The sequence below is a fragment of the Rhodoferax saidenbachensis genome (assembly GCF_031457975.1).
Lineage (GTDB): Bacteria > Pseudomonadota > Gammaproteobacteria > Burkholderiales > Burkholderiaceae_C > Allorhodoferax > Allorhodoferax saidenbachensis_A.
On the sequence record NZ_JAVDXO010000014.1, the window covers coordinates 1 to 85,729 of the forward strand.

Consider the following 85,729-nt stretch of genomic DNA (forward strand, 5'->3'; position numbering starts at 1 on the left):
GCCGACATCATCCGCACCATTGTTGCGTTGGGGCGCTCGCAGAAAGTGGAAGTGATTGCGGAGTATGTTGAAACTCTGGAGCAACGCATGATGCTTGCGGACCTGGGATGTGACATTTTTCAAGGGTACTTCCACAGTCCCGCGCTGTCAGAGGGGCACTGCATTGCGTATTTCGCCAAGAGTCAAACTGTTCAAGCAGAAGCGCATCGGGTTTAGTAGCAGCCTACTGAGAAACTCAGTTTTCCTGTCGCATTTTCAGTTGAGTATCGCTGCCACGTCGCCCAACCACCCACCAGCGTTGCACGCATTGACAAGTCGAATTTCGTGTACATCCTTGACGCTATATGGTCCGAAACATAAGCTCACTTAGTTCGATCGTGTTACTAAAAGTCGATCCGTTGGAAGCGGTGGCCACTCATTGAAATTTTGGTGGGATGGCGCTGCGTAGAAGTCAATCAATAATGAATACGCTATCTGTTCCTGCAGCTTTGAAAGACGACATCGACGAGTCGAATGTCGCCGTAGAGCTCGGTTTGGCCGACAGAGGGTGGTACATCTACAGACCCAATGGCGAACAGGCCATTTTTGCATTGAACCGATGTACGGTCGGGGGCATGCAGTTGACCGAGACTCGGCTGGGGCATTGCATTGGACGACTTGACCCACCCAACCGCGATGGAACTTATATATCCATGGGCCTCACGGTATCTGGAGTCGGTGCTGTGGAGGGGCCATATGGGCGCATCACCTTACAGGCGGGGGATATCTCACTGTGGCACAGCAGTATCCCAATGCACTTCCATATTCAGGAGCCGTTTCATCTTCTGAATCTCGTGTTTTGCGACAAGTATTTGAAGTCTGAAATACTGGATCTTCCGTCTGCCACCGGCATGCACTTTAGACCGCAGGATTCCTTTGGCGCCATCCTCAGCGGGTTTATGCAAGGGCTATTGAGTGAATGGCAGTCCTTCTCGGAGCCAGACTTGACATTGGCTTTGCTGGCTGCACGGAGCCTGATGGTGAAGGCGGTGCAAAAGAAAAAAGGGGAACAGCTCGTCAACCCCGATGCCAAGCGTATGACAGCTGCCATGCGGTTCATTGATCAGCATCTGTACGACCCCGAGTTGACGCCAACCAAGATTGCTATCGCGCTACACATGTCGCTGCGTAGTCTGTACCTCCTGTTTTCCCGGGTAAATCTGACCATACAAGGGTTCATACGAGATCGCCGTCTGGAAGACTGTCGACTCGCCATCGCCAGCAAGCGCACGGATTTAAATATGAAGCAGTTGGCGTTAAGCCGTGGCTTCAATGATTTGTCGGGCTTTAGCCGTGCCTTCAAGCGCAAATATGGGATATCTCCCATCGAATTTCAAAAATGGATATCCACTCCATTTGAAATGATCCAGACACCATCTGACAGGAATTTTTGTGGCTGAATTTATGCGCTCTGAGACTGTGGTCTCTTTCTCATTACTGATCGCTGTGTTGTTGTTCGTGGTCATTTTGTTTGCACTTTTTCATATACGCAAGAGATACCAGGGTTTGGAAATGCAAATAAAAAAATATGGTGTTTCAAATAGGCTTTTCATTGGGTTGGAAGCCGCTCTTTCTCAGCTACATGTTTTGGAAAAAATCCATTTGCTCAACGTTCACCAGAAACTGGCCCATGAAGTAGAAGAGTTGTTGGGCGCCCTCTGGATTGACATTGAAAAAATATTGGGGCAATTCGCGTCGGTGAACTATGTTGGGAAACAGAACTTTTCAGTGCTGTCTGTGCGCGGAGGGTTTGACCTCTACAAGCAAATGCAACACGACTTCATCCACCATTCCAAGTTGGGTGACAAAGCATTTGCGCAGCACATGCTGAATTCGCAAGGGAGAGACTTGCGTGAAGGCTTGGAGAGCGTTCTTAAGTCCGGGCGTGAAAACAATTTCAAGCATTTATTTGCAGAATACAAAATCAATGGTGCGTTGGATTTTGTATGGACGGTGTACCCCGTACTTTTGATTTTTTTGTCTTTTGCAACATTTGTTGGGATGTATGCATTTCACTGAGTCTGCCTTTTGCGTTGGTTCGCTCGTCGTGGTGAGTTTTTGTCCGTTCGTGAGAATTATTGGTTGTGAATATGTATAGCTTTCGCATTGGTACTCGTTTGGGCATTGGATTTGGACTGGTGTTTCTTCTGCTGCTGTCGTCCATTGGTGTTGGAGCTTGGCGCCTTCAGGAGTTGAGCACTGTGACACGCCGCTTGGCAACGGTTGACAAGGATAAATACGATCTGGCGGCGCAATGGCACGATGGCATTGACTTGAACTGGACCCGTACCAGAGCTGCCCTGCTGGACCCGGATACCAATCAGGTGATGGTGTGGCAGAAGGAGATGGAAGCCACATCGCAGCAAATTGATGCTGCCAAGAAAAAACTGGAGGCACTCACGGATGGGGTGGAGGCGCGAGAACTCATGGCCGCAATCGCCAAGGCGCGTGAGGCCTACCGGAGTCCGCGAAGTGAATTGATCAAGAGGCATCTCGCGGGAGAGGATGTAAGGACTGCTGTGGCGGAGCAGCTGGAGCCGCTGGCGAAAGCTTATGTTGCGGAAATTCAACGTTTAAAGATCTACCAAAATGACGTGTATGAGAACGCATTGCTTGAGGCAGAAGAGGATGCTCGCCAAGGTCAAATAGTCGTCGTGTGCATTGGGGTTGCAACTTTGCTATTGGGTGTCGGCATTGCTTGGCGGCTAACTCGGTCTATCGTGAATCCAATTTGTGAGGCGACGTCAGCGGCTGAATGTATTGCCAATGGTGTTTTGGATGGAGATATCCCTGCACCACATGGGCGAGACGAGTCGGCACAACTTTTGCGTGCACTTGAAAGAATGCAGACGGGACTTGCAAGTCTCGTGCAAAAAGTGCGTGAGGGTGCAGAAAGCGTATCGATTGCATCCAGTGAGATTTCACAGGGAAATTTTGATCTCTCGGGTCGAACGGAAAACCAGGCAAGTGCATTGCAACAGACTGCCTCTTCGATGAGCGACCTCAGTACCACGGTTCGTCTCAATGCGGAGAATGCCCAGTCCGCCAACGCACTGGCCTACGCCGCATCTCGGGTGGCCGGAGACGGTGGAGCGGCAATGGCTGATGTGGTCAAGACGATGAAGGAGATCAACCAAAGCTCTGGAGAAATATCCGAGATCGTTGGTGTGATTGAAGGCATAGCGTTTCAAACGAATATCTTGGCGCTGAATGCCGCCGTTGAGGCAGCTCGCGCAGGAGAGCACGGCCGCGGTTTCGCTGTTGTCGCGTCAGAAGTGCGCAGCTTGGCGGGAAGAAGTGCCCAAGCGGCGCGTGAAATCAAGTCACTGATAGGTACTAGTGTCAAAAACGTGGATCGTGGGTCTTCGCTGGTAGACCGTGCGGGTGCAACGATGCTGGAGGTGATTGAATCTATCCGCAAGGTGACGGAAATCGTTGGAGAGATTAGTCGCGCCAGTGAGGCGCAGCGCGTGGGCGTGTTGCACATTGAACAGGCTATCGTTCAAATGGACCAGTCCACTCAACAGAATGCCGCATTGGTGGAGGAGATGGCTGCCGCTGCCTCCAGTTTGAACGGCCAAGCACAGCAGCTGTTGGGGGCGGCGGGTGTGTTCGTTCTTCGATTGGCGCCCCATTAGGAATTTGTACATGCCAGTTGAAGCGGGATAGAGAAACTATGAAATTTATTAAGAACTTGAAAATTGGTTCGCGTCTCGGCATTTGCTTCGGCGCTGTGTTGATTCTGCTGGCTTGTGTAGCTGGCCTGGGGCTGAGCCGTATGGCCCAAATTGACGAGGCTACGAAACAAATCACGCATGTCAATATCCCAGAGATCAAGCTGGCTGTGAGCATGCGTATTAGTGTCAACCGAGTTGGCGCGGCCGCTCGTGACATTGTGCTGTTGACAGATGACGCAGAGTCGAAGGCAGTGGCCGAGGATTTGAAGAAGTTCCGCACGGACTACGATGCGAGCGAGGAAAGTTTGGGGAAGATGCTCGAAACCCAGTCTGACACGATGTCGAAAAAGAAAGAGCTCTTTTCCAGAATTAAGGAATTGAAGAACCAAGCACGCCCGTCTTTGAGCAAAGTGGTGGAGTTGGGGTTAGCGGACAAGAACGAGGAGGCAGTCGCGGTTCTCATGAAAGAGGCCTTGCCTGCACAAACTGCTTGGTTGTCCGCATTGGGGGAACTTGCGGATTTTGAGACCAAGACCAGTGATGATGCCGCTACCGCCGCAGAGCAGACCTATGAGGATGCAAAAACTCTCGTTCTTACTCTCAGTGCCTTGGCCATGTTATTGGGTGTCGGGGCGGCCATTTTGATCGCACGTTCTATAGTGATCCCCATCAAGGACGTTGTGCAGTTGACGCAGACGATCGCTGCAGGAGATTTGTCCTCCCGCATCGAGATCAATGGTCGCGATGAAACTGGTGAGCTAATGGTTGCCATGAAAGATATGCAGGAAAACCTGACTAAGGTCGTTTCGGCGGTACGCGAAGGCGCTGAAAGCGTTTCTACGGCTTCTGCAGAAATCGCGCAAGGTAACCACGATCTCAGTGCCCGCACCGAAAGCCAAGCGAGCGCTTTGGAGGAAACGGCTGCCTCTATGGAGGAGCTCAGCGCCACCGTGAAGCAAAACGCGGACAATGCCCGCGAGGCCAACCAGTTGGCCCAAAGTGCCAGTACCGTGGCGGTGAAAGGCGGCGACGTGGTGGCCCAGGTCGTTGAGACCATGAAAGGCATCAACGATTCCTCCCGGAAGATCTCCGACATCATCAGCGTGATCGATGGCATTGCCTTTCAAACCAATATTTTGGCGTTGAACGCGGCAGTGGAAGCCGCCCGTGCGGGTGAGCAAGGCCGGGGTTTTGCGGTAGTAGCTTCCGAGGTGCGCAGTCTGGCTGGACGTAGTGCTGAAGCAGCCAAGGAAATCAAGACCCTGATCCATGCGAGCGTCGAACGGGTTGAACAAGGCACAGCGCTCGTGGACAAGGCGGGCGCCACGATGACCGAGGTGGTGGGCTCGATTCGCCGGGTTACTGATCTTATGGGTGAAATCAGCGCTGCGAGTTCAGAGCAAAGCGCTGGGGTGGGCCAAGTGGGAGAGGCAGTGACGCAGATGGACCAGGCCACCCAACAGAACGCGGCACTGGTGGAGGAAATGGCGGCGGCGGCATCGAGTCTCAAGAGCCAAGCCCAGGACTTGGTGGGCACCGTAGCAGTGTTCAAGCTGTCCGACGAAGGGGGCGGATATGCTCCAAATCCACAATCCAGCGTGGTACACAGTCTTCAGGCAAAACAGGCCAGGTTGGCTGCACCAACGCTAGCGTAAACATAGTGGGGCCCGCCGTTACCATTCAGTTGCACATTCGCGCGATTCCTGCAACTGAAAGGTTCAGCTCATGTACTCACACTTGTTTGTCGGCGTCACCAACTTTGAGCGCGCTTTAGCCTTCTACGCACCTGTGCTTCAGGCGCTAGGCCTGCAGCTCCGCTTTTGTGAGCGTAGCCGTCCGTGGGCAGGCTGGCAAAAGGCGGGCGAGGCCCGCCCGCTGTTTTTGATTGGCAAGCCCTTTGAAGGTGAGCACCAACCTGGCAATGGGCAGATGACGGCCTTCCTGGCCGACAGCCGTGCGGTGGTGGATGCGGTGTACCAAGCCGCGCTGGCGCACGGTGGCACTAGTGAAGGCGCGCCGGGCTTGCGGCCCGAGTACCACGCGAACTACTATGGTGCTTACTTTCGGGATACAGAGGGGAACAAGCTGTGTGTGGCTTGCCATGTGGCGGAGGGATGAACGCTTCGAGAATCACTATGAACAAACCACTTGCCCGCATCGGCCAAAGATTCACAGCCCAGTTTGTTGACGGCCTAGCCGCCATTGGCTGCGGTGTGATCTCCTATTTCATTGCGCATGCGATCGGACTTGCCGATGGGTGGATATTCCTAGGCTGGGTTGTGTACATCCTGCTTTGTGATGGACTTCCGGGTGGCCAGAGCTTGGGAAAACGGTTCACGCACACCAGCGTAGTTCAGGCCAAGTCCGAGCTGCCATGCACGTATTGGCAATCTTGTGTGCGCAACATCACTATGGTGCTCGGGGTGTTGTTGATGCTGCCTTTATCGCTGGCAAGCAGAGGCGTCGCTTGGGCGATTTTTTGGCTGGTACCAAAGTTGTTCAACTGTCGTGATCGCGAGTATGTGTAAGCAATAAAAAAGCCCACCAGCGCATCGCCAGTGGGCTTTCTCCATGCAGCACCTGGGTAAGGTGCTAAACAACTGAGTTAAGCAAACGCCCCCGCCGTATCCTGCATACGCGCCGACACTTCACCCAGGTGGTGCAGGCTGTCGCCAAACGTCATTTCCATTTGCGTCAGACGCTTGAAGTAGTGGCTGACGATGTACTCGTCCGTCACGCCGATGCCGCCGTGCAGCTGCACCGCTTGCTGGCCGATGAAGCGCATGCTTTGGCCCAACTGGACCTTGGCGCGGGCCAGGGCGGCGCGGCGCTCGGGCGCTGGGGCGTTGAGCTTCAGGCTGGCGTAATAGCTCATGGAACGGGCCAGTTCCAGCTGCATCTTCATGTCGGCCGCGCGGTGGCGCAGGGCCTGGAAGCTGCCGATGGTCACGCCGAACTGCTTGCGCGTGTTCATGTACTCGGCAGTAATCGCCATGGTCTTGTCCATCACGCCCACGGCCTCGGCGCAGACGGTGGCAATGCCGATGTCTACAGCATGTTCCAGTGCGGTCAGGCCATCAGTGGTCAGCAGTGTGGCGGGGGCGTTTTTCAGCACCACCTCGGCGGCGCGGCCGCCGTCTTGCGTGCCGTAGCCGCGCGTGGTCACGCCGGCAGATTCGCGTTCCACCAAAAATAGTGCCAGCTGGCTGTTCACCTTGGCGGGCACGATGAAGGCGTCGGCGTGGTCACCAACGGGTACTACGCTTTTTGTAGCATTCAGCACATAGCCACCGGGGGCTTGCGTGGCTTTTGCCTCGCACACGTCGAGCCGGTAGCGCGCTGCGCGCTCCTGGTAGGCCAGTACCACCAGTTTTTCGCCGCTAGCCACGCCGGGCAGCCAGGTGGCCTTGGTGGCGGCGTCGCCATAGCCGGCAATTACTGCGCCAGCGATCAGCGACTGGGCCAGGGGCTCCATCACGATGCCGCGGCCCAGCTCTTCCATCACCACCATGCCCTCGATGGGGCCCATGCCGAGGCCGCCATCGTCTTCGGGCACATACAGGCCGGTCAGGCCCAGCTCGGCCAGCTCGTTGAAGGCGGCGCGATCGAAGCCGCCAGCTTTCTCGATGGCGCGGCGGCGCTCAAACGTGTAGCCCTTGTCCACCCACTTGCGCACAGCGTCACCCAGTTGCACCTGGTCGTCAGAAAAATCGAAGTCCATGTCTGTGTCCTCTTGTAGTTAGCCCAGCACGACCTGGGAGACGATGCCGCGTTGCACTTCGTTGCTGCCGCCGTAGATGGTGGTCTTGCGCAGGTTGAAGTAGGTGGAGGAAAGGGGCGCGTTGCCCACCTCGCCACCAGGGAAGTCGCCTTGCCAGCCAGCCTCCATGGCCTCGCGGATCAGGGGCAGGGCGAAGGGGCCGGCGGCCAGCATCATGAGTTCGGAGTAGCGCTGCTGTATCTCGCTGCCGCGGATCTTCAGCAGGCCCGCCACGTCCAACGACTGCTTGCCGGATTTCTCGGCGGCCAGCACGCGCATGACCATCATCTCCAGCGCGATCACATCCACTTCCAGCTTCGCGATCTCGTCGCGGAAGCGGGTGTCGTCCCACACGCCTTCGCGCTTGGCGATGCGCTTCAGGCGCTCCAGCTCGCGCTTGCTGCGGTTCACGTCGGCAATGTTGGTGCGTTCGTGGCTCAGCAGGTGCTTGGCGTAGGTCCAGCCCTTGTTCTCTTCGCCAATCAGGTTCTCGGCGGGCACCTCCACGTTGTCGAAGAACACCTCGTTCACCTCGTGGCCGCCATCCAGCATGATGATGGGGCGCACGGTGACGCCGGGGCTCTTCATGTCAATGAGCAAGAAGCTAATGCCGGTTTGCGGCTTGCCTTCGTTGCTGGTGCGCACCAGGCAAAAGATCCAGTCGCCGTACTGGCCTAGCGTGGTCCAGGTCTTCTGGCCGTTGACGATGTATTGGTTGCCCTGGCGCTCAGCCCGGGTTTTGACCGATGCCAGGTCGGAGCCGGAACCGGGCTCGCTGTAGCCCTGGCTCCACCACACCTCGCCGCTGGCAATGCCGGGCAGAAAGCGCTGGTGTTGTTCCGCATTGCCAAACGCCATGATCACCGGCGCCACCATGACAGGGCCAAAGGGCACGATGCGGGGCGCACCGGCCAGCGCACATTCTTCTTCAAACAGGTGCTTTTGCACGGCGTTCCAGCCCGGGCCGCCAAACTGCTTGGGCCAGCCAAAACCCAGCCAGCCTTTTTTGCCCAGGATCTTGGCCCAGCGCTGCATGTCGTCGCGGGTCAACTCCAGGGCGTTGTGCACCTTGTGGGCAATGTCGGTGGGCAGGTTCGCGCGGACCCAGGCGCGAACCTCTTCGCGAAACTGCTGCTCTTCGGGGGTGAATGCCAAATCCATGGGGAAAGTCTCCGGTTGATCGGCACTTGGCCGTTTACAGCGCGGTTTTTAGCACGGTCGTTCGCTTACCCTTGTCCGGGTTGTGACATACCCAGCTCGGCACACAGCTTTTGCACCGTGGTGCGCAGCTCGGTCAGCTCGGCCTCCAGCTGGGCCACACGGGCCTGCAGGTCGGCGCTGGCCGATGAACCGGTTCCTGCCATGCGGCTGGTCACGGCGGCGTTGGCGTCCACCGGGCCGCACAGCAGGTGGGCCCAGCGCTGCTCGCGGGCGCCGGGCGCGCGGTCCAGCTTGATGACCAGCGGGCCGCCTTTTTCCTCGCGGCGGTCCTGCATTTCTTCCAGAAAACCTTCCACCGACGAGGTATCCGCAAAGCGGTACCAGCGCTCGGCGTTCAGCCGCAGCTCGGCCGAGGTCTGCGGGCCGCGCAGCATCAACAGGCCCAGCAGCACCGCGCTTTGCTCGGGCACACCAATGCCGCGCTGGGCGTTGTGGGTGAACTTGGTGGTGCGCCCGCCTGTGGTCTCGTGCACCAGGCCGGCTTCGCGCAGCGTGTCCACCGCGCTGCTCACTTCAGATTCGGTCAGCTCCATCAGCGGCTCGCGGCTGGTTTTCTGGTTGCAGCCCAAGAGCAGGCTGTTCAGGGTGAGCGGGTAGCTGTCGGGCACGGTGCGCGCCTTCTCCATCAGGGTGGCAAGCACGCGGGCTTCAACAGGGGTCAGGAGCACAGGGGTGGTCATAATTCAGCCAGTTATGAAAAACATCGTCATTTTGATCTCTGGCGGCGGCTCCAACATGGCTGCCATCGTGCGCACCGCCCAGCGCGAGGATTGGGCCCAGCGCCATGGCGCCCAGGTGGCCGCCGTGATCAGCAACAAGGGCACGGCAGGCGGCCTGGTGTTTGCCAAAGAGCAGGGCATAGACACCGAGGTGCTGGACCACAAGGAATTTGCCAGCCGCGAGGACTTTGACGCCGCGCTGGCCGGGGTGATTGACCGCTACGACACGCCGCAGGCGCCGGTGCTGGTGGTGCTGGCGGGCTTCATGCGCATCCTGACGCCGGGGTTTGTGGAGCGTTATGCGGGGCGGCTGGTCAATATCCACCCCTCGCTGTTGCCGGCCTTCCCGGGCCTGCACACGCACCAGCGTGCGATCGATGCGGGCTGCAAGTTTGCTGGCGTCACCGTGCACCAAGTCACCGCCGAGTTGGACCATGGCCCCATCCTGGCGCAAGCCGTGGTGCCCGTGCTGCTGGACGATACGGCCGACACGCTGGCGGCGCGCGTGCTCACGCAGGAGCACCTGATCTACCCCAAGGCGATTGCCGGTTTGCTATAAAAAGAGGAGCTGCTCGCGCAGACTCCTCGGGGGCTAGAGGCCGGTTTTATGCCGAAGCGCTGAGCAGGTTGCCGCTGGTATTGCCAAAGCCCTGCGCCACCTGAGCGTAGATCTGCTTGGCCAGGCTGGCGATGTCGAAGCTGGCTGCGGTGCTGCTGGCTTCGTTGCTGCTGTCCAGCTTGGCGCTGGCGCTTTGCAGCTCGCCCACCATGCGTTCCAGCTCTGACACCGTGCCGTCCTGGTTGGTGTCCAGCGGGTCGTAGGTGGTGTCGCTCTTGGAAGCCGACTGCGCACCGCCCGGTCCGCCGGGTCCACCTGCAGGCGGTGGGCCTTTGGGGCCTTCGCTGCCCTGGGCGCTTTGCGCGCCCTCGGGAGGCTGGGGTCGGCCGGCTTCAAACTCGGTTTGCGTGAGTTTGCCGTCGCCGTCGGTGTCCAGCTTGCTGAAATCCTGCACCACGTCCTGGCCGGTGTCTGACTTCATCTTGTCGGCCAGCACCTGCAGCTCGTCCTTGCTGACCGAGCCGTCGCCGTCGGTGTCCACCTTGGCAAACAGGTCGTCCTGGCTGCCGTCGCTGCCACCCGTGCCACGGGACTGGGCGAAGTCCATGGTGGAGGGGGGCGGTGGCATCAGGGCCTTCATGCCCGCGTCCAGCTCGTCGCTGGAGAGGCTACCGTCGGCATTGCTGTCCATCTTGGTAAACAGTTCTTTGCTGTCGCCCAGGCTGGTGCCGGTCTTCTTGCTGATGTCGTCCAGCATGGTGCTGAGTTCGGCCTGGTCGACGCCGCCGCTGCTGTCGGCGTCCACCTTGGCGAACATCTTGGCCTGGTGCTGGCTGCGTTGGGTGTTCAGTGCGGCCCAAGCATTGCTTGAACCGCTCACCCCGCTGATGGTGCTCATGGTCACTTCCTTTCTCGATGGTGGTTGGGATGCCACCCGAGCCCGAAGAGGGACCGAGCGGCCAACCCATTCTTCGGGCCGCAGGTAACGCAGGTTTGTCCTCTGTGTACCAAAGTCGATACAAACGCCCTCTACAAGCGCACAACAGGCGCGGGCTTACCCGCCAATTCATCGTTTAAGAAAGAGGGCGTTTTTCTACACTGGTCCGGCCGCTAGGACTGCCCATGACCGCCCGAACCTCCATCCTCCTCGTCGATGACGACGCCGACATCACCGCGCTGCTGAGCGAATACCTCAGCCGTTTCAACCTGGACGTGCACACCGCGTGTGACGCCGACACCATGCGCCAGCAGCTGGCGCAGCACCGCGTGGACCTGGTGGTGCTGGATGTGATGCTGCCCGGCACCGACGGCCTCACGCTGTCACGCGAGATCCGCGAACGCTCGCACATCCCGGTCATCATGCTCACGGCCCGCTCCACCACGATTGATCGCGTCATGGGGCTGGAGAGTGGCGCCGACGACTACATGGGCAAGCCTTTCGAGCCGCGTGAGCTGGTCGCTCGCATCCACACCGTGCTGCGCCGCGCCCAAGGTGCGAAGGACTCCACACCCATCCTGGCACGCAGTGACGTGGTCTGCTTTGACGGCTGGGAGCTGCACCGCGACGAGCGCAACCTGGTCTCGCCCACCGGGCTGGTGGTGCCGCTGTCCAACGCCGAGTTCCGCCTGCTCAATACCTTTTTGCAAACCCCGCGGCGCCTCTTCAGCCGCGACCAGCTCATGGAGCAGGCCCGTGGCCGCGCCATGGACGCGTTCGAGCGCAGCATCGACCTGCTGGTCTCGCGCCTGCGGCAAAAGCTGGCCGATGACCCGAACGAGCCCTCCATGATCAAGACCGTGCGCGGCGCGGGCTATATGTTCAATGTGCAGTCCGTGCAGGGGCGGGTGGCGTGGCGGGCCTGAAACCTGTGCGGGCCTTGGGTCGGCAAGCGGCCGCCTGGGCCGAGCGTTGGCTGCCCGACAGCCTGTTTGGCCGCTTGGCGCTGCTGCTGGGCGTGGCTGTGGTCACTAGCCATGTGCTGGCGCTGACGCTGATGTTTGAGTTGCACCCCCGGCCTGGCATGGACCGGCCACCCGTGGCGATGGAGGCTGCCGAGCTACCGCCACCACCCCATTTCCGTGGCCCCGATGGTCCCCCAGGCCCACCCACGCTGGGCCTGCTGCTGGATATCGCCGTGCGCCTGGGCGCGCTGCTGCTCGCGGCCTGGGTCGGTGCGCGCTGGCTGTCCGACCCCGTGCGCCGCCTGGCGGGCGCCGCCCGCGAGCTGGGCCTCAATATCCACCGCGCCCCGCTGCCCGAGGCCGGCACGCTGGAGTGCCGAGAGGCCACACGCGTGTTTAACCAGATGCAGCAGCATATTCGCGCGCAACTGGAACAGCGCGACCAGTTTGTAGCCGCGGTTTCGCACGACCTGCGCACACCGCTCACGCGCTTGGCGCTGCGCGTTGAGTCTTTGCCGGATGCAGAGGACCGCCGGCGCTTTGGCAAAGACATTGCCGAGATGGACACCATGATCCGCGCCACGCTGGACTACCTGCGCGGCGCGGCGGATGCCGAGCCCTGGGTGGCGCTGGACCTGGCCTCGTTGGTGGGTAGCCTGGTTGAAGACCAGCAGGACTGCGGCCACGATGTGGCGGTGGACATGGCACACGCCACAACGCTGGCACCTGTGCGGGCCCAAGCCTCGGCGCTGCGCCGCTGCATCACCAACCTGCTGGACAACGCGGTGCGCTATGGCGGTGGTGCGCTGGTGCGGCTGACCGGCGACGCCGAGGGCGTGCGCGTAAGCGTGTTGGACCGTGGCCCCGGCATTCCCGAGACGGAACTTGCCAAGGTGCTGCAGCCGTTTTACCGTGTGGAGGCCTCACGCAACCGCAACAGCGGTGGGGTAGGGCTGGGCTTGGCCACGGCCAGCGATATTGCCCGTCAGCACGGCGGCGGCGTGCAGCTCAGCAACCGGGCAGGCGGCGGTTTGCGGGCGGACCTGCTGCTTCCACGCAAAGCAGTGGAACCCAAATTGCTCCTGAATTAGGAGCTGCTTGCGCAGATTCCACGGGGGCTAGCGGCCTATTTAGTCTCCAATGCGGCTGAAGCGTGGCTGGGCCACACCGTCAATCACCACCGTCTCCAGAAACATCGCAGCGGGCCGCACCCACAGGCCGTGTTCGCCATACAGCGCGCGATACAGGGTCATGGGCTCCAGGGTTTCGCTGTGGCGCACGGTGTCCAGCACCTGGTATTCCATGCCCTTGTAGTGGCGGTAACGGCCAGTCGGGGTGGTAACTAAAGGGGGAAGGTTTTCAGAGCTCATGGGACAATCCTAGGCTATGCATCCAAAAGCCCTGCTTGACGCTTGTTCCGAATTGGTCCGGCTCGTCCTTAAATTTGACCATCCCGCAGACGCCATCGTCTCCCGTTTCTTCCGTGACAACCGCGGCCTGGGCCCGCGCGAGCGCGCCACGCTGGCCGAAACGGCCTACACCGTGCTGCGCAAAAAACTGCTGTTCGACCACCTAGCTCCCTCGGGCAGCGGCCCTAAAGAGCGCCGCCTGGCGATTCTGGGCTTCTACGGCCCCGGTGATTTTCTGCGCAGCGCACTCACCGACCAGGAGCAACGCTGGCTGGACCAGTGCGAGGCCGTCAAACCTAACGATCTGATGGAGCGCCACCGCCACAACCTGCCCGAGTGGCTGGTGCAGCCGCTCAAGGACCAGTTGGGCGACGGCTTCTGGCCGTTGGTGGACAGCCTGAACCTGGGCGCAGGCCTGGATTTGCGGGTCAACACCTTCAAAGCCAAGCGCAACGATGTGCAAAAAGAGTTGCAACAGGCCGGCATCAAGGCCGTGCCTACACCTTTTTCCCCCTGGGGTCTGCGCATTGCGGGCAAACCGGCGCTGAACAAGAACGACGCCTTTGTGCGCGGTGACTTTGAGGTGCAGGACGAGGGCTCGCAGCTGCTGGCCATGCTGGTAGATGCCAAGCGCGGCGAGATGGTGGTGGATTTTTGTGCCGGCGCCGGTGGCAAGACCCTGGCCCTGGGCGCCGCCATGCGCAGCACCGGCCGCCTCTACGCCTTTGACACCTCGGCCCACCGCCTGGATTCGTTCAAGCCCCGCATGGCACGCAGTGGCCTGTCCAATGTGCACCCCGCCGCCATCGCCCATGAGCGCGACGACCGCGTGAAACGCCTGTCCGGCAAGATGGACCGGGTGTTGGTCGATGCGCCATGCACCGGTTTGGGCACCTTGCGCCGCAACCCCGACTTGAAATGGCGCCAAAACGCACAAGCTGTGGAGGAGATGGCGGTCAAGCAGGCTGCCATCCTGCAAAGCGCCTCGCGCATGGTGAAGTCCGGCGGACGCCTGGTCTACGCGACCTGCAGCGTGCTGCCGCAAGAGAATGAGGCCATTGCCGAGGCCTTTGGCGCTGCCAACCCCGACTTTGTGGCACTGTCTGCGGGCGAGGTGCTCACCGAATTGAAGGTGGAGCAAGCCGCCAGCCTGTGCTGCGGAGGCGAAAATGGGCTGTTGTATCTGCGCCTATGGCCCCATGTGCATGCGACGGACGGATTTTTTGCCGCAGTTTGGCAAAAGAAGTGACCAGGTTGTAGAAAGTTGATGTTTTTTGGCGTACATTTAATTTTGTAGCCTAAAAACCCAGCGGGGGTTTAAAATTCGGGGTACCGATAGCCTGCGCGTTGGCATGGCTCTTCCAATAGAAAGCATAAATTTACTATGTTGTTACCTGACTGGGCAGTGTTGAACGCGGCAATCGAGTGGCTGGCCCACGGCATGTGGAGCATCGCGTGGTGGCAAATCGTGTTGTTCACCTTGGCGATGACCCACGTCACCATGATTAGCGTCACGGTGTTCCTGCACCGCCACCAAGCGCACCGCGCTTTGGATCTGCACCCCATCGCATCGCATTTCTTCCGCTTCTGGCTGTGGCTGACCACCGGCCAGGTGACCAAAGAGTGGGCCTCCATCCACCGCAAGCACCACGCAAAGTGCGAGCAGGCCGAAGATCCCCACAGCCCCCACGTCTACGGCATCAAAAAAGTGCTGTTCGAAGGTGCCGAGCTGTACCGCGCCGAGTCCAAGAACAAGGAAACCATGGCCCGCTTTGGCCACGGTACCCCTGACGACTGGATCGAACGCAATCTGTACACCCGCTACTCCTGGCAAGGCGTAGGTCTGATGATGATCATCGACCTGTTCCTGTTCGGTGCTGCTGGTATGGCTGTCTGGGCCCTGCAAATGGCGTGGACCCCCATCACCGCTGCCGGCATCATCAATGGCGCCGCCCACTATTGGGGCTACCGCAACTTTGAAGCTGCGGACCAGAGCCGCAATATCTCTCCATGGGGCATCATCATTGCCGGTGAAGAGTTGCACAACAACCATCACACCTACCCCACGTCCGCCAAGTTGTCGGTCAAACCCTACGAGTTCGACATTGGCTGGATGTACATCTCCATGATGCAAGCCGTGGGATTGGCCACTGTCAAGAAGACGCCGCCCAAAGCTGCCTACGGCGACATTCGCCCTGTGGCCGACGAAAAGACGCTGGAAGCGCTGATCGCCAACCGCTACGAGATCATGGCGACCTACGCCAAGGGTGTGCGCCAAGCTGCCCGTGACGAATTCGAGTCCGTGAAAGCCCGTAGTGCCGACGCCGCCGTGATCAAGGCTGCCAAGCGCTGGATGCACCGTGACGAAGAGAAGGTGCCTGCTGCTGCTGCCCCCCAGTTGGCCCAAGCCCGCGCCGCTTCTCCCGTGTTGGACAAGATGGTGACCATGCGCGAAGAGCTGCGCCAGATGTGGCTCAACACCCATGTGTCGCGCGAACAGCTGGCCAAGGACCTGCAAGCCTGGTGCCATCGCGCGGAAGAGAGCGGTATTGCTGCTCTGCGTGAGTTCTCCATGAAGTTGCGCGCGGCGCACGTTTAAGAACGTCCCCTCGCTTCTTCCGAAAGCCCGCCTTGCGCGCGGGCTTTTTCTTTGCGCGCTCCAGAGCAGTCGGGGTATGCGTTTTGCTCCGTGTCCCCCGGCCTGCGGCCTCCTCCTTTACCTACGCAAAACGCATACCCCGACTGCTCTTGCGGAAGGTTGAAATACCAACAGCGCGCTAAGCTCAGTTCGTACATCCAGCTTCCAGCGGCAGGTAGGGCTTGGGTGTCCTGCGTAGGTAAAGGAGGAGGCCGAAGGCCGGGGGACACGAAGCAGGGCGCCCAAGCCCTACCTGCTGCGCGCAAGTGCAATGTCCCTCAGTACACAAATGCGAGACGTAAAAAAGCCCGCACAGGGCGGGCTTTCTTTGGACCGGAAGAACCTGAATTACTTCAGCTTCATTTCCTTGTAGTCCACATGCTTGCGAGCAACGGGATCAAATTTCTTGATCAGCATCTTCTCGGGCATGGTTTTCTTGTTCTTGTCGGTCGTGTAGAAGTGACCGGTGCCAGCTGTAGATTCCAGCTTGATTTTTTCGCGTCCGCCTTTGGTTGCCATGGTTTTGCTCCTTATGCTTGGCCACGTGCGCGCAGATCTGCGAGCACAACATCAATACCTTTTTTGTCGATCAAACGCAGACCTGCGTTCGAAATCCGCAGGCGAACCCAACGGTTTTCAGTCTCGACCCAGAAACGGCGGTATTGCAGGTTCGGCAGGAACCGGCGCTTGGTTTTGTTGTTGGCGTGGGAAACATTGTTCCCGACCATTGGGCCTTTGCCCGTTACTTCACATACGCGTGCCATGTGGACACTCCGATATAAACGGTTTTCACTGACGATCAAAACGGCTTGAAAAACAAACCCGTCCGATCTCGCTCAAACCTCACCTCGCCATGAAAAAGGGTGGCGGTAACCCCCCGCCTTTTGCTTGGGCGGAACTCACTGCGCTCCCAAAACGGGCAGGCCCCTCACGGGGCGAACGCAGCAAAGCCTTGGATTATAGCCGTTTTGGCATTGGGGCCGCAAGCGGCTCAGTCTTGTTCCAGGAAACGCTGGGCGTCCAGCGCAGCCATGCAACCTGTGCCGGCGCTGGTGATGGCCTGGCGGTAGACGTGGTCTTGCACGTCGCCGGCGGCAAACACGCCGGGGATGCTGGTCTGCGTAGCAAAGCCTTTCAGGCCGCCTTGAGTCACGATGTAACCGTTTTCCAGCTCCAGCTGGCCCTGGAAGATATCGGTGTTGGGCGAGTGGCCAATCGCGATGAAGCAACCTTTGAGTGTGATGTCCTCGGTGCTGCCATCGTGCACGCTTTTGAGGCGGATGCCAGTCACGCCGGAGGCGTCGCCCAGCACTTCGTCCAGGGTTTGGAAGGTTTTGAGCTCGATTTTGCCGGCGGCGACCTTTTCCATCAGCTTGTCCACCAGGATGGGCTCGGCCTTGAATTTGTCGCGGCGGTGCACCAGGTAGACCTTGCTGGCGATGTTGGAGAGGTACAGCGCCTCTTCGACGGCGGTGTTGCCGCCACCCACCACGCAGCAGATTTCGTTGCGGTAGAAGAAACCGTCGCAGGTGGCGCAGCCGGACACGCCGCGGCCCATGAAGGCCGTTTCCGAGGGCAGACCCAGGTACTTGGCGGAGGCGCCAGTCGAGATGATCAGCGAATCGCAGGTGTAAGTGCCGCTGTCGCCGGTCAGGGTGAAGGGGCGCTTGGACAGGTCCACGGCGCCAATGTGGTCAAACACCACCTCGGTTTTGAAGCGCTCGGCGTGCTCCAGAAAGCGCTGCATCAGCTCGGGGCCTTGCACACCGCCCACGTCGGCGGGCCAGTTGTCCACCTCGGTGGTGGTCATCAGCTGGCCGCCCTGGGCCATGCCGGTGATCAACACCGGGTTCAGGTTGGCGCGGGCTGCGTAAACTGCAGCGGTATAACCTGCAGGGCCAGATCCCAGAATCAGGACCTTGGCGTGCTTGGTGTTGGACATGATGTAACCTTTATTGTCGAGGATCGAATTCACGGGTCGTGCCGTGTACAGTTCGGGGCGTCGTTCTCCAGATCAAGCGGGAGCGCATCAAACGCGGCAGGCTGCTAACCCTTTAGCCTGTCGATTGTAAGAAACAGGATTTAAAAGTTCAGGAAACCGTTGAATGGCAATGCTGAGCAACCAGGAATTGATACGCAGGGTCCCCCTGTTCGCCATGTTGACGCCCGTACAGGTGGATTCGCTGGCGGCCAATGTGGGCAAGCAACGCATCAAAAAGGGCGTCAACATTGTGGACCAGGGCGCCAACTCCAACGCGCTGCACCTGATTCTGGCCGGCCGTGCCCATGTGGTGATGACGGACAACAAGGGCCGTGAAGTGATTCTGGCCACCCTGAAGGCTGGTGACTACATCGGCGAGATGAGTCTGATCGACAACGAACCACACTCGGCCACCGTGGTAGCCGACACCCAGATGGACCTGCTGATACTGGGTCGTGATGATTTCACCCGCTGTGTGACAGAAAACACCGCCATTGCCGCCGCCGTGATGCGCGGCTTGGTGCAGCGCCTGCGCAATGCGGACCAGAAGATCGTGTCTCTGGCGCTGATGGGCGTGTATGGGCGCGTGGCCAACGTGCTGCTGGACGCAGCCGAGCCCAATGAACACGGGGAACTGCTGATTCGCGACAAGATCTCACGCCTGGACCTGGCCAAAATGGTGGGTGCGTCCCGCGAGATGGTCAGCCGCGTGATGAAGGACTTTGAAGAACAGGGCTTCGTCAAAACACACAAAGACGGTGGCATGCGGGTGTGGGAACGCCGCTCCAAACCCCGTTGACCCCACTGCTTCACCTGCCGGTGCACTACTGGCTTGCACCATGACATATTCACTTCACACCCTGCAATCTTCCAGCCGCGATACGCCCGAGCCGCCCACCGGCGCGGTGCGCTTTGCCAGCGAAATCGCCCTGGTGGCGGGTTTTGTGGCCTTGGCCCTGTGGTTGATCGCACTGCTGAGCTACTCGCCGCAAGACGCGGCCTGGTCCACCTCGGGCACGGGTCAGCCGATTGCTAACCACGGTGGCCGCCTGGGCGCCTGGCTGGCGGACATGAGCTACTTTTTGTTCGGTTACTCCGTCTGGTGGTGCGTGGCCGCAGGCTGGCGCATTTGGCTGTCGTTGCTGGCCGTGCGGCTGCGCAGCGAGTCGCCTGATGGTGCAAGCCGCGCTGCCCATGGACCCACGCGCGGTGGGCGCTGGATTTTCTGGGGCGGTTTGTTCCTGCTGGTGTACGCCAGCACGTCGTTGGAGTGGGCGCGTTTGTATCGCTGGGAAACTCACTTGCCCGGTACCAGTGGCGGCGCACTTGGCCGCTTGGTGGGGCCTTTCAGCGTGCAGTGGTTGGGTTTTGCCGGTGCGGGCCTGGTGGCCATCGTGCTCGGTCTGGTGGGTGCGGCCTGGGTGTTCGGGTTCTCATGGACCCGCACCGCCGAGCGCATTGGGTCGCTGCTGGACGGGCTGGTGGAATCCCGCCGCGAAAAGATCGAGGCCGCGCAAGACCGCGAGTTGGGCCAGTTGGCGGTGCGCGAGCGCGAAGAGGTGTTTCTGGAAGAGCGTGAAGAGGAAGAAATTCACCACCCCACGCCCGTGCTGATCGAGCCTGTGATTGTGGAGTTGCCGCGCAGCGAGCGCGTGGCCAAGGAGCGGCAGAAGCCGCTGTTCACCGAAATGCCCGACAGCAAACTACCGCAGGTCGATCTGCTGGATGGTGCGCAACTGCGCCAGGAGACGGTGGCGCCCGAGACACTGGAAATGACCAGCCGCATGATCGAGAAGAAGTTGAAGGACTTCGGCGTCGAAGTGCGCGTGGTGCTGGCCCAGCCCGGCCCGGTGATCACGCGCTACGAGATTGAGCCCGCCACGGGCGTGAAGGGCTCGCAGATTGTGGGCCTGGCCAAGGACTTGGCGCGCTCGCTGAGCCTGGTGTCGATCCGGGTGGTGGAGACGATTCCCGGCAAGAACTACATGGCGCTGGAGCTGCCCAACGCCAAGCGCCAGAGCATCAAGCTCTCCGAAATTTTGGGCTCGCAGGTCTACAACGAAGCCAAATCCATGTTGACCATGGGCCTGGGCAAAGACATTGTGGGCAACCCGGTGGTGGCCGATCTGGCCAAGATGCCGCACGTGTTGGTGGCGGGTACTACAGGCTCCGGTAAATCCGTCGGTATCAACGCGATGATCTTGTCGCTGCTCTACAAGGCCGAAGCACGCGACGTGCGTCTGCTCATGATCGACCCCAAGATGCTGGAAATGTCGGTGTACGAAGGCATTCCGCACCTGCTGGCTCCCGTGGTGACCGACATGCGCCAGGCCGCGCACGGCCTGAACTGGTGCGTGGCGGAGATGGAGAAGCGCTACAAGCTGATGAGCAAGATGGGCGTGCGCAACCTGGCCGGCTACAACGTCAAGATTGACGATGCCAAGGCCAAGGGAGAATTCATCTACAACCCCTTCAGCCTGACGCCCGAGAGCCCCGAGCCGTTGAACCGCTTGCCCCACATCGTGGTGGTGATTGACGAGCTGGCCGACCTGATGATGGTGGTGGGCAAGAAGATCGAAGAGCTGATTGCACGCCTGGCGCAAAAGGCGCGTGCGGCGGGTATCCACTTGATTCTGGCCACGCAGCGCCCCAGCGTGGACGTGATCACCGGCCTGATTAAGGCCAATATTCCGACACGTATTGCCTTCCAGGTCAGCAGCAAGATCGACAGCCGCACCATCCTGGACCAGATGGGCGCCGAAGCCCTGCTGGGCATGGGCGACATGCTCTACATGCCCAGTGGCACCGGCTTGCCGATCCGCGTGCACGGCGCGTTTGTGAGTGACGAGGAAGTGCACCGCGTGGTGAGCTACCTCAAGAGCCAGGGTGAGCCCGACTACATCGACGGTGTGCTCGAAGGCGGCACGGTGGATGGTGAAGACGGCGAGGGCGGTGGCGACGCGAGTGGCGAGAAGGACCCCATGTACGACCAGGCGGTGGAAGTGGTGCTGAAGAACCGCAAAGCCAGCATCTCGCTGGTGCAGCGCCACCTGAAGATTGGCTACAACCGCGCCGCGCGGCTGGTGGAAGACATGGAGAAAGCCGGGTTGGTGAGTTCCATGAGTGGCAGCGGCCAGCGTGAAATTCTGGTGCCGGCCCGTTCCGAATAACCTTGTGGGGTCGATCATGAAACGCATTGCTCTTATTTTGATAGCTGCTAGCGCAATGTCTGCGCGGGCTGGAGGCCTGGAAAGCTTGGAAACCTTCGTGAAGACGGTGAAGAGCGGCAAGGCGGACTTCACCCAGGTGGTGACGGCCCCCGCCAAAGAAGGGCAGGCCGCGCGCAGCAAGGCGTCCAGCGGCAGCTTCGAGTTCGCGCGGCCCAGCCGCTTCAAGTTCGTGTACAAAAAACCGTTTGAGCAAACCATCGTGGCCGATGGCCAGACGCTGTGGCTCTACGACGTGGATCTGAACCAAGTGACCGCGCGCAAGCAGTCTGCCGCCCTGGGTTCCACGCCCGCCGCGCTGATTGCAGCTGCACCCGACCTGAAGGCTCTGCAGGCCGATTTCGCCCTGGCCGATGCGCCCGACAAAGACGGCCTGCAGTGGGTGCAAGGCACGCCCAAAGCCAAAGACAGCCAGCTGCAGCAGGTGCGCGTGGGCTTCAAGCAGGACCAGCTCGCAGTGCTGGAGATTCTGGACAGTTTTGGCCAGCGCTCGGTGCTCAGCTTTGTGGGCTTCCAGCCCAACGCCGCGCTGGATGCCGGCGCCTTCCAGTTCAAGCCCCCCGCGGGTGCGGACGTGGTGCGGCAATAAGCCACTAGCGCCAGACTCCATGGCATCCTCGCCATCCAAACACCCCCCACTTGCCGAACTACTGCGCCCCAAGACCCTGGGGCAGGTGATTGGCCAGCAGCACCTGCTGGGCGACGGCATGGCGCTGCGCCTTGCGTTTGAGTCGGGCCAGCCACACAGCTGCATCCTCTGGGGTCCACCCGGCGTGGGCAAGACCACCATCGCGCGGCTCATGGCCGATGCGTTTGATGCGCAGTTCATCACCATCAGTGCCGTGTTGGGTGGCATCAAGGACATCCGTGAAGCGGTAGAGCAGGCCCTGCTGGCGCGCGACGGGCTGGAGCAGCGCCGCACCATCGTGTTTGTGGACGAGGTGCACCGTTTCAACAAAAGCCAGCAGGACGCGTTCTTGCCGCATGTGGAAAGCGGCCTGTTCACCTTCATTGGCGCCACTACCGAAAACCCTTCGTTCGAGGTCAACTCGGCGTTGCTGTCCCGCGCTGCGGTCTATGTGCTGCAGCCACTGGATACCGATAATTTGAAGGAAATAGTGGAGCGAGCCCAAGCAGAGTCTGCGCTACCAGCTATCGAAACCATAGCGGTGGATCGGCTTATCGCCTACGCCGATGGCGACGCCCGGCGCCTGCTCAATACGCTGGAAACCCTGACGGTGGCCGCCGTGCAGGAAAAGGTCGGGGAGATCACTGATGCCTGGTTGCTCAAAGTCTTGGGTGAGCGCATGCGCCGCTACGACAAGGGTGGCGAGCAGTTCTACGACACCATCTCGGCCCTGCACAAAAGCGTACGCGGCTCGGACCCCGATGCCTCGCTGTACTGGTTTGTGCGCATGCTAGACGGTGGGGCCGACCCGCGCTACATGGCGCGCCGCCTGATCCGCATGGCGGCCGAAGACATTGGCCTGGCCGACCCGCGCGCGCTGCGCATGGCGCTGGACGCGGCCGACGTGTACGAGCGCCTGGGCACTCCAGAAGGTGAGCTGGCCCTGGCCGAGTGCGTGATCTACCTGGCCGTTGCACCCAAGTCGAACGCGGTCTACAAGGCCTTCAACGAAGCCAAGGCCTTCATCAAGAAAGATGGCACGCGCCCCGTGCCCATGCATCTGCGCAATGCGCCCACCAAGCTGATGAAAGAGCTGGACTACGGCAAGGGCTATCGCTATGCGCATGACGAAGAGGATGGCTTCGCGGCGGGGGAGCAGTACCTGCCCGATGGCATGGCTGGTACGAATTTCTACAGGCCGGTAGAGCGGGGGCTGGAGATTCGTATCAGTGAGAAGTTACGCGACCTCAAAGCGCGCAATCATAAGCAAAGTTAATACTGCATGAAATGCAGAAAGTGTTGCCGAATCGGCATACTTTTCAAGGGTAAACCCACCCCAAACCCCCGAGACCCTGGTACGCGACCTCGCTAGAATCGCGGCACTGCTTTGGCCTGCACCGCCAGTGAACCTGACGTGGCAGGCTTATTGCTTTCGATGGTCTAACGCCACTAGTGTTGACGGCCATGCCGTTCGCACCCAAGAACAACGGAGTATTTATGGATATTTTGATACAGCAGATCATCAACGGTCTGGTGTTAGGTAGCATGTATGCGCTTATCGCGCTGGGCTACACGATGGTGTACGGCATCATCAACCTGATCAACTTTGCCCACGGCGAAGTGGTGATGGTGGGGGCCCTGACCAGTTGGACCATGATCGGTCTCATGCAGGATGCGATGCCCGGTACCCCCGGCTTCATCATTCTCTTTCTGGCCCTCATCATTGCCTGCGTGGTTGCTGCCACACTCAACTTCGTGATTGAGAAAGTGGCCTACCGGCCGCTGCGCAACAGCCCCAAACTGGCGCCCCTGATCACCGCCATCGGCATGTCCATCTTGCTGCAAACCTTGGCGATGATCATCTGGAAGCCTAATTACAAGTCCTATCCCACGCTGTTGCCCAACACGCCGTTTGACATCGGTGGTGCGGTGATTACGCCCACCCAGGTGATGATTCTGGGCTTCACGGCCGTGTCGCTGGCGCTGCTGATGTGGCTGGTCAACTACACCAAACTGGGGCGCGCTATGCGCGCCACAGCCGAGAATCCCCGTGTGGCGGGTCTGATGGGCGTGAAGCCCGACATGGTGATTTCTGCCACCTTCATCATTGGCGCCGTGCTGGCTGCCATTGCCGGTGTGATGTACGCGTCCAACTACGGCACCGCACAACACGCCATGGGCTTCCTGCCCGGCCTCAAGGCCTTTACCGCTGCTGTGTTTGGCGGCATCGGCAACTTGGCGGGTGCTGTGGTCGGCGCCATCCTGCTGGGGCTGATCGAATCGATTGGTGCTGGCTACATCGGTGCCTTGACCGGTGGTGTGCTGGGCAGCCACTACTCCGACATTTTTGCTTTCATTGTTTTGATCATCGTGTTGACATTGCGTCCTTCCGGCTTGCTGGGTGAGCGTGTAGCCGATCGTGCGTAAGGAGACCCGACAGATGAACTCTCAAAAACGACTGATCACCATGCTGGTGGCCGCCGCCGGCCTGCTGATCCTGCCGCTGTTGCTGCAAGGCTTCGGCAACGCCTGGGTCCGCATCGTGGACATGGCGCTGCTGTTTGTACTGCTGTCTCTGGGCCTGAACATCGTGGTGGGCTACGCCGGTCTGCTGGACTTGGGCTATGTGGCGTTCTTCGCTATCGGTGCCTATATGTACGGTCTGCTGGCATCGCCCCATTTGGTGGAAACCTTCCCCGCTATCGCGGCCATGTTCCCTGAAGGCATGCACACACCGCTATGGGCCATCGTGCCTTTGGCGGCGGGCTTGGCCGGTGTGTTTGGCATTTTGTTGGGCGCGCCTACGCTGCGCCTGCGCGGTGACTACCTGGCCATCGTGACCCTGGGCTTTGGCGAAATCATCCGGGTGTTCATGAACAACCTGGACAACCCAGTCAATATTACCAATGGTCCCAAGGGTCTCCTTGGAATCGATCCCTTGCATTTCTTCGGCTTCAACCTGGGCAAAAAACTCAGCGTTCTTGGTTTCGAGTTTGCCTCGGTATCTCTCTACTACTACCTGTTCCTCACGCTGGTCGTAGTGAGCGTGGTGATCAGCCATCGCCTGGAGTTGTCCCGCGTGGGCCGCGCCTGGATGGCCATTCGCGAGGATGAAATCGCTGCCAAGGCCATGGGCATCAACACCCGCAACATGAAGCTGCTGGCATTTGGCATGGGCGCTACCTTTGGTGGCGTGTCGGGTGCGATGTTCGCTTCCTTCCAGGGTTTTATTTCTCCCGAATCCTTCAGCCTGATGGAGTCCGTGATGATCGTGGCCATGGTGGTGCTGGGTGGCGTGGGCCATTTGCCCGGCGTGATTCTGGGTGCGGTGCTGCTGTCGGCGCTGCCTGAAGTGCTGCGTTACGTGGCCGGTCCGCTACAAGCCATGACCGATGGTCGCCTGGATGCTTCCATCTTGCGCCAACTGCTGATTGCACTGGCCATGATCAGCGTCATGCTGATTCGCCCGCGCGGCCTGTGGCCATCGCCAGAACACGGCAAATCTTTGCAAAACGCCAAAACCTGAACTTTGTTGGGCCACGGCTTCGCGCCCTGCGCAAGCCCGCTGGCCCTCAACAGAATGGAATCCATATGACAGATACAGTATTGAACGTCTCCGGCGTGTCCAAGCGCTTTGGCGGTTTGCAAGCCCTGAGCGATGTGGGCATCAAAATCGAACGCGGCCAGGTCTACGGTCTGATCGGCCCCAACGGCGCTGGCAAGACCACCTTCTTCAACGTGCTGACCGGCATGTACACCCCTGACAGTGGCAGCTTCGAGCTGGCCGGCAAGCCCTACCAGCCCACCGCGGTGCACACCGTGGCCAAGGCCGGTATTGCCCGCACCTTTCAGAACATCCGCCTGTTCGCCGAAATGACGGCGTTGGAAAACGTGATGGTGGGTCGCCACATCCGCACCCACTCCGGCTTGCTGGGCGCTGTGTTCCGCACCCCTGGCTTCAAGGCCGAGGAACTTGCCATTGCCAAGCGCGCCCAAGAGTTGCTGGACTACGTGGGCATTGGCAAGTTTGCCGACTACAAGGCCCGCACCCTGAGCTATGGTGACCAGCGCCGTCTGGAAATCGCCCGCGCCCTGGCCACCGACCCGCAGTTGATTGCGCTGGACGAACCTGCAGCCGGCATGAACGCCACCGAGAAGGTCATGCTGCGCGAACTGATTGATCGCATCCGCAAGGACAACCGCACCATCCTGCTTATCGAACATGATGTGAAGCTGGTAATGGGCCTGTGCGACCGCGTGACGGTGCTGGACTACGGCAAGCAAATTGCCGAAGGCACGCCTGCCGATGTACAGAAAAACGAAAAAGTGATTGAGGCCTACTTGGGCACGAGCGGCCACTAAGGAATTAGCATGACAACCCAGACTCTGCTCAAAGTTAAAGGCCTGAAGGTCTCGTATGGCGGCATCCAGGCCGTCAAAGGTGTGGATTTCGAAGTCCACGAAGGCGAATTGGTGTCGCTGATCGGCTCCAACGGTGCGGGCAAGACCACCACCATGAAGGCCATCACCGGCACCTTGCCCATCAACGCAGGTGACATCGAATACCTGGGCAAAAGCATCAAGGGCCAAGGCCCGTGGGATTTGGTCAAGCAAGGCCTGGCCATGGTGCCCGAAGGCCGTGGTGTGTTCACCCGCATGACCATCACCGAAAACCTGCAAATGGGCGCCTACATCCGCACCGACAAGGCAGGCATCCTGGCCGACATCGAGAAGATGTTCACCATCTTCCCCCGCTTGCGCGAACGTAAGGACCAGTTGGCCGGCACCATGTCCGGTGGCGAACAGCAGATGCTGGCCATGGGCCGTGCGCTGATGAGCCGCCCCAAGGTGCTGCTGCTGGACGAACCCTCCATGGGTCTGTCGCCCATCATGGTCGACAAGATTTTTGAAGTGGTGAAAGACGTGTACGCCCAGGGCGTGACCGTGCTGTTGGTGGAGCAAAACGCCAGCCGCGCGCTGTCCATTGCCAACCGCGGCTATGTGATGGAGTCCGGCATCGTCACCATGACGGGCAAGGCCTCCGACATGCTGACCGACCCCAAGGTGCGCGCCGCTTACCTGGGCGAATAAGCCCCGGGGCATCCCGGATACAAGTTGTTACGGCACTTTGCATTCGGGATGTCAGGCCAAGCTTGAGGGGATCCGTTGACAGCGCATGGAGTCATTCCATGCCTAACCTCAACAGGAGTTCACGATGAAAATTCACGCTTTACTGGCTGGTTTCGTGTTGGTCGCGACCGGCGCCGCATTTGCACAAACAGCGGTACCCGCTCCCAAAGACCCCTTGGCGACGCCCAAGATCGACCAGCGGGAGGCCAACCAGGAAAAGCGCATTGCGCAGGGCGTGGATTCTGGCCAACTCACCAAGCGTGAAGCGCGTCGTCTGAATCGCGGCGAGGCCCGCATTGACAAGGTCGAAGACCACGCCGAAGCCGACGGCAAGGTGACGGGCCAGGAGCGTAAGCGCATTGCGCATCTGCAGCGTGCCGAGAGCCGTGACATTGCCTACCAAAAGCATGACCGCCAGGTAGATCTGAACCACGACGGCAAGCGCGATCGCAAAAACGGCAAGCTGTAAACCTGCCGTCTCAGGCGCGTTCAGACGTGGGCCTTGTCGGCCTCCGAGGTGAACGCATCGGCAAAAAACTCTTCCTCTGGCAGACCCGCAAGCGCACAAAAATCCGCGCGGGCCGAGTCCACGACAATCGGTGCGCCGCAGGCGTACACCTGATGGCCACGGAGGTCGGGCAGGTCGTCCAGCACGGCGCGGTGCACAAAACCGGTGCGTCCTTGCCAAGCATCATCGGGCAATGCATTGGACACCACGGGCACATAGGTCAGTTGCGGCATGCGCTGCTGCATGTCCTGCACCCAGGCGTCCATGTACAGGTCTGCGGGCCGGCGTCCGCCCCAGTACAGCGTCACGGGCCGCGCAATGCCCTGCGCCAGCATGTGTTCCAGCAGTGCCTTGACGGGCGCAAAGCCCGTGCCGGAGGCGAGCAACACGATGGGCTTGTCCGAGTCTTCCCGCAAGAAGAACGAGCCATAGGGCCCTTCCAGTCGCAATATCTCCTTCTCCTTCATCGCACCAAACACGTGGTCGGTGAACTTGCCGCCAGGCATGTGGCGGATATGCAGTTCCATGCCGGCGCCCTGGCCGGGCGCACTGGCCATGGAGTAGCTGCGCCGCGCACCGTCGCGCAAGATGAATTCCACGTATTGCCCGGCGCGGTACGCAAAGTTGTCATTGGCCGGCAACTGCAGTTGCAGCACCATGACGTCGTCAGACACCCGTTGCAAGGTGGTCACGCGCGTCGGCATCTTCTTGATGGGCAGGGCGCCGGCCTCGGTCACTTGGCGCGACTCCAGCACCACATCGCTCTGCGCCGTGGCGCAGCAGGTCAGCACCAGGCCCGCGGCTTCTTCCTGTTCACTCAGCGCCTTGGCTTGGTGCAGGCTGTGGTGCACCGAGCCCGACAGCAATTTGCATTTGCAGGAGCCGCAGGCACCGTCTTTGCAGCCATAGGGCAAGCCAATGCCCTGGCGGATGCCGGCGGCCAGAATGGTTTCATCGGCTTGGGTGCTGAAGGCGCGTCCGCTGGGCTGCACGGTGACGGAGAAAGTGGTGGTGGCGTCCGCAGGGGCGGTCATCTTTTGGGTATCCTCAAGGGCTTATCTGTCTGTAGCCCCCGATTTTGCCCTCAATCCAATCCCCACTCGGCGCCTTGCCTTCGCGCTTCAAACGCCAGCGTGTGCTGGTGGTGGGCTGTGGCGACGTGGGTAGCCGCATGGTGGCCGCCCGTGGTTCCGTGCGCTGGCTGGCGCTGACCTCCAGTGCCTCGCGCATGGCGGAGCTGCGCGCCCTGGGTGCGGTCCCGCTGTTGGGCAATCTGGACCGTGCCGCCACACTGAATCGCCTGGCCGGTGTGGCCCACCGTGTGGTCTACCTGGCCCCCCCACCGTCAGAAGGCTGGTCCGACCCCCGCGCCGCCCAACTGAGCCAGGCCTTGCGCAGACGCAGCGCGCCGCAGCGCGCGGTGTATGGCTCCACCAGCGGTGTGTATGGGGATTGCCAGGGTGCATGGGTGGCTGAGACCCGCGCGCTGTCTGCGCAGACCCCGCGCGCCCAGCGCCGCGTGCATGCCGAACAGACCTTGCGCACCTGGGGCCGAGCCAGCGGTGTGCCACTCAGCGTGCTGCGCATTCCCGGCATTTATGCACCCAACCGCGAGGGTGGCACGCCGTATGCCCGATTGCTGAAGGGCACGCCCGTTCTGCGCGCGGAAGACGACGTGTACACCAACCATATCCATGCGGATGACCTGGCACGCGCTTGCTGGCTGGCACTGTGGCGCGCTGCACCGCAACGCATCTACAACGTCAGCGATGACTCGCAGCTCAAGATGGGCGATTACTTTGACATGGCAGCCGACCTGTATGGCTTGTCACGCCCACCCCGTGTGGCGCGCGACAGTGCACGCGAGCAGTTGCCTGTGGTGCTGTTGAGTTTCATGAGCGAATCACGCCGCCTGGTGAACCAGCGCATGAAGCAGGAACTGCGCTTGGTGCTGCGTTACCCTGATGTGCAGCAGGGGTTGCGCAGTATCTAGGGCTAAGGCGCGTAGCGCTGGTAGGCCCACTGCAGGGCCTGCCACACCAGCCAACTGCTGACCAGCGTGATGGGGTAGGCCCAGAGCACGTCGCTGAGCCAATGCGCCACGTCCGACATGCGGGCAAAGCCAATCACCAGGCCGCTGGCCGTTCCCACCACAGCCCAAGCGGTTTGCCGACGGCGATGCACCAGCAGCAGGGTGGCAAGAAAGAAGCCGCAGGCCACGTGGCCGCTGACGAATGAGCAATTGTTGTCGCACTGGTCCGTCATCAGCGCGGCGCGCGTGAACTGTTGCGTGCCGCCAAAGTTTTGCACCTGGTAGGGCCGTGCGCGTGCCCAGTTGTCCTTGAACCCCGCGTTCACCACCACACCGGGCCCGATGATGCCCGCCAGTACGACAAAGGCCAACGGCAAGCGCAAATGTTTCCAGCGCTGCGAGAAGGTGGCTACCAGCCAGCCCACAAAACACAGCGCCAGCGCACCCCGAAAAATGGCGGGAATGTAGAGGTTGATGCCCTGCACCCACCACCAGCCCCCAGATGCGATGGTGGGTTCGGTGTCGGTAAACAGGCCAGCCGCCGCCAGGTCCAACGCCGGAAACAGCGTGGGCACCAGTGCTGCAAGCAGCGCAAGGACCAGCAGGCCCCAAAACAGGCGAGGAGTGGCGTGGCTTGCGACGGGAGTGAACGAAGACATGGGGGGCAGAGGTTCGGAGCGCGAAAGACCGTGATTGTGCGGGATGTTGGTAAGGCACTGGTTAACATTGGGTTTTGCCACTGGATTGTGCGACACCACCATGCTGTTTTCCTTTTTCAAACCTGTTGTCTTGGCCGTTCTGTTGATTGCGCTGGCCGGCTGTGGGGTCGCCCCCGTGCTGCCGTCGGCAGGACAGGTTTCAGGTGCCCAACTGCAGGGGCGTGAATGGGTGGCCAGCTACATCGATGGCATTGCGGCGGTGACGGCTCCCGCCCCCCGATTGCGCTGGACTGCCGCGGACCAGCTGTCTGGCAGCGGTGGCTGCAATGCCTTTATGGGACGCGCCGTGGTAGAGCAGGGCGCACTGCAGCTCGGCCCCCTAGCTGCGACTGGCAAGGCCTGCATGACGGCGCCCCAAGGCCAGGAAGACCGTTTCTTTAAGGCGCTGGAGGCCACCCGCAGCGTACGGCTGCAGGATGGGCATTTGCTGCTGGAAGACGCGACAGGCCGTGTACTGGCCCGCCTGACCCCCGGCACCACCGCGCCCTGAAATCGTTCAGGCCACTGTGACCAGCGGCAGGCTGCGCTGGCGCTTGCCGGTCAGGGCAAACAAGGCGTTGGCCACTGCAGGGGCGATAGGTGGTACACCGGGCTCCCCCACACCACCGGGATGGCGCGTGCTGGGCACCAGCCAGGTCTCGACCACCGGGGCCGCGGCCAGTTGCACCATAGGGTAGCTGGGGAAGCTGGTTTGTTGTACCGCGCCGTCCTTGATGTCGATCTTGCTGTACAGCGCCGCTGTGAGCCCAAACACCACGGCACTTTCCATTTGCTGCGCCACGATGTTGGGGTTGACCACCGTGCCACAGTCGATGGCACACACCACCTTGTGCACGCGTGGCACGCCGTCTTTCAGCGACACCTCGGCCACCTCAGCAACGATGGAGCCGAATGATTCGTGCAGCGCCACTCCGCGTGCTCGTCCGGCTGGCAGAGGGCTGCCCCAGCGCGCCTTGTTGGCGGCCAGCTGCAATACGGCGGCGTAGCGGGGCGCGTCCTTCAGCAGGGCCAGACGGAAGGCCACCGGGTCTTGCTTGGTTTGTGCGGCCAGCTCATCGATAAAGCTCTCGGAGAAAAACGCGTTGTGCGAGTGCCCGACCGAGCGCCAAAAGCCCACCGGTACCTCCATGCGCGTGGCCACGTGGGCCATGTGCTGGTTGGCAAAGCCATAGGGCAGATCAAACAGACCCTCGGCCGTGGTCTTGTCGGGCATGTCGATGGGGCCCGACAGAGCAGGCAGGCCCCGCGCCATCCAGCGCGGGCTGATGGCGTCGCCTGCGGACTTGATGCGCAGGCTGCTGACCTGGCCTGCGGCGTCGATGGAGGCACGCAGCTGGGCCACGTGCATGGGGCGGTAGAAGTCGTGCGTGGTGTCTTCTTCGCGCGACCAGGCCAGTTGCACTGGGCGGCCCTTGCAGGCCATGGCCACGCGCACGGCCTGGGCCACGTAGTCCACCTCCAGCCGGCGGCCAAAGCCACCGCCCAGCAGCGTCACGTGCAAGGTGACCTTGTCTTCTTTGACGCCTGCCACCTTGGCGGCAATGGCGCGCGCCATTTCCGGCACCTGGGTGGGGGCCCAGACCTCCACTGCACCGTCCTTCACCTGTGCGGTGCAGTTCATCGGCTCCATGGTGGCGTGGGCCAGATAGGGCGCCTGGTACAGGGCCTCCACGCTGCTCGCAGCCGCGGCTTCGGCGGCCTTGGTATCGCCTTTGTTGTAGAACGCAAAGCCGTCTTCGGCTTGCAGAGCCGCTTTCAGGCGTTCCTCTATTTTCTCGGTGTCCAATGCGCCATTGGTGGGGGCTTGCCACTGCACTTCCACCGCTTGTACGGCCTGGCGCGCATGCCAGGTGGTTTTGCCCACCACAGCAAACCCGGCGGTGGAGCCGCCAAGCGCCTCCAGCGGTACCAGTGTTTCTATGCCGGGCATTGCCAAGGCGGCCTTGCTGTCCAGCGAGCCCACAGTGCCCCCCAACTGGGGCGCCAGGCGAATCGCAGCAAACAGCATGTCGGGCAGGCGCACATCCAGCCCGAAGCGGGCTGTGCCATTGGTTTTGGCGGGGATGTCCACGCGCGGTGCCGGTGTGCCCAGTAACTTCCAGTCCTTGCGGTCCTTGAGGGTGACGTTGGCGGGCTTCAGCCCCGCCGCGCCTTGGGCCAGTTCGCCAAAATGGGCGGACTTGCCGGTGGCGTGTTGCACCACACCATCCTGGATTTTCAGTTCGTTGCGCGGCACCTTCCACTGTGTGGCGGCAGCTTCCAGCAAGCCCGCGCGGGCCAGGGCCGCGGCGGTGCGCAGAGGTTCCCAGGCATCGGCCACGCTGGACGAGCCGCCCGTGGCATTGATGCCCAATTCGCGCGCGATTTTGCCAACGAACCATTCGCCCAGCTTCACCTTGGCGGGCTTGTTGTCGCCCTCGGATTCGAGCGGGTGAAACGGCAGGGTGGCGGTGAGCATCACCACGTTGCCGTACAGGGTTTCTGGCCCGGCCTGCTGCAGGCGCACCTTGGCCAGCGAAATATCCAATTCCTCTGCCACCAGCATGGCCAGCGCGGTGTGCACGCCCTGGCCCATCTCGCTGCGGGGCATCGCCAGCACCACAGTGCCATCTTTGGCGATCTTGATCCAACCGTTCAGGCCGACTTCGCCTTCGGTGGGCAGCATCAGTGCGCCATCGCCTAAGCGAGAGCGCTGCGGCATTAGGCCCCAGCCCACCACCAGTGCACCGGTAGCACCCAGGGCGCTCAGTATCCAGGTACGGCGCTTCATGCTGCGGCTCCCTGAGCTTGGCCGGCTGCGCGGTGGATGGCGGCGCGCACGCGCTGGTAGGTGCCACAGCGGCAGATGTTGGTCATGGCCTCGTCAATGTCGGCGTCGGTGGGCTTGGGTTTGCGGGCCAAGAGGGCGGCGGCGGCCATCAGCATGCCGCTTTGGCAGTAGCCGCATTGGGGCACCTGCTCGGCGATCCAGGCGGCCTGCAGGGCGTGCAGCTTGTCGGGGGTGCCCAGGGCTTCAATGGTTGTTATTTTTTGCCCCGCCACGGCAGAGGCTGGCATCACGCAGGAGCGCACCGGTTGGCCGTCCACATGCACGGTACAGGCGCCGCAGGCGGCCACACCGCATCCAAACTTGGTGCCGGTCATGTTCAGCACATCGCGCAGCACCCACAGCAGGGGCATGTCGGGCGGGGCGTCGGCGGTCACCGCCTTGCCATTGATGTTCAACTCCATGGGCGTCTCCTTTGTATGTGCGGGCTAGCGCGGTGCATCATAGGGTTTGGACGCGGGCCAGAGGTGTCACCAAAGGCTACCGGCAAGAAAAAAGCCTGCTGTTTTTGCAAACAGCAGGCTTTTTGATCTGGTGCCCAGGGCCGGACTCGAACCGGCACGCCTTGCGGCGGGGGATTTTGAGTCCCCTGAGTCTACCAATTTCACCACCTGGGCAGGTCATTCTGTGAAGCGCGAATTATGGCACATTTATGGGCATGACATTCCCCACCATCGAAGACGCCATCGGAAACACCCCGCTGGTCGCACTGCAGCGTATCCAGGCCACCGACAACCAGTCCCGCAACACCGTGGTGCTGGGCAAGCTGGAAGGCAACAACCCCGCAGGTTCAGTCAAAGACCGTCCTGCCCTTTCCATGATCCGGCGCGCCCAAGAGCGCGGCGACATCAAGCCTGGCGACACGTTGATCGAGGCCACCTCGGGCAACACCGGCATTGCGCTGGCCATGGCCGCGGCCGTCAAGGGCTACCGCATGGTCCTGATCATGCCGGAGGACCTGTCGATTGAGCGCGCCCAGACCATGAAGGCCTTTGGCGCCGAGCTGATCCTCACGCCCAAGAGCGGCGGCATGGAGTACGCGCGTGACCTGGCTGAACAGATGCAGCGCGAGGGCAAAGGCCGCGTGCTGGACCAGTTTGGCAATGACGACAACCCGCGCATCCACTATGAGACCACGGGCCCCGAGCTCTGGGCGCAGACGCAAGGCCGCATCACCCACTTTGTGAGCGCCATGGGCACCACGGGCACCATCACCGGCGTGTCGCGTTTTCTCAAGGAAAAGAACCCGGCCATCCGCATCATTGGCGCCCAGCCGTCGGAAGGCTCGCGCATTCCCGGCATCCGCAAATGGCCTGAGGCCTATTTGCCCAAGATTTACGACCCCAAGAATGTGGACGAACTGGTCTACGTGAGCCAGGCCGATGCCGAAGACATGTGCCGCCGCTTGGCGCGTGAAGAGGGCATCTTTGGTGGCATCTCGGCCGCTGGCGCCTGCTGGGTGGCGCAGGAAATTGCCAAACGCGAGCGCGACGCGGTGATCGTGTTTGTGGTCTGCGACCGTGGCGACCGCTACCTCTCCACAGGCGTGTTTCCCGCATAATTTGTAAGAAATTGACCGCTAGCCCCCGTGTTCATTGCGCGGGAAGCTATGAAATCGATAGCGTAGAAGGTACTTATGTCCGCAGCTTTCAAGTTCTGTCCGCAGTGCGCTACGGCGCTGGAGCACATCACACTGGCTGAAGACGGCGGCGACAAGACCCGCTTGCGCTGCCCGGCCTGCGACTTTACGCACTGGAACAACCCCACGCCCGTTCTGGCGGCGGTGATTGAGTACAACGGCCAAATTCTGCTGGCGCGCAACGCGGCCTGGCCCGGCAAGATGTACGCGCTGATCACCGGCTTCATGGAGGCTGGCGAGACGCCCGAAGAAGGCATTGCGCGCGAGATTTCGGAAGAAACGAACCTGTCCACCAGCGCACTCAAGCTGCTGGGCGCCTACGACTTCCAGCGCATGAACCAGGTCATCATTGCCTACCACGCGGTCTGCCATGGCGACGTGAAACTCAGCCCCGAGCTGGTGGACTATCGCCTCTACAACTTCGAGGATGTGAAGTGCTGGCCTGCCGGCACCGGCTATGCGCTGGCCGAGTTTTTGCGCTCGCGTGGTCACGAGCCGGTCTTCATCGACCCGGTGTGGCGCCAGGACGCCGAGAAGCTGGCGACTTAAAATCGACCTTCACGCCAGAAAGCCCATTGCATGCAAACCGACAAAGAAGTTGACACCCGCGGCCTGAACTGCCCGCTGCCCATCCTCAAGGCCAAGAAGGCCTTGGCGGAGTTGCTGAGCGGCCAGACGCTCAAGGTGGTGGCCACCGATCCCGGCTCCATTCGTGACTTCCAGGCCTTTGCCAAGCAGACTGGCAATGAGCTGCTGGAGCAAGAAACCGTGGGCGCCGAATATATCCACGTGCTGCGCCGCCGCTAATTCGCGTTCGTAGCTGCCAACAAAAACGCCGCAGGGTCTCCCGTGCGGCGTTTTTGTTTTGTACAGCCCTCAGCGGGCCCGTGCATTAGCCCAGGCGGGTCAACTGCTCTTTCACCTTCTCCAGCGTGGCAGCAAAGTCGGCCACGCGTTTGCGTTCCTGCTCCAGCACGGCGGCGGGGGCCTTGGCCACAAAGGCTTCGTTGCTGAGCTTGACGCTGGCCTTGGTGATCTGCTCTTCCAGGCGGGCCACTTCCTTGCCCAGGCGAATCTTTTCGGCGGCCACATCCACTTCCACAAACAGGCAGACACGCGCCTCACCCACCACGGCCACGGGGGCGGACTGGGCGGCGGCTTGCCAGCTGGCTTCGTCGGCAAACACCTTCACCTCGCTGAGCTTGGCCAGCGACTGCAACACGGCGGCGGACGCTTGCAGGAACGCGCCTTCGGCCACGCTGTGGGCCACCACGAACAGCGGCAGGCGCACCGCGGGCGACACGTTCATCTCGCCACGCAGATTGCGACATGCGTCCACCAGGGCCTTGAGTTTGGCCACGTGGGCAATGGCGGCTTCGTCAATGCGCTCGGGCTGGCTCACCGGGTAGGCGGCGATGGATACCGACGGACCACTGCGACCCGCAACGGGCGCCACCTTTTGCCACAGCTCTTCGGTAATGAAGGGCGTGATGGGGTGCAGCAGGCGCAGGATGACTTCCAGCGTGCGGATCAGCGTGCGGCGCGTGGCGCGCTTTTGTGCGTCGTTGCCGGTGTTGATCTGCACCTTGGCGATTTCCAGGTACCAGTCGCAGAATTCGTTCCACACGAAGTCGTAAATCGTGTTGGCCACGTTGTCCAGGCGGTATTCGGCAAAGCCCTTGGCCACTTCGGCTTCGGTCTTCTGCAGCAGCGAGACGATCCAGCGGTCGGCCTGGCTGAATTCCAGATAGCCGTGGGCTTCACCGCCGGGCGCGCACTGCTCTTTGGTGTGCTCGTTCAAACCGCAGTCGTTGCCTTCGCAGTTCATCAGCACAAAGCGGGTGGCGTTCCACAGTTTGTTGCAGAAGTTGCGGTAGCCCTCGCAGCGCTTGCTGTCGAAGTTGATGCTGCGGCCCAAGGATGCGAGTGCCGCGAAGGTGAAGCGCAGCGCGTCTGCACCGTAGGCGGGAATGCCCTCTGGGAATTCTTTCTCGGTGTTCTTGCGCACCTGGGGTGCAGTCTCGGGCTTGCGCAGGCCTTCCGAGCGTTTGACCAGCAGCGGGGCCAGCGAGATGCCGTCGATCAGGTCGACCGGGTCCAGCACATTGCCCTCGGACTTGCTCATCTTCTTGCCCTGCGCGTCTTTCACCAGGCCGTGAATGTAGACATGCTTGAACGGCACGCGCCCTGTGAAGTGCGTGGTCATCATGATCATGCGGGCGACCCAGAAGAAGATGATGTCGTAGCCGGTGACCAGCACGCTGCTGGGCAGGTAGAGGTTGTAGTCGTCCGTGGGGCCTGTGCCTGCGCCTTCGTTGCCCCAGCCCATGGTGCTGAAAGGCACCATGGCGCTGGAGTACCAGGTGTCGAGCACGTCGGGGTCACGCTTGAGCGTCTTGCCGGGGGCTTGGGCCTGGGCATCTGCCTCGTTGCGGGCCACATAGACCTTGCCGTCTTCGTCGTACCAGGCCGGAATCTGGTGGCCCCACCAGAGTTGGCGGCTGATGCACCAGTCCTGGATGTTGTTCATCCACTGGTTGTAGGTGTTGACCCAGTTCTCGGGGACGAATTTCACCTCACCACTTTGCACCACATCGATGGACTTTTGCGCAATCGACTTGCCGGTGGCGTCGCCCTTGCCCACGGTGTTCATGGCCATGAACCACTGGTCGGTCAGCATGGGCTCGATCACTTGGCCGGTACGAGCGCAGCGTGGCACTTGCAGTTTGTGCTTCTTCACCTCGACCAGGAAGCCGCCGGCTTCCAGGTCGGCCACGACTTTCTTGCGCGCCACAAACCGGTCCAGGCCCTGGTAGGGCGCGGGGGCGTTCTCGTTGATCTTGGCGTCCAGCGTCAGCACGCAGATCATGGGCAGCTTGTGGCGCTGGCCCACGGCGTAGTCGTTCTGGTCGTGCGCGGGCGTGACCTTCACCACGCCGGTACCAAAGGCCTTGTCCACATAGTCGTCGGCAATCACCGGGATCTCGCGGTCGCACAAGGGCAGCTTCACCATCTTGCCGATGAGGGCGGTGTAGCGCTCGTCCTCGGGGTGCACCATCACCGCCACGTCGCCCAGCATGGTCTCGGGCCGGGTGGTGGCCACGGTGATGTCACCACTGCCATCGGTCAGCGGGTAGCGAATGTGCCACAGCGAGCCGTCTTCCTCTTCACTCTCCACCTCCAGGTCGCTCACCGCGCTCATAAGGATGGGGTCCCAGTTCACCAGGCGCTTGCCGCGGTAGATCAGGCCTTGTTCGTAGAGTTGCACAAAGGTTTCGGTCACCGTCTTGGACAGCTTGGGGTCCATGGTGAAGTACTCGCGGCTCCAGTCCACGCTGTCGCCCATGCGGCGCATCTGGCCGGTGATGGTGTTACCGGACTTCTCTTTCCACTCCCACACCTTGGCGGTGAAAGCCTCGCGGCCCAGGTCGTGGCGGCTGATCTTTTGCTCTTGCAGCTGGCGCTCCACCACGATCTGCGTGGCAATGCCGGCGTGGTCGGTGCCCGGAATCCAGGCGGTGTTGAAACCCGCCATGCGGTGGTAGCGCGTCAGGCTGTCCATGATGGTCTGGTTGAAGGCATGGCCCATGTGCAGCGTGCCCGTCACATTGGGCGGTGGCAGCTGGATGGCAAACGCGGGCTGGCCGGCCTGTGGGGCCTGGGTGCCGCGGTAGCCCGCGATGCCATACCCGCGCTTTTCCCACTCGGGGCCCCAGTGCGCTTCCAGCGCGACGGGCTCAAACGATTTGGACAGGGACTGCAGACCCGGTTGTTCGGGGGTGGAGGGCGAGGGGGTAGCTTGGTCAGACATGGGGTTCTCTTGGGAGGACCCGTGATTTTACCGGGGCAGATTTGGGGGCCAAGGTTTGCTATGGTTCTGGTAGCTGTTCGCGCAGTACCCATATGGGCTGGAGCCCACTTTTATGCCTGAAGTGGCTGCGCTCCGTGCCCTGAGGGCGGTCCGTGTGGTGGATGGGGTTTGCTTGACATGCGTCAAGTTGGTATGGTGGCCCTGTCCCCACAATCCGGCCACCCACCCTTCGCACGCCGCTATGTTCCATGCTCAAACCACGTCCCTGTCCAGCAAGCTGGTTCGCATTGGTGTGGCTTTGCTGGTGGTGGCGCTTACTTCGATTGGCCTCACGCTGTGGGTCACCTGGCAGCTCGAAGGCGGGGCTGCCTCGGTCAACGAGGCCGGGCGCATGCGCATGCAGACCTGGCGCATGGCCAGCGAAATTCAGGCTGGCATTGCCGAAGACCAGCGCATGGCACGCATTGCAGAGTTTGACCAGAACCTGAGCCTGCTGGAGCAGGGCGACCCCTCGCGGCCCCTGTTTGTGCCTTGGGACCCGGTGGTGCGCAGCAGGTTCGCCGCGGTGCAGGCGCTGTGGCGGGCCCAGCGCGTCGGCTGGGTGTCGGGGGCGGCGGCGCAGCCCGACGCCATTCTTCCGTCCACCCATGCGCTGGTGGAAGCGATTGATGCGCTGGTCAGCGCCATTGAGCAGCAACTGGCCAAGCTCACGGCGGTGCTCAACCTGTTCCAGTTCGTGATGATGGTGCTGGCCATCTTTGCCGCCGTGGTCATGCTCTACACCGGCTATCTGTATGTCATCAACCCCCTGAGCCAATTGCAAAAAGGCTTGCGTCGTGTGGAGGAGGGTGACTTTCAGGCTCGCATTGAGGTCGACAGCAAAGACGAGTTCGGCCTGGTGGCGCAAGGTTTCAATGGCATGGCGGCCCGCTTGCAGGACATGGTGGACGGCTTGGAGGCACAGGTGCACACCAAGACCCAGCACATTGAGGCGCAGCGTGCGCGAATTGAGACCCTGTACGACTTCAGCGCATTTCTGGCAGGCGTGAACTCGATTGAAGAGATGTCGCGCGGTTTTTCCCAGCGCTTGCGCACGGTGATGGGGGCCGACGCGGTGACGGTGCGGTGGTCGGACGAGGCCAACCAGCGCTACCTGATGCTGGCGTCCGACTGCTTTCCTCAGGATCTACTGGCCGAAGAGCGCAGCTTGCTGGCCGGGACCTGTGCCTGCGGCAGCCTGCTGCAGGAGGCTCGTACGCGGGTAATCCCCATCCAGAGTGCCCAAGCCGCCCCCATGCGCCATTGCGTGAAGGCTGGGTACGAGAGCCTGGTGAGTGTGCCCATTCGGCTGCAGAGTCGCTTGATCGGGGAGATCGATCTCTTTTATCGCAAGACGGTGGAGCTCTCCAAAGACGAAGCGGTGTTACTCGACACCTTGGCCAGTCACCTGGCCAGTGCGCTGGAGGGGCTGCGCGCCTCGGCCCTGGAGCGCGAAGCAGCGGTGAGTGAGGAGCGGGCCTTGCTCGCCCGCGAATTGCACGACTCCATCGCGCAGTCATTGGCCTTTCTGAAAATCCAGGTGCAGTTGCTGCGCAGCGCTGCCGACAAGGCGCAGGGTCCCCAGATGCGGGTTGCGCTGGACGAGCTGGATGTGGGCTTGAAAGAAAGCATAGGCGATGTGCGCGAGCTGCTGGTGCACTTTCGCACCCGCACCAACACCGATGACATTGAAGCGGCGTTGCAGGAGACGCTGCAAAAGTTTCGCCATCAAACCGGTTTGCTCACCGAGTTGGTGGTGAATGGGACTGGCTTGCCACTGCCCTCCGATGTGCAGATACAGGTCTTGCACGTGGTGCAGGAGGCTCTGTCCAATGTGCGCAAACATGCCCATGCCACGTCGGTGGCGTTGGTGGTTGAGAAGGGCCAGTTCTGGTCTTTCACAGTGCAGGACAACGGCGCGGGGTTTGCGCCTGATGCCGCACTGGGCAGCCAGCATGTGGGCCTGCACATCATGCACGAGCGTGCACAGGCTATTGGTGCCAGCGTGCGCGTGAGCTCCCAGCCCGGGCAGGGGGCCTGCGTAGAGTTACGCCTGCCCGAGCATCCCGTGACCACCTCTGCCGCCCTAGCCCTCTGACCGTTCTGGAGCATCCCATGCGTCTTACCCAATTGCTGGTGGTCGATGACCACAACCTTTTTCGCCGTGGGCTCATTGCGTTGCTCAAGCAGGATGGACGCTTTGATGTGGTGGGCGAGGCCGCTGACATGGGGCAGGCGCTGCGCTGTGCGGGGCAGATGCAGCCAGCCCTCATCTTGCTGGACAACCACCTGCCCGGTGTGCGTGGCATTGACGGTATCAGTGCGCTCAAGCAGGCTTTTGGCCGTGCCCGCATCCTCATGCTCACCGTGAGCGAGAACGAGGAAGATCTGGCTGCGGCCATGCAGGCCGGGGCCGATGGCTACCTGCTCAAGACCGTGGAATCGGACCAGTTGTGCCAGGCCATCGTGCGTGTGCTGGCTGGTGAGCCGGTCATCAGCCCTGAGATGATGACCAAGTTTGTCGCTGCTTTCCGCACCAAGCCATTGGCCAGCCCGCCCACACAGACCTTGCTACCGACGCTCGCTCCACAGCCCAGCCTGGAGGAAGCCCTGTCCGCCCGCGAGCGGGAAATCTTGCTACTGGTCGCGCATGGGGACAGCAACAAGCTCATTGCTCGCCAATTGGATATTGCCGAGACCACGGTGAAGGTGCATGTGCAAGGCATCCTGCGAAAGCTGCAACTCAGCTCGCGGGTGCAGGCAGCGGTATACGCCTCCGCCCACGGCCTGGTTTGATCCAGATCAGTGAAGCGCCTTTTGCCCGGCGCACTACACCTTTAGAACTAGGCCCGCCTGTGCGGGCCTAGTTCTTTTGCAGGGGGCGACTCGTTCCAATGGGGGATGGGCAGCACGCCTCCAAAGCACGACAGTCATTCCATCCCTAGGAGATGGAATATGGCCTCAGATTTAAGCAACGCAAGAAAAGCCTGGTCGGTCCTTATCGTCAGCACGTTGGCATTTACCGTCTGCTTCATGGTGTGGATGATGTTTGGTGTGATCGGCATTCCAATCAAAAAAATGCTGAACCTCAACTCCACTGAGTTTGGTTTGCTCACTGCCACGCCGGTGCTCACCGGTTCGCTGATTCGTGTGCCCCTGGGCATTTGGACCGACCGATTTGGTGGCCGCATCGTCATGGCCGCCTTGATGGCCATTACCGTGCCCGCCATCTGGATGATGGGTTACGCCACCGAGTACTGGCACTTCATCACCATCGGCCTGTTTGTGGGCCTGGCCGGCGGCTCGTTCTCGGTGGGTACGCCCTATGTGGCGCGCTGGTTCCCCAAGGCCAAGCAAGGCACGGCCATGGGTATTTATGGCGCGGGCAACTCCGGCTCGGCAGTCAACAAGTTTGTCGCACCGGTGATTCTGGTGGCCTTTGGCTGGGCCTTGGTGCCGCAGGTGTACGCCGCCATCATGCTGGGTACGCTGGTGCTGTTCTGGATGTTCAGCCACAGTGACCCGGACCACCTGGTGCCCAACACCGTCAAGTTCACCGACCAGCTCAAGGCGCTGAAAGACCCCAAGGTCATCAAGTACTGCCAGTACTACAGCATTGTGTTTGGCGGCTACGTGGCGCTGGCGCTGTGGATGGTGCAGTACTACGTGGGCGAGTTTGGTCTGGACATTCGGGTGGCGGCCCTGCTGGCGGCCTGCTTCTCGTTGCCGGGTGGTGTGCTGCGCGCTTTTGGAGGCATGTTGTCCGACAAATACGGCGCCCACAGCGTGACCTGGTGGGTGCTGTGGGTGAGCTGGATCTGCCTGTTCCTGCTTTCCTACCCACAAACCGATTTCACGGTCATGACCGTGAACGGGCCAACTGCCTTCCACATCGGGCTCAACGTCTACGTGTTCACGGGCCTGATGTTCATCCTGGGGATTGCCTTCGCATTCGGCAAGGCCAGCGTCTTCAAGTACATCAGCGATGACTACGCGCACAACATCGGCGCCATCAGCGGCATCGTGGGCCTGGCCGGTGGCATGGGCGGGTTCATTCTGCCCATCCTCTTTGGGGTGCTGATGGACCTTACCGGCATCCGTTCCAGCGCTTTCATGCTGATGTATGGCGTGGTCTGGGTGTCGCTGATCTGGATGTATTGGACCGAGGTGCGCAAGACCGAAGTCATGGGCCAGAACGCCACGAACTTTTCTCTACAGAACTAGGACACGCACCATGAACACCAACAACCAATCCCGTGCCGACATTGCTGACTGGCGTCCGGAAGACGAACGCTTCTGGGAGAGTACCGGCAAGCGCATTGCCTACCGCAACCTCTGGATCTCCATTCCGGCCCTGCTGTGCGGCTTCGCGGTCTGGGGCATGTGGGGCATCATCACCGTGCAGATGCTCAACCTGGGCTTCCCCTTCACCCAGGCCGAGCTGTTCACGCTCACCGCCATCGCCGGAATCTCGGGCGCCACCATGCGCATCCCGGCCAGTTTTTTGATCCGCATGGCGGGCGGACGCAACACCATCTTCCTGACCACCGCCATGCTGCTGGCCCCGGCCATCGGTACGGGTGTGGCTTTGCAGCACCCCGAGTGGCCGCTGTGGATGTTCCAGCTCATGGCGCTGTGGTCGGGTGTGGGCGGCGGCAACTTTGCCAGTTCCATGTCCAACATCAGCACCTTCTTTCCAAAGCGCCTGCAGGGTACGGCGCTGGGTTTGAACGCAGGCCTGGGCAACTTCGGCGTCACCACCATGCAAATCGTCGTCCCCTTGGTGATGACGGTGGGCCTGTTTGGTGCCTTTGGCGGTGAGGCCAAAGCCCTGGTCAAGGACAGCGGCTGGATCTTCGGCAAGATCGCCGCGGGCACTCCCACCTGGATTCAGAACGCCGGTTTTGCCTGGGTGTTGTCGCTCATTCCCCTGTCCATCCTGTGCTGGTGGGGCATGAACAACCTCAAGACCGTGTCGCCTGCCACGGGCAACCCGGTGGTGGCTTTTGCCAAGATCATCTACCTGTACTCGCTGGCCTTCATCCCGTCCATCGGCATGTTGTACCTATATCTGCCAGCGCCCACGGGGTTGGGGCTGTTGAACATGTGGGTGGCGATTCCGCTGGACATTCTGGCCGCCGTGCTGATGATGCGCCTGGCTGCCTTTGGTGCCATGCGTGAGAACGTGCAAAAGCAGTTCGCAATCTTCAGCAACAAACACACCTGGAGCATGACCGCGCTGTACGTGGTCACCTTCGGCAGTTTCATTGGCTTCTCCATGGCGCTGCCCCTGGCCATCACCGTGATCTTCGGCTTCCAGCACATCCCCGATGCCGCGGGTGTGTTGCAGCACACACTCAAGAACCCCAATGCGCCGTCGGCTCTCACCTATGCCTGGATTGGCCCCTTTGTCGGCGCTGCCGTGCGCCCCATCGGCGGCTGGATTTCGGACAAGGTGGGTGGTTCCATCGTCACCCAAATCATCTCCGCCATCATGGTGTTGGCATCGGCCGCTGTGGGCTACGTGATGTTGCAGGCCTACCAGTCACCCGCGCCCGAACAACACTTCATGGCCTTCATGGGCTTGTTCATCGTGCTGTTTGCCGCTAGCGGCATTGGCAACGGTTCCACCTTCCGCAGCGTGGGTTTCATCTTCGACCGCCAGCAGGCCGGGCCGGTGCTGGGCTGGACCTCGGCAGTGGCCGCCTATGGCGCCTTCATTGCCCCGGTGCTGATCGGCCAGCAGATCAAGGCAGGTACGCCGCAGTACGCCTTCTACGGCTTTGCCGTCTTCTATGCCGTGTGCCTGGTGCTGAACTGGTGGTTCTACCTGCGCGCCGGTGCCGAGATCAAGAACCCCTGAAGATTACAGATTGCTCTTAAATGTATAGCTGCTTGCGCATATTTCATAAGGGCTGTGGCCCTATTTCATTCAAAAAATCGACTGCAGAGGTATCCCTATGAGCCACTTTCTGGACCGCCTGAGCCACTTCTCGGCTCCCAAAGAAGAATTTGCCGATGGCCATGGTGTGGCCACTGGTGAAGACCGCACCTGGGAAGACGCCTACCGCGACCGCTGGGCCCACGACAAGATTGTGCGCAGCACCCACGGTGTGAACTGCACCGGCAGCTGTAGCTGGAAGATTTACGTCAAGGGCGGCATCGTCACCTGGGAAACCCAGCAGACCGACTATCCCCGTACCCGCGCCGATCTGCCCAACCACGAGCCCCGGGGCTGCGCGCGCGGTGCCTCCTACTCCTGGTACCTGTACAGCGCCAATCGCGTGAAGTACCCCATGATCCGCGCTCGCCTGCTCAAGCACTGGCGTGCTGCCCTGTTGGTGGCCAAGAGCCCGGTGGATGCCTGGGCCAGCATTGTGGAGAACCCGCAAGCGCGCCTGGAATGGCAAAAACAACGCGGGCTGGGCGGCTTTGTGCGCAGCACCTGGGAAGAGATCAACCAGCTGGTCGCCAGCGCCAACGTCTACACCGCCAAGAAATATGGCCCGGACCGCATCATCGGTTTCTCGCCCATTCCGGCCATGAGCATGGTGAGTTATGCCGCGGGCAGCCGCTACCTGTCGCTGATTGGCGGTGTGTGCATGAGTTTTTACGACTGGTACTGCGATCTGCCGCCCGCCAGCCCTCAGGTGTGGGGCGAACAGACCGACGTGCCCGAAAGTGCCGACTGGTACAACAGCACCTTCATCATCGCCTGGGGCTCCAATGTGCCCCAGACCCGCACGCCCGATGCCCACTTCTTCACCGAGGTGCGCTACAAGGGCGCCAAGACGGTGGCCATCACCCCCGACTACGCCGAGATCAGCAAACTCGCCGATCTGTGGATGCACCCCAAGCAGGGCACCGACGCCGCCGTGGCCATGGCCATGGGCCACGTCATCCTCAAAGAGTTCTATTTCGATAAGCGCAGTGCGTATTTTGACAACTATGTGCGCCGCTACACCGACATGCCCAACCTGGTGCAGCTGGAAGAACGCACCTTGCCCGATGGCCGCAAGGTCATGGTGCCCGGCCGTTACCTGCGTGCCAGCGACTTCAACGGCAAGCTCGGCCAGGACAACAACCCCGAGTGGAAAACCGTGGCGCTGGACGAGAACGACAAGATGGTGCTGCCCAACGGCTCCATCGGCTTCCGTTGGGGCGCTGCCGAGCGTGAAGACCTGGGCAAATGGAACCTGGAAAACAAAGAGGCCCGGGGAGACACCGAGGTCCAGCTCAAACTCAGCCTGATGGAAGGCACGCAGCCCAACTTTGAGGTGGGTGATGTCGGTTTTCCGTACTTTGGCGGCATTGACACCCCCAACTTCGAAGCCAACAAACAAAGCGCCGCCGTGGACGACGTGCTGGTACGCAAGGTACCTGTGCGCCGCGTCAAGCTGGGCAAGGCCGGTGAAGAACGTTACGCCCTAGTGGCCACCGTGTTTGACTTGACCGTGGCCAACTACGGTGTGGCCCGTGGCCTGGAAGGTGAGAACGCCGCCACCAGTTACGACGACGACACCCCCTACACCCCTGCCTGGCAGGAAAAAATTACTGGTGTGAAGCGCGACCAGGTGATTGCCGTGGCGCGCCAGTTCGCCGATAACGCGGACAAGACCCAGGGCAAGAGCATGGTCATCATCGGTGCGGCCATGAACCACTGGTACCACAGTGACATGAACTACCGCGGCATCATCAACATGCTGATGATGTGCGGCTGCATCGGCAAAAGCGGCGGCGGCTGGGCGCACTACGTAGGCCAGGAAAAACTGCGCCCCCAGACCGGCTGGACCGCGCTGGCCTTTGCGCTGGACTGGGTGCGCCCACCCCGCCAGATGAACAGCACCAGCTTCTTTTACGCCCACACCGACCAGTGGCGTTACGAAAAGCTGGGTGTGGACGAAATCCTGTCGCCACTGGCCGACAAGAGCAAGTTTGGCGGTAGCCTGATTGACTACAACGTGCGCGCCGAACGCATGGGCTGGTTGCCCAGTGCGCCGCAGTTGCAGACCAACCCCATGCAGGTGGTGAAGGACGCACAGGCCAAAGGGCTGGACCCCAAGGACCACGTGGTGCAGTCGCTCAAGGATGGTAGCCTCAAGCTGAGCTGCGAAGACCCGGACAACCCGCTCAACTGGCCGCGCAATATGTTTGTCTGGCGCTCCAACATCCTGGGCTCCAGCGGCAAGGGGCACGAGTACTTTTTGAAACACCTGCTGGGCACTACCCACGGTGTACAGGGCAAAGACCTGGGTGCCGAAGAAGCCAAACCCACCGAAGTGGTGTGGCACGACAAGGCCCCCGAAGGCAAGCTGGACCTGCTGGTCACGCTGGACTTCCGCATGAGCACCACTTGCCTGTACTCTGACATCGTGTTGCCCACCGCCACCTGGTACGAGAAGAATGATCTCAACACCAGCGACATGCACCCCTTCATCCATCCGCTCTCCACGGCAGTGGACCCGGCTTGGCAAAGCAAGAGCGATTGGGAGATTTACAAGGGCTTTGCCAAGGCCTTTAGCGAGGTCTGCGTGGGCCACCTGGGTGTGGAGAAGGAAGTCATGCTGACCCCGTTGATGCACGACACGCCCGCCGAACTGGCCCAACCTTTTGGCGTGGCTGAGTGGAAGAAGGGCGAGTGCGAGCTGATTCCCGGAAAGACGGCCCCCAGCATTCAGGTGGTGGAGCGCGACTACCCCAACACCTATGCCCGCTTTACCGCACTGGGCCCTTTGCTGGACAAAATGGGCAACGGCGGCAAAGGCATTTCGTGGAACACCCAGACCGAAGTGGGCCAGCTCAAGGAACTCAACGGCAAGGTGCATACCGAGGGTGTGGCCAAGGGGCTGGCCCGCATTGACACCGACATCGACGCCTGCGAGGTGGTGTTGCAACTCGCCCCCGAGACCAATGGCCATGTGGCCGTGAAGGCCTGGGCGGCGCTGGGCAAACAGACCGGCCGCGACCACACCCACCTGGCCATCCATCGCGAGGACGAGAAAATCCGCTTCCGCGACATTCAGGCCCAGCCGCGCAAGATCATCAGCTCGCCCACCTGGAGTGGCATTGAGAGCGAGACCGTGTCCTACAACGCGGGTTACACCAATGTGCATGAGCTGATCCCATGGCGCACGCTGACCGGCCGCCAGCAGTTCTACCTGGACCACCCCTGGATGATCGCATTCGGCGAGGGTTTGACCAGCTACCGCCCACCGGTGGACCTGAAGACCGTGGGCGACATCATGAACCGCAAGCCCAATGGCAACAAGGAGATCTCGCTCAACTTCATCACGCCGCACCAAAAGTGGGGAATTCACTCTACCTACACCGATAACCTGATGATGCTCACGCTGAACCGCGGTGGCCCCGTCATCTGGCTCAGTGAAGACGACGCCAAGAGCGCCGGCATTGTGGACAACGATTGGGTCGAGCTGTTCAACACCAACGGCGCCATTGCGGCCCGTGCGGTGGTGAGCCAGCGCGTGAAAGTGGGCATGGTGATGATGTACCACGCCCAGGAAAAGATCATCAACACACCGGGGGCCGAGATCACCGGAACCCGCGGCGGCATCCACAACTCGGTGACCCGCATCGTGACCAAGCCCACCCACATGATCGGCGGCTACGCGCAGTTCAGCTACGGCTTCAACTACTACGGAACCATTGGCACCAACCGTGACGAGTTCGTGGTGGTGCGCAAGATGCGCAAGATCGATTGGCTCGACGGCGAGTCCGCCACACCGACCATTCAGGCTTAAGCACCGAGGAGAAATACGATGAAAGTACGCGCACAAATCGGCATGGTGCTGAACCTGGACAAGTGCATCGGGTGCCACACCTGTTCGGTCACCTGCAAAAACGTCTGGACCAGCCGCCCCGGCATGGAGTACGCCTGGTTCAACAACGTGGAAACCAAGCCCGGCATCGGCTACCCCAAGGATTGGGAAAATCAGGACCGCTGGAACGGTGGCTGGGTTCGCAAGCCAGACGGATCCATCGAGCCCCGCCAGGGCGGCAAGTGGAAGTTGCTCATGCGCATCTTCGCCAACCCCAACATGCCGCAGATTGACGACTACTACGAACCCTTCACCTTCGATTACGACCATCTGCAGTCGGCCAAGGAGAGCAAGGCGCCGCCTACCGCGAGGCCGCGCTCGCTGATCACGGGCAAGCGCATGGAGAAGATCGAATGGGGTCCCAACTGGGAGGAGATCCTGGGCGGCGAATTCAGCAAGCGCAGCAAGGACGCCAACCTGGCCAACTTCGACCAGGTCCAGAAGGACATGGTGGGCCAGTTCGAGAACACCTTCATGATGTATCTGCCCCGCCTGTGTGAGCATTGCCTCAACCCGGCGTGTGTAGCCAGCTGCCCCAGCGGCTCCATCTACAAACGCGAAGACGATGGCATTGTTCTGATCGACCAGGACAAATGCCGCGGATGGCGCATGTGTGTGTCTGGTTGCCCCTACAAGAAGATTTATTACAACTGGCAGAGCGGCAAGGCCGAGAAGTGCATCTTCTGCTATCCCCGCATCGAAGCGGGTCAGCCCACTGTGTGCTCCGAGACCTGCGTAGGCCGCATCCGCTACCTGGGCGTGGTGCTGTACGACGCCGACCGCATTGCCGAAGCCGCCAGTGTGGAGAACGACAAGGACCTCTACCAGGCCCAGCTCGACATCTTCCTGGACCCCAACGACCCGGAGGTGATTGCACAGGCACGCAAGGACGGCATCCCGGAGGCGTGGCTCGAAGGCGCGCGCAAGAGCCCTGTTTACAAGATGGCCGTGGAGTGGAAGGTGGCTCTGCCCCTGCACCCCGAGTACCGCACACTGCCTATGGTCTGGTATGTGCCGCCGCTCTCTCCCATCACCTCCGCAGCCAACGCAGGTCACATCGGCCCCAATGGGGAATTGCCTGACATTGCCCAGATGCGCATCCCCGTGCAGTACCTGGCCAACCTGCTCACGGCCGGGGATTGCGGTCCCGTGGTGCGGGCGCTGGAGCGCATGCTGGCCATGCGTGCCTATCAGCGCAGCAAACATGTGGACCAGGTGCAAAACCTGGCGGTGCTGCAGCAAACCGGCCTCTCTGTGGCCGAGGTGGAGGAGATGTACCAGATCATGGCCATCGCCAACTACGAAGATCGGTTTGTCATTCCCACCAGCCACCGCGAGTACGCCGAAAACGCGTTTGACCTGCGGGGTGGATGTGGCTTCTCGTTTGGCAACGGTTGTTCGGACGGTGCCTCGGAGACCAGCCTGTTTGGTGGCACCAAGGCCCGCACCATCCCCATCAAGTCCATGGTCTGACCCAGGAGCATCTTCATGAAAGACAACCGCTATTCCCTGCGCGCCCTGGCCTTGCTGTTGGGCTATCCCGACGCAGCCTTGCGCGCCCATTTGCCCGCCCTGATGGACGTGTTGGACCAGGAGGGCACCGTGCCCGCCGAGCGTCGCGCTGAGCTGCGCAGCCTGGCTGCCGATCTGTCCCGCCGCGACCCGCTGGAGGTGGAAGCCCAATACGTGGAAACCTTCGACCGGGGCCGCGCCACCTCGCTGCACCTGTTTGAGCATGTGCATGGTGACTCGCGCGACCGCGGTCCGGCCATGGTGGACCTGGCGCAGACCTACGACAAGGCCGGCCTGCACCTGACCCCCGATGAGCTGCCTGACCACCTGTGCGTAGTGCTGGAGTTTGCGTCCACCCAGCCGTCGCAGTTGGCCCAAGACTTTCTGGGCGAAATGGCCCACATCCTCTCGTCCATCTTCAGCGCCTTGCTCAAGCGCGGCAGCCCCTATGCCGTTGCGGTGGCTGCGGTGCTGGAACTGGCCGGGCAGCGCGTGCAGGCCGTGCCCTTTGAGGCCGACGAACCGATGGACGACAGTTGGTCCGAGCCCCAGGCCTTTGATGGCTGCAGTACCAAGGGCCAGGCCCGCCCCGGTGAGGTCCAACCCATTCACATTGTTCGCAAAGCCGCTACTTCGCAAGGAGTCACCGTATGAACTACTTCAACAATTTTTTGTTCGGTATCTATCCCTACATTTGTCTGAGCGTGTTTCTGCTGGGCAGTCTGCTGCGCTTTGACCGCGACCAGTACACCTGGAAGAGTGACTCCTCACAACTGCTGCGTGCGGGCCAGCTGCGTTGGGGCAGCAACCTGTTCCATGTGGGCGTGCTGTTCCTGTTCTTTGGTCACAGTTTTGGCATGTTGACGCCGCACTTTCTGTACGAGCCCTTCATCAGCGCCGGCGCCAAGCAGTTGGTGGCCATGGTGTCGGGTGGGGCGTTCGGTTTGCTGGGCTTCGTCGGAGTCAGCCTGCTGCTGCACCGCCGCTTGAGCGATGAGCGCGTCCGAGCCCACTCCAAGACCAGCGACATCGTGCTGCTCGTGCTGCTGTGGCTGCAACTGGCCCTGGGGTTGGCCACTATCCCGCTGTCGGCCCAGCACCTGGACGGCAGCATGATGATGAAACTGGCCGAATGGGCCCAACGCATCATGACCCTGCGCGCTGGTGCGCCAGAGCTATTGACCGAGGCGGGTTGGATCTTCAGGGCCCACATGTTTCTGGGCATGTCGATCTTTTTGATCTTCCCCTTCACTCGCCTGGTGCATGTGTGGAGTGGTTTTGGCACCGTGGCCTACCTGGTGCGCCCCTATCAACTGGTGCGTAGCCGCCGCATCGGCATGACACCGCGCGAGCCCCTGAGCCGAAGCCACAGCAACCGTTGAAAGGACAGATTCCATGAACACCTCTTCCCAATCCGGTGGCTGCGGCAGTGGTAGCTGCCAGTGCGCCACGACTGCTGCCAAAACCGCCACCCCGGTGGCCAGCATCAATGGCATTGCCCTACATGCGCCGGGTGAGCTGCCCGATCTGCAAACCCTGCAAGAACTGGCTTACACCGAGCTGCTGCGCCAGCAGGCGGTTAAAGCCGGGCTGCTGCCGCGCAGCCGGGGGCTGAGCGCGCCGGTGCTGCACGATGCAGAACGTGCTGTGCTGGAAACCATGGTGGATGCTGCGGTCAGCAGTCCTCAGCCCACCGAGGACGAATGCCTGCGCTACTACACGGCCAACAAGACCCAGTTTGTGGTGGGGCAGGCGGTGCATGTGCAGCACATCCTATTTGCGGTGACCCCGGGGGTGAATGTCCACGCCCTGACGGTACGGGCCGAGAAGGCCTTGATTGAATTGCTGGGCAAGGATGTTGCGCCAGACCGTTTTGCCGCATTGGCGGCCGAGCTGTCCAACTGCCCTACCAGCACCCAGGGCGGCGACCTGGGCTGGCTGCAACCCCACGACTGTGCACCAGAGTTGGCCAACGAACTGTTTCACCAGACTCCGTCGGGCCTGGGGTTGGGCGTGCATCCGCGGCTTATCCACACGCGCTTTGGTTTTCACATCATTCAGGTGCTGGGCAGCCGCAAGGGCAAGCAGGCATCGTATGAAGAGGTATGTGAGCGCATCGCCGCACAGCTGACCCTGCAGTCACGCGCCAAGGCCTTGCACCAGTACATGAGTCTGTTGGTAGGCCAGGCCCTGGTGGAAGGCGTCCCCCTGGATCGGGCCGATTCGCCCCTGGTGCAATGAACGAAGCGACGCCAGCCCCCGACGAGCTGCTGCTGCGGCTGCGTCGCTTCCATTCCAACTACTTTCCGCTGCACCAGCAACGTTTTCAGGACCTAGTGGCACAGGGGCAGCACCCCAAGACCCTGTTCATCGGCTGCTCCGACTCCCGCCTGGTTCCTTATCTGCTGACAGGGGCGGGCCCAGGTGAACTGTTCATCGTGCGCAATGTGGGCGCACTCGTGCCACCCTATGACGGTTCGCACGGATTACACGGCACCATGGCGGCCATTGAGTACGCAGTGCTGAGCCTGCATGTGGAGCGAGTCGTCGTTTGCGGCCACAGTCACTGTGGGGCCATCCGCGCGGCGTACGATGGTGTGCCCGAGGAGGCCCGTGCCTTGCAGGCTTGGCTGAAGCTGGCGCAAGAGGCTCTGTTGCCAGTGCAAAGCAGCCCCGAGGCTTTGCTGCGCACCGAGCAGCGCTCGGTAGTACTGCAACTGGAACGGCTGATGGATTACCCTATGGTGCGCCGTGAGGTAGAGGCCGGGCGCCTCACGTTGCACGGCTGGCACTACGTTATTGAGGACGGTGAGATCCACGTGTTCGACGCCCAGCGGGCCGACTTTGTGCCAGCCTCCATTGCGTCCAACAGCGGCACCGGCCCTTACCAGCCCTATGTGGAGTACGACGGCCAGATGTTCAGTCTCCCCGAGGAGGAGTTGCCATGAGCGATGCCACCAAGCTGCGTGCGCAGCAGCAACGTTACGCCGAGCTGCCTTTGGTCTATGCCTGTTCCGGCTGTTCCAGTGCGGCCCAGCTGGCCAACCAGATGGCCCTGCGGCTGGACCATGCCGAGCTGGCTGAAATGTCCTGCATTGCCGGAGTGGGCGCGGGCGTCAAGCCGCTGGCGCGCACCGCCCGGTCGGGCCGCCCCATCCTCGCACTGGACGGCTGCCCGCTGCACTGCGTGCGCCACGCGCTGGCCCAACAGGGTGTGCGCCCCACGGTGCATCTGGACCTGTCGGACCACGGTGTGCGCAAAGACCTGCACCGCCTGCCCAGCAGCGCTGAGCGTGACGCCGTGTGGGCCGATGTGGTGCTGCCGGCCTTGCAGCAAACGATTTCCCCCACGCCTGCGGACGCGACATCCAAGGAACCATGACCATGACTTCAAACGGCCCGAACGCCGAAACACCACAGCCCATCAGCCAGGACGTGCTGGCCGAGAAATACCTCAAAGCCGGTGAAACCTGTGCCGACGATGTGTACCGCCGCGTAGCGCGCGCACTGGCCAGCGCTGAGGTGCCTGAGCAGCGTGCGCACTGCGAGGCCCTGTTCCTGGGCAACCTGCGCGCCGGTGCCATCGGTGCAGGCCGCATCATGAGTGCGGCGGGCACCGGCATCCAGGCCACACTGATCAATTGTTTTGTGCAGCCCGTGGGCGACTGCATCCAGGGCCTGGACGATGACGGCTACCCCGGCATTTATGAGGCCCTGCGCGAGGCCGCGGAGACCATGCGTCGCGGTGGCGGTGTGGGCTATGACTTCTCACGCATCCGCCCGCGCGGGGCCGACGTCAAGGGCACGGCTTCGTTGGCCTCGGGCCCGTGCAGCTATATCAATGTGTTTGACCAGTCCTGCTCCACAGTGGAGAGTGCGGGCGCGCGGCGCGGCGCGCAAATGGGCGTGCTGCGCATCGACCACCCCGATGTGCTGGAGTTCATCACCGCCAAGCGCACGCCCGGGCGCTGGAACAACTTCAATGTTTCGGTGGGCGTGCCCGATACCTTCATGCAGGCCCTGCAGGCCGATGGGCCCTGGGAGCTGGTGCACCGCGCCCAACCCGGCGCCATGCTGTTGACGCGGGGCGTGCACCAGCGTGCTGATGGGCGCTGGGTGTATGCCACTGTGCCCGCTCGTACGCTGTGGGACACGGTGATGCGCTCCACCTACGACTTTGCCGAGCCCGGCATTCTGTTTCTGGATCGCATGAACCAGGACAACAACCTGGCTTACTGCGAAACCATAGAGGCCACCAACCCCTGCGGCGAGCAGCCGCTGCCTGCCTACGGCTGTTGCGACCTGGGGCCTATCATCCTGCCGCGCTTTGTGCGGCACCCGTTTGGCGCAGGCGGCACTGCAGCTTTTGACTGGGTGGCCTTTGCCCGTTCGGTGGCGCTGCAGGTGCGTGCTCTGGACAACGTGTTGGACGTGACTGTGTGGCCCCTGCCGCAACAGCAGGCCGAGGCCACTGCCAAACGCCGCATTGGCGTGGGCTTCACCGGCCTGGGGGACACGCTGACCCTGCTGGGTCTGCGCTACGACAGTGCCGAGGGCCGCGCCATAGCGGTGCAGATTGCCACCTGCATGCGTGACAGTGCCTATGCGGCGTCCGTGGCGCTGGCGCAGGAGAAGGGTGCGTTTCCTCGGTTTGATGCAGACGGTTATCTGGCACAAGGCACGTTTGCCAGCCGCCTGCCCGCCAATCTGCAGGCCGAGATCCGGGTGCATGGCATCCGCAACAGCCATTTGCTCTCCATTGCCCCCACCGGCACCGTGAGCCTGGCCTTTGCCGACAACGCTTCCAACGGCATCGAGCCCGCGTTTTCCTGGACCTACACGCGTAAAAAGCGTGAGGCCGATGGCAGCACCAGCGAATACGCAGTGGAGGACCATGCCTGGCGCGTCTACCGCGCGCAAGGGGGCGATATGCGCCAGTTGCCCGCCAGTTTCGTCTCGGCGCTGGATATGGCCGCAGAGGACCACATTGCCATGATGGAGGCGGTACAGCCGCTGGTAGATACCGCCATCTCCAAAACCGTGAACGTGCCCGCTGACTACCCCTACGAAGACTTCAAGGGCCTGTACCAGCAGGCCTGGCAGGCACGGCTCAAGGGCTTGGCCACCTATCGACCCAATGCCATCCTGGGGTCGGTGCTGCAGGCGACGCCCGCTCCGGCGGCAGATCCCAAGAATACTCCTGATTTGATAGCTGCTGGCGCAGATCCCATGCGGGCTGTGATAGAAAAACGTCCCAAAGGTGCGCTGGCCGCCGTGGCGGAGAAGGTGGAGTACTGGACACAAGAGGGCCACAAGACCCTGTACCTGGTGGTGTCCTTCCTGCCTGTGCCCACGCCCGACGGTACCGGCACGGTAGAGCGTGCCATCGAGTTTTTCATGCCGCTGGGCCAGAGTGGGGAGTCGCAGCAGTGGATTACCTCCAGCATGCGCATGCTGTCGCTGGCCGCGCGCGGGGGCTTTCTAGAGCGCGCCCTGCGGGACATGCGCAAGGTCGCCTGGGACCGCGGTCCGGTACGTCTGGGGAGCTACACCAAGCAGGACGGCAGCAAGGTTCCGCTGTGGCACGACTCTGAAGTCGCGGCCATTGCCTATGCGCTGCAGCAAATCATTGCCCAGCGCCAACAGGCGGTGGGTACGGTGCCTGGCCAGGACTCCGCTGACCACAGGAGTGACGGCCTGGGCCTGGCTACACCAGCGACCACGCCAGTGATGGTGGGCAAGAAGTGCGGCGAGTGCGGCGCCTACGCTGTCATCCGCAAGGACGGCTGTGACTACTGCACCCAATGCGGCCATGTGGGGACTTGCGGATGAGCACGCTTCTGCCCTGGCATCTCCGCCATCTGTTGCTGGCCCCGCATCGGCTGGGTTTCTTTCTGGCCATGGTGCTGTTGTGGTGCGCCGGCCTGTGGTGGGCGCTGGTGCAGGGGGACCGGCTCAGCGGCATGCTGGGCCTGGCCTATGTGCTCTCGCCCTCGCTGGTGCATGGCGCGGTCATGACGTTTGGCTTCATTCCTTTGTTCTTCTCCGGTTTTTTGTTCACGGCGGGGCCCAAGTGGCTGGGTGTGGTTCCGCCTGAGGCGCCGCAGCTACTGGTCCCCTTGTTGTTGCAAGCCGTAGGCTGGCTGCTGTGGCTGGCCGGGGTGCATGTGCATCTGGCGTTGGGTGTGGGTGGCTTGGTGCTGGCGTTTGCCGGGCTGCTGTGGATGAGTGTCCTGTTCTGGCGGCTGGTGTTGCGCAGCCCGGTGCCCGACCAACTGCATGCGCGCGTGATTGCCTGGGCCTGCGGCGTGGGCTGCCTGAGTGTGCTGGGGCTGTTAGCCAGTGTGGTGGCGGGGGCTGATGCAGTGGCTCTGGCCTGCGTGTTCACCGGGTTGTGGGGCTTTGTGGTGGCGGTCTATGTGGTGGTGGCGCATCGCATGATTCCCTTTTTTACCTCCAGTGCCATGCCGCAGGTGGCCGCTAGGCGGCCTTTTTGGGCGTTGGGGCTCATGCTGGCGGTGGTGGTGCTGGAAGTGCTGGCCGGCTGGGTGGATCTGTTGCAGCCCACGGGCACCGCCTGGGGCACGGCGTGGCTGTTACTGCGCGGTACGCTGGAGCTGGCAGCGGGAGGCGTGCTGCTGTGGCTGGCCTGTGTATGGGGCCTGGTGCAAAGTTTCAAGAACCGCTTGCTGGCAATGCTGCACATCGGCTTTGTGTGGTTGGGGCTGGCCCTGCTTATCGGTGGCGCCAGTCAGTGGCTCAGTTGGGGCACTGGCACGCCGGTGCTGCCGTTGGGCGCCTTGCACGCGCTCACCATGGGTTGCTTGGCCTCGCTCATGCTGGCCATGGTGACCCGGGTGTCCGCCGGCCACAGTGGTCGCGCGCTGGTGGCAGATGGCCGGGTGTGGGTGTTGTTTTTGCTGCTGCAGGCCGTCACGGTGCTGCGCGTGTTGGCCGCCTGGCCTAGCGGCTATGGCGCATGGCTGCTCTTGCTGGCTGCGTGTGCATGGTTCGGCCTCATGGCCCTATGGGGTGGCCCGCTGGCCAATTGGTATGGACAGCTGCGCCCGGACGGGCGCGCAGGATGAACTTTTTCAAAAAGGACTCTCCGATGATTTCCCATTTCGACGATTTGCTGCAAGCCGCCCGCGCCCAAACCGTGCCACAGCGCCTGCTGCTGGTGTTTGCCGGGGCGGAGCTGCCTGCCGATGCCACGGCTGAACAGCGCGCCCAATTTGAGGCCGGGGAGGGTGGCGCCCTGGTGCCGCTGATGTGTGTGGACAAACGGCCCGAGGAACTGGCTTCATTTGCCGCGCTGTGTGCCGAAGCTGACGGCCAGCATAGCGGCTGGCGCGTGGTGCTGGCCGGTGCCTTGTCGGGTCCACAGGGCCAAACGCCCAGCGATGCGTCGGTCGACGAAGCACTGGAGCGCTTGCTGGGGCTGATCCAGGCCGGGCGTATGGACCAGGTGCTGGCCCAGACCCTGGCCTTCACGCGCGATGGCATGGCGGTACCCCTGCACGCCTGAGTGCGCTGGGCAGAGGGGAACGGGTCAGGCTAAGCTTGGGCTTCCCAGCCCTTGTTGACCATCCCAGGAGGCGCGCATGCCCGACCCGTCCCAGTCTCTCCCGCCCCTTGCCGTGACTGCCACCGAGGTGGCGCCGCGCATCAAGCCTTCCAACTATCCTGAGCCCTTTGCCTCGCGCATGGCCGGGCGCGAGAAGCGCCAGCTGGGCGATATCTTTGGCCTGAGCAACTTTGGCGTTAACCTGGTGCGGCTGGCGCCTCATTCGGTGTCGGCCCTGCGCCATGCGCACACCAAGCAGGACGAATTCGTCTACATCCTGCAAGGCCACCCAACGCTGCACACCGATGAGGGGCTGACTGCGCTGGCACCTGGCATGTGCGCGGGCTTCAAGGCCGGCACGGGCAACGGCCATTGCCTGCGAAACGAGACCGATGTTGAGGTGCTGTACCTGGAGGTCGGTGACCGCACGCCGGGTGATGCGGGGAGCTACCCCGACGAGGACCTGCAGGCGGTGCTGGTGGCCACGGGCCAATGGCGCTTTCTGCACAAGGACGGCACGCCGTACTGAGGCGCAACAGCCCTTGCGTCAGGCCCTGGGCGCGGCCAGGTAGGTTCCCGACTTGCCTCCGTGCTTCTCCAGCAGCTTCACATCCGTCATCACCATGCCCTTGTCCACGGCCTTGCACATGTCGTAGATGGTGAGCAGGGTGATCTGCACGGCGGTCAGGGCTTCCATCTCTACGCCGGTGCCGCCCGTGGTTTCGGCAATCGCCAGGCATTGCACGGCGGGGCCGCTGGTTGCGGTGGCGGGCACCACTTCAAATTCGATGGCCACGCGGGACAGCATGATGGGGTGGCACAGCGGAATCAGGTCACTTGTGCGCTTGGCAGCCATGATGCCAGCTACGCGCGCCACGCCCAGCACATCGCCCTTGGCGGCCTGGGCGTTCTGGATCAGGTCCAGCGTGCTTTGCTTCATCTGGATGCGGCCGCCAGCCACGGCCTTGCGTTGGGTCAAGGGTTTGGCGCCAATGTCCACCATGTGGGCGTCGCCCTTGGTGTCGAAGTGGGTGAGGGCAGAGGGGTTGGTATCGGTCATGGTCAATCCTGTTGTCTCTCGCTTACAGCCTGTGCAGCGTGCCGTCAATATGCGGCTCGCCGCTGGGCTGTACTTTCAATACAAAGCGGGTGGAACCCGCGTCTTGCGCCGTATGTAGGGCCACCTGGCCCGGAATCAACAGCGGCCGCTTGAAGCGCAGATCCAGCGCCAGCGAAGCGTTGACTGGCAGATCGCGTTGCAGCAGCGCCAGGCAGCGCGCCGCGCTGAACATGCCGTGCGCAATGGCGCGCGGGTAGCCAAACAGGCGCGCCGTCAGCGCGCTCACGTGAATGGGGTTCCAGTCGCCCGAGGGGCCGGCAAAGCGGCGCCCGGCGTTGGCGGCCACCGCCCATTGGGCGACGGGCGGGCCCCAGTCGGGCTCTGTGCCATCGGCCGCGGGTTTCTTGCCCGACTTGCTGCGGGCCAGTGGCGACAAGAACGTGCTGGTCTCCCGCCAGGCGACTGTGCCGCCGGCGCCCAGCGTGGTGTGGATGGCGAACGACTGGCCGCGCTCGGTGGTCTGGATGCCGTCCAGTGTGCAGTGCATGTCCAGCCCCTCGTCGTTGCCGATGGGGCGCAGGCTCTCGATCTGGTTGCTCCAGTGCACCAGGCCTAGCAGGCGCAGCGGAAAGCGCGCATGGCTGAGGATGGCCATGTGCAGCGGCATGGCCATGGCGTGCACGTACAACAGGGGCAGGGTGCCGGTGTCCGGCAGCGCGCAGACTTCGCGGTACTGTGCCAGGCGGGCAGCATTGGCACGGGCGCCTTGCCAGCGGGCGTCAAAGCGGATGCCGTGTTGGGCCTCAGGGGCTTGGGCCGGGCGTGCGGCAAACAGGCTGCGCACCAGGGCGCCGCCATTGCGCGGCGGGGCCTGGTACTGAAGGGAAATGGGCGTGTCGGACATGGTGCCGCCATTGTGCATGGCGGCACCGTTCCCACCGTGCCTTACTTCGCCTCGACGAGCGCCTGAATGTCGAGCAGGGTCAGCTCGTTGTCATCGGGCTTGCCCAGCGTGCGGCCGCTGGAGAAGGGGAAGTTGTTGTCGTTCACCACCACAATGTGGGTCGCGTCCACCACGGTCAGGCCTTCTGGCCCCAGGTGGGGCAGCACAAAGCTGTCTTCGTTGGGGCCGCGCCGGGCCAGGTGCTTGGGGTTGGCGATCTTGGTGAGGTCGATAAACGCCACCTTCTTCACAAAGCCATCCGCATCGGCCTGGGCGAGGTCGATTTTGTAGATGCGCTTGAACTTGGCGGGACGGGTGAAGCAGTCGGTGCGCGGCTCGTCCTTGCAGACGTTGCCGGAGCCTTCCGTGGCGTCGTCACGCTCGATGACGAGGCCAGTGGTCGCGTCCAGCATCTGGAAGTCCGAAGCCACATTGCCGGCCTCTTCAAACGCGTATTTCCACTGGCGCTCGCTGTACTTCTGGCTGGCCACGTCCAGTTCCAGAATGCGGGTGTAGGGCTTGCCGTTGCGCATGTCCTGGGACTTGGCGGCGGCGTCCCACAGCGGCCACTCGAACATGGGGTACAGCGTTTTGCCATCCACCGACTTGGCCATGGGCTCAAAGCCGCCGCTGCGGCGCACGTCAAACGTCGCGTCACCCGGGTAGTTGGGCAGGCGGCCGTTCAGGTAGTGGTCAGGGCCGCGGTAGGCCTTGCTGCCCACCACGGTCTCGATCACGCCCAGCACTTTGCCCTTGGTGTCTACGCGCAACACATAGGGGCCGAACTCGTCGCCAATCCACCACTCCTGGCCCACCACCTGGATGGACTCGGGGTCAAAGTCCACCCCGGTCAAAAAGCGTTCACGCGAGGCTTCGTTCTGGATGGCAAACGGCACCTTGCGGTCAGGGTCGTGCAAAAAGGTGGTGTGCAGGCGCTTCACGTTGCCTTTGGCCCAGTCGGCCTGCACATGGTGGACCATGAGCAGCGCGTCCTGCGAGTTGATCTTGCTGCCAAAGCCGTTGTCCGTCAGGGTCAGAAAATGGTCTTTGCCCAGGGCCACGATGCCCGAAAAGCCCTGCACCGACTGCCCGCGGATCGGCAGCGTGCCGCCCGACTTGCGCGGGTACTTGGGGTCGCCCACAAAGCTGATGCCATCGATGCTGTGCAGCACTTCGGTGCGCTGGCGGTTGGCGCCGGCAAACTTGCCTGCGGTTTCAAAGAACTGGCCAGCCGCCTTGGGGGCGGCCACGGTGGTGGCAGCGGGCAGGGCGGCGTGGCCAGCCAGGGTGGTGGTCACTTCGGTTTGGGCCAGGGCAGTGGTGGTGGGCAGGGCCAGCGCGCAGGCCAGGACCAGGGGAGAGAGGGAGAAACGTGGCATGAGGAGAAGTCGTGAGTGGGTCAAGCGGCATAGCCTAGGGCGGCTGTGTGAAACAACCGTGACGTCCGGTGGGGCAGGCCTTTCACGCTAAACTGGTTTGTTGCTTTCTCGCGCCTGCTCCCTGACCCTCTTTCCCCTCCCATGCTGTTCCTGCTTTCTCCCGCCAAATCCCTGGACTACGACACCCCTCTGAGTGGCCAGCCGCACACCGCACCGCTGTTCGTCAAGCAGTCCAAAGAGCTGATTGGCATGCTGCGCGAATACTCTCCGCAACAAATTTCCACGCTCATGGACCTGAGCGACAAGCTCTCCACGCTCAACGTGGCACGCTATGCGGCCTGGTCGTCCCGCGCCACGCCCAAGAACGCGCGCCAGGCGGTGCTGGCCTTTGACGGCGATGTCTATGACGGCCTGCAGGCCAAAACCCTGGGTGCGGAGGACCTGGCCTGGGCGCAAGACCATCTGTGCATCTTGAGCGGCCTGTATGGCGTGCTGCGCCCGCTGGACCTGATGCAGCCCTACCGGCTGGAGATGGGCACCACGCTCAAGGGCCCGCACGGCAGCAACCTCTACCACTTCTGGGGCCGCCAGATTGCCGACTACCTGAACACCCGCCTGCGCAAGGATGCCTCGCCCGTGGTCATCAATCTGGCCTCCAACGAGTACTTCAAGTCGGTGGACACCAAGGCCCTCAAAGGCCGCGTGGTGGAGTGCGTGTTCCAGGAGTACAAAGATGGCCAGTACAAGGTCATCAGCTTCTTCGCCAAAAAAGCGCGCGGTCTGATGGCGCGGTACGCCATCGAGCACCGCCTGATGACGCCCGAGCAGTTGCGCAGCTTTGACGTGGATGGCTACGCGTATGCCGCGGCAGAATCTACCCCCGAGCGTCTGGTTTTTAGACGAAAAGTGGCCTGAGCCCCCGAATTAATTGCGCGAGCAGCTATGAAAATAAGAGCAAACGGAATCGACATCGAAGTGGAAGACAGCGCCCAGACGGACGCGTCTTTCGCCAGCAAGCCGGCGGTGCTGCTCATCATGGGCCTGGGCATGCAGCTGATTGCCTGGCCACCCGAGATGGTGCACGCGCTGGAAGATGCGGGCTTGCGCGTGGTGCGCTTTGACAACCGCGATGTGGGACTCTCCAGCCACTTTGACGCGCTTGGCAAGCCCAACCTGCTGTGGGCCAGCGTGAAGTACAAGCTGGGCCTGGTGCCTGCTGCGCCTTACACCTTGGGCGATATGGCAGCGGATGCATTGGGCGTGCTGGACGCATTGAAGATTGACCAGGCCCACGTGGTGGGCGTGAGCATGGGCGGCATGATTGCGCAGCGCGTGGCACTGGCCGCGCCCCAGCGTACGCTGAGCCTGACCAGCATCATGAGCACCAGCGGTGCGCGTGGTCTGCCGCAGGCTGCGCCCGAGGTGGTGCGTGTGCTGCTGAGCCGCCCGGCTGGTACCAGCACCGCCGCTGTGGTGGAGCACACCATGCGCCTGTTCAAGGCCATTGGCAGCCCTGCCTACCCCGCGCCCGAAGCCGAGATGCGTACCCGCGTGACCGAGGGCGTGCAGCGCGCCTTCCACCCTGTGGGCACGGCGCGGCAGATGCTGGCCGTGGTGGCTGACGTCACGCGCGCCGCGCTCTTGGGTCGCATCACCGCGCCCACACTGGTGATCCACGGCAAGGCCGACCCGCTGGTGCCGCTGGCGTGTGGGGAAGACACGGCACGCCGCATTCCCGGTGCCAAGCTGCTGACCATCGACGGCATGGGCCACGACCTGCCGCCCGAGCCCGTGCGCCAGATCCTGGCCGCGCTGATTCCCCATTTGAAAGCCACCGCATGAACACCCCCGAACAATCCCAGCTGGGCAAGGCCTCGGCCTATGTGGACCAGTACGACGCGTCGCTGCTGTTCCCCATCCCCCGCGCGGGTAAGCGGGCCGAGATTGGCGTCACCGGCGCGGCACCGTTTTTTGGTGCCGACATGTGGACCGCGTTTGAGCTGAGTTGGCTGAACACACGCGGCAAACCGCAGGTGGCGCTGGTGCACTTCACCATCCCCTGCGAGACGCCCAATATCGTGGAGAGCAAGTCCTTCAAGCTCTACCTCAACAGCTACAACAACACCCGCTTTGCCGATGCCGCCGACGTGCTGGCGCGGCTACGCACAGACATTTCCGAGGCCGTGTGGCGCGGTGGCGTGGTGCAAAGCTCCATCGGCGTGAAGCTGATTGACGCCACGCTGTTTGACCGCGAACCCCTGCACGAGCTGGACGGTCTGAGCCTGGACCGGCTTGACGTGGAATGCACCCACTACCAGCCCGCGCCCGAGCTGCTGACGACCGTGCCAGACGAAGGCGTGGTGAACGAGGTGCTGGTGAGCAACCTGCTCAAAAGCAACTGCCTGGTGACGGGCCAGCCCGACTGGGGCAGTGTGCAGATCCGCTACTCGGGCCTGCCGATTCAGCAAGAGGGGCTGCTGCAGTACCTGGTGAGTTTTCGTAACCACAATGAGTTCCACGAGCAGTGCGTGGAGCGCATCTTCATGGACATCTGGACGCGCTGCAAACCGACCAAGCTGACGGTGTATGCGCGTTACACGCGCCGCGGCGGGCTGGACATCAACCCGTTTCGCACTAGCCATCCGCAGGCGCTGCCGGGCAACACGCGCACTGCACGGCAGTAGCTCGTCGCGTCGAATATGCTATTGAAATAGGAGCTGCTGGCGCTTATTTGACGGAGGCTAGACGGTGATTTCGTGCAAAAGTAGCATCGCTTCAAACTCCACCACCGGCAGCGGCTTGGCAAACAGGTAGCCCTGGCATAGATGGCAACCATGCGCGGCCAGAAAGTCGCGCTGCGCTTCGGTTTCCACGCCTTCGGCAATCACCTCCAGCCCCAGCGTGTTGGCCATACCGATGATGGTTTGCACGATCACCGCGTCAGACGCGTGTACGCCGATGTTGTGGATGAAGGACTGGTCGATCTTGAGCTGGTCCAGCGGCAGCTGCGTCAGGTAGGTGAGGGAGGAATGGCCGGTGCCAAAGTCGTCCATCGAAAAGCGCACACCCGTGGCCTTGAGCTGCTTCATCTTGGCGATGGTGTCTTGCACGTTGTCCAGCACCAGGCTCTCGGTCAGCTCCAGCTTCAGCAGGTTGGGGTTGGCGCCCGAATCCCGCAGGATGCCGCGCACCTGTTCGACAAAGTCCACCTGGCGGAACTGCCGCGCACTCACGTTCACCGACAACTGCAGCGCCGCCTTGTCGGGCGTGGCCTGCCAGGCTGTGAGCTGGGCGCATGCGGTCTGCATGACCCAGTGGCCTAGCGGCAAAATCAATCCTGTATCTTCTGCCAGGCCAATGAACTGCTGGGGCGACACCAGTCCGCGCTGCGGGTGGCGCCAGCGCACCAGCGCCTCGGCCCCCACGGGCACGCCCTGGTCGGTGGTCTGCAGCTGGTAGTGCAGCTCAAACTGCTGTGCCGTCAGCGCGTGGCGCAGGTCGCTTTCCAGGTCGGCGCGGTTTTGGATGGCGGCCAGCATCTGCGGGTCAAAAAAGCACAGTGCGTTGCGCCCCGCGTTCTTCACCTGGTACATGGCAATGTCGGCCTGCTTGAGCAGCTCAGCCGAAGCCTGGTGCGTGTCTCCAAACAGGGCAGCCCCCACGCTGCACGAGCTGCGGTACTGCGTGCCGTTGAGCAGGTAGGGCTGGTTCAGGCTGTGAAGGATGTTGTCGCCCACCATCTGCGCCTGCTGTGCAGCCTCCAACGGGTCCAGGCTCAGGTCTAGCAGCATCACTACAAATTCGTCGCCCCCCAGGCGGGCCACGGTGTCGGCTTCGCGCACGCAGGCCTTCACGCGTTGCGCCACCTGCTGCAGCAGTAGGTCGCCCACGTCGTGGCCCAGGGTGTCGTTCAGTGTCTTGAAGTGGTCCAGGTCCATGAACAGCAGGGCGCCGCGCCGGCCATTGCGCGTGCAGGCGGTGATGGCCTGCTGCAGCCGGTCGGTTAGCAGGCGGCGGTTGGGCAGGCCGGTCAGCGGGTCGTAGAACGCCAGCTGCTCAATCTCGGCGGTGGCCTGGCGCAGGCGGGTCACGTCCTGGTAGACGATGACCACGCCCCCATCCGGTGTGGCGCGCTCGGTGATCTCGATTACGTTGCCATTGGGCAGCACGCGTTCGTGGCTGTGCAGGTGCTGCGACAGCATGTCCATGCGGCTGGCAATCCAGGTCTTGCGTTCGTCGTCGGACGCATCGCCCAGCAGCTCGTGGGCGGTGTTGGTCAGCATGCGCTCAAAAGACATGCCGGGTGCAATCAGCCTGCGCTGCCAGGGGTAAATCTCCAGGTAACGGCGGTTCCAGCTGACCACGCAGCGCTGCGCGTCCAGTAGCAAAAAGCCGCTCTCCATCGACTCCAGCGCCTGGTCCATGGTGGTCTTGGCCAAGGTGATGGCGCGCTGCGCCTGGCCCATGCGGTGCAGGTAGCGCAGACCCACCACGCCCGCGACCACGATGACCAGGATGAACGTGAGGGCCACACCGCCAATCATCTTGCTTTCGCTGCGCCACTCGGCCAGGACCGTGTCCAGCGGAATGCTGGCGGTGATCAGCAGGCTGCCGTAGAGCATGCCGCGTCTGGCCACCACAGCCGGGCGCTTACTCAGGCGTGATGGCATCTCTTGTGCCTCGGGTGTGGCGCTGGTCATGCCCAGGGCCGGTTGCAACTGCGTGCCGCTGATGGATTCTTGCGCCGGCACGCTGGCCAGCATCGTGCCGTTGTTGCGCTCCAGCGTGGCTTCCAGCTGGCTGATGTCGGCACCCTGCACCAGGATGGCGGTGATCAGGTTGACTTGCACCTCAGCCACCGCCAACAGCTTGTGGCCATCGGCTAGGCGCACATGGCGGGCGAAGTACAGCACCGGCTCCGAACTGCTGGGGCTGACCACGGGGTTGCTGACCAGCAAGGTAGAGACCTGTTGTTCCAGTGCCTCCGTCACAAAACCCAGGGGCAGGGCCATGGCTTGGCCGGTGTCCGATGCGTCCGACGAGGCCACCACCGTGCCCTCTGCGTCCACCAAGGCCACGCTGCGCACCAGCAGGTTTTGCCGCGTGGCGCCTTCGATCAGTTTGTTGGCCAGCGGTGCTTCCAGCCAATCCAGTTGCATGGTTTGCAGGCCCAGCAGGCTGTCGATGCTGGCCAGCAGCACGTCCACCCCCAGAAAGCTGCGGTTCACCGCAGCCTGGGCACCGGTGACAAAGCGCTCGGCCTGGGCCTTGCCATCGGCCAGGGCTGATTCTCGGCTGTCGCGCACCAGCACGATGGCCAGGGCAGCCACGGCCAGCACAAAGAAGGTGGCGATGCCTATCACCGCGGTGGTGGCTTTGGTCAGGGAAGCACGCATCACTTGGTAGTAGTGGGTGCCAGCCCTAGGGCTGTACCTATGGTTTGGTCCCACAGCGCATTGCAGCGGCCGTTGCACCGCTGCAGCCAGCGCGGTAGCACGGTGCTGGTGAAGATGTCCTTGCGCATGCGTTCGTCCTGGGCCGAGATGGCCACTTCCTGCATGTGGCCCTTGCGCCCGCTGGTGCAGGCGGGCAGGCCGCGGTTGCAGGCCAGGCCCTCGGTAGTTTCCTGCTCACTCTCGCGCCAGATAGCGGCCTCCAGTTTGGGGAGCTCATGGGTCAGCACGGCGCGCAGGTCGGCGGGCAGGGTATCCCACGCGCTCAGGTTGGCTCCAAAAATGGCCAGTCCCCAGCTCACGGGCATAGAGTGCACATGGGTGGTGACCTCGTGCAGGCCCAGCACGTTGCCGCTCATGGTGCCGGTGATGGCGCATTCGGTATTGCCCGAAGCCATGTTGGGCAGCAACTGCGCAAATCCCACCAGCACCGGCACGCCGCCCAGCGCGGTCACAAAGTCGGCCTGGGTGGTGGATGCCACGCGGATACGTCGCCCGGACAAGTCAGACAGGCTGCTCAAGGGCTTTTTGCAAAACACCACCTGCGCGGGGTAGGTGTACAGGCCCAGCATTTCCACGCCATGGCGCTCGCGCAGCGCTTTTTGCAGGTAGGGCCGAAACGCCGCCACCGTCTTTTTGAGCGTGGCCATGTCCGGGTTTAGGCCGGCCAGGTCGGGGGCTGCGTATTCGGGGTACTGGGTGGAGATATTGCTCAGCAGTGCGGTGCCAAATGGCACCACGCCCAGCTGCATCAGCCGCAGCATTTCGGCGCCGGGCACGCCGGCGCGGTCAAACGGGCTGATCTCGGCGGAGTATTTGCCGCCGGTCAGACGTGGCAGTTCCTGGGTCCAAAAGGGTTCTTCGTTGCGGGTGTACTGGTTCAGGCCCGCCAGGCCCCCAACGATGCGAAGCTTTTGCCCTGGCGCCGTCGTGACCATGGCCTGGGCGTGCACGGTGCCGACCAGGCTTGCGCACAGGCACGCACAGAGACCCAGCGCCCAACTGGCGGCGCTTAGCTGCCGTGCCATTGTGTGATGCGTACCGCCCATCGTCGCCTTTCGCGCGCTTGTTTTCTGAATCCAACGTTATGGTCGCCACTGTAACGCGAAGTGGCAGGTCCGAGCCCTATGGAAACTGCCTAGTGGGGTGCCAGCGCCAGCGTGGCGGCCAGAGTCAGCGCCGGAATGGGCCGGCCAAAGAAGTAGCCCTGGAATGCGTCGCAGCCAATCTCCGCCAGAAAGTCGCGCTGCTCGGCGGTTTCCACCCCCTCGGCCAGCACCGCCAGGCCCAGGCTGTGGCCCAGGGCCACGATGGTGCGCGCGATCACCGCATCGCTGGGGTCGGTCAACACGTCGCGCACAAACGACTGGTCGATCTTCAGCTGCGACAGCGGCAGCCGCTTGAGGTAGGACAGCGAGGAGTAGCCGGTGCCAAAGTCGTCCAGCGAAAATTTCACGCCCATGGCCTGTACCGCCCCCATTTTGACGATCAGGTCCTCCACATCGTTCACCAGCATGCTCTCGGTCAGCTCCATTTTCAGCAGGTGGGGCGGCGCGCCCGTGGTCCGCAGGGCCGTGGCCACGCTGTCCACAAAGTTCGGCTGCGCCAGCTGCGAGGCGCTGACGTTCACGGCCAGCGTCCACTGCGCGGTGGCGCGGTGGCGGCCCCATTCGAGCAACTGGCGGCAGGCCGCTTCCAGCACCCATTGCCCTAGCGGCAGGATCATGCCGGTCTCTTCAGCCAGCGGAATGAAGTGGGCGGGCGTCACCAGGCCACGCACGCTGTGGTTCCAGCGCACCAGGGCCTCAGCACCGATGCACTGGCCCTGGGTGTCCATCTGCACTTGGTAGTGCAGCACAAACTCATGCCGCTGCAGGCCCTGGCGAATTTCTTTGGCCAGCTCCGCGTGGGTGGCTACGGCGGCCTGCATCACTGGGTCAAAAAAACGCACGGTATTGCGCCCTGCGGCCTTGGCCTGGTACATGGCCACATCGGCTTTCTTGAGCAGGTCGTCCATGCTCTGGTGGTCTTGCATGAACATCACGATGCCAATGCTGGGCGTGCTGCTGTAGGTGTGTTGGCGCAAGTTGTAGGGCACTGCCAGCGCCTCCAGCACCTTGTGGGCCACCACTTCGGCCTGGGTGGCGGCCTCGTGCATGTTCGGGCTCAGCGCCTCCAGCAGCACCACAAATTCGTCCCCGCCCAGGCGCGCCACGCTGTCGCCCTCGCGCACGCACAGGCGCAGTCGCTCGGCCACCTGCTGCAGCAGCTCGTCGCCCACGTCGTGGCCCAAGGTGTCGTTGAGCAGCTTGAAGTGGTCCAGGTCCAGAAACATCAGCGCACCGTGTTGCCCCAGGCGCGAGGAGTTGGCCATCGCCTGGCGTACCCGGTCCATCAGCAGGCGCCGGTTGGGCAGACCGGTCAGGGGGTCGTAAAACGCCAGGCGGCGGATTTCCTCTTCGTCCTGGCGCTGCTGGGTGACATCGCGCAGCACTGCGACATAGGTTTCTTGCGCGTACTGCGGGATGCGCGAGACCGACAGGCTGATGGGAAAGGTGGCCCCACTGTGGTGGCGACCCTGCACCTCCACCGTCTTGCCTGCACCGGCCAGCGCGTTGGCGTCGGCGAGCAGGTGCAAGGTGCCGTCGGCCTCGGCGTCCAGCGGGACGGCCAGCAGGTCGTTCAGCGTGCGGTGAAAGGCCATGTCGTTGCCATAACCCAGCATATGGCAGGCTGCATTGTTGTAGGAATGGATGGCGCCGCGCCGGTCCATCGTCAGCAGACCATCCACCATGCTGTCCAGAATGGCCTGGCGGTAGCGCCCGGCTTCTTCCAGGGCATGGCGGTCCGCCAGCATCTGGCGCTCATTGCGGTCACGCTCAATGGCCAGACCCAGCAGGTAGGCACTGCGCGTAATGGCTTGCAGCTCGGCTTCGGAAGGCGCCCGCACATGGCGGTAATAGTTGCCAAAGCTGCCCAGCACCACGCCTTTGGTGGAGCGGATGGGAATGGACCAGCAGGCGTGGTACCCATGTGCCAGTGCCAGTTCACGGTAGTCGTCCCAGCGCGGATCGGCGGTGATGTCGGTCACCAGCGTGTCCTGCCCCGTGTAGGCCGCCGTGCCGCACGAGCCTGTGTGCGGGCCAATGGCGGCACCGTTAATGGCCTGGCAGTAGGCTTCTGGCAGGTTGGGCGCTGCGCCGTGGCGCAGGTGCACGCCGTCGTCATCCAGCAGCAGCACCGAGCAGGTCACGCCGGGAAAAATGCCTTCGAAGTCGAGGATGAAGGTGGTCATGATGTCCACCAGCTTTGCATTGCTGGCCAGCATTTCCAGCAGCTGGCGCTCGGAGTGGGCCTGCTGCTGCAGCAGACGTTGTTCGGAAACGTCTAGCGTGGTGCCGACCAGAAACTGCGGTTGCCCTGCATCGTCAAACACCGGGGCCAGCGTGGTCAGCAAGCGTCGGCAGTGCTGCAGGTCTTCGCGCCAGACCTCGTCTTCGTTGGTGACCGTGTGGCGCAGCGCAAAGGCCACCTGGTCTTGCGCCGCAAAAGCCGCCATCTGCTCCGGCGAGAAAAAGCGGGGCTTGTCAGCGGCTGCCAGGGGCCCGTGGCCCAGGCCCAGCGCCTGTTTCCACTCTGCATTCAGGTAGAGCACCTCGCCCGAAGCATTTTTGATAAAGAGCGGCACGGGCACCGCGTTCAGCAGACGTTGTAGATCCGACGGGGGCAGGGTGTCGAGTCGGCTGTTGGACATGGTTAGCGGGTGGGCTGCATCTGGTGTTTTCCTATGGTAGCTGGAATACCTGCACGGAACGGGCCAGCGTGGCTGCGCTGGTGTTCAGCCCCGCGGCCGACGTGGCGGACTCTTCCACCAGCGCGGCGTTCTGCTGCGTCACGGTGTCCAGCTGGGTGACCGCTTCATTCACCTGGGCAATGCCGATGGATTGCTCCTTGGTGGCGCTGGTGATGAGCTGAATCAGATCGCCCACCTCTTTGACCGATTGCACCACCTCGTCGATGGTGCGGCCTGCGTCGGTCATTTGGTGGTGGCCTGCCGAGATTTGTTCGGCAGACTGCGCGATCAGCTCCCGAATCTCTTTGGCAGCGGTGGCGCTGCGCTGGGCCAGGGCCCGGACTTCGCTAGCCACCACGGCAAAGCCGCGGCCTTGCTCGCCGGCGCGGGCGGCTTCCACTGCCGCATTCAGCGCCAGGATGTTGGTCTGGAAGGCGATGCCTTCGATGACGCCAATGATGTCGCGCATCTTGCTGGAGGACGCGTCGATGGCCTGCATGGACAGGCTGACTTGGTGCACGGCTTGGCCACCGTGTGCCGCGATGTCGGTGCTGTTGGCGCTTTGACTGGCAACTCGGGAGGCGGCGGTTTCTTCCAGGCTGCTGGCCTGTGACTCTGTGCGGGAGGACAGGTCCATACCGCCATCGGAAATCTCGGCGGCCGATCGGGTGAAGACTTCAATCTCCTCACGCACGTCCTGGCGCTTGGGCTTGATGCGCACCGACACGTAGGTAAACCCACTGGTCTCCACAAACGCGTGGTTGCAGTGGGTGATGATGCCTTTGGTATCCGTCATGGACACCAGCATGTGCTCGGCGGGGTAATCAAATTCCCGCAGGGTGACTGGCAGGTTCATTCGCATGTGAACTCTCTCCCTTGACCAGACCGGCAATCGTCGTCAACGCGACAAACCGAGAGATCGCAGCTTCAATTGACGTAGATCAAGAAAGCGAACATGAGCAAAATAGCCGCCAATACCGGTATGATTTTTCCCATGCAACGCCGCCACTTCCTCCTTTCCTCACTCGCCTTCACCACAGGAGCCTCCATGGCTGATACCCCCAAGGTCCAATCGCTGGACGACGTCATGCGCTGGCTGGACAAGCTGGACCGCGCCACCCAGGCGCAAAGCACCACGGCCTGGAAGATGTCGGCCGTGCTGGAACACATGGCGCAAAGCGTGGACATGAGCATGGACGGCTTCCCGGAGCCCAAGAGCGCACTGTTCCAAGCCACGCTGGGTTCGGCCGCGTTTGCGGTGTTCCGCCTGCGGGGCAAGATGACGCATGGCCTGACCGAGCCGATTCCTGGTGCGCCGGTATTGCCCCAGGCGGAAGACTGGAAACCCGGCATAACCCGCCTGCGTACCGCGGTGCAACGCTTTCAGACCTATAGCGGGCCACTAAAGCCTCATTTCGCCTATGGCGCCTTGAGCCGGTCCGACTTTGCGCTGGCACATGCGCTGCACATTGCCAACCACCAGGACGAGATTACCGTCGCCTAGAACAGCTGCCCGGTCAGCGTGTCTTCTGCTCCTGAATTGATAGCTTCCTCGGCCCCCAGCAGCGTGCCCATGCGCACGCCCAGCAGGTCATCTATCAATACTGGCTCGACATCACCCAGTCGCCTTTTGCCAGAGGGATTTCTACTTCCACCATCGTCATCCCTGGTTGGCTATGGATGGAGAGCGAGGCTCCGGTTGCCTTGGCACGGTCTTGCATGGACTGCAAACCCTTGCGCAGCCGTTGGTCTGTGTCAAAGCCCACGCCGTTGTCCACAACACGCAGTTCAATGGCATGGGCCGAAAGGCTCGCCTGGATATGCATTTCGGTTGCATGGGCATGCTGCAGCACGTTTGATAGAGCCCCGTACACAATGAACTGCAATTGGTGCATGGCTTTTTCGGTCAAGTACTCAACGATAGGTAGCTTGCCGACTTGCCAATGCAAGGTGATGCCCGACTCCTTGAGCCGTGGGTCCAGGCGATAGCGCAGATTGGCAAGCACAGCCGTAATGTCGCCGGCCGGCAAGCTCATGGCGTCAATAGAGAGCTTCAGGTGGTCCAGCGCATCGCTGACAGTGTGCAGAACATCTTCTCGGCTGTACTTCTCAGTTTGCAACTGGCGCAGCGCCACACTCAGATGGGAGCCCACACCATCATGCAGGTCACGCAGCACCCGGGTTCGTTCCATGCTTTTGGTTTGCGCGCGATTGGATTCTTCCAGTCGCTGGTAGGTATCCACAAGTTCGCTCTCTCGTTGGGCGATGCGACTTGCTAGGGTGTTCATCAAATCTCGTGCGTGTTCGCTGACGGAGCGAAACTGCATGATGACGATGTACAGCAACGTAATGCCAAATAGAACGGATGAATAGCGCAGGTAGGTGTTGTCGCGGTAGTCCATGCTGAAGCGCAGCACATACAGGTCATAAATACCAACAGCGACATTGATCACCGCAGAAAAAGCCACCAGCCTGTGGGCGGTGCTTGCACCTTTGAATGCGCCTTTTACAAAAGTCCCAATGAAGATGACAAAGGTAATTCCAAACACGACATACCAAGCCGTGAGTACCCGTGGATACCCAAACTCCAAGGCGGCAATCAATGCAGCGACACAGCCAATCACCAAGCCCATTAACCAGCGCTGAAACCAAACAAAACTCTTGTATTGCCGCCAATGCGCCACCTCGGCGCAGAACAGCGCCATGAAGCTTGCCCAACAGGTCGTAGCCGTGACCATCAGTACCCCCCACCAAGGCCATGGCAGAAATGGTGATTCGGTAAGAAAATCGCTCACACTGACGGCCCAACAGAGTTCGGCAAGCCCAGCCATCAAGTACAGCGGGTCTTGTCCATGCGTTAGGCCTGCCGTTACCGGATGGTGGTGGCGATGGAAGTCGGCTTGGGTGGCCCACAGGGCCATGGCAATGAGGCCCACCAGCAGGCTGAGTGTTGCCACCACCTGCGAGCCGTAAGCACGCAAACGATGGTCTTTCTGGTAGATGGGGTACACCTCATGATGCGGCCCAAGGATGACCGAAGAAAGGCCTCCTCTCCGGCCTCGATCTACCCGAATCTGGATGTGTATCGTGTTGTCGTTACGCAGCTGGCTGGGAGGAATGGTGACAAAGACCGGCAGCTTGGCGTAGTCGTCCCCATTGCCTTCCGCCAGATCACCATCGCTTTGCACCAGAACGTCATTGATAAAGATGGCATAGGCGTTGCCGATTCTGGGGATGTACAGGGCATAGGGATAGGCCGGGCGAAGCTCAAGTGTGAACGGAATATCAAAAATGGCTTGCCCGGTCGTTCCGGGGAAATTCCGGTCCCAATGGAAAGGCAGCTGGGCCGCCTCACGGGTTTCTTCCTGGGGCGCATGGGCGACCTCGGCATTCACATGCAAGAATGCACGCGCCGTCTTCAGTTCCTGGACCCTAGCCTGCGCCCCAAGACTGCAGCAGAGCAGCAATAGGCCGACTACCAATCCTTCAATCGGGCGAAACAAGCGAACTGTCACAGCAATCCCATGCGTGTCGCTTCAAAAACCGCCTCGCCACGGGTGTGCACACTCAGCTTGGAATACAGGCGTTTGATATGGGTTTGCACCGTGTGCGTGCTTAGCTGATGAAGCTCTGCAATTTCTGCATACGTGTGTCCTTGAGAAATCAGCTCCAGCACCTCTTGTTCGCGAGGAGACAGTAGTGCAGGCGGTGCAGCGGGTGTGGCGGGCGCTAAGGCTGCCGGGCTCCGACCACCTTTGTCATGTTTGGCCAATATGCGACGCGCCACCATCGGTGAGATGGGTGAGCCACCGGCACGCATTTCCAGGATGGTGTCCGCAATATCGTCCGGGGTACTGTCTTTGTGGATGTAGCCCAAGGCACCCGCTTCGATACTGGCCAGCACATTGTCTTCATCGCCAAACATAGAGATCACCAAGGGCTCGCAATCCGGGTTCAGTGCGCGCGCATAGCGGATCACGTCCAACCCAGATCCGTCGGGCAAGCCTAGGTCGGTTAGCAGTACGTGCAAGCTCTTGGCGTTCTGGTCGAGCCAAGCCTTTGCAGCCAAGGCGCTGCCGAAACTGGCAGCCAGTTCCAGCTCCGTGCATTTGGACACGCTTGCCTCAAAAAACTCCCGCATCAAAGGGTCATCTTCCACCACCAGTACACGCCACATGACCATCTCCTCCCGGGGTTTTTAATTGGGGCACAGCATAGCGGCAAACAAATTGGGCAAAAAGTGTGGCGTTGTCCCTAATATTGGGGATACCGCAATCCGAAGCAGCCCGGTAGCATCGCCCGTTACAGAAAAAGTAAGGGAATGTAATTGTGCGCCGTGGCCGTTGGATTGTTAGTGGTGATTGCTGATGTCGCTCGTTGAGAATGCAGGCCCAGCCACGCAAGGTCCCGAAGCGTCCGGTGCCCTTGCCTCTCTCTGCGCCATAGCCCGCTTCCACCAAGTAGCCTGCGACCCCGCCACCCTGGCCCACCAGCTAGGCATCGCCAGCACCGACCCCGTCACCACCTCTGACTTGTTGCGTGGAGCCCAGCACCTGGGCCTGAAGGCCAAACTCAGCCGCTCCACAGTCTCTCGTCTGGGCCTGGTTCCCTTGCCAGCCTTGGCCGTCATGCACACCGAAGACGGCTCCTTGCGCGTCGTCATCCTGGCGCAAAGCGACGGCAAGCGCGTCCTGTTCCAGGATGTCTCCAAGTCCTCAGTCCCCGGAGCCACCGCAGGCCCCACCATTGAATCCGCAGAAGTCTTCGCTACCCAGTGGACCGGAGAGCTCATCCTCATCACCAGCCGGGCTTCGTTAACCGGTGCCCTGGCCAAGTTCGACTTCACCTGGTTCATCCCCAGCCTGATCAAGTACCGCAAGCTCCTGGGTGAAGTCCTGCTGATTTCGTTCATGCTGCAGATCTTTGGCCTGGTCTCCCCCTTGTTCTTCCAGGTCGTCATGGACAAGGTCTTGGTCCACAAAGGCATGACGACTTTGGATGTCTTGGTCATCGGCCTGGTGATCGTCGTAGTGTTCGAGTCGGTCTTGAATGCCTTACGGGCCTATGTCTTCAGCCACACCACCAGCCGCATCGACGTGGAACTGGGTGCCCGGCTGTTCCGCCACCTGATCCAGCTCCCCCTGTCCTACTTCCAGGCCCGCCGAGTGGGTGACTCCATTGCCCGCGTCCGTGAGTTGGAGAACATCCGCAGCTTCCTCACCGGCAATGCCATGACCGTCTTGCTCGACGTGGTCTTCTCGGTGGTCTTCATTGCCGTCATGCTGTTCTACAGCGTGCCCCTGACCCTCATCGTCCTGGTCAGCCTGCCGCTGTACTTTGGTTTGTCTCTGGCCGTAGTCCCCATCCTGCGTGCCCGCCTGGACGTCAAGTTCGCCCGCGGTGCAGAAAACCAGGCCATGCTGGTGGAAACCGTCACTGGCATCCAGACGGTCAAAGCCACCGCCCTGGAGCCCAGCTTCGCCAAGCGTTGGGACAACCAGCTCGCCGCCTACGTCTCTGCCTCCTTCAAAACCCAGAACCTGGCCAGCGTGGCCCATGAAGGGGTGAACCTCATTGGCAAGCTGGTCAACGCCGCCACCCTGTGGTTTGGTGCCCAGCTGGTGATGGACAACCAGCTCACCGTGGGCCAGTTTGTCGCCTTCAACATGTTTGCCGGCCGTGTATCGCAGCCCATCATGCGCATGGCCCAGCTCTGGACGGATTTCCAGCAGACGGGTATCTCGGTGGCCAGGTTGGGCGACATCCTCAACACCCGCACCGAAGTCCCGCCCAGCAGCACCGCCCAGCTCCCCGCCTTGAAGGGCCGCATCACCCTGGACAAGGTCGTCTTCCGCTACCGCCCGGAAGCCACCCCGGTGCTGAATGCCGTCAGTCTGGATATCCGCCCCGGAGAAATCATCGGCATCGTCGGCCGTTCCGGTTCCGGCAAAAGCACCCTGACCAAACTGGTCCAGCGCCTCTACAGCCCCGAAGGGGGAAGACTGCTGGTAGACGGCATCGACATCAGCCTCATCGACGCCGCCCAACTCAGAAGACAAGTCGGCGTAGTCCTCCAGGAGAACCTGCTCTTCAACCGCTCCATCCGAGAAAACATCGCCATTGCCGACCCGGCAGCGCCCATTGAATCGGTCATGCGGGTCGCCCAACTGGCTGGCGCCCACGACTTCATCAGCGAACTGCCCGAAGGCTATGACACCGTGGTCGGGGAACAAGGTGGCAGCCTGTCGGGTGGACAACGCCAACGCGTCGCCATCGCCAGAGCCCTCTTCACCAACCCCCGCATCCTGATCCTGGACGAAGCCACCAGTGCGCTGGACTACGAGAGTGAAGCCATCATCCAGAAGAACATGCAGTACATCTGCCAAGGCAGAACCGTACTCATCATTGCCCACCGTCTGTCTGCGGTCAGAAACGCCCACCGCATCATCGTGATGGAAAAGGGCAACATCGTGGAGTCTGGACCCCACGAAGCCCTGATCCAGAAGCCCCAAGGGCTGTACGCCCACCTCTGGGCCATGCAGGATGGGATCAAGGTGGATGAGGAGGCCCGAGCATGAATACTGCAACGGACTCCGTACCAGTCCCACGCCACCCCATCCTGGAACTGCTGTCCCGGTACCAAGCCATCTTCCAAGCCGCTTGGGCCCACCGTGCTGAACTGGCCGGTCCGGCCCGCATGGCCGATGAAATGGCCTTCCTGCCCGCAGCGCTGAGCCTGCAGGAAACCCCGGTGCACCCTGCACCCCGTCGCCTGGCCTGGGGCCTGATGATTCTGTTTGTGCTGGCTCTGGTCTGGGCCACCTTCGGTGAGGTGGACATCGTGGCCGTGGCCCCGGGCCGCATCATCGTCAGCGACCGCACCAAGGTCATCCAACCCTTGGAGGCCAGTGTGGTCAAAGCCGTCCTCGTCAAAGACGGCGACAAGGTCCAGGCTGGCCAGGTCCTGGTCGAGCTGGACCCCACCATGGCCAGTGCCGACCAAAGCAGCCTGCAGGAACAGCTCAAGGCCGCCCACAGCGAAGAGCAACGTACCCAGGCCCTGCTGCAACTGCTATCAAAAGAGAAGCTGCTCGCGCAAGTACTACCTGGGCTGCAGGCCGATATGGGCACTAAGTCACAGATACAGGCCCAACTCCAAGCCGAATGGCAAGACATCAGCGCCAAGCTCTCCAAGCTGGACGCAGAAAGCAACCGCCGCCAGGCCGAGATCGCTACTGTCAAAGCCAGCATTGCCAAGCTGGAGGCCACCTTGCCGATGGCCCAAAGCCGGGAGGCCGACTTCACCAAACTGGTAGACCAAGGCTTTATCTCCAGCCACGCCACCCAGGACAAGACCCGGGAACGGGTGGAGCTGGAACGGGATCTGGCCACCCAAAAGGCCAGACTGACCGAAGCATTGGCCACCGCAGCAGAGACCGAACAAGCCAAGAGTGCCTACAGGGCAGAAACCCAACGCCAACTGGCCGATCGCTATGCCCAGGCCGCTACCCGCCGCATCCAGCTCAGTGCCGACAACTCCAAGGCCGACCAGCGACAAAAGCAAACCCAGCTCCGGGCCCCGGTCTCTGGCGTCATCCAGCAACTGGCCGTTCACTCCGTGGGTGGAGTCGTCACCAGTGCCCAAGCCCTGATGGTGGTGGTGCCCGATTCCAACCAAGTGACAGCTGAAGTCTCCATTGCCAACCAGGACATTGGATTCGTGAACCCCACCCAAGGGGCCGAGATCAAGCTGGAGACCTTCAGCTTTACCAAGTACGGCACGGTCAAGGCGACGGTGGACAACGTGTCAGCGGATGCCGTCACCGATGAGAAGAAGGGGAGCTATTACCCGGCGACGCTGACCTTGGAGAAGAAGGACATGCTCATCGATGGCAAGCACATTGCTATCAGTCCGGGGATGAATGTGACGGCGGAGATTAAAACCGGCAAACGGCGGATTATTGAGTTTCTGCTCTCTCCGGTGCAGAGGGCGGGTAGTGAGAGTTTGAGGGAACGGTGATGGTGAGTGCGACAAAAACCCCAAAGGTGATCAATGAAAACTGGCGACGCTGGCTCCGGGACAACCTCGCCCGCAATGTCCCTTCCTCAACCTTGATTGGCGTGATGGTCGAACGCGAGTTCGATGCAGATGCGGTGAACGCGTGCATTGAGGATATCCGCAGTCGGCCGCCAGAACCTTCCAACGCTATCTTCCCCGAACCGGACCATTTGGCAGGCGATTGGCAGGCGTGGGTCGTTCGCAATATCCAGAAGGGTGTTCTGGAACAAACTTTGATTGACGCAGCCTCGCGGGAAATCAAGGCTGCCTGGGCTCAAAGAATCAAAGGGTTGCACTTAAAAAGCGAGTCACAAGGCTATAACTACGCGACGGCTCCAACACCGCGAACAGGAACCATAAGCCTGGAGGGCAGGAGTATTCCAATTCTGTTGGAAATGGCCGAACCGCGCATCACGGTGTATGGCAACGTACTAACCAAAGAAGAATGTGAAAGCCTTATCGCGTTGAGTCAACCCAAAATGCTTCCCTCTCAGACACATGACCCGGCGACAGCAAAACTCGTAGTCAAAGACTTCCGCAGTAGCCAAGGCACGTATTTTGATCGCGGCGACAACGACCTCATTAAACACATAGAGCGACGCCTTGCTGATTTGGCCCAATGGCCCGTAGAAAACGGGGAAGGAATGCAGGTATTGCAGTATCGGCAGGGCGGTGAATATCGACCCCACTTCGACTTCTTTCCACCTGAAAGTCCGACAAGCCGCTTGCCTATGAAAAACGGCGGGCAGCGAGTAGCGACATTGATCGTCTACCTGAATACTGTTGAAGACGGTGGGGAGACCTATTTCCCGCAACTGAAATTAAAGATCAAACCGATTCAAGGCAACGTGCTGTATTTCTCATATACCGATGCTGAAAGTGGCCTTGATCGCCAAACCTTACACGGTGGGGCGCCACCAGTAAATGGAGAGAAATGGATTATGACGAAATGGTTAAGGCAAAAAGAATTTAAATATAACCTTGCATGAAGAACATGCGTAGGGTTGTAAGCCTTCCCCAAAAAACTCAAATTTACTCGAATGGGGATGGTCAAAAACGGGCAAACGCAGAATTATTGAGTTTCTACTGAACCCGGTGCAGCGAGCGGGCTTGAGAGTTCTAGGGAGCGGTAGTCAGCTATGGGTACGCTCCATCAAAAAAATTTGAATATTCACACATGTCAACTAAATGAGAAGAGATTTTCTATGGGATTTGTAACTGAAAAAATTTCGCCGCAGGATGTAGAAAAATACAATCTATTGGAGGTCAACAAATCACTCCATACTAGCGATCTTTCTAACTGGACAATTGACAGGGAGCGAGATATCTATTTACGCTACATTTCCTACGACTGGCAAAATCCGAGCTGCAGCGAATACAGTTTCTATTGGAAAGGGAATTTGCTGCGAATAGATTTGAATACTCTGTCGTACAAAGGCGAGCAAGGTGGCCCCATGAGGCAAACCTGGGAAGTTATTTCCTTATCGAGGGATGGGCATTTTTGGTTGCCCCAAGATATTGAATCACTGCGCGTCAATATAACGTCGGATTTGAAAGAAGCCCTTTTGGCTAGGGGGGGAGCTGAAATTCAAGGTCATTACACAAGCTACATCCCAACTTTTACATTTTAAGAGAGAAAAATAATGCCTATTTCAAAACAAGAAGCACTAGACCTTATCAAGCAGAACCCCGAACAATACAGCACACTTGATTCGTTACGCCTTCTTGCAAACCAATTGTCGATTGATGCTACAGGGAAATTCACAATTTTATACTCGGGCCCCCTCGGGGATTTGAAAACAATGGCTCTTGTAAATGCATTTATAGATGCACATGAGGACATACGGTTGATCGATAACACCGAGCGAGCGGAGTTTTTAAAAAGCCCAGACTTCATACAAGCAGTCGCGAATGCTGTTACAGCCGAAACCGATAATTTTACGACTCCTGAAAATGTTCTGAGTGATCAATCCAATTTAGGTAATAAATTTCTCTATGATCCGAAGGAAGGTGAATGGGCCAGAGCATCAGATAGTTTTTCATTGGCGACCAAAGGCCCGATATTCACATTAACGGCAGATGCAAACCCTGCTAGAACTTTCACGCAAGTGGAGCTGTTAAATAGTCTTGAAGGAATTGGTGGATCATCAATTAACAAAATACCCAATGAGGTTTTTGTTGAAATTTTTAAAACCCAACTTGCAGCATATTCTGCTGATCCACTGACAGCCTCTCAGGCTGCAGAGCTTGCCACTCTGGATGTTAACAAGGCGGTTGCGGCTACCTCACTTGATATAGTCAAGAACATTAAGGTTGGGCTGGTTGACGGTCGACTTGTAGTTGATACAACAAGCCTGACTGATCCAGCGTTGAATTACGTAGGTCGCCCGATTGAAGCTAACGCTATTGAGGTGCGTAATTTTGTAAGCTTAGACAAAATATCCGCTGATGGACAGGTTAACGCAACTGAGGGATTGCAGCTAATCAAGAAAAACACCATCTCGCTTTCCGTGGAGCCTGGCTTATCAGTTGGTGGTGCGGCAACAGCTTCAGAATATATGCTGTCACTTGGCGCGGAGGGGCTTGTCAAACTGGCAAACAAGGCCGGTGCGCTCGCCGTGGCGCTTGAAGGTGCACATGCAATTGTTGATGCACAGCAGGCTATTGCTGCGGGTGATGAAGTCGGCGGAAGAGAAATAATTGCTGATGCCGTGACTAAGATTGAAAGTGCGCTTGCTGGAGCGGCCATTGGTACCGAAGTAACGGCTGCCTATTTCTTTTGGCTAGAAGCAGTCCCGGTATGGGGGCAAGCCGCACATGTGGTTGTGACCCTTGCCGGTGGTGTTGGTGGCGCAGTCCTGGGCGCTGAAGGTCAGCAAAAAGTAAAGCAAATACTCACAAAAGCGATGGAGCATGGTGTTGGCGTTACATCTGATCCGATGGGAGCAGACGATGCAAAGTCGATCATGGATGCAGTTGCGTCCATTGCCGTAGCGACTACAAAACCTGACTATGGCTTCTCCGACCTTGCCGGTGGAGGGCGCGGTTTCATCAATTCACCACTTGTAGCTCCATCACCTGAGAGGATTAGTGCGAGTTATGTGGATAGCATGGGAGCCAATAGTCACGGCGTAACTATCAAAGCGGGGGGCACTATTTCAGATGCATGGGCGGTGCAAAAAGCTTTGGGCAATAACTTCACTCTGGAGGAATTTAGCCGGGCAATATTGGCAACCAACCCCGACATTACAAACATCAATCAAGTTAGTGCCGGACAAACCGTCAATATTCCAGAGAAACTCGCTGACGGCAGTACAACGTACCACTACACCGGTGGTGTTTCGATCAACAGTAATCCTGCGAATGGCGATTACCACATGGTGGTTCCGTCGGGGTCAGGTCTGACAACGATTTATTCTCGCACTGCAGACGACAATGCGCTAGGTGGAGAGGGCTATACGGTCAAAGTTACGACCATGCGGGGTGAGGCCGTTGTCAACGAAACAATCGGCAGACTTGCAAGTCTTGATGGCCCCTACATTACTTTGGTCAAGCGTTCATTGGAGCCTGACGCGAATGGCAACATGGGGTATGTATATTCGGATTTGTTGAATTCCAATGCGGACAACACGTCTGTTGTTGACATCTCCATTCTTGATGCAGCCAATGCATCCTCTGACCCCATAGGTACCTTGGCAAATGCCCTAACAGGGCAGGACACTACCCAAACGAATACAGGTTTGGAGCGAACCCCTGACGGTGATCAAGTGTTTAGAGACGATGAGGGCAGCACACTCATCATGCACACAGATCCAGTGACCGGTGTTACTACATATAGCAGCACTCCGGCCCCAGACAGCAACTTGTTGGGGACTGGACTTGGAAATCCTGCGTTTACCTCGGCCACCAGCACAACGGTCACCGTCTCCCCGGATGGGACAAGAGGCCTAGTCTATGGGTATGCCAACGGCATGAATATGACGGCTACCCAGCGGCCTGATGGAACTTTTGCTTATACATCTCACACTATTGTCAATGGCTACCCTGCAGTTCAAGCCATATGGACTAGTGCGGATGGGAAGCCCATAACCTCACGTGATGGCTCACCAGTCTTGGGAACTGTAATTAGTGGCGGTGTGCCGAGCAAAAGTAATGGTCCGATTGGCAGTGAGTACCCTAATCCTGTTCCTCCGCCAGCGGGTCCGATTGGCAGTGAGTACCCTAATCCTGTTCCTCCGCCAGCGGGTCCGATTGGCAGTGAGTACCCTAATCCTGTTCCTCCGCCAGCGGGTCCGATTGGCAGTGAGTACCCTAATCCTGTTCCTCCACCAGCGGGTCCGATTGGCAGTGAGTACCCCAATCCTGTTCCACCATCTAGCCCACCGAGCGAGGGGGGCGATGCCGGCGGTGGCGGAGATACCGGCGGTGGCGGATCAAGTGATCCTATCCTCATTGACTTGGACGGCGATGGCGTTGAACTAATCGCTCGCCATGCCTCTGGTGTCTATTTCGATAGCTTGGGAGACGGACTTTTGCACCATACCGGCTGGGTCGGCAAAGACGATGCCATCGTTGTCGAAGACCTCAACGGAGATGGAAAAATCACCTTGGGTTCGGAAGTTGCATTTGCCATGAGGACAACTGCAACTGACTCTGATTTGGAAGCCCTGATCAGCCTGCACGATACCGATGGAGATGCTCAGATAACTGCCGACGATGCAGGTATTGAAAACCTACGTTTGTGGAAAGACTCCAATAGCAATGGCGTTACTGATGCCGGCGAGTTGTTGACATTTGAGCAAGCGGGGCTGGTGTCCATATCCGGACAGCGCCGGATCGTCAACTACAACACCGGAGATGCCAATATTTCCGCGATGAGTACGGCGACGTTCGAAATCAGTGGACAGGCGAGTACCCGTGCAGTTGCAGATATGAGCTTCCAAGTGGAGGCGGCTGCATTCCGCTCGGTAAGCACCGATGCCGACGGCAATGCCATTGCCACTACTATCGATGGCCGTGTGCTTTTACAGGCTCACACTGCACTCAATACAACTTTGTCATCTGCTCTTGATGGCGCAGTGGGTAGTGCGCAGGCAGACGTCATTGCGGCCACCAAAGCCACTTCAATTTTTGGAGGTGCCGACGATGATGTGATTTACGGCAGCAGTCAAGACGATTGGCTCCAAGGTGACGCTGGCAAAGATATCCTGGTTGGTGGCGAAGGTAACGACACTTTGGTCATTGACAGCGAAGACAACACCATGTTTGTTCAGGGTGGCAAGGGCTTCGATACGGTCATTGTCGAGGGCACAGGTGGTGTCACGTTGGACATGACCTTGTCTACCGTTGAACTTGCCTATGGAGGAGATGGAAACGACGTATTCACAAACAGCGGTGTTGGCAGTGTGCTCATGTCTGGTGGAACTGGCGACGATACTTTGACAGGAGGCGCCGGTGCCGATATGTTGCGAGGCGACGCAGGCAATGACATCTTGGAGGGCGGTGCAGGCAACGACGTCCTCATGGGTGGAGCAGGGAACGACACCTACATCCTGCGTGTCGGAACTGGGACTGACACATTATTGGATACCTCAGGCATTGACCGAGTTCTGGTGCGTGGTGCATTGAGTGCAGAGGACATTCAATTGACACGTCGCGACCAGGATGTGATCGTCACGATTGTGGGAACTACCGATGCGCTGGTTCTGACGAACTGGTTTGGCAATGCGGCCGGCCAAAACTCAGCAGCATTGATCGAGTCCATCCAGTTTGAAAACGGTTCTTCAGCAATTGACGCCAGCTATATCAACGGATTGCTCGGCAACCACACCCCAACGGTGACCGCAGATGCTGTAGCACTCAACGAGGATGGGGTCACGCTTGCAACTGGCAACGTGTTGGCCAATGACTCTGATGTAGATCTCCCGGTGGACAGTCGTCAACATCTGAGCGTGGCGAGTTCCGGTACGATGGACGGTACCTATGGCAAGCTTCAATTGAATGCCGATGGTAGCTACAGCTATATGTTGAATAACGATGCGGCTGTGGTTCAGTCAATGGGGCGCAATGCAACCGTGACCGACACCTTCAGCTACACCGTCCAGGACAATGCAGTTGATAACAAGTCGGTAACGTCCAATTTGACCATCGCCATCCAAGGCACCAACGATGGTCCGCAGGTAAATGGTGACGTGACGCAAGTCAAAGAAGACGCAACTATCAGTGCAACAGGAAACGTTCTGGGCAATGACACCGACGTCGACATTGGCGACACTTTGTCCGTTGCTAACGCAGGTGTCCTGCAAGGGACTTATGGTGACCTGACCTTGCAAGCCAATGGTAGCTACAGCTACGTTCTTAAGAGCACCCAGGCCAATGTACAGAGCCTGCGTGAAGGCCAGCAGGTAGTGGACAGTTTCAACTACACCGCCACCGATGGCCTGGCGACTTCCAATGCCGTCCTGAACGTGACGGTCACAGGGACCAACGACGGTCCGCAGGCATGGGGCGATGTGGCACAAGTCACCGAAGACACAGCAGTCAGCGCCATAGGCAACGTCTTGGGCAATGACACCGATATCGACATTGGCGACACATTGTCTGTGTCGACTGCAGGTGTCCTGCACGGCACCTACGGCGATCTGACCCTGCAGACCGACGGCAGTTACCGCTACGACCTCAAGAACGCCCAAGCGAATGTGCAGGGCCTGCGGGGAGGCCAAACGGTGGTGGACAGTTTCAACTACACCGCAACAGACGGAATCACTACTTCCAGTTCCGTGCTGAACGTGTCCGTCAACGGCACCGACGACGCCCCAGTTGCCTTTGCTGATGCGGGCGCGGTACAGGAAGATGCCACCACTCCCGTCACAGGCAATGTCCTGACCAACGATTCGGATCTAGACCAAGGCACGGTGCTTCAATTGGTCAACACTGGAACCTTGGTTGGTCAGTACGGTACCCTGACTCTTAACGCCAACGGCGGCTACAGCTATGTTCTGAACAACGCCTCGTCGGCAGTTCAGTCTCTGGGCGTAGGTCAAACCCTGGTGGACCAGTTCAGCTACGCGGTCAAAGACGACAGTCCGCAGCCGCTGACTGCTAGCTCCACATTGGCGATCACCATCACCGGTACCAACGACGCGCCTACGGTGGCCAGTGTCATTGGCGCCCAGGCTGCGCGAGAGACGCAGGTTTTCAGTTACACCGTACCTGCAGAAACCTTTGCGGATGTGGACAACGGGGATGGGCTGATTTACAGCGCATTGGCAGTCAACGCTACTGGCGGGACTCAGCCCCTACCGAGCTGGCTGAGCTTCAATGCCACCACCCGCACTTTCAGCGGAACACCTGGCAGTGCAGCCGGCGGTAGCTTTGACTTCCAAGTAACGGCAACCGACGGTTCCGGCGCCAGTGTCTCCACGCGCTTTACGCTGGACATCACGGACGAGTTTGCGGGTGTGGGAGCCAGCATCAATGTCATCACTGGCACCTCAGCCAACGACACATTGAACGGCACCCGCCTTGATGAGACATTGATTGGCAACGCAGGCGCAGACACAATGGTGGGAGGAGCAGGTAACGACACCTACTACGTGGACGCTAACACGGACGTGGTGGTAGAGGCTGTCAATGAAGGCATTGATACGATAGTGAGTTCGG

The 85,729-nt window shown here is 60.9% G+C and carries 71 protein-coding genes, 1 tRNA gene and 1 pseudogene; 50 read left to right on the forward strand and 23 right to left on the reverse strand.

Going from position 1 to position 85,729, the window contains the following annotated elements; translation table 11 throughout:
- The 7 genes from J2X15_RS20190 to J2X15_RS20220 all read left to right on the forward strand — a co-directional run.
- Positions 1 to 216: EAL domain-containing protein (locus tag J2X15_RS20190; protein WP_310346528.1), on the forward strand; the 216-nt coding region annotated here is incomplete at its 5' end.
- A 245-nt stretch (positions 217 to 461) separates the two neighbouring features.
- Complete coding sequence (locus J2X15_RS20195; RefSeq protein ID WP_310346533.1) at positions 462 to 1,439, forward strand: helix-turn-helix domain-containing protein; 978 nt, start codon at positions 462 to 464, stop codon at positions 1,437 to 1,439.
- Positions 1,432 to 2,058: a hypothetical protein gene (locus J2X15_RS20200; RefSeq protein WP_310346536.1), complete on the forward strand. Its 627-nt coding sequence runs from the start codon at positions 1,432 to 1,434 to the stop codon at positions 2,056 to 2,058. The genes J2X15_RS20195 and J2X15_RS20200 overlap by 8 nt, the downstream gene beginning before the upstream one ends.
- A gap of 71 nt (positions 2,059 to 2,129) precedes the next feature.
- A complete protein-coding gene (locus tag J2X15_RS20205; protein ID WP_310346720.1) occupies positions 2,130 to 3,677 on the forward strand; it encodes a methyl-accepting chemotaxis protein in 1,548 nt (515 codons plus the stop codon).
- 38 nt (positions 3,678 to 3,715) lie between these two features.
- Complete coding sequence (locus J2X15_RS20210) at positions 3,716 to 5,371, forward strand: methyl-accepting chemotaxis protein (RefSeq protein WP_310346538.1); 1,656 nt, start codon at positions 3,716 to 3,718, stop codon at positions 5,369 to 5,371.
- A 70-nt stretch (positions 5,372 to 5,441) separates the two neighbouring features.
- A complete protein-coding gene (locus J2X15_RS20215; RefSeq protein WP_310346541.1) occupies positions 5,442 to 5,834 on the forward strand; it encodes a VOC family protein in 393 nt (130 codons plus the stop codon).
- A 17-nt stretch (positions 5,835 to 5,851) separates the two neighbouring features.
- Positions 5,852 to 6,244 carry an RDD family protein gene (locus tag J2X15_RS20220; RefSeq protein WP_310346544.1) on the forward strand — a complete coding sequence of 131 codons (393 nt, stop codon included), beginning with the start codon at positions 5,852 to 5,854 and terminating at the stop codon, positions 6,242 to 6,244.
- A 77-nt stretch (positions 6,245 to 6,321) separates the two neighbouring features.
- On the opposite strand, the gene J2X15_RS20225 is transcribed toward J2X15_RS20220, so the two are convergent.
- The 3 genes from J2X15_RS20225 to J2X15_RS20235 all read right to left on the reverse strand — a co-directional run bounded on the left by J2X15_RS20225 (position 6,322) and on the right by J2X15_RS20235 (position 9,377).
- On the reverse strand, positions 6,322 to 7,437 hold the full coding sequence (locus tag J2X15_RS20225) for an acyl-CoA dehydrogenase family protein (RefSeq protein ID WP_310346547.1): 1,116 nt from the start codon (positions 7,435 to 7,437) through the stop codon (positions 6,322 to 6,324).
- Positions 7,438 to 7,455: 18 nt separating this feature from the next.
- Entirely contained in the window at positions 7,456 to 8,637 is a 1,182-nt protein-coding gene (locus J2X15_RS20230) for an acyl-CoA dehydrogenase family protein (protein ID WP_310346550.1), read from the reverse strand.
- Positions 8,638 to 8,702: 65 nt separating this feature from the next.
- Positions 8,703 to 9,377, reverse strand: coding sequence for a YceH family protein (locus J2X15_RS20235; protein WP_310346553.1), 675 nt, complete (start codon positions 9,375 to 9,377; stop codon positions 8,703 to 8,705).
- A 13-nt stretch (positions 9,378 to 9,390) separates the two neighbouring features.
- Between J2X15_RS20235 and purN the strand changes: the two genes are divergently transcribed.
- Complete coding sequence (gene purN / locus J2X15_RS20240; RefSeq protein WP_310346556.1) at positions 9,391 to 9,975, forward strand: phosphoribosylglycinamide formyltransferase; 585 nt, start codon at positions 9,391 to 9,393, stop codon at positions 9,973 to 9,975.
- Positions 9,976 to 10,021: 46 nt separating this feature from the next.
- Here purN and xopAW read toward each other — a convergent pair whose 3' ends face one another.
- Positions 10,022 to 10,873 carry a XopAW family type III secretion system calcium-binding effector gene (xopAW, locus tag J2X15_RS20245; protein ID WP_310346558.1) on the reverse strand — a complete coding sequence of 284 codons (852 nt, stop codon included), beginning with the start codon at positions 10,871 to 10,873 and terminating at the stop codon, positions 10,022 to 10,024.
- Positions 10,874 to 11,097: 224 nt separating this feature from the next.
- On the opposite strand from xopAW, the gene J2X15_RS20250 reads away from it, so the two are divergent.
- Both J2X15_RS20250 and J2X15_RS20255 read left to right on the forward strand, forming a co-directional pair.
- Positions 11,098 to 11,838 (forward strand): response regulator transcription factor, encoded by a 741-nt coding sequence (locus J2X15_RS20250; protein ID WP_310346560.1) that lies wholly within the window; start codon positions 11,098 to 11,100, stop codon positions 11,836 to 11,838.
- A complete protein-coding gene (locus tag J2X15_RS20255; RefSeq protein ID WP_310346563.1) occupies positions 11,826 to 12,968 on the forward strand; it encodes an ATP-binding protein in 1,143 nt (380 codons plus the stop codon). Before J2X15_RS20250 ends, J2X15_RS20255 begins: the two co-directional genes overlap by 13 nt.
- 39 nt (positions 12,969 to 13,007) lie before the next feature.
- Here the strand turns inward: J2X15_RS20255 and J2X15_RS20260 are convergent, their stop codons facing one another.
- On the reverse strand, positions 13,008 to 13,247 hold the full coding sequence (locus J2X15_RS20260; protein ID WP_310346566.1) for a DUF1653 domain-containing protein: 240 nt from the start codon (positions 13,245 to 13,247) through the stop codon (positions 13,008 to 13,010).
- Positions 13,248 to 13,263: 16 nt separating this feature from the next.
- On the opposite strand from J2X15_RS20260, the gene J2X15_RS20265 reads away from it, so the two are divergent.
- Complete coding sequence (locus J2X15_RS20265) at positions 13,264 to 14,535, forward strand: RsmB/NOP family class I SAM-dependent RNA methyltransferase (protein WP_310346569.1); 1,272 nt, start codon at positions 13,264 to 13,266, stop codon at positions 14,533 to 14,535.
- A gap of 135 nt (positions 14,536 to 14,670) precedes the next feature.
- Positions 14,671 to 15,885, forward strand: coding sequence for a DesA family fatty acid desaturase (locus tag J2X15_RS20270; RefSeq protein ID WP_310346573.1), 1,215 nt, complete (start codon positions 14,671 to 14,673; stop codon positions 15,883 to 15,885).
- 387 nt (positions 15,886 to 16,272) lie between these two features.
- Here J2X15_RS20270 and rpmG read toward each other — a convergent pair whose 3' ends face one another.
- The 3 genes from rpmG to trxB form a co-directional block, all read right to left on the reverse strand.
- Positions 16,273 to 16,443, reverse strand: a complete 171-nt coding sequence (rpmG, locus tag J2X15_RS20275; RefSeq protein ID WP_029707149.1) for a 50S ribosomal protein L33 — start codon at positions 16,441 to 16,443, stop codon at positions 16,273 to 16,275.
- 11 nt (positions 16,444 to 16,454) lie between these two features.
- On the reverse strand, positions 16,455 to 16,688 hold the full coding sequence (gene rpmB / locus J2X15_RS20280) for a 50S ribosomal protein L28 (protein ID WP_105260014.1): 234 nt from the start codon (positions 16,686 to 16,688) through the stop codon (positions 16,455 to 16,457).
- A gap of 227 nt (positions 16,689 to 16,915) precedes the next feature.
- Positions 16,916 to 17,866: a thioredoxin-disulfide reductase gene (gene trxB / locus J2X15_RS20285; RefSeq protein WP_310346584.1), complete on the reverse strand. Its 951-nt coding sequence runs from the start codon at positions 17,864 to 17,866 to the stop codon at positions 16,916 to 16,918.
- Positions 17,867 to 18,029: 163 nt separating this feature from the next.
- On the opposite strand from trxB, the gene J2X15_RS20290 reads away from it, so the two are divergent.
- From J2X15_RS20290 to J2X15_RS20330, 9 genes are all read left to right on the forward strand, one after another.
- The gene (locus tag J2X15_RS20290; RefSeq protein WP_310346587.1) at positions 18,030 to 18,704 is read left to right on the forward strand and encodes a Crp/Fnr family transcriptional regulator; all 675 of its coding nucleotides are present in this window, start codon (positions 18,030 to 18,032) and stop codon (positions 18,702 to 18,704) included.
- A gap of 40 nt (positions 18,705 to 18,744) precedes the next feature.
- Positions 18,745 to 21,075, forward strand: a complete 2,331-nt coding sequence (locus J2X15_RS20295; protein WP_310346590.1) for a DNA translocase FtsK — start codon at positions 18,745 to 18,747, stop codon at positions 21,073 to 21,075.
- Between the two features lie 16 nt (positions 21,076 to 21,091).
- Entirely contained in the window at positions 21,092 to 21,721 is a 630-nt protein-coding gene (gene lolA, locus J2X15_RS20300; protein ID WP_310346593.1) for an outer membrane lipoprotein periplasmic chaperone LolA, read from the forward strand.
- 19 nt (positions 21,722 to 21,740) lie between these two features.
- Positions 21,741 to 23,036, forward strand: a complete 1,296-nt coding sequence (locus J2X15_RS20305; RefSeq protein ID WP_310346596.1) for a replication-associated recombination protein A — start codon at positions 21,741 to 21,743, stop codon at positions 23,034 to 23,036.
- A gap of 221 nt (positions 23,037 to 23,257) precedes the next feature.
- Positions 23,258 to 24,187: a branched-chain amino acid ABC transporter permease gene (locus tag J2X15_RS20310; RefSeq protein ID WP_310346599.1), complete on the forward strand. Its 930-nt coding sequence runs from the start codon at positions 23,258 to 23,260 to the stop codon at positions 24,185 to 24,187.
- Positions 24,188 to 24,200: 13 nt separating this feature from the next.
- A complete protein-coding gene (locus J2X15_RS20315; protein WP_310346602.1) occupies positions 24,201 to 25,286 on the forward strand; it encodes a branched-chain amino acid ABC transporter permease in 1,086 nt (361 codons plus the stop codon).
- A gap of 65 nt (positions 25,287 to 25,351) precedes the next feature.
- Entirely contained in the window at positions 25,352 to 26,122 is a 771-nt protein-coding gene (locus J2X15_RS20320) for an ABC transporter ATP-binding protein (RefSeq protein WP_310346604.1), read from the forward strand.
- 9 nt (positions 26,123 to 26,131) lie between these two features.
- Positions 26,132 to 26,851, forward strand: coding sequence for an ABC transporter ATP-binding protein (locus J2X15_RS20325; protein ID WP_310346607.1), 720 nt, complete (start codon positions 26,132 to 26,134; stop codon positions 26,849 to 26,851).
- A gap of 124 nt (positions 26,852 to 26,975) precedes the next feature.
- Positions 26,976 to 27,359: a hypothetical protein gene (locus J2X15_RS20330; RefSeq protein ID WP_310346610.1), complete on the forward strand. Its 384-nt coding sequence runs from the start codon at positions 26,976 to 26,978 to the stop codon at positions 27,357 to 27,359.
- A gap of 20 nt (positions 27,360 to 27,379) precedes the next feature.
- Here J2X15_RS20330 and J2X15_RS20335 read toward each other — a convergent pair whose 3' ends face one another.
- On the reverse strand, positions 27,380 to 28,432 hold the full coding sequence (locus J2X15_RS20335) for a CDP-6-deoxy-delta-3,4-glucoseen reductase (protein WP_310346613.1): 1,053 nt from the start codon (positions 28,430 to 28,432) through the stop codon (positions 27,380 to 27,382).
- A 44-nt stretch (positions 28,433 to 28,476) separates the two neighbouring features.
- Here J2X15_RS20335 and J2X15_RS20340 point away from each other — a divergent pair, with 44 nt between their 5' ends.
- Positions 28,477 to 29,391 carry an SDR family oxidoreductase gene (locus J2X15_RS20340; RefSeq protein ID WP_310346617.1) on the forward strand — a complete coding sequence of 305 codons (915 nt, stop codon included), beginning with the start codon at positions 28,477 to 28,479 and terminating at the stop codon, positions 29,389 to 29,391.
- A gap of 2 nt (positions 29,392 to 29,393) precedes the next feature.
- Here J2X15_RS20340 and J2X15_RS20345 read toward each other — a convergent pair whose 3' ends face one another.
- The gene (locus tag J2X15_RS20345) at positions 29,394 to 30,089 is read right to left on the reverse strand and encodes a phosphatase PAP2 family protein (RefSeq protein WP_310346618.1); all 696 of its coding nucleotides are present in this window, start codon (positions 30,087 to 30,089) and stop codon (positions 29,394 to 29,396) included.
- 100 nt (positions 30,090 to 30,189) lie between these two features.
- On the opposite strand from J2X15_RS20345, the gene J2X15_RS20350 reads away from it, so the two are divergent.
- Positions 30,190 to 30,639: an META domain-containing protein gene (locus J2X15_RS20350; protein ID WP_310346622.1), complete on the forward strand. Its 450-nt coding sequence runs from the start codon at positions 30,190 to 30,192 to the stop codon at positions 30,637 to 30,639.
- 6 nt (positions 30,640 to 30,645) lie between these two features.
- On the opposite strand, the gene J2X15_RS20355 is transcribed toward J2X15_RS20350, so the two are convergent.
- From J2X15_RS20355 to J2X15_RS20365, 3 genes are all read right to left on the reverse strand, one after another.
- Positions 30,646 to 32,919 carry a xanthine dehydrogenase family protein molybdopterin-binding subunit gene (locus tag J2X15_RS20355; protein ID WP_310346624.1) on the reverse strand — a complete coding sequence of 758 codons (2,274 nt, stop codon included), beginning with the start codon at positions 32,917 to 32,919 and terminating at the stop codon, positions 30,646 to 30,648.
- Positions 32,916 to 33,380: a (2Fe-2S)-binding protein gene (locus J2X15_RS20360; RefSeq protein ID WP_310346627.1), complete on the reverse strand. Its 465-nt coding sequence runs from the start codon at positions 33,378 to 33,380 to the stop codon at positions 32,916 to 32,918. The genes J2X15_RS20355 and J2X15_RS20360 overlap by 4 nt, the downstream gene beginning before the upstream one ends.
- Before the next feature lie 128 nt (positions 33,381 to 33,508).
- A tRNA-Leu gene (locus tag J2X15_RS20365) sits at positions 33,509 to 33,593 on the reverse strand.
- Between the two features lie 41 nt (positions 33,594 to 33,634).
- Between J2X15_RS20365 and cysM the strand changes: the two genes are divergently transcribed.
- The 3 genes from cysM to J2X15_RS20380 all read left to right on the forward strand — a co-directional run bounded on the left by cysM (position 33,635) and on the right by J2X15_RS20380 (position 35,422).
- Positions 33,635 to 34,537 carry a cysteine synthase CysM gene (gene cysM / locus J2X15_RS20370; protein ID WP_310346629.1) on the forward strand — a complete coding sequence of 301 codons (903 nt, stop codon included), beginning with the start codon at positions 33,635 to 33,637 and terminating at the stop codon, positions 34,535 to 34,537.
- A gap of 75 nt (positions 34,538 to 34,612) precedes the next feature.
- Positions 34,613 to 35,164, forward strand: a complete 552-nt coding sequence (locus tag J2X15_RS20375) for an NUDIX domain-containing protein (RefSeq protein WP_310346632.1) — start codon at positions 34,613 to 34,615, stop codon at positions 35,162 to 35,164.
- A gap of 30 nt (positions 35,165 to 35,194) precedes the next feature.
- Positions 35,195 to 35,422, forward strand: a complete 228-nt coding sequence (locus J2X15_RS20380; RefSeq protein WP_310346634.1) for a sulfurtransferase TusA family protein — start codon at positions 35,195 to 35,197, stop codon at positions 35,420 to 35,422.
- 85 nt (positions 35,423 to 35,507) lie between these two features.
- Here the strand turns inward: J2X15_RS20380 and J2X15_RS20385 are convergent, their stop codons facing one another.
- Positions 35,508 to 38,426 (reverse strand): valine--tRNA ligase, encoded by a 2,919-nt coding sequence (locus tag J2X15_RS20385; RefSeq protein WP_310346636.1) that lies wholly within the window; start codon positions 38,424 to 38,426, stop codon positions 35,508 to 35,510.
- Positions 38,427 to 38,667: 241 nt separating this feature from the next.
- Between J2X15_RS20385 and J2X15_RS20390 the strand changes: the two genes are divergently transcribed.
- From J2X15_RS20390 to J2X15_RS20460, 15 genes are all read left to right on the forward strand, one after another.
- Entirely contained in the window at positions 38,668 to 40,563 is a 1,896-nt protein-coding gene (locus tag J2X15_RS20390) for a type IV pili methyl-accepting chemotaxis transducer N-terminal domain-containing protein (RefSeq protein WP_310346639.1), read from the forward strand.
- 17 nt (positions 40,564 to 40,580) lie between these two features.
- Positions 40,581 to 41,261, forward strand: a complete 681-nt coding sequence (locus J2X15_RS20395; protein ID WP_310346641.1) for a response regulator — start codon at positions 40,581 to 40,583, stop codon at positions 41,259 to 41,261.
- 159 nt (positions 41,262 to 41,420) lie between these two features.
- Positions 41,421 to 42,689: an MFS transporter gene (locus tag J2X15_RS20400; protein WP_310346644.1), complete on the forward strand. Its 1,269-nt coding sequence runs from the start codon at positions 41,421 to 41,423 to the stop codon at positions 42,687 to 42,689.
- A 10-nt stretch (positions 42,690 to 42,699) separates the two neighbouring features.
- The gene (locus tag J2X15_RS20405; protein WP_310346646.1) at positions 42,700 to 44,328 is read left to right on the forward strand and encodes an MFS transporter; all 1,629 of its coding nucleotides are present in this window, start codon (positions 42,700 to 42,702) and stop codon (positions 44,326 to 44,328) included.
- Between the two features lie 97 nt (positions 44,329 to 44,425).
- Positions 44,426 to 48,223: a nitrate reductase subunit alpha gene (locus J2X15_RS20410; protein WP_310346649.1), complete on the forward strand. Its 3,798-nt coding sequence runs from the start codon at positions 44,426 to 44,428 to the stop codon at positions 48,221 to 48,223.
- A gap of 18 nt (positions 48,224 to 48,241) precedes the next feature.
- A complete protein-coding gene (gene narH / locus J2X15_RS20415; RefSeq protein ID WP_310346651.1) occupies positions 48,242 to 49,774 on the forward strand; it encodes a nitrate reductase subunit beta in 1,533 nt (510 codons plus the stop codon).
- Between the two features lie 15 nt (positions 49,775 to 49,789).
- Positions 49,790 to 50,467 carry a nitrate reductase molybdenum cofactor assembly chaperone gene (gene narJ / locus J2X15_RS20420; protein ID WP_310346654.1) on the forward strand — a complete coding sequence of 226 codons (678 nt, stop codon included), beginning with the start codon at positions 49,790 to 49,792 and terminating at the stop codon, positions 50,465 to 50,467.
- Complete coding sequence (gene narI, locus J2X15_RS20425) at positions 50,464 to 51,195, forward strand: respiratory nitrate reductase subunit gamma (RefSeq protein ID WP_310346657.1); 732 nt, start codon at positions 50,464 to 50,466, stop codon at positions 51,193 to 51,195. Before narJ ends, narI begins: the two co-directional genes overlap by 4 nt.
- Positions 51,196 to 51,208: 13 nt before the next feature.
- Complete coding sequence (locus J2X15_RS20430) at positions 51,209 to 52,054, forward strand: peptidylprolyl isomerase (RefSeq protein WP_310346659.1); 846 nt, start codon at positions 51,209 to 51,211, stop codon at positions 52,052 to 52,054.
- Complete coding sequence (locus tag J2X15_RS20435) at positions 52,051 to 52,761, forward strand: carbonic anhydrase (protein ID WP_310346662.1); 711 nt, start codon at positions 52,051 to 52,053, stop codon at positions 52,759 to 52,761. Before J2X15_RS20430 ends, J2X15_RS20435 begins: the two co-directional genes overlap by 4 nt.
- The gene (locus J2X15_RS20440) at positions 52,758 to 53,195 is read left to right on the forward strand and encodes a putative zinc-binding protein (protein ID WP_310346665.1); all 438 of its coding nucleotides are present in this window, start codon (positions 52,758 to 52,760) and stop codon (positions 53,193 to 53,195) included. Before J2X15_RS20435 ends, J2X15_RS20440 begins: the two co-directional genes overlap by 4 nt.
- Before the next feature lie 2 nt (positions 53,196 to 53,197).
- Positions 53,198 to 55,645: an adenosylcobalamin-dependent ribonucleoside-diphosphate reductase gene (locus J2X15_RS20445; protein ID WP_310346668.1), complete on the forward strand. Its 2,448-nt coding sequence runs from the start codon at positions 53,198 to 53,200 to the stop codon at positions 55,643 to 55,645.
- Positions 55,642 to 56,901, forward strand: a complete 1,260-nt coding sequence (locus tag J2X15_RS20450; protein ID WP_310346672.1) for an NnrS family protein — start codon at positions 55,642 to 55,644, stop codon at positions 56,899 to 56,901. Before J2X15_RS20445 ends, J2X15_RS20450 begins: the two co-directional genes overlap by 4 nt.
- Before the next feature lie 23 nt (positions 56,902 to 56,924).
- On the forward strand, positions 56,925 to 57,341 hold the full coding sequence (locus tag J2X15_RS20455) for a ribonucleotide reductase subunit alpha (protein ID WP_310346674.1): 417 nt from the start codon (positions 56,925 to 56,927) through the stop codon (positions 57,339 to 57,341).
- A 76-nt stretch (positions 57,342 to 57,417) separates the two neighbouring features.
- Entirely contained in the window at positions 57,418 to 57,909 is a 492-nt protein-coding gene (locus tag J2X15_RS20460) for a cupin domain-containing protein (RefSeq protein WP_310346677.1), read from the forward strand.
- Positions 57,910 to 57,927: 18 nt separating this feature from the next.
- Here the strand turns inward: J2X15_RS20460 and moaC are convergent, their stop codons facing one another.
- The 3 genes from moaC to J2X15_RS20475 are packed head-to-tail and all read right to left on the reverse strand — an operon-like array spanning position 57,928 to position 60,762.
- Positions 57,928 to 58,440, reverse strand: coding sequence for a cyclic pyranopterin monophosphate synthase MoaC (gene moaC, locus J2X15_RS20465; RefSeq protein ID WP_310346680.1), 513 nt, complete (start codon positions 58,438 to 58,440; stop codon positions 57,928 to 57,930).
- A gap of 22 nt (positions 58,441 to 58,462) precedes the next feature.
- Complete coding sequence (locus J2X15_RS20470) at positions 58,463 to 59,344, reverse strand: MaoC family dehydratase (protein WP_310346682.1); 882 nt, start codon at positions 59,342 to 59,344, stop codon at positions 58,463 to 58,465.
- A gap of 41 nt (positions 59,345 to 59,385) precedes the next feature.
- Complete coding sequence (locus tag J2X15_RS20475; protein ID WP_310346684.1) at positions 59,386 to 60,762, reverse strand: esterase-like activity of phytase family protein; 1,377 nt, start codon at positions 60,760 to 60,762, stop codon at positions 59,386 to 59,388.
- 141 nt (positions 60,763 to 60,903) lie between these two features.
- Between J2X15_RS20475 and yaaA the strand changes: the two genes are divergently transcribed.
- The 3 genes from yaaA to queF are packed head-to-tail and all read left to right on the forward strand — an operon-like array spanning position 60,904 to position 63,446.
- Positions 60,904 to 61,677 (forward strand): peroxide stress protein YaaA, encoded by a 774-nt coding sequence (yaaA, locus tag J2X15_RS20480; protein ID WP_310346685.1) that lies wholly within the window; start codon positions 60,904 to 60,906, stop codon positions 61,675 to 61,677.
- A 27-nt stretch (positions 61,678 to 61,704) separates the two neighbouring features.
- Complete coding sequence (locus J2X15_RS20485) at positions 61,705 to 62,604, forward strand: alpha/beta fold hydrolase (protein WP_310346688.1); 900 nt, start codon at positions 61,705 to 61,707, stop codon at positions 62,602 to 62,604.
- The gene (gene queF / locus J2X15_RS20490) at positions 62,601 to 63,446 is read left to right on the forward strand and encodes an NADPH-dependent 7-cyano-7-deazaguanine reductase QueF (RefSeq protein ID WP_310346690.1); all 846 of its coding nucleotides are present in this window, start codon (positions 62,601 to 62,603) and stop codon (positions 63,444 to 63,446) included. Before J2X15_RS20485 ends, queF begins: the two co-directional genes overlap by 4 nt.
- Positions 63,447 to 63,503: 57 nt before the next feature.
- Here the strand turns inward: queF and J2X15_RS20495 are convergent, their stop codons facing one another.
- The 4 genes and pseudogenes from J2X15_RS20495 to J2X15_RS21300 form a co-directional block, all read right to left on the reverse strand.
- A complete protein-coding gene (locus J2X15_RS20495) occupies positions 63,504 to 66,158 on the reverse strand; it encodes a bifunctional diguanylate cyclase/phosphodiesterase (RefSeq protein ID WP_310346693.1) in 2,655 nt (884 codons plus the stop codon).
- Entirely contained in the window at positions 66,158 to 67,243 is a 1,086-nt protein-coding gene (locus J2X15_RS20500; RefSeq protein WP_409034317.1) for a TRAP transporter substrate-binding protein, read from the reverse strand. Before J2X15_RS20500 ends, J2X15_RS20495 begins: the two co-directional genes overlap by 1 nt.
- 110 nt (positions 67,244 to 67,353) lie before the next feature.
- Positions 67,354 to 69,969: a sensor domain-containing protein gene (locus tag J2X15_RS20505; RefSeq protein WP_310346695.1), complete on the reverse strand. Its 2,616-nt coding sequence runs from the start codon at positions 69,967 to 69,969 to the stop codon at positions 67,354 to 67,356.
- Positions 69,970 to 70,000: 31 nt separating this feature from the next.
- Positions 70,001 to 70,561: pseudogene (locus J2X15_RS21300) on the reverse strand (methyl-accepting chemotaxis protein); the annotation flags it as partial.
- Between the two features lie 495 nt (positions 70,562 to 71,056).
- On the opposite strand from J2X15_RS21300, the gene J2X15_RS20515 reads away from it, so the two are divergent.
- Positions 71,057 to 71,512, forward strand: coding sequence for a DUF1569 domain-containing protein (locus J2X15_RS20515; protein ID WP_310346697.1), 456 nt, complete (start codon positions 71,057 to 71,059; stop codon positions 71,510 to 71,512).
- A gap of 94 nt (positions 71,513 to 71,606) precedes the next feature.
- Here J2X15_RS20515 and J2X15_RS20520 read toward each other — a convergent pair whose 3' ends face one another.
- Together J2X15_RS20520 and J2X15_RS20525 are read right to left on the reverse strand one after the other, a co-directional pair.
- Positions 71,607 to 73,523: a sensor histidine kinase gene (locus J2X15_RS20520; protein WP_310346700.1), complete on the reverse strand. Its 1,917-nt coding sequence runs from the start codon at positions 73,521 to 73,523 to the stop codon at positions 71,607 to 71,609.
- Complete coding sequence (locus J2X15_RS20525; protein WP_310346704.1) at positions 73,520 to 74,185, reverse strand: response regulator transcription factor; 666 nt, start codon at positions 74,183 to 74,185, stop codon at positions 73,520 to 73,522. The genes J2X15_RS20520 and J2X15_RS20525 overlap by 4 nt, the downstream gene beginning before the upstream one ends.
- A gap of 190 nt (positions 74,186 to 74,375) precedes the next feature.
- Here J2X15_RS20525 and J2X15_RS20530 point away from each other — a divergent pair, with 190 nt between their 5' ends.
- From J2X15_RS20530 to J2X15_RS20550, 5 genes are all read left to right on the forward strand, one after another.
- Positions 74,376 to 76,586 carry a type I secretion system permease/ATPase gene (locus J2X15_RS20530; RefSeq protein ID WP_310346707.1) on the forward strand — a complete coding sequence of 737 codons (2,211 nt, stop codon included), beginning with the start codon at positions 74,376 to 74,378 and terminating at the stop codon, positions 76,584 to 76,586.
- Complete coding sequence (locus J2X15_RS20535; RefSeq protein WP_310346710.1) at positions 76,583 to 78,028, forward strand: HlyD family type I secretion periplasmic adaptor subunit; 1,446 nt, start codon at positions 76,583 to 76,585, stop codon at positions 78,026 to 78,028. Before J2X15_RS20530 ends, J2X15_RS20535 begins: the two co-directional genes overlap by 4 nt.
- Positions 78,028 to 79,056, forward strand: coding sequence for a 2OG-Fe(II) oxygenase (locus J2X15_RS20540; protein ID WP_310346712.1), 1,029 nt, complete (start codon positions 78,028 to 78,030; stop codon positions 79,054 to 79,056). Before J2X15_RS20535 ends, J2X15_RS20540 begins: the two co-directional genes overlap by 1 nt.
- Positions 79,057 to 79,272: 216 nt before the next feature.
- Positions 79,273 to 79,698, forward strand: a complete 426-nt coding sequence (locus J2X15_RS20545; protein ID WP_310346716.1) for a hypothetical protein — start codon at positions 79,273 to 79,275, stop codon at positions 79,696 to 79,698.
- A 12-nt stretch (positions 79,699 to 79,710) separates the two neighbouring features.
- A partial coding sequence (locus J2X15_RS20550) for a beta strand repeat-containing protein (protein WP_310346717.1) occupies positions 79,711 to 85,729 on the forward strand: 6,019 nt, incomplete at its 3' end.

What these genes read in the sequence shown, in the direction of transcription:
- J2X15_RS20195 (WP_310346533.1), top strand. Translation starts at nt 462, where the DNA reads ATGAATACGCTATCTGTTCCTGCAGCTTTGAAAGACGACATCGACGAG.
- J2X15_RS20205 (WP_310346720.1), top strand. Translation starts at nt 2,130, where the DNA reads ATGTATAGCTTTCGCATTGGTACTCGTTTGGGCATTGGATTTGGACTG.
- J2X15_RS20210 (WP_310346538.1), top strand. Translation starts at nt 3,716, where the DNA reads ATGAAATTTATTAAGAACTTGAAAATTGGTTCGCGTCTCGGCATTTGC.
- J2X15_RS20215 (WP_310346541.1), top strand. Translation starts at nt 5,442, where the DNA reads ATGTACTCACACTTGTTTGTCGGCGTCACCAACTTTGAGCGCGCTTTA.
- J2X15_RS20220 (WP_310346544.1), top strand. Translation starts at nt 5,852, where the DNA reads ATGAACAAACCACTTGCCCGCATCGGCCAAAGATTCACAGCCCAGTTT.
- J2X15_RS20225 (WP_310346547.1), bottom strand. Translation starts at nt 7,437, where the DNA reads ATGGACTTCGATTTTTCTGACGACCAGGTGCAACTGGGTGACGCTGTG.
- J2X15_RS20230 (WP_310346550.1), bottom strand. Translation starts at nt 8,637, where the DNA reads ATGGATTTGGCATTCACCCCCGAAGAGCAGCAGTTTCGCGAAGAGGTT.
- J2X15_RS20235 (WP_310346553.1), bottom strand. Translation starts at nt 9,377, where the DNA reads ATGACCACCCCTGTGCTCCTGACCCCTGTTGAAGCCCGCGTGCTTGCC.
- purN (WP_310346556.1), top strand. Translation starts at nt 9,391, where the DNA reads ATGAAAAACATCGTCATTTTGATCTCTGGCGGCGGCTCCAACATGGCT.
- xopAW (WP_310346558.1), bottom strand. Translation starts at nt 10,873, where the DNA reads ATGAGCACCATCAGCGGGGTGAGCGGTTCAAGCAATGCTTGGGCCGCA.
- J2X15_RS20250 (WP_310346560.1), top strand. Translation starts at nt 11,098, where the DNA reads ATGACCGCCCGAACCTCCATCCTCCTCGTCGATGACGACGCCGACATC.
- J2X15_RS20260 (WP_310346566.1), bottom strand. Translation starts at nt 13,247, where the DNA reads ATGAGCTCTGAAAACCTTCCCCCTTTAGTTACCACCCCGACTGGCCGT.
- J2X15_RS20265 (WP_310346569.1), top strand. Translation starts at nt 13,264, where the DNA reads ATGCATCCAAAAGCCCTGCTTGACGCTTGTTCCGAATTGGTCCGGCTC.
- J2X15_RS20270 (WP_310346573.1), top strand. Translation starts at nt 14,671, where the DNA reads ATGTTGTTACCTGACTGGGCAGTGTTGAACGCGGCAATCGAGTGGCTG.
- rpmG (WP_029707149.1), bottom strand. Translation starts at nt 16,443, where the DNA reads ATGGCAACCAAAGGCGGACGCGAAAAAATCAAGCTGGAATCTACAGCT.
- rpmB (WP_105260014.1), bottom strand. Translation starts at nt 16,688, where the DNA reads ATGGCACGCGTATGTGAAGTAACGGGCAAAGGCCCAATGGTCGGGAAC.
- trxB (WP_310346584.1), bottom strand. Translation starts at nt 17,866, where the DNA reads ATGTCCAACACCAAGCACGCCAAGGTCCTGATTCTGGGATCTGGCCCT.
- J2X15_RS20290 (WP_310346587.1), top strand. Translation starts at nt 18,030, where the DNA reads ATGGCAATGCTGAGCAACCAGGAATTGATACGCAGGGTCCCCCTGTTC.
- J2X15_RS20295 (WP_310346590.1), top strand. Translation starts at nt 18,745, where the DNA reads ATGACATATTCACTTCACACCCTGCAATCTTCCAGCCGCGATACGCCC.
- lolA (WP_310346593.1), top strand. Translation starts at nt 21,092, where the DNA reads ATGAAACGCATTGCTCTTATTTTGATAGCTGCTAGCGCAATGTCTGCG.
- J2X15_RS20305 (WP_310346596.1), top strand. Translation starts at nt 21,741, where the DNA reads ATGGCATCCTCGCCATCCAAACACCCCCCACTTGCCGAACTACTGCGC.
- J2X15_RS20310 (WP_310346599.1), top strand. Translation starts at nt 23,258, where the DNA reads ATGGATATTTTGATACAGCAGATCATCAACGGTCTGGTGTTAGGTAGC.
- J2X15_RS20315 (WP_310346602.1), top strand. Translation starts at nt 24,201, where the DNA reads ATGAACTCTCAAAAACGACTGATCACCATGCTGGTGGCCGCCGCCGGC.
- J2X15_RS20320 (WP_310346604.1), top strand. Translation starts at nt 25,352, where the DNA reads ATGACAGATACAGTATTGAACGTCTCCGGCGTGTCCAAGCGCTTTGGC.
- J2X15_RS20325 (WP_310346607.1), top strand. Translation starts at nt 26,132, where the DNA reads ATGACAACCCAGACTCTGCTCAAAGTTAAAGGCCTGAAGGTCTCGTAT.
- J2X15_RS20330 (WP_310346610.1), top strand. Translation starts at nt 26,976, where the DNA reads ATGAAAATTCACGCTTTACTGGCTGGTTTCGTGTTGGTCGCGACCGGC.
- J2X15_RS20335 (WP_310346613.1), bottom strand. Translation starts at nt 28,432, where the DNA reads ATGACCGCCCCTGCGGACGCCACCACCACTTTCTCCGTCACCGTGCAG.
- J2X15_RS20345 (WP_310346618.1), bottom strand. Translation starts at nt 30,089, where the DNA reads ATGTCTTCGTTCACTCCCGTCGCAAGCCACGCCACTCCTCGCCTGTTT.
- J2X15_RS20350 (WP_310346622.1), top strand. Translation starts at nt 30,190, where the DNA reads ATGCTGTTTTCCTTTTTCAAACCTGTTGTCTTGGCCGTTCTGTTGATT.
- J2X15_RS20355 (WP_310346624.1), bottom strand. Translation starts at nt 32,919, where the DNA reads ATGAAGCGCCGTACCTGGATACTGAGCGCCCTGGGTGCTACCGGTGCA.
- J2X15_RS20360 (WP_310346627.1), bottom strand. Translation starts at nt 33,380, where the DNA reads ATGGAGTTGAACATCAATGGCAAGGCGGTGACCGCCGACGCCCCGCCC.
- cysM (WP_310346629.1), top strand. Translation starts at nt 33,635, where the DNA reads ATGACATTCCCCACCATCGAAGACGCCATCGGAAACACCCCGCTGGTC.
- J2X15_RS20375 (WP_310346632.1), top strand. Translation starts at nt 34,613, where the DNA reads ATGTCCGCAGCTTTCAAGTTCTGTCCGCAGTGCGCTACGGCGCTGGAG.
- J2X15_RS20380 (WP_310346634.1), top strand. Translation starts at nt 35,195, where the DNA reads ATGCAAACCGACAAAGAAGTTGACACCCGCGGCCTGAACTGCCCGCTG.
- J2X15_RS20385 (WP_310346636.1), bottom strand. Translation starts at nt 38,426, where the DNA reads ATGTCTGACCAAGCTACCCCCTCGCCCTCCACCCCCGAACAACCGGGT.
- J2X15_RS20390 (WP_310346639.1), top strand. Translation starts at nt 38,668, where the DNA reads ATGTTCCATGCTCAAACCACGTCCCTGTCCAGCAAGCTGGTTCGCATT.
- J2X15_RS20395 (WP_310346641.1), top strand. Translation starts at nt 40,581, where the DNA reads ATGCGTCTTACCCAATTGCTGGTGGTCGATGACCACAACCTTTTTCGC.
- J2X15_RS20400 (WP_310346644.1), top strand. Translation starts at nt 41,421, where the DNA reads ATGGCCTCAGATTTAAGCAACGCAAGAAAAGCCTGGTCGGTCCTTATC.
- J2X15_RS20405 (WP_310346646.1), top strand. Translation starts at nt 42,700, where the DNA reads ATGAACACCAACAACCAATCCCGTGCCGACATTGCTGACTGGCGTCCG.
- J2X15_RS20410 (WP_310346649.1), top strand. Translation starts at nt 44,426, where the DNA reads ATGAGCCACTTTCTGGACCGCCTGAGCCACTTCTCGGCTCCCAAAGAA.
- narH (WP_310346651.1), top strand. Translation starts at nt 48,242, where the DNA reads ATGAAAGTACGCGCACAAATCGGCATGGTGCTGAACCTGGACAAGTGC.
- narJ (WP_310346654.1), top strand. Translation starts at nt 49,790, where the DNA reads ATGAAAGACAACCGCTATTCCCTGCGCGCCCTGGCCTTGCTGTTGGGC.
- narI (WP_310346657.1), top strand. Translation starts at nt 50,464, where the DNA reads ATGAACTACTTCAACAATTTTTTGTTCGGTATCTATCCCTACATTTGT.
- J2X15_RS20430 (WP_310346659.1), top strand. Translation starts at nt 51,209, where the DNA reads ATGAACACCTCTTCCCAATCCGGTGGCTGCGGCAGTGGTAGCTGCCAG.
- J2X15_RS20435 (WP_310346662.1), top strand. Translation starts at nt 52,051, where the DNA reads ATGAACGAAGCGACGCCAGCCCCCGACGAGCTGCTGCTGCGGCTGCGT.
- J2X15_RS20440 (WP_310346665.1), top strand. Translation starts at nt 52,758, where the DNA reads ATGAGCGATGCCACCAAGCTGCGTGCGCAGCAGCAACGTTACGCCGAG.
- J2X15_RS20445 (WP_310346668.1), top strand. Translation starts at nt 53,198, where the DNA reads ATGACTTCAAACGGCCCGAACGCCGAAACACCACAGCCCATCAGCCAG.
- J2X15_RS20450 (WP_310346672.1), top strand. Translation starts at nt 55,642, where the DNA reads ATGAGCACGCTTCTGCCCTGGCATCTCCGCCATCTGTTGCTGGCCCCG.
- J2X15_RS20455 (WP_310346674.1), top strand. Translation starts at nt 56,925, where the DNA reads ATGATTTCCCATTTCGACGATTTGCTGCAAGCCGCCCGCGCCCAAACC.
- J2X15_RS20460 (WP_310346677.1), top strand. Translation starts at nt 57,418, where the DNA reads ATGCCCGACCCGTCCCAGTCTCTCCCGCCCCTTGCCGTGACTGCCACC.
- moaC (WP_310346680.1), bottom strand. Translation starts at nt 58,440, where the DNA reads ATGACCGATACCAACCCCTCTGCCCTCACCCACTTCGACACCAAGGGC.
- J2X15_RS20470 (WP_310346682.1), bottom strand. Translation starts at nt 59,344, where the DNA reads ATGTCCGACACGCCCATTTCCCTTCAGTACCAGGCCCCGCCGCGCAAT.
- J2X15_RS20475 (WP_310346684.1), bottom strand. Translation starts at nt 60,762, where the DNA reads ATGCCACGTTTCTCCCTCTCTCCCCTGGTCCTGGCCTGCGCGCTGGCC.
- yaaA (WP_310346685.1), top strand. Translation starts at nt 60,904, where the DNA reads ATGCTGTTCCTGCTTTCTCCCGCCAAATCCCTGGACTACGACACCCCT.
- J2X15_RS20485 (WP_310346688.1), top strand. Translation starts at nt 61,705, where the DNA reads ATGAAAATAAGAGCAAACGGAATCGACATCGAAGTGGAAGACAGCGCC.
- queF (WP_310346690.1), top strand. Translation starts at nt 62,601, where the DNA reads ATGAACACCCCCGAACAATCCCAGCTGGGCAAGGCCTCGGCCTATGTG.
- J2X15_RS20495 (WP_310346693.1), bottom strand. Translation starts at nt 66,158, where the DNA reads ATGCGTGCTTCCCTGACCAAAGCCACCACCGCGGTGATAGGCATCGCC.
- J2X15_RS20500 (WP_409034317.1), bottom strand. Translation starts at nt 67,243, where the DNA reads ATGGCACGGCAGCTAAGCGCCGCCAGTTGGGCGCTGGGTCTCTGTGCG.
- J2X15_RS20505 (WP_310346695.1), bottom strand. Translation starts at nt 69,969, where the DNA reads ATGTCCAACAGCCGACTCGACACCCTGCCCCCGTCGGATCTACAACGT.
- J2X15_RS20515 (WP_310346697.1), top strand. Translation starts at nt 71,057, where the DNA reads ATGGCTGATACCCCCAAGGTCCAATCGCTGGACGACGTCATGCGCTGG.
- J2X15_RS20525 (WP_310346704.1), bottom strand. Translation starts at nt 74,185, where the DNA reads ATGTGGCGTGTACTGGTGGTGGAAGATGACCCTTTGATGCGGGAGTTT.
- J2X15_RS20530 (WP_310346707.1), top strand. Translation starts at nt 74,376, where the DNA reads ATGTCGCTCGTTGAGAATGCAGGCCCAGCCACGCAAGGTCCCGAAGCG.
- J2X15_RS20535 (WP_310346710.1), top strand. Translation starts at nt 76,583, where the DNA reads ATGAATACTGCAACGGACTCCGTACCAGTCCCACGCCACCCCATCCTG.
- J2X15_RS20540 (WP_310346712.1), top strand. Translation starts at nt 78,028, where the DNA reads ATGGTGAGTGCGACAAAAACCCCAAAGGTGATCAATGAAAACTGGCGA.
- J2X15_RS20545 (WP_310346716.1), top strand. Translation starts at nt 79,273, where the DNA reads ATGGGATTTGTAACTGAAAAAATTTCGCCGCAGGATGTAGAAAAATAC.